Origin of the sequence: Brevibacillus centrosporus (assembly GCF_003710815.1) — a bacterium.
Classification (GTDB): Bacteria; Bacillota; Bacilli; order Brevibacillales; family Brevibacillaceae; genus Brevibacillus; species Brevibacillus centrosporus.
This window is the reverse complement of the sequence record NZ_RHHP01000007.1, coordinates 1-115,343: the sequence shown is the minus strand read 5'-3', so window position 1 is coordinate 115,343 and position 115,343 is coordinate 1. Positions and strand designations below refer to the sequence as shown.

Below are 115,343 nucleotides of genomic sequence, written 5' to 3'. Positions count from 1 at the left end.
ACTGCGACGGAACACACGCAACCATTAAAAAGGACTAATTCCTTTCGTACAGAAGAGGGCACAGCATGTGCTCTTTTTTGTTTGCCTCCGATCCCGATTTCCTTCCCTTTACAGCTTTCCTTTTTTAATCCAGTACACGATGCGAAATGTCCCGAAAACCGACACCATGAACATCACGATCAACATAAACAGCCACATTCCCAATCGATTGATTTCCTCCAGTCCCTCCGCATTCTTCCCTACAAATACCCCTATATAAATAAGAAGAAAGTAGCAAAACACGTTTGGAACAATCCACGCTGCTCGCAATGCCATGCTCTTTTTTCCGGCAGACTGTTGATGATTGTCTGATATTCCCATTTAATCCTCCCTGATAACTGAATTATTGAATATTGACAGTAAAGTAGACTTTTTCATACAATTAAGACAACAACAGATTTCCATTTTTCATCAAGAGTGGTGGAGGGACAGGCCCGACGAAGCCCGGCAACCTGCATGTAACGATGCGAGGTGCCAATTCCTGCAGAATCCATAGATTCTGAGAGATGAACGAGAGTCCGTGTATGACCGGAGCTTCTTCTACTCAGAGGATAGCTCCGTTTTTTTATACCTTATCATACCCACAGAAAAAAAAGGAGAGATGATCATGTCTGAACAGCAACACTGGAAGCCAGAAACCATCGCCATCCACGGAGGCCAGGAGCCTGATCCGGTAACAGGTTCCCGCGCCGTCCCGATCTACCAAACCAGCTCCTATGTCTTTCGCGATACGGATCATGCGGCTAACTTGTTCGCGCTTAAAGAATTGGGCAACATCTACACCCGCATCATGAACCCAACTCAGGATGTATTTGAAAAGCGCGTGGCTCTGCTCGAGGGCGGCGTTGGTGCGCTGGCGACAGCTTCCGGTCAAGCTGCCATTACGTTCTCCATCCTCAACATTGCACAGGCTGGCGACGAAATCATCGCGTCCAGCAGCTTGTACGGCGGTACCTACAACCTCTTTGCGCACACCCTGCCACGCCTGGGTATCAAAGTACATTTCGTGGATCACGCCAACCCAGAAAACTTCCGTGCTTACGTCAACGACAATACCAAGGCCTTTTTCTGCGAAACGATCGGCAACCCGCGCATCGACGTAGCCGACCTGCAATCCATCGCGGACATCGCGCATGAAAATGGCGTGCCGTTGATCGTCGACAACACGTTCGCTACTCCGATCCTCTGCCGTCCTTTCGAGCATGGTGCAGACATCGTGATCCACTCTACGACCAAGTTCATCGGCGGTCACGGAACAGCTATCGGCGGAATCATCGTAGACTCTGGCAAATTCAACTGGAACAACGGCAAATTCCCTGGCCTGACCACACCAGATCCTAGCTACCACGGCGTAGTGTTCACGGAAGCAGTCGGACCACTCGCCTATATCATCAAAGCTCGCGTTCAGCTGCAGCGCGACATCGGAGCAGCCGTTGCTCCTTTCAACTCCTTCCTATTCCTGCAAGGTCTGGAAACACTGCACCTGCGCATGGAGCGTCACAGCCAAAACGCGCAGGCCGTTGCAGAATACCTCGCTTCTCACCCAGCCGTTGAATGGGTCAGCTACCCAGGGCTGGAAAGCGATCCGAATTACGAGCTCGCGCAAAAATACTTGCCAAAAGGTGCCGGTGCCATCCTCACCTTCGGCATCCGCGGCGGCGTAAATGAAGGCAAAAAGCTGATCGAATCCGTGAAGCTGTTCTCCCACCTGGCAAACGTAGGCGATTCCAAGTCACTCGTCATTCATCCAGCGAGCACCACTCATCAGCAAATGAATGAAGCCGAGCAAGCAGCAGCAGGTGTCACACCAGGCATGGTCCGCTTGTCGATCGGTACAGAGTCGATCGCGGATATTATTGGAGATTTGGAGCAGGCGTTGAAGGCGGCTGTGGTTCAAACGGTATAGGAAACACCCCATTATGAAATAAGGTACATTCCCTTTTCAGGTTTGTACCTTCTGTTTTTATGTCCGGGTATGGAAAAAGAAAAAGCCGCCGGTTTTAGAACCAGCGACTTTTGCCTTCGATTAGTCTTGAATGAATTCATGAGAGAAGGAGAATTCCACTTCTTTTCCTTGAAGAGGGTTGTTCACTTCTGGAGTCAGGTCGGGCAAGGTGACGGTGTAGCCGAAGTAGAGAGCTTCCCCTTTGTCGATGGTGTACTGGAGGCTGGAAGCAACTTCGTTGGAGTTGTTTACCAAATCGATGAGATTTGCATCAAAGATTTGTTTCACACGCAGGGAAATATTCGACAATCCGTTGCGTTTCAAGACAAATGTATGATTCAGAAGAGCTTCCTTCGCCATACCGTGCGCTTCGAGATCGAGTGCTTTCAGCTCAGCCAATGTCATGCCAGACATCAGTGCACGGAACCGGTTAATGTAATTGTCATACTCTTCGCGATACATCTCATCTACGTCCTTGATCACTTCCGCATATTCATCGCTATCCCAAAATCCGACGACATCTTTATCCGGTTGAATCACTGAGATGGATACACGCGCTTGGTTTGCAAACGCGATCGCATCTTGATAAGCCTGCGTACCTTGTGCCGCATCAGGCTTTGCGTACACTTTTTTCAGCTTTGCGGGGATATCTCCGTCGTTTTCAATGAACATCGCTCGAGTATGGCTATCTCCCGGCTTCCAGAATCCTGTACCCAAAATACCGTTGTCGTCGCTGCCATTGTGATCGAAGTTGCTATCGGTATAAAACATCGGCCCTTGGATCGGTACGTCGTTGCGGAAACCGGTTAAGCTCAGCTTACCTGCACGAACGATATTTCCAGTGGACTGCTCGCTGTCGCTAAAGTATGCATATGTACCTCCACCAATCAGACCTGCAAAAGCGAGGGTGGAAGCAAGAAGCGCGATGGCCATGCCTTTCTTTTTCATAGAACGTTCCTCCTATAAAAACAGGGAGAGTAGATGCTCTCCCTGTTTTTTGATTGATGATCGATTGTGCTGCTAAAGCTTCTTATTTTTGTCTAGCTTCGAAAGTCAGGTCGATGGAGACAGAAGAGCCTTGATAGTCATTCTGGTCGGTGTTAGTCTCTTCGAATTCCACTTCAAATGTCAGAGCACCGGCACCGTTGTTTGCAGCAAGTTCGCCAAGCAGCAGTTTCGTAGCAGCTGCTGTGCCATCTGCCAACTCTTTCAGCGTCAGCTTGTTATCGGAGCCGTCAATCGAATCAACGTTGATTGTGGTTCCTTTAAATTTCAGGTTTTTCACTAACAATTGAGTACCCAGGTCTGCATTGTTTATCCCGCCACTCGCCGTGTAAGCAACATCAAGAAGAGCGTTTGCATCCAGGTTACCAGCATTGCTGAGGTTAATCGTTTGTACTGCGCTAGTTTGTCCTGGCTTCATCGGTCCAACGTTCAACTGAGTGAAAGCTTCTGTTTCTGGTTTCAGATCAATCGTACCAGCGGAAAAGGTATTACCAGAAGAAGTCTCCGTGTCATTGAAGTAAGCGAATGTTCCGCCACCGATCAGTGCAGCACCAATGCCTACAGAAGCCAATGTCAACGCAAATTGTTTTTTCATGCTCATCTTATAATTCCTCCTATATAAGTGCTTGTATTTTGCGTCCGGTATCAGGTACCGTTCATAGCTTTATGATACGAGTTCTGCGTAAATCCAACTTCCTGCATCAGGTTGAAATGATGCACACTCTGTGGATGAAAACATCTACAACTGACACCCTCCCCATGCTCATACTGAAGGATGAATCCTCCTCCGCTAAAAGATACCAGACTTGACAAAGAGTCTCTGGTATATCGATATAAAAAATCCCGATCACGAGGATCGGGAGGTTGGCTCATTTATTTCAATTCGCTGGTGCTTCTTCTTCCTTAAACATTTTAAACAACTTATAAATTTGACTCACAATCAGATACAACCCAGGTACGCCTAGGAATACCAGCATTCCCACTTTTGATTTAATGAATTCCACCAAATATCCAATGAGCGGGACCCAATACTGGACTTTACCGACTACTCGATCCTTGGACACTGGCGTCGAGTCCTTACCATCGTTCGCATCCCCTTTTGTTATCAGCTCTCCATTGTTAATCTCTAAGACACGGTGGGTTACCGTACGCTCATCAACATCCTTGAAAGTGATAATATCCCCTTGCTTGATCTCTTCGAAGGTGACTGGCTTTACGGCAACAATACTTCCGGTATTAAACGTAGGGGACATCGAGCCGCTCAGGACCACCATGATCTCGCTGCCAAACAAATTCGTTTTCCCCCCATTCATTTTGCCGATGAAAAGAAACACGCATAGCGCAATGACCAGAATAAGCAACAGGGTTGTTGCAAACGACGCCACTTTTTTCACGATCGCCATTTTCATTCCTCGCTTCCCTTTTAAGATATCTCTTCCTATCTTAAAAGTTTTGATTGAACCTAACTTCCTTCACCGGAATGGAAACACCTCATCCTAAAGTATGAGAAAGCCCTCATCCTAACAAAAAGACCCAACGGGCGCAGAGGCTCGCTGGGCAAGTTTGGGGTATTTTGTGCGGCCCTTCGTTCCTTCATCCTCAAAGAGGGGGCGTTTCTCCCGCAGGAGTTTCCTTCGGGGTACTTGGGGAACCGGGTGGCGAGGACTCCTGCAGGTCCGAGTCAGGAGAAACTGTCCCCGACTCTTCTGAAGATGGCGGTGCTGGGCCGCTTGGATCTGTCGATGGTTCCGTGGGTGTTTCTACACCAGAAGAAGGCGGCTGCGCAGGCAGGGTTGAGTCTCCTTCAGTAGCAGGTGTGTCCGGTGCATTTGGCGTATCGGGCGCCGTCGGGTTTGTCGGCTGACCTGGTTGACTTGGCTGACTCGGGACTGCTTCCTCCGATACGTCCGTCGACTCGCGATAAGAGGTACTGATTGTGAGCGGGAGCTTCAACGTATAGAACCCGCCGAGTGCCGTTACTTGCAGCTCGCCTCGCTCGGTTTCGCTCTTTCTCTTGCCATACGCCTTTTGATAGGTATGAGTTATTTCAAATACGATTGCCTTGTCGTCCTTCTCATCGTAGACACGTTGTATCGTTACTTCTCCTGCTGCGTCTCCCGTCACGGTTAAATTGGCTAGCTCCAAATCCAATGACTCGCGTTGCGGAACGAACACGACACGCTGTACGCCGTTGAAGACGGCAAGTCTGCTGTCCTTTGTCTCAGAGGAGGAGCCATCTGCGTTTACCGTGCGCTTGATCTTGGTGCGTTTTTCGACCTTTGATTTCAAAACGATCTGTTTGGTTTCTGTCACGAAAACGTCCTCGTTTGTGCCAGTTGAAACGGGGGATACCTGCTTCTTCTCACTGGTCAAAAAGGAAAACGTTCCATCCATGGGTACGGCGTTCAAGATCAGTGCTGCTGCCATCAACCCCACTGCCAGCCTCTTCAAGTGGCTCCCCCCTTACTCTGCGTATATCGCATCCGATGTTGCCTGCTTTGCCAAAAAGCGCAGCTCCAGCTCTCCTCCGAGAGACTGGTAGGTATGATCGACGCCTTCTTCTGGCAGATATACCGTGATGAAAAATGTCTTATTCCCCTCGCTTGCCCGAAACTCGCTCTCCGTCCCATTGGAACGGGAAATTCCCGGCTGATCCTGATGAAGATCTCTGACGAGGCCGTCATATACTTCCTGCTGTCCCTCCGTAATGCGTACGCGAAGCACTTCCTCCAGCTTTTGCGCCGCACCTGTCCCCGGGCTGCCGATATCTTTTACTCGTGCAACGATCTTATAAGAAAAGTCCAAGTCGCTCGAGCCTTTAGAAAGGGTCGCCTTGATCTGCCGGGCATCTCCCGGAATCATTTTCGACAAGTCGACGACCTGGTTGCCTCCCCGAAGGACATGCCATTCGCTGCCGAAGCTGCTGTCCGAAATATCAAGAATCCCGACCGCAAACTCGTGTCCCGCATCCTGGACCTCCTGCCACATCCAGCTGTAGGTAGTGGCCATGGGTCCCCATAAAGACAGCGCGACTCCCAGAAAAAAGACGCTGCTCATAATCTGTACACGTAGAGGCGCCAAACGTGCTTTTGATCTCGACCGCGAGTGCGTCCTCGAACGCCCCGCTTTATCTTCCATACTTGTTGTTTTCCAGGTACAAGTCTGCCTTGTACAAATGGAGAGCCAGCTTCTTCGTCCCGACGACTTCTCCCTCGATCTCCTTAAATCCGTCAATGCCATCACCTACCCGCACTCCATCACTTTCCACCGCGTATTGGCTGACTTTGGTGAAATCATTATCGACGATTTGGACTTGTGATTCTTTGTCATTGGCGATCACGACTGCGTGCTTTCCACCGTTAAAGGTGTTACCCGCAATCAAGACGGCTTTGATGGTCTGATTCAGCACGATCCCTTCTCCGCCACCTTCAAAGATGCTGTCTTTCACCGTCAATCCTTCCAGGAATTTTCCGCCTTCTGCTGACTCATCCGATTGCTTGTCCTCAGCACCTGCTGTACGAATGGCTTCCTCAAATCCGCTGCCAAACACACAATTGCGGAAGCTCACATTGGAGCCGACCAGAAGACCGGTTCCCCGCCCCTCAAAACGGATACCGTCAAAGGACGCTTCCTGAACCGCTAGCTCATCGGCCCGAATGATGACCTTTCCTTCCTGTCCAGGAGCAGCCTTCCACGTTATGTGTTTGGGCAACTCCAAACCACTCAGATCATACGAACCTTCTGCCAGTACAAAGGTCATGCCTTTCGCAGCCGATTCATCCTTTTGCTTGGCGCTCTCCTCTTCTCCAACACGTTTCGCGAGCTTCATCGTGTCGAGCAGCTGACTGCCGCTCAAGTCCTGTGGCGTAAAGGTCATCACTGGCCCGCTTTGCGCAAAGTAATCTCCGTTCTCCTGCTGCGTAGCTAGGAAGCCGAAATTGACATCTGCCGTCTTTTGCTGGACCTCGTTCCCTGTGCTTTCTGGCAAATAAACGGTAAAGCTCAGATCGTCAGCCTCCCCTTTATCCAACTCAGGAATGACGACGTTGGCTTTTGTCAAACTGCTGACGCGTCCATGATATAGCAGTGTATCGTCACTGCTCCGAATCTCGGCTACCAGCTGATCGTATAGGATATCGTCCCCGTCAGCCTTCTTTGCAAGCAAGGCATATTTCACAGGAACGTCGCTTTTGTTTTCGACACTCATTGTTTTTTGAACGCGGACACCTGGTAAAAATTTCTGATCCCCTTCTGCCCGAAAGCTTGCACTCGAAACGCCCCCCAAGCTGATCTCCAGTTTCCCGGCAGCAAAGGTCGATGCATCATCTACTTGACTCGTGAAATACGCATAGGTCCCAAAGCTGGTGCTCGCGGCAATGGATGAAATAAATGCCGTGCCTATAACAATCCGCTTCCATGGCCAGTTTTTCACCTGTTCCCACTTCATGTAAGATCCCCCTCCAACTTCTCGGTTTGTATCGATGCTTGTTTGTTGTCCTTTTTGCTGCCAGATCGACGCTGGGTATGAATGAGATAGCCAATAAATCCAGCGAGTATGAAGACCATCGTCAGCGGCTCTTTGATCAACTGCTGCAGAGCTGCTGCGAAAGGTATCGTAGCGACAACCTTTCCTACCAATCGGTTCGGGTCTGTCCACCCTCCGTCTGTCTCCTGGTTTGCATCCCCCTTGGTTTGCAGGTAGCCATTATCCAGACGCTGTACGACGCGGTGGGTAATCAGGGATCGTGCCTGGTCGTCCTTCCAATACGTGATGATGTCGCCTGTCTTTGGGACTTCCCCTGTATATCGCGTTACGATCACCATATCTCCAGCTTTGATGGTAGGGGTCATACTGCCCGTCAGCACGGACAAGACTCGCCATTTTCCCAATCCCGGGATGTGATCGTTGTTCCATTGACTGCTGGCGTATAGAAAAAGATTCCATAAAAAAAGAAGTGCAACTAACACGAGACCGATACGTTTTGCCCAAGTCATCCCCACACAGCTCACCTCTTTCCCTCATTGTACGAGGTTCGTCTCCGTCTATCTTCCACCCTCGGAGGGACTCCTGACGCTTGAAAGGAGGAAGATTTTTATCTATCAGGTGGAAGCCCTCTCATACTGGAGGAGGAGGTGGAAAAACAAAAAATACTGCCCATCTCAGGCAGTATTTTCGTCAGAGCGACTCGGTTTATGATCCTTTTGTTGAAAGCGTCGGGGAGTGTAGGGGCGTATCAGGACAAACCGGATGACAGCAGGCACTGCTTTTTGCAAGGTGAGGTTCTTGTTACAGTACGGACAAATCCATTCGTACCAATCTCCGCTGCTGAACGAGTGGTTCTTGCAACGAGCGCACCATTTTTGCAACATCAGCCTTCCCCTCCCTCTATCACCACACCTTATCAAGGCAAAGAGGAAAAGCCTATCCGCATACAGTCTGAATCTGTGTAGTCTCCAGGATGAAACTACCCTACCCTGGAAGGAACATTGGATACTTTGGTAGGGGAATGAATCTGTACTGATTTGGCAAATGCCTTGACCACCGTTTCATCGTAAGCAGTTCCTGCCATCGTGCAGATTTCTGCAAATGCTTCCTCGATCGTAGCCGTTTGCCGGTACGCCCGCGTTGTTGTCATCGCCAGAAAACTCTCGATGATTCCCAGGATTTGCGCCAATAGAACGATATCGCAGCCCTTCAGCTTTTTCGGATAGCCGGTCCCATCAAAACGCTCATGGTGCTCCTGCAGTGCTTGTACAACTCGGGAGAAGGCGGGATCATCCCGGAACATTTCATAGCCAAACTGGCAGTGCTCCTGCACGATCTGATATTCAAACGTCGTCAGCTTCTCATCCGTTTCAAATACGTAGTCCGGAAACTTGATCCGGCTGACGTAATGCAGTAGAGAAAGTAGCTTGATCTCCCAATCGTTGACATCTTCATCCGGAAATTCTCGCAGCATCCGCTTGATCAGTCGACTCATCTGCTCGATTTCCCGGCTGCTCGTCTGGGTCTTGCGCTCAACGATCGGTACAAGCGTATTGAGCAGCGTGATGGCATACTCTCGATTGTGCGCGTCCGTGGCTTCCTTCGCATCGCCCATCCGGTTTTGAAGCGTTGTAAAGCCAAGCCAGGTGCACAGCCCGCTTGCCGCTGCTAATGTCAGATGAAAAAAGATATCCATCGTAAACTCACCGCTCTGTCCCACTCCGAGACTCAGCGCATAGAGCAGATAACTAATAGCCCCCCATACGATGACCAGCGCTTTGTCGTAAAAGAAACTAAGGTAAATAGGATAAAGGATAAAAACGGTCCACAAGCCACTAAAATTCTGCGGATTATACAAGCAGAAAAACAGGAGCAAGGAAGCTCCCAAAAAAGCAGAGGCATGAAGTGAGTACGCCTCTGGCAGTACATAACGCTTGTGCAGCACATATACCGTCCAGCTGACAGCCGCGCAGACAGCCAAACCAACGATCGCTGTCCATTGGATCGTAATGATGCCCAGCGCTTGCAAAAGGACAGCCATCCCTGCATCCGCACTAACCAGTATCGATATCCAGAAAAACATCGAATCTGCCAGATAACTGGCGTGGTTCCTGCTTCTTTTCCTCGGCTTCATGATAGACCCTCTTTACTGTTTTGGCTTACGGCGAGACCTTGACCAGCCCTTTTTTCAGCGCGTACAGTACAGCTTGCGAGCGATTCGGCTGTCCCGTCTTGCGCAGGATGCTGCTGACATGCGTCTTGACCGTTGCTTCAGAGATGTACAGTCGCTGTGCAATTTCCAGGTTACTCAAGTTATCGACGATCAGCTGAAACACTTCCTGTTCCCTCTCAGTAAAAGCGATGTCCGACTCCTCTTTGCGCTTGCGGGGAAGCTTGGATTGGAAGCACGAATATCCCATCATTACCATGTCCATCGTATGCAAAATTTGCTCAGGTACGGTGTCCTTCATGATGTAGCCATCGACATTGGACTCTAACGCCCGAAATACGTCCTCACTCTCGTCAAATGCAGTTAGGATCAATACCTTCATATCCGGGTACTGATCCTTGAGCTGCTTGCAGCCATCGATGATCGAGATGCCCGGCATCTTCAGGTCTGAAACGATCAAATCGGGCTTGATCGCCAGCGCCTTTTCCATAAGCTCATCCCCATCACTGGCTTCCTCCACCACCGTATAGCGTGGGGAACTTTCCAATATCATTTTCAATCCTTCTCGCACGATACGATGATCGTCCGCCAGCAGCAGCCTCACGCTATCCATACATCTCCACCCCTTTTCTCGGAATGATCGCCAAAATCTCCGTTCCTTCGTTTGGCTTGGATCGAATATGGAATGTACCGCCTACCTGGGCAATACGCTCCCTCATTCCCACGACCCCATACCGATTCTCTTCTCTTCCCTTCTCTTCCGAAACAAAGCCGATCCCATCATCGCGCACCCGCACCTTTACCTGCACCGTAGATGCTTCCACGCTTACAGACAGTACGTGAGCCCGCGCATGCTTGACGGCATTGGCAGTCGCCTCCTCGATCATGCGGTAAATCGCATTTAGCACGTGCAGCTCTTCTTCGAGCATTCGTCCCTTTGAGGTGAAACGGACCTGCAAATCTGTACCGTTCGTCATCCGCTTCAGCAATTGCTCAATGGCTTCATGCAGCTGCTCGGACTCTCGAAATTCACGGAGATGCGTAATCGTATGGCGAACTTCGCCGTGGCACCATTTGATCCGTTCCTCGATTTGTTCCAGCCGCTCGGCGACGCTTACCTTAACCTCATCAGGAAGTGAGCGTTTTAGCTGATACATCTGGGCTGACAAAAAAAATAGCTGCTGCGCCAATCCGTCGTGCATGTCCTGCGCCAGGTTGCGGCGCATCTCCTCGTGAAGTGATTTGGCCAATTCATATTTAATTCGATGCTGTCTTCCTTGCTGACACACGATGAGGGAGATGAACCGCAGCAGCAGGCGTTCTCCCCGATGGATGCTGCGCTTGGCCGGGATGGAAAAAATCAGGCATCCCCACGCCTCGCCCTCCAAACTCAAAGGCATGCAGACGTATGTATCCTTGCGACCGGAGTAATCGTCCAGAAGCTGGATTGTCAAATGACTCCATTCATCTGCACCCATTTCCAGCAAGGTGTTGAGAAAATACTCTCTCTTCCAGTCTCCTTCCCCTTCTCGATCCTGGTAGAGACATAAATAGGCCTGCTCTGAATGGAAGACACGCCGTACCATTTGTTCGGTAGCCGCGCATAGATTCATAGCGGGGCTGGATACGACTTTCTGCAAAAACAAAAACAGATGGTAGCTTTTCGCATATGCCCTTTTCATGGAACGCAGTAAAGCAAACATGCATAGCGCCATGATGGCCCACATCATGATGTCGAGAATCAAGCGCAGTGTGGTGAAATCCATATCGGTGGGAACCATGGTAAGGGGAAGCCATTCTTGCAGTAGAGAAGCTGACAAGAGAAATAGAATGACAATCAGGAGCACCTGCTCCAATCGCAGCACCATCAACAGCCATAGCAGAGTAGTGTATGCGTAGAGCATAAAGGGACTGCTCCATTTGCCTGTCTCCATGATGAAAAACAAAGCCATTCCCATGTCGACCAGTCCGAGCAAAAACCAACGTTTTCGTGGAAGTGCATAGCAGAGAATGATGACGTACGCTACGGCGATGACTAGGAATACAGCAAACGAGTGATAGCTTGAATCTGGTGCGTCCATATAGAAAAAGCAGAAAGCTAGCAGGAGCACCCATTGCAGAAAATAGACTGCGAGCCGAAATTCTTTTAACAACCAACCCATCAGGCAGTACTCCATTCCCCTTTTCCTGAAAGACGACGGAAAATTAGGACTATATATCTATCGTACTTGATCACGTCAATCATTGACAATATATGAAAAATGTCGAACGCTGATAGAACCACACTTTCTATCTATACAGTTACATATGTTCGACAAAACATGATGTGCATCGGCAAGGCTCATCGTATCATTTGGCAAAAATAGGATGAGGCTTGTATAATAATTACTCAGGCTTCGTCCTGAATTTACGTCTGTAAAGGAGAATACTCATGGCCCATGCTGCTTTAGATAACCTGATCGCATCCGCCAACCGGGTAATTGTCGGAAAAGAAGAACAAATCCGCCTGCTTGTCACTGCCCTGCTCGCTCGCGGCCATGTGCTGCTGGAGGATTTACCCGGAATGGGGAAGACCGTTCTCGCCAAAACCTTGGCGCAGGCGATCGGCGGAACATACAACCGTCTGCAATTTACCGCAGATCTGCTGCCCTCAGATGTAATCGGTCTGCACATTTTCAACCAGCGCACGCAAGAATTTGAGCTGCGCAAAGGTCCCATTTTTGCCGACGTTTTGCTCGCGGATGAGATTAACAGGGCTACACCCCGTACGCAATCCGGTCTGCTCGAAGGCATGGAAGAGCGCCAAGTCACCATCGAAGGAATCACGCTGCCGCTCCCCCCTGCCATGCTCGTCATCGCGACGCAGAACCCTATCGAATCTGAAGGAACCTATCCATTGCCAGAAGCTCAGCTAGACCGTTTTTTGTTTAAGCTTTCGCTCGGTTACGGCACCCGGGAGGATTCCCGAGAGATTCTGAGGCGCTTCCGCAGCGAGTCACCGCTAACCGAGATCGAACCGGTCATCCGCGTAGACGAGATCGCCGCCCTTCAGCAGGAAGTGACTGGCGTCCATGTGAGTCAAGCAGTAGAGGAGTACGTGATCGATTTGACAGAAGCTACCCGCACCCACCGATCGGTCGAGGTCGGACTGAGCCCACGGGCGATGCTCGCTCTGCTTCGCTGCGCGCAGGCAGCTGCTTTTCTTTCTGGCCGCTCCTACGTTTTGCCAGACGATGTGAAATGGGTTTTCCCAAGCCTCGCTACTCATCGAATCCGCCTTTCGATGGAAGCAGAGCTGCATGTGACAGAATCTGAGGTTGTGGAGCAAATATTGAAAAGCGTAGCGACACCTGTCGAAGAAAGCGTGTAGGCAATGAATACGAAGTCGACCTTTCACGTAATCGGCTTTCTCCTGCTGTTATTCGCCTTGTTTTCTGGAAGTTGGTTTCTTTGGCTGTTTGGCGGGCTTTTCTTTTTCATGCCAGCAGCTCAAAGCGGGTGGATGCGGCATATGCGCCGATGGGTCAAGCTCGAGTGGATCGCGGACCAAAGCCGCGTCATGCCAGGGACGCCTGTGCGAGTAACGATCCGCATGCACAACAGCTCCTGGCTGCCACTCCCCGCTACTTGGCTGCGCATTACCTTGCCTGATCACGTCACTGTCGAGGGAGCAGACCAAGTGAGCCAGACCAAGCAACGAACCGTCGTGCGACTTCGCCTGGATGTGCCCTTTCGCCAGAGCGCAGAACGCGTCTTGACTCTAACCCCTCATGTCCGTGGAGTCGTTTGGTTGACTGAGGTTCAGTCTGATTCGCTCCCCCTGTTTGGAGACGAAGTAAGCCAGCTCTCCTTGCCTGTTTCGTTTTCGCTGCTGGTCTACCCGTTGCCGCTGCCCTTGCCTCCGATCCAGCTAGCAGATACCGAACCGGACGGCAGCAGGCTCTCTCATCAACGCCAGCAAGAGGATGTCACCTTTCAGCGAGGAGTTCGCGCTTATATTCCGGGAGACCGCTTCAAGCACATCCACTGGAAGGCAACGGCAAAAACCGGGTCTCTGGAAACGCGGCTGTTTGAACATACATCTCGTCCAGACTGGCGAATCATCGGGCATATCCTACCCTCGTATGAGCCATCGCAGCAACGGTATAACGATGCGATCAATGAGCGGACCATCTCTTGTCTGGCAGCCTTATCTATCCTTTGCCGAAAGCGGTCGCACGGCTACGAGCTTTTTCTCAGTGTGAAGCAGCGCGGGCGAGAGTACTACCATCTCCCTGCCGGCAGCGGCAAAAACCATCATCTGCACGTCATGACTCAGCTTGCCCAGATGCACCATTACGTTACGACTCCGCTAGCTGTGATCCTTCGTCGGCTGGAAGGTTCTGCTTCCCGTGAGTCTATCCTGCTAGTCACGCCACGCTTCGATCGCGATCTCGAACAATCCATGGATCGGTTGGTCAGACGCGGGCACATGGTAGTCGTACTGGACCTTTCTGAGGAGCAGTTGCTGCTGCGCCGTTTCGATACAAGCCGCTCAGCGAATGGAAGGAGAGTGGCACGATGAGCGTTACGACAATTGGCCGTTGGTCGCTTGCCTTTTGGCTCGAAGCCTTGCTGCTCGCTTGCGCTGCGATGATGTTTGGCTGGCTGACCGTCAGCTTGAGCCATTTTCTGATGTTTGGTATTGTGGCCTCCCTGCTGTTCGTCTTGGGCAGTGTTGTCTTTCACGAAGGAAGCCGAAGCCCCTTGCTCCACTTCCTGCTTTATCCCGTCGTCGGCGGGGTTGGGCTGCTTGTTTACGTGACTTTTGATTCCTGGGTGATCGCGCTGCTCGGGGCAGGCTTGTTTTTTTGGCGCATTCATTCCGTCGCTTCAGAAGGGATCAATCACGCCAATCTGCTGCGTAGATTTGTGCTTGGTTTCATGCTGTGCCTCATTCAGTTTACGGTAGCGGGCTTGTATGGAACCGCCGTGCATGCCGAGATGTTCGATCCTGCTATATACTATTGGATGCTGGGACTGATCCTCGGCAGCTACCTGCTCACAAGCCTGGTGGAGTATGTGACGCGCGCGGAAACGGTCACCACACGACTCCCAGCCTCTATTCGCCTAAAGCTTGGCGGACAAGTGCTGGCTGCCCACTCCCTTTTGGCCCTGAGCTATATGCTGGTGGCAGCTGCGATACTGGGGCTGCTGGCGTTCCTCTGGGCATGGCTGAAAGGCCCTCTAGGAAGCGGCCTGTACTGGTTGGTCAAGCCTATCCTGGAGCAGCTGGCTGCATGGAGCGAAGCCTTGGCAGGTACTCTGGGTAAGGACCAACGCGTCCATGATCTGTTGGAAAATCAGGGAGCAGGTGCAGATCAAGGATACGTACCCGTCGAGACAGGAGAGCCGCTGATCTCCTTGCTGGAGCCTTACCTGATCGCTGCACTCTCACTGGTCGTCCTGATTGTGCTCGCCCGGGCGATCTGGAAAAGGCGGTTTCAAAAAGCCTCCCAGGCTAAAGAGGCAGCCTCTACAGAAGCTTCGACAGTCTGGTCGCCACTTGGCTCTGCTGCCAAAGAAGATCCACGCCCTCTGTGGGATGTACGCGAGTGGTTTAATAAGGCACCTGGTCCGGCAGACGATCCCGTTCGTTACGCGTACTACCAATTTTTGCAGCACACGACGTCGCTCGGTTACCCGATCTATCGCTACGAGACCAGCCAGGAGTACTTCCGCAGGCTTCAGCAGCAAATACGGGATTCGGCCTTTGTCCAGCTTGCTGCTACGATCACAAATAGTTATGAGCGCTATCGCTATCGGGAGCAGACCCCAACCCCCGAAGAGCTCGCTGCTATGCAGCAAGCGGTGAAAGCCTTGCGGGATACGCCAAAGAGCGATGCACGTGAGCACGTAGCGCCACTTTGAACGCGGCTTTTTCCCGGTAACGGGTGGACAGCTAACGAAAACCCCCTCAAAATAGAGCAGCCCCTCCCACCTCAAACGGATGGAAAAGGGCTGCTCTGTTTGTCTTTTTGACGGTCATACTCCTGAATTAAAACGCACGTCCGTACTGCTTCGGCGGTTGTAGCTCCTCTGGAGAGAGCGCACGAATCGCATGGATCGCCCAGTATGGGTCACGCAGCATACCGCGGCCTACTGCGATCAGATCGGCATCGCCGTTTCCTAGCGTGGCTTCGGCAAGCTTCGCGTCGTCCAGATTTCCTACTGCAATCACAGGTACGTCCAATGCCTGCTTGATGGCACGGGCCAATGGGACCTGATAGCCAGGATGCACTCCCGGGCGTCCTGCCGAGCCGATCGGACCTTCTCCGCCACTGGACAAATGGAACACATCTACGCCCGCTTCTTTATAGCGACGGCACAGCTCCGTGCTGTACTCCAAGCCGTATCCACCGTCTACGTATTCGACTGCAGAAACACGCATGATCAACGGCATATCCGCTGGGATTACTTTTTTGACAGCTTGAATCACTTCTACTCCGAACAAGGCGGGATCTTTGCCGTACTGGTCGTCCCGCTTGTTGATCAGCGGAGAGTGGAACTGGTGAATCAAATAGCCGTGCGCCCCATGGATCTCGATCGTGTCCATGCCTGCTTCCACCGCACGTCTCGCAGACTCGGCAAACTTGACGACCATCGCTTGCACCTCTTCGGTAGTCAAAGCGCGAGGCATCTTGTAGCGAGAGCCTGGAAAAGCAATGGCTGAGGCAGATACAGGAACCTCTGCATCCTCGGCTTTGCGTCCGGCATGTCCGATCTGTATGCCGATTTTAGAACCGTATTTATGTACTTCGGAGACAATGCGAGAAAACGCAGGGATTTGCTCATCTGACCACAAGCCCAGATCGCCGTTTGAAATGCGGCCATCCGGCTCCACATCGGTCATCTCCACGATGATCAGCCCGGTTCCCCCAACTGCACGGGAGACGTAGTGGACAAAATGCCAGTCAGTGGGTGTACCGTCATGCGCGTCCACCGAGTATTGGCACATTGGCGGCATGACAATCCGATTTTTCAATGTAAGACCTTTCAGTTGAAGCGGGGAAGACAACAACGCCATTTTTTCCACTCCTTTTGTATTTTTCATCATCATGCCAAAAGTAAGTATGATATGCAATGCCTGCCTGCACTTTGAAGCACCATCGGGAAAATGACATCGGAAAAAGCGTGGACGGAACCTGCGGACCTATGCAAACCTGTTCGCCATGAAAACCGAATTTGAAAGGAGCCCATGAACAGGAGGTACCCTAAATTCAGGGCGAGCTTCCTCTCATCAAAGATGAACATGTCAAGCATCCACCAAAAGGGAACGTGACCGATCTGCTGGAGGATAGTCAAGTGCTCCCCTTTTTCGGAGGGATTCAGGTGATCCATACTCCTGGGCATACCGCAGGACATGTCAGTCTCTATTTACGCCAAAGCAAAACGCTAATCGCTGGGGATTCCATGTACAGCGTGGATGGAAAGCTGATGGGGCTTCATGTACCAACGGCTCTGGACCCAGAGATGGCCCAGCGCTCCCTGAAAAAATACGCAGATTACGAAATTACCTCTGTCATTTGTTATCACGGAGGAGTCAGTACGCAGGACATCCAAGCGCAGATCCGCGCTCTATAGACAAACAAATCCCCCCTTTGGAGCTTGCTCTGTTCCAAAGGGGGGATTGTCTACTCACGTCATCTGATTACTCCGGCATGGTGCCGATGTAATTGGATTGTGGACGAATGATACGGTTTTTGCTAGCCTGCTCCAGCACATGAGCGCTCCAGCCTACGACGCGGCTAACGGCAAAGGTCGGCGTGAACAGATTGTCGTCAAGACCTACTGCACGCATAACCGCAGCAGCGAAGAACTCGACGTTGGTGTTCAGCTTGCGCCCTGGCTTGTATTCCTCCAGCAGCTTGAGGCCTACCTTCTCCACATGTGTTGCCAGATCGAACCACGGGTCGTTCGCAGACAGCTCGGATGCGACTACGCGCAATGCAGTGGCACGCGGGTCGATGGTCTTGTAGACGCGATGTCCGAAGCCCATGAGGCGTCCACCGTTCTCCAGCTTGCTGCGCAGCCACGGTTCCGCATTTTCTTTGGTAGCGATGGCTTCAATCATTTCCGTTACTTCCGAAGGTGCTCCTCCGTGCAGAGGTCCTTTCAACGTGCCGATCGCTGCTGTGATGGCAGACACCAGATCGGATTCCGTAGAGCTGACGACACGTCCTGCAAACGTAGACGCGTTCATCCCGTGCTCCTGCGTCAAAATCAGATACGCATCCAGCGCACGCACATGGGCAGGGTTCGGTTTCTCACCTTTCAACATGTACAGGTAGTTGGCTGTATGACCCAGCTCGGGGTTTGGTTCGAGCGGTTCAGTGCCTTGCAGACAGGCAAAGCGATACGCGACGATTGTCGGCATCTTGGCCGCCAGCGAAATCACTTCATCGATGGTAGGTGGAAAGCCATGCGATGAGCTTCCCAGTGCCGATACACCTGTACGCAATACACTCATCATATCTACATCTGCCGGAATGAGCTTCAAAATCCCTTTTACATGCTCAGGCAGTTTACGATTCGCTTTTAGTTTGCTGCTCAGATCAGCCAGTTCCTCTGCACTTGGCAAATGCCCGAACCAGAGCAGGTGAGCAACTTCTTCAAATGTGTGGTGAATAGCCAGATCACGTGCCCAGTGACCGCGATAGACCAGCAAGCCATTGATTCCGTCTACCAGACTGAGATCCGTTTCCGCTACAGCGATTCCATCCAGACCAATTGCCAACGTATGTTGTTTATTCATTGATCCCACTCCTTGATTTCATCTCTTTTCCTCCAGTATAAATGATTCGGATTCGTAAATGAAATAAAACAAAATCAAGCTTTTGATCACAATATGCAATCAATCATATGAAAGCGAAATTCAGGATCTTCCCGAGATGACAACAGGCGGCATCGGCGCGTACAAGGAGTGCAAAATCTCGACGAAATTTTGCGCTGTGTCGCTGACGCCTCCCTTTGGCATGACGACATAGGAGGCTACTTTTGGCAGCACGAGTCCGGGCGTCGGCAGCTCGATAAAACGATTTTCAAACAAGTCGCGACTGACAGCCGTTCGCGGCAAAAAGGAAACCCCCAACCCCTCCTCAATGAAGCGCTTGGTAATGTCCACTTGAGAGACAGCCATCGTCCGCAGCGAAAGCCCCCTTTGTCTTAGCACCAGCAGCAATTCATCCCAATAGCCCGGATGATTGTGCGTTAACAGCCGTTTGCTTTGCAGCTCCATTTCCCAATCAGGCAACGGCGCTTCCATATCTCCCCCGTTGGAGGGCACTGCGAATACGACTGGATCTTCATAAAGCAAATAGGTAGCCAGCTGAAATTCTCCAGGCACCATCCGTGTCAGCCCAAGGTCGGCTAGGCCGCTCTGTACCAGCGGTCCAATCTCAACGGAGTCCGCAATCTTAATCGCCAAATCTACATCCGGGTACAGCTTGGTGTAGCGACGCAGCAAATGAGACAATCTTGCGCGGGCGATGATCGGTGATACAGCCAGATTCAGCTTTTCCCGATACCCCTGCCGCCATGCCTGCAAATCCTCAATCCCGTGATGCCATTGCTCCAAGAGTGCTTTCGCATGCGGCAAATAGCGTTTTCCCGCAGCTGTCAGGCGCACTCGCTTGCCCACTCTTTCAAACAACTCTATTCCCAGTTCTTTTTCTAGCTGTCGGATATGCTGACTGACGGTTGGCTGAGCGATGAACAAGGCTTCGGCCGTCTGATGAAAATTTTCCGTCGTAGCCGCGACCATAAACGTTTGCAGCACACGAAAATCCACGTGCTTCCCCTCCTTATTTCAGAACTGGTGTTTACCACTATCTATTTACCTTATATATAACAGGCATGACGATCTCTCCTACTCCTATCTTGGAGAAAGTCCGTTGTGGAATGCAAGCTCTTTCCCGTTGTCTTTGATCCTATCACCCGGGCCTTATTTCCTATTTTTAGAAAAATTTTACTGGAACATACATTTCTTCAAGCCCCTTATGGTACAATACGAAATCGAGTGCGAAATTCCATACAACCGCACTTCAATACAGAGAGAGATACCAAGGGAGGAACCTCATGGAAACCGCAACAAACGTGACCCCACCGCGCAAAAGCCTGAAAAAGCCTTTGCTGATTGCCGGTGTGGCAGCTGTCGTGGTTCTCGGTGGACTGGGAACTGCATTTGCAAAGCTCGATGTTTTTAAAAGCGCGAAAACTATTTATCTGCAATCGGAAGCAGAAAGCATGCTGAAGTTCTCCGACGACATCTCGCAGGCTTACGGAAAATACGAAGACTACATGAAGCCCTATCTGGAGCAGCCTGTTCACTCCAGCATGGAAATCAGTGATATCAATCTGGATGCGACCATTCCGGACCCAGAAGCTCAAAAAATACTCGACCTCCTGAAAAGCGCCAAGTTCGTCATGCAAAGCAACGTCGACGAGCAGAAGCGCCAGCAGTCGGGCAACATCGAGGTACATCTGTCCGACAAAAAACTGGCTACCCTCGAATATTTCCTGAATGACACAACTTTGGGCTTTAAGCTTCCGGAGTTTTATTCCAAATACGGCTTCGTCGATCTGAAAGACCGCGATGCGCTGAAAGAAAAGCTGGGGCAGGATTTGCCGAAGCGTTTCATGACTTACAACGATCTCTACAAAGCTGTTTCAATCAAGCAGGATGAAGTGCAAAGCGTGCTCACACCTTATGCGCTGCTCTATGCAAACAGCTTGAAGGACAGCCAAGTGACGCTCAAAAAGGATGTGGCTTTCTCCGAAGAGGGCTTCCAGGCGAGCGCCCGTGAAGTTACGGTCAGCTTTACAGAAGAAGAAGCACGTACATTGGCTACGCAGCTCGTAGAAAAAGCCAAAGCCGATACGAAGCTGTTTGACCTGATCTATACACGCTATCACAATGTCGCAACGCTCATGACAGACAGCGGCTATGAGTTCGAAGAGATTTCCAAGGAAGAGTTCAAGAAAAACTACGACCAAGGCTTCGACGACATGCTCGCCGATCTGAAAGAAAACACTACGACAAGCAACGAACAGCTGAAAATGGTGATGCTCATCGACAACGATCACCAAATCCTGTCTCGCAAGCTTTTGTTCACTGGTGAAAAAGGCAACGAGGAACAAGTCTTCCTCAACACCGTCACTTACAAAAACGCGGGAGACAGCTACTATCGCTATACCCTGCTCAATCCAGAAGCGACGGAAAAAGGCGAAATGTCCTTTACGTACAAAGCCTCTGAAAAGAGTGGCAAAACAACAGGGAATGTCGGCGTAGTTGTCAAGGAAGCAGACGCTGAAGTGCTCAACCTCAAATCCGATTTCGAAACAACCAAAGAAGATAAGAAGGAATCCGGCAACTACAACTTCACCCTGGCGTTCCAAGACGAATTCCAGCCTCAGCCAGTCTCTCTGTCTGGTACCATCACCATGTCAGAGACCAAGACGGACAAGGGCGCAGACGCGGACGGCAGCGTAAAGCTCACGTTCAACGATCCAGATCCTGAGATGCCAAAGGGTATTAGCTTCAAGCTGAAATCAAAGGCTGAATTCGGCAAAGCTTTGGAAATCCCGGCTCTGAACGCGGAAAACTCCGTGAATCTGGCTACCGTCACAGACGAGCAAATGATGGAAATCCAGCAGGAAGTAGGCATTTCCGCTCAAAAATTCATGGAAGACAACGCAGAGCTGGTCCAACAGTTCATGGTGCCTTAACTTACAAAACGCTATAAAGCGCGGGGATCGGTTTGAAGTGACCCCCGCGTTTTTTCTTTTTCTTCTATTTACTAGTGCGATCTGCTTTCTCCAAAAATGCCCGAACCGTCTTTCGATAAACTTCTGGTTCCTCCAGATAGGCAAGATGCGAGCTGTTTTCAAAGACGTGGAATTCCGCATTCGGGACAAGAGATTGATAATACTGCGTTGACTCCGGAGCTGCTTCATCGTAACGCCCGCAGATGAAAAGACTGGGAATCTCGATTTCATGCAGCTTTGGCGTGTAATCAAATGTCTTGAGATTTCCCGTCGGACAAAACTCGGATGGTCCCCACATCTGCATATAGATATCTTTGTTGCCTTTGGAGCGGCTTTCTACCATCACAGCTGGCAAAGGATCGAGTCTGCACACATGCCTGCTGTAGTATACTTTCATAGCGTCCTGATACTCTTTGGAGTCCGTTGTTCCCTGCTCCTCGTGCCTCGAGATGGTCTCCTGCACCTCTTTCGGCAGCTGGGACAGGAAGAGATCGGCATCCTGCTTCCAGCGTTCTGCGCTGAGACATGGACTGGAAAAAATGACGCTCTGCACGCCTGCCGGTTTGCGATCCACCAGATAAGCTGCCGCGAGCATCGTTCCCCAGGAATGCCCCAGAATATGTACGTGGTCGAGGCCAAGCGCTTCGCGAATATCTGCAAGCTCCTGCACAAATCGCTCCGTTTTCCACAACGCATCATCTGTTGGCCGATCGGAATTTCCCGAACCGAGCTGATCGTAAAATACAACCGGTCTTTCGTCAGCCAAAACGTGAAGGGCTGCCTGAAGCGGATCATGTGTGTTGCCCGGCCCACCATGCAGCACGATCAGAGGAGTTTTCTCCTTGTTTTCTTCCCCGAGCAGGCTGTACCATACTCTGCCCCCTGGAACCTTCACATAGCCTTCTTTTCGCTCCATGCCATTCCCTCCGTTTTCTTTCCCTGCTACAGGGATTGAACCAGTCTTTCTGCGCCTCCATTATAGCCCCAGTACAGCAGGTAGGCGACCGCCATATAAAATACGAGTCGATCCATCTGCCGATAAAGTCTTTTGGTCAGCTTGATGCCGACCCAGCCTTGGCGAATCGGCCATAAAAACTGGATGCGTCCCACCATAGCGTCGCTGATCAGATGGGACAGCAAACCAAACAAGGCCGCTTTCGCCAGGAATGTATCCCCAAATAATAAGGCAGGCAAAAGCAGGATCACCCAGGAATGCGTCAGGGTCCTGTGCCCAATCCCTTTTTGCATCGCGTATGAGAGCGGTCTTACCATGCTCCCCAGCTTGCTTCGCGTTTGATCAATATCTGGCAAGAGTCCCATCCCGGCTCCCATCGCGATTCCCTTCCATGAAGGGTAGGCGTAGTAACCAGCCATAGCCCCCAGTACCAGATGTGTCTTCCATGTCATTGCCTTTCACACCGACTTTCATCGTTAGTAAGGAGAATTGTGCATCGTTAGTGCGTCTGGCAGTTCCTTGTTCTCTTCTATTGTTTTCGTTCTACACCTGCAAGAGTGGCATAAACGAATCAGGATCCAGTCCCTCGCCTTCGATGACAAGGGCGACCATCCCTTTTTCCGTCCCTGACTCATGTCCTTCCCCAGCGATCCAGAAAGCAGCCTGACCAGCGGCGATAGGGATTCGTTCCTCTTCCTCCCCACGCACCCAGCCTTCTCCTGACACGACCAAAAAGAGCTGAGAAACGACTGCCGGATGATAGCCAACCACTCCAGAAGCATCCAAATGTATACAGCCGATGTGCACCGGGCCTGGTGTTTGCATAATGCGGGAAATGGTCGCGTGCGCAGAGTCAAAGCGCTCGATTTTTCGACCTACCTGCTGATCAAAACGGAACAATTTCATGTGGCAAATCCCCCCTCTTCCAACTCCTGACCTCTATCATAGCCCAATCAGCTACAAGGGTACAGGCTCCTTCAAGGCTTGAACCAGATGTCCTTGTAGTCGACAAACCCCCACGCATTCAAGGAGACGCCCGCGAGCGCAGAGTGATGGGAGGACTGCTGGAGCGAATGATATAGAAACAGTACGACAAAGCGTTCCTTCAAACGCTCCTCCACCTGCATCAGGGCTTCTTGCTGCCGCCAAGGCTCACTCTCCCTCATGAGCTTGTCCATCTCCTGATCGATCGTCTCACGCATTGACTCATCCCAGATCAAGCGCATGAACCCCCGATCCGACTTGTACATCTCCACGAGCCCCATCAGGAGCTGATTGTCAAACACTTTCCCCACGAGAATCACATCCGCTTGGAGCAGCGTTTCCTCTTTTTGCAGCTCGACAATCGGAACGACAATCGTCTTTACGCAAATGCCCATCGCTTGCAAATGGTGCTCGAGCCACTCTGCGTCCTGCTCGTTTCCCGCTCCTTTGTACGTATACAGCATGACTGTCTCTCCCTGATAGCCAGCTGCTGCGAGCAATTCTCTTGCCTCATCCGGACGTACGGGACCTGGAAGGTGCGGCTCGTTTTGCCATTCCTGAATGAAGCCGCTGGCAGGCTGATACCTTTTCCCTCCGACTTCCCGTATCATTTTTTCCCGATCCAGCAAACGATGGATTACTTCCCGAAACGCAGGATTTTGTTGGGGACCGTCACGCCTTAGATTAAACGCCATATATTTGCAGCCCTTTTCCAGCCGCTGCAGCTCCTGCCATTTGTCTTTGCGCTCATAGCGATCCGGCATCTGCTGAACGAGATGTACCTCTCCCTCGATGGAGTTTGGCTCAGGTACGATCCATATTTCTACCCGATCGAGGTGGGCTCGGCCGAGAAAGTAAGCAGGAAATGCTTCCAGAATAAACATCTGATCGCTGTTTTCCACCAAAGTAAACGGCCCTGTTCCGACAGGCTCGCGAGCAAAACGTTCACCTCTTTCTTCGACCACCTCTCGTGGAACGATCGAAAGTCGGTCCGATGCTAGGTAAGACAGGAGCAGCTGGTTAGGGCGGGAGAGACTGATTTTCACAATGGTGTCCCTGATCGCTGCAATCTGGGACACGTCCTGCAGCATCCATTCGTAAGGCGAGCCTGTACTGGGGTTTCCGATGCGCTCCAGCGTCCAGACGATATCGTCAGCTGTCAGTTCTCGGCCGTGGTGAAACAGCACGCCTTTTCGCAAATATAACGTCCACTCCGTCCCATCGTCGTTGGCTTCCCAATGGTGGGCAATATGGGGCAAAAAGATCCCTTTTTCTTCATCGTAGCGTATAAGGGTATCGAAAATCTGTTTGACCATATGCGACTCTGTTACCCTTCCGACGTATGCGGGGTCCAAGGCTGGAATCGTCCGGTAAAACGACATTCGGAGCGTATCCCGCGTCCGGTCCCCTTCTTCTTCGGTCAGAAACCCAAACTGTCCCGACAACCAATCCAAAAAGCGTTCTCTGGCTCTAGCGGATACACTCCACTCCAAAAGCAGCTGCATCGCCTTTTCCATATCTCCATGCTGTACGTACGCTTGGGCGAGAGGTAAAACGATCTGCTCTTTTGTGCGCAAAAAAATCACTTGCGAGACATTTCCTCTGCCCCGACCTGGAATCCATCCCAGCCATTGCAGCTCCACTAGCTGCTTCACCACCAATTTGGCGTTGCGTACCGTGCAATAGAAAATGGCGGCAAGCTCAGAAAGCGTAACCTCTTGACGCACACCTTCCCCCACGTGGGCAAAATGCTGGCGAAGCCGCAGGTAATGATAAGCGATCTGCATGGAATACACCTTCTTTAACGAGTAGCTTCTTTCCTCCAAAAAGGGGAAACGCATTCCAGATTACTTTACCCTTTTTCTTCCCCTTTTCCAAGCTACAATAAAAAGCATCGAAGCAGTTGACACCCTATACCTAAAAGGAGGCAAATGCTGTGTCTGCACCTGAAATACAGACTGGGACAACCCCCGAGGAAAAATCGGCCTCGCAGACGTCCATTTGGCGCAACCGACCGTTTCTCATCCTGTTTTTGACCTCTGCTTTCGTCACCTGTGGAGCAAAAGTCTACGAGCTTGCCCTGCCACTCATCCTGTACGATATGACACGCTCTCCCCTTACCATGACCACGATGAAGAGCATCGAGTTTTTGCCCAATCTGCTTTTGGCGATGTTCATCGGAGTCTGGGTAGACCGCTTCTCTAAAAAGCGTTGGTCTCAATGGATGGTGTTTGGTCAGATGGTGCTCCTGTTTCTCCTGTACGCGCTCGTCGAATCAGGACGAGCTGAGATTCTCCACTTTTACCTGGCCGGCTTCCTGCTCATGGCACTGAACTACGGCTACAGCAATGCCCGAGTCAGCATCATCAAGCAGGTGGTTCCCAAGCCACTGCTCACTACGGCCAATGCCCGCTTCTCCTTTTTGTTCACCTTGATCGACATCATGGGACCTGCCATCTCCGGCTTTATCCTGCTGCTTGCAAGCCTGCACAACGGTTTGCTGATTACCGGGACCGCCTACCTGGTCGCATTGATCGCCGTCTCGTTCCTCGAGCGGGAAAAAGAGCCTCTCATGACCGCTGCGAAAGGTACGTTTTGGCAGGACTTTCGCGCAGGGTGGCAGGAGCTTCTGTCCAATCGACCGCTGTGGATGATTACGATTCTTGTCATCTTTCTCAATGCGACATCGGGTGTGTACGACGCCATGCTCATCTTCTTCGCCAAAGACCATTTGCAGTTGAACAACTCCCAGCTAGGACTCGTTCTCTCGGTAGCAGGCGCAGGGGGACTCATCGGCAGTACGCTGGTCGCTCGCCTGCGCAAGCGGTTCCCGACTGGACGCATCCTGGGGGCGACGATTTTGCTGCTCGGTGTCGCTTACCTGCTCATGGCGCTCGCACAAAATGTATGGATGCTGTGCCTCTCTCTCTTCCTGTCGGGGATGATTGGAACGATTGAAAACATCTGCATATGGACGTTTCGCCAGGAAACCACTCCGACTCACCTGATTGGTCGCATCAGCGGAATTACTGGCTCTATCTTCAAGCTGGGGATGGTCTTCTCGATTTACGGCTCCGGCTGGGTGACGGTCTGGCAAGGTCCATGGGCGGCTTTCCTGGCTGCAGCGGTCGGCAACCTCCTGATCTTTCTCGTCTATCGCAGGCTGTCCCTGTGGAGGCTGGCTTAGGTATTGCTAAAAAGAAAGAGCCACAGACTGCCGTAAAATGGGTCTGTGGCTCGGTTGCTTTTCCGTTTTCTACGCCTTGAAACGTGCCATCAGCTTCTCCAGCTCTTCTGCCAGACTAGCCAATGACATAGCAGATGTATAAATTTCCTCCATCGACGCCAGCTGCTCTTCTGTCGCTGCCGAGACATCCAGCGTGCGCGATACGCCTTGCTGGGTGACTCTGGCAATCACCCGCATCGATTCCGCTACCTTTTCTGTGCTGTCCGTCAGCATGCGGGAAGCGGCGGAGACATCCTGCACCTCTGTCGTGACCCGGACGACCGCATCCCGAATATGTTCAAACGCATGACCTGCCTGCGTCACTCCATCCATGCACAGAGCCGTTTGCTCCGAGCTCTTCTCTACAGAAAGAATCGCTTCCTGGGTCTCCCTCTGAATGACTTCAATTAGCTGCGTGATTTTGCCAGCGGACGTCGAAGCCTGCTCGGCCAGCTTTCGCACCTCATCTGCCACGACCGCAAAGCCTCTGCCATGCTCACCGGCACGAGCCGCCTCAATCGCAGCATTCAACGCGAGCAGGTTCGTTTGCGCCGCGATGCCCGTAATTACGTCCACGATCTGGCCGATCTCCTCGGAGCGAGCACCCAACCCGCTGACCAGACGTGTCAGTCCTTCCATGGCTTCCCCCATACCATCCATCTGCGTAACGACGAGCTGAATGGCCTGATTTCCATCCGCAGCAAGATCCGAAGTGCGAATGGCGGTGGCGGATACGTTCTCGGCACGCACTGCGATCTGTCCGATCCCCGCAGCCATCCCTTCTACCTCGAGGTGACTGGCTTCCACATATTGCGCCTGATGCTCACTGCCTGCTGCCATCTCCTGCACCGTACCGGCGATCTGCTCGGTAGCCTTGCTCGTCTGCTCCGAGCTGGCCGTGAGCTGCTCGGCTGATGCCGCTACCTGTTCGGCGTGACTTCTCACTTGCAGAATAAGCTCTCGCAAATTGCGAATCATCCGGTTAAAGGAATCTGCCAGCTTCCCGATCTCATCCTTGGAGGTAACCGACAGCTCCTGCGTCAAATCGCCTTCTCCATCTGCAATGGCAGTAAGCTGCTTTTGAATCCGGTAAATAGGCAGTACGATGGAGCGGACGAGAAAGGCTCCAATTATGATTGCAAACACAATTCCTACAACGCTAAAGGATGATTGAATGATTTCCGAAGTAACGCGATTCGTTTCCAATCTGGCTTTTTCCGCTTCCTTATTGACGCTTACCTTCACAGTCAGTTGATCGATAATCTCGTCCAATTGCTTTCGCTCTTGTCTCTCGTCACCGAAGTGGAGGCGAATCGCTTCTTCCCGATCCCCTTTTGCATAGGCATCTACCGCTTTATTGCTCGCTTCCAAATAAGCGGTGAAGCGTTCCTGTAGCGGTTCTAAATCTTTCCCGTACTTCTGAATTGTATGCTGATCCGTGTTTATTTTATCAGCCAGGGCTCCGATTCTCTCCACTCTTTCTTGCATTTCCTTCGAGTACGAGGCATCTCCAGTCAAAAAATAGCCCCGCTCGTCGTTGTTGCGCCCTGTCATGACGAATTGTATTTCACGCAGCGAGGTGAGAAGCTCTCCCTCTTCGATCATCTCCGAGTAAGAGGCGGTGAGCATTTTGGTTTGAACGTACATATAAGTGCCTGAACTTAGCATGATAGCCAAAATAACACCAAACGCAATGATGAATTTGGTTCTGATTTTCATGATGAGCCTCCTTCTTTTGTTACAACCAGGAGCAATGTCGAAAACAGTCGAACCCCCACACTATCTGTTCCCCGTCCTCTATGCCCTCAAACTTCGCCGCAAGCAAAAAACCCCGCACTGCCATGCGGGGAATCCTCACTAGAACCACTCTTCTATTTCACACCAGATCGTGCCCGTTTCAATCCCTAACTCTTGCCGTAAGCTCTGGCTCTACAGCTTTTCGATGACCTTGTCGATCAGGCCGTATTCCAATGCTTCGGTCGCAGAGAGGAAGTAATCACGGTCTGCATCCTTTTCAATCTGCTCCACTGTCTTGCCAGAGCGCTCGGCAATAATGGAGTACAGCAAATGGCGGTGGCGCAAAATACGATCGGCCGCGATCTTGATGTCGCTCGCCTGTCCCTGGCTGCCACCCCAGGGCTGGTGAATCATCACTTCTGCATTCGGGAGAGCGTAGCGTTTGCCCGGCGCACCCGCTACCAGCAGCATAGCCCCCATAGAAGCGGCCATCCCTGTGCAAATCGTAGATACTTCTGGCTTCACGAAATTCATGGTGTCAATGATCGCCATCCCCGCCGTTACGGACCCGCCCGGCGAATTGATGTACAGATGAATGTCCTTTGTCGGGTCTTCCGCCGCCAGGAACAGCAGCTGTGCCACGACAGCATTGGCTACCTGATCATCGATGGCACTGCCGAGAAAAATGATCCGATCCTTCAGCAAACGGGAGTAGATATCATACGAACGCTCACCGTAACTGGTTTGCTCTACAACTACCGGAATAAGATTCATCCAAAACGCCTCCTTTTAATGACGGGATATTTGGTAATGGCTGCTAAGCGGCATTGTACATGCACATCGACTGCGGCGAAGCAGCCTGCACACTTTTGCGGTGAAAGCCGGAGGACACCTCTGTGACGATAGCCGGGCTCTCAGCAGGCCCTACTGTCCACGTCTTGACGGAAGCCTCCTGCTCCACAGCTGGGGGATTCCCTGCCCGAGACGGGAGCGAAATGACATTGCCCGATTGACGCTCCGGGCGGCTTTCCCAAACCACTACAGGTCTGGCCTTGCTTGGCGAAGTGGACTCTGCTCTCATGACTCTGTTCCTCCTTCTTTCGGATACACAGCGAGAATGACTTGATACGTCTCCTGCCCTTGTGCCTGTGTCTGATACTTTTTCACCAGCTGATTCACCAGCTGCACGTACTCCTCGACAAAGGCACTTCGCTGTTCTGCACTCGCCAAACGAATGCTGGCGTCGAGCGTCGCACTCGGTATCTGCTCTTCCTGATCGGAGCGTTCCATCAAAGCCAGGGCATCCCTTTTGATTCGCTCCGCTGTATTGACCAGATGCGACAAGGCTCCCTGATCCTTCATCTGCTGGACCGTATCACTCGCCCAGTTCAATGCTTCCGATAAAACATATGTCCGCGCGATGGCCAAATAGAGCACCTCAACCAGATTGCGCACCTGACGACTGCCGACTTTGCGCACCAGCCCGACCTTTTCCAGCGCTTTCAAATGATAGTTCACTCGCTGGGGAATTTCGTTGATCCCACGCGCTACCTCAGCAGCGGACGCTGGCTCCGTCAACCGGCTCAAAATCTCTGCTCGCAGCGGGTTCAACAGCGCCATCGCCTGTTCCGGTGATTCGACTACATACGTCTCCAACTGTTCATGCGCCACTAAAACACCTCATGACATTAATCATTTACGTAAAAATAGTTTATTACGTAGCTTTCCATTTGTCAAATGATGGATGAGCCTAACTTTCTTTTCAGTCATAAATAGAAAAAAGCCCCGCTTTTTACCGGAGCTTTCGTTCTTTCGATTTCACGCTTTCCCATTTCATCGGCGATATTCGATGGTCTCGCCGTTTTGCGGGATTTGCACGCGCTCGGCAAGCTTGTTTTCGCCCACGTACTCGCGAAGCTCGCTGCGACTGAGCAAGCAGTGATTCCACACTTCCATGTGTGCAACAAATACCTGGCTGCCAGGAGCAGTTTGCGCCACCTGCACGATGTCCTCTTTTGTCATCGTGATCGGATCTCCCACCAGGAACTGAGCAGCCCCGCCGAAAACTACAATGACATTCGGATCAAAGGTCGCGAGCGCCTGCTCCACCTCTTCGCACCAGATCGTATCCCCCGCGATATACAAAGTGGGCTCTTCCGCTGCCTGAAGCACAAAACCCGATACCGGTCCCATCTGCTTCCCAATTTCTCCTGTTCCATGATGTCCGCCTGTCCGATGGAAGCGAATGCCTTCCCACTCCAGTTCTTCCTGGACGACGATCACTTGCTCAAAGCCGTGCTCGGACAGCTTTTCTTTGTCAGGTGGCTGGCAGAACAGCGGCAAATTCTTCGGAAGCTGTTGGATCGCAGCTGGATCCAAGTGGTCCCCATGCGTATGCGTAACCACAATCGCATCCACCCCCTCCAGTACCTCCTGAACAGAGATAGGAAGCGCTGCTCCCGGATTGGGATGCTGATTTGGCGTATTGGCCACGGCTGGCAGCTCTCCTGGCGTGCTCAGCATCGGATCCACCAAAAGCGTGTGTCCTTTATAGGTAATTCGCAGGGTTGCATGACGCACGAGCTGAATGTGCATGTTCGATCTCTCCTTTGCCAGTTATACTAGTATCACTACTCTCATTGTAAAACGGACGTGGCTGATGCCGCGAAAGAAGAGGCATCCGTTCGCTTTCGCCGTGAAAGGAGATTGCCATGCTCGATCAAACAGACCTGTCTATTCTCGATTTGCTGCGTGAAAATAGCCGACTTCAGTGGAAAGACATCGGGGAGCGAGTCCATTTGAGCGGTCAGGCCGTTGGCAACCGCATCAGAAGGATGGAGGAGCAGGGAGTGATTCAAGGCTATACGACAAGGATCGATACCTCCAAAATACCAGCCGAGCCTTCGTTGACCGCGATTGTCTCGATGTTCATGAATACCAATGACCACCAATCCTTCATTCGCTTTGTGTCCACTCGGTCAGAAATTGCCGAAGCCTATCGGACAAGCGGTGAAGGCTGTTACTCCCTGATCGTGCGTGTCAGAGACCAGACTACTCTCACCGCTCTGCTGGATGAGCTGCTGCCTTTTGGCAATTACCGAATCAGCCTCTCCATCGGAAAAATCAAATAGGACAACGATTTCGACTGCACGCATTTTCCTCATTATTATGGGTTGCCTGATAATGTGAACAGGAGTAGAATGATGGTTACCAAGAACGCAGGTTCTTGCGTTGCCAACAGAAAGGAGGAGAATCGCCATGGAAGACTTTTTGTTCTTGCTTTCCCTGGAGGATTTCTTCGCCTTGCTCGCCCTTTTTGTGGGGTGCTTCACCTCGATATTTTACTTGAGAAGGTGTGCGTCTCCACGAAAGCCGGCTATTCAATGGCACCTAAGTGATGCTTATCAACCCAGCATTAATCCTGGTATGGTTGAAACCTATCCGATGGCGGCAAGGCAACCGCTGCGCAACCGATTAATCCGGCGCACGCAGCATGCAGATGGCGAACCTGATACATATGATCTCCTGATTTTTGGATAATCCGTTTGCTGGAATAGACCAAAAAGGAGGTAGATCTTATGATCGCCAAATACATCGGAGAAGCTTTATTATTTGCTGTTAGCCTGCCCATTTTTGCCTTCCAAACGGCAGAAAGCCTTCACGCTTTGGCAGACGCTTTTGTGCAAATGACCGATTTTATCAACATGAAGTAACGTAACGATGCTAAATAGCAAGCCTGCCCGTTTCATAGACGGCCAGGCTTTTTTGTTGCTCCTTTTTCTTACTCCTCGTTGATGCGGTCTCCCCGAGTCGTCGGTTGGGAAATGACAAGGAATTCCACCGCCCCCGCTCCTTCGTTCCGCATTTGATGGGACACTCCTGGAGGAACCTCTACGCCTTCCTGACTTCCGATGATATGACGAACACCCTCTACCTCCAGTACAGCCTGTCCGCTGAGCACAAAGAAAAACTGACGAGACCGCTCGTGAAAATGGCGCACCTCTGCCGTTTGACCGGGCATTCGCTCGTGGATGACACTCAGCTCCTGCCCTTTCACGAGATGCCAGCCATCACAGACGCCTCCCCAGATGTAGTGTTCTGCGTTTTCTTTGCTGATTTTGATCGACATTCCCTTCACTCCCATACACTTCCCAGTGAATTCCTGGCTAAATTGGTTTACGATTCGGTATCCTCATGGTAAAATAAGTGTAAGTCAACGAACAAGTTCATAAGTATAGAACACTGGTGGAGCCTGTCAACATAGGGTCCTTTTTGTCTTTTTTCGGAAGTCTGACAAAAGGGAGGCTATGTTTGCGGGCTCTTTTTGTTTTTTATTCGATACCAAAGGGGGAAATCACATGCTCATTCTACAGCTCGCCGTGATTCTGATCGCTTCCAAAGTAGCGGGAGATATCAGTGTTCGCCTAGGTCAGCCTTCTGTTCTCGGAAAGCTCTTGGTCGGGATTGTTCTGGGGCCAAGCGTGCTCGGCTTCGTGACCCATACGGAAATAATTTCAGAGCTCAGCCAAATCGGTGTGATCTTGCTTATGTTCATCGCTGGTCTGGAAACGGACGTCCATGAGTTCAAGCGGACCGGAAAAGCCTCTACTTCTGTCGGCGTCATGGGAATTGTGGTTCCACTGGCTCTGGGATATGGGGCTGGACTCGCGATGGGACTCTCGTCGATTGAATCGGTCTTTCTGGGGCTGTTGCTCTCTGCTACCAGCGTGAGCATCTCGGTACAAACGCTCAAGGAATTGGGCAAGCTTAGCTCCAAGGAGGGCTCGACGATCATGGGCGCTGCCGTCATCGATGACGTTCTGGTCATTCTGGCATTGGCGTTTCTCATGAGCTTTACAGGCGGCGATATCAATCTGGGGATGGTGATCCTGAAAAAAATCGCATTCTTTGCGATTATTATTCTGGTGTCATGGAAAGTGGTTCCGTGGGCACTCAGCAAGTTTGCCGCACTGAAAGTCACGCAATCCGTCATGTCAGCCGGCTTGATCATCTGCTTTCTGTTTGCCTACTTTGCGGAGTACACAGGGGTAGCTGCCATTATCGGCGCCTATATCGCCGGTGTGGCGATTGGTCTTACAAACTTCCGGGATGAAATCACGCACAAAGTGGAGACGATCGGCTACTCCTTGTTTGTCCCCATCTTCTTTACCTCTGTGGGAATCACAGCCCAATTTGACGGAATCGGGGAAAATCTATGGTTGATCGTCTCCCTCAGTATTCTCGCCATCGCCTCCAAGCTGTTCGGAGGGGCTGTTGGCGCCAAGCTGACGGGCTTTCCATGGCGTAACTCGATTGCGATCGGATCTGCGATGGTCTCTCGCGGGGAGGTTGCCCTGATCATCGCAGCTATCGGGCTGGAAAATCAGCTGCTCACCCAAGACATGTTTGCTGTGCTGATCGTGGTTGTCCTCGTGACAACCGTTGTAACGCCTCCCATGATGAAGTTCTTCTTTTCCGAGAAAGGGAGCCGCCATGATTCTCTGGCCTTGAAAAAGAACGCGTAAAAACAAATCACGCCCTCGCTGCACCTGCTATTCAAGCGGTTCAGTCGGAGGGCGTTTTTCCATTATAATGAAGGGGAGAAATAAGGAGGTCGGTCGTCATGAAAATCGTCATTGCCCCTGATTCCTTTAAAGGAAGTCTCACTGCGCTAGAGGTCGCAAAGTCCATCGCCCTTGGGGTACGCAAAGCCATGCCCGCTAGCGAGATCGTGATCAAGCCGATGGCGGATGGTGGAGAAGGTACCCTGCAATGCCTGGTAGATGCGACAGGCGGCAAGCTGCTGTATTCTCCTGTAAAAAATCCGCTTGGCCGCGACATTACTGCCCCGCTCGGTATTCTCGGGGATGGCGTCACCTGCGTGATTGAGCTGGCAGCAGCAGCTGGTCTTTATCTCATCAACGAAGAGGAGAGAAATCCGCTGCATACCACGACCTACGGGTTTGGGCAGCTGATCCGCGCAGGGCTTGATCTGGGCTGCCGCCGCTTTATTCTCGGCATCGGTGGCAGTGCGACCAACGACGGAGGGGCAGGCATGCTGCAAGCCCTCGGCTTTCAACTGCTCGACCAGCTGGATCAAGCTATTGCTTTTGGAGGTGGGGCGCTCGCCAGGCTTAAACGACTGGACAACAGTCAAGCCGACCCGCGCCTCAACGAATGTCAGTTCATCGTCGCCTGTGACGTCACCAATCCGTTTGTGGGTCCGAATGGTGCGTCTCACGTTTTTGGCCCACAAAAAGGAGCCACACCAGAAATGGTGGCCCAACTCGATGACAGTCTGCGCCGCTTTGCCGACCTGATCTACCAGACAGAAGGAATCGCGATTCACGACTTGCCAGGAACGGGTGCAGCGGGTGGAGTAGCAGGTGCCTTGCTCGCCTTTTTGGGAGGCCAGCTGCAGTCAGGCATCCAGATTGTGCTCGAGACGACTGGACTTCCGGATGCCTTGACGGGCGCAGACCTCGTCATAACCGGTGAAGGTCAGGTCGATTATCAAACCGCTCAAGGGAAAACGCCCACCGGAGTTGCACGGCTCGCCAAACAATCCGGTATCCCCTGTCTCGTACTGGCAGGCTCAGTTGGAAAAGGCATAGAAGCGCTCTATCAGGAAGGCGTCACCGCCGTTTTTTGTATCGCCAATAAACCTATGACGCTCGAGCAGTCTATGCGGCAGGCGCCTGAGCTTTTGGCCCAAACCGCCGAGCAGGCCATTCGCCTTTTTTCCCATCGAAGGCTTTAGTGCTACTTGGTTTCCCGGTGTAGGGTGTATTTTTTCAAGCGTGGAGAGTACTTTTTCAGCTCCAGCCGCTCGGGATGGGTGCGTTTGTTTTTCGTTGTGATATAGTTGCGGTCCCCCGTCTCTGTGCATTGCAAGGTAATATTGACTCTCATCTGTTATCTCCTCCTCAGGAAGTCATTGTCTCTACGACGGTGTCAGCCGTAGGCAACGGATCCGGAAGCAGCGACCAATCAGCCGCGAACTCCTCGTCGGTCAACAGGCACATCTGCAATTGGTCCTCGATCTGCTCCCGGTTCAAGTCGATGCCGATAAAGACAAGCTCATTGGTTCGATCTCCATGCTCGGGATCCCATCCTGCTTGCCACTCTGGATCTTCGGCGAGCAGAATTTGTCTTTCTGCTTCCGGTAGCGCTGCTGTCCAAAGCCCGGCAACTCCCACCTCGATCGAAGGCCCAGCCTGACTCAGCGTCATGGCCACATCATTGCGTGTCGCCAGCCAAAAGAAGCCCTTTGCCCGGACGACTTCTTCCGACCATTGGGTGAGCCATTTCCCAAAGCGTTCGGGATGCAAGGGGCGTCTTGCACGAAAGACAAAAGAGGAAATCCCGTACTCATCAGTCTCTGGTGTATGCTCCTCTTTTTGCAGCTCGGCAATCCAGCCCGCCGACTGACTGGCACGTTCAAAATCAAACAGGCCTGTATTCAAAATTTCGTGTGGCTCTACCTGTCCCCGTTTGGAGCGAATCAGCCGGGCGTTCGGCTGCAGCTTGCGCAGAACTCCTTCCAGCTTCTGCAGATCCTCTGGGTCAACCAGATCGCATTTGTTCAGGATGAGGACATCGCAAAACTCGATTTGGCTGATCAGCAGATCGACCACTTCGCGGGTGTCTTCCTCCCCTACGGCCTGCTCTCTGTCCAGTAGACTTTCTCCCGAGGAAAAGTCATGCCAGAAGCGATACGCATCCACGACTGTTACCATCGTATCCAAGCGGCAGTGGGCAGAGAGATTGATTCCGTTTTCCTCGTCCAGATAGGTAAAGGTCTGTGCAACAGGCACTGGCTCACCGATGCCAGTCGATTCGATCAGTATGTAATCGTATCGCCCTTCCAAAGCCAGCCGCTCGACTTCTGTCAGCAAATCCTCTCGCAGTGTGCAGCAGATGCATCCGTTGGACATTTCCACTACCTTTTCCTCCACTCGAGAGATCCCCCCTCCTTGTGAAACGAGAGCACCATCTACATTTACCTCACTTAAATCGTTAACAATAACGGCTACTCGCAGCCCATCGCGATTGTTCAACACATGATTGAGCAGGGTTGTCTTGCCCGCTCCCAAATAGCCACTCAAGACCGTAACGGGTATCCGTTTGTCTGTCATTCTTTTATTCGCTCCTTGAGAGTTTTTTAAATCGTAACAATTACGATTTGTTGATTATCCTACACCCACTCGGATGAGGATGTCAAGATAAAACGTAACAATTACGATTTAATCACTTTTTTATCGCTTAGCGAAACGCCAAAAGGCAGGTTTGGCTATTCTTTCTGGCATAAAAACAAAAAGCCCCTTCTTCACATCGTGAAAAAGGAGCTTTCCTTCCTTCCGGAGATCTTGGTTCTTTTGAATTACTTCCCTTTATTCATCGCAACCGCTTCCCCGTAAGCACCGATGACGGGCTGGTAAACGCTTCGTGCGTTCAGCTGCGCCTGGTCTACGATTGCCGCAGGTCGATTGTCCTTCCAGGTCAACAGGCTGTAAGTATCCCCCGTTGCATTTGGCATGGTTACCAGGATGTCTTTGATTCCATCCGGATTGCCATGCGCGATCGCGAGCTTTGGCAGATGGCCGCTGTCCCGTTGACCTACGGAAATGAAGGTTTGCTGGTTGGACTCCCCTTCACGTACAACGACGCGAAGATGATCTGCTCGCAGGTTCATGGCGCTGCCCATTTTATCTCCAATCAAGAAGATGTGGTCCTTCACACCATCCCCTGTCACATCCGCGTACTTGGTGTCCAGTACATAGGTAATGTCTTTCCCCATGCTGAAGCCGCTGTTGACATCTACCTCCGTGGACGGCAAGTTGTCCCAGTCCGCCTTTTGTACGGAAACGCTGAGCAGCTGCGGCTTTTGATCCACGACGTTCCAGACGCTGGTCGCAACAGCGATGCGGTCTTCCCCGTTTACGCCCCAAATGATTTGCTGACCTTTCCAGCGCAGATTGCCATTGGCATCATAGTACGGGATCAGCTGGGCCAGCTTTTGCGAGAAACCGTTCATTTTCTTTGCCAGCTTGCCGTTTCCTTGGTACACTCCTTGTCGTACATATGTCGCTTTATTGGCAGACACATCAAAGGTACTGACTGCTTTTGTCAAACCGTTCGTCACATTGACCTTGAAGCCATCCACAAATTGAATCTGAAATGGAATGTTCGTCTGAGGCGGCAATAGGACAACGGATGCAAAAGACTGCGTGTTGATTGCTTTCGCTTGAACCGGATCAGCCCCCAGGCCCGCGCCAAAGAGAATTGCGCCGCTGCATGCGACAGCCACCAAAGATTTATACCATGCTTTCATACTATCGTCCTCCTTCTACCGGGTTCTTTTGTCTATTTCCAAATCGTTACACCCATGTATACCCTTCCCTTTCGTATTCTTAACGAGTGGGATAAGCCAAATGTTGCAAGTAATATTTTCCTGTTTTCTTCGTTCTTTTTTATCAGATGAGCAGATGCTGGCTTTCCTCTAAAAACGGATACTTCTTAGCACATAAGTCTCACAGGGGTTTTTTAACCGGTTTGCAACAACTTTATGAGTCTGTCAGGCTACAATAGAGTCAATCGACCTAAGAGCAGAAAGGAATCTTCCTCATGAAAAAGGCATGGCTATACGCTGCCACAATCACCTACACACTTCTGAGTGGATGCGGTCTAACCGATACGCCTAACGAATTGATGCGGGCACCTTCCGCAGATGGTGACCAGCAATCGATCAATCAGGCGGTAATGCAGTTTTTGCCGCCCGGCTCTCAATTGACTGTACCCCTGCATCCTGACGAGTCTAGTGCCGTTTCGCTGCAGGATTTGAACGGAGATGGCTCCCCAGAGGTCACTGCCTTTTACAAGTCGGAAAAAACCGACTATGAAATCGGCGTATTGATCCTCTCCCAAAAGCAAGGCAGCTGGTCAAAGGTAGCCACCTATACAGGCATTGGGAGCGAGCTTGATTACGTTCAATTTTTGGACATGACGGGAGACCACATCCCTGAAATGCTGATCGGTTTTGGCGGAGGTGACGATCTGAACAAAGAGCTTTCTGTCTTCTCCCTCGCAGAAGGGAACCTGAAGGAGCTGTTGAAGCAGACGTATTCCGTCTTGGCCGTTGGCGATTTGACGGGAGACGATCAGGCGGAGCTCGCTCTCGTGATCCATGACCACAACAATCTGACTTCCCAGGCGCAAATCTACGGGGTGTCCCATGACAAACTCGACAAGATCGCAGAGCTCGCCCTCGATGGCGGGGTAAATGGCTATGAACAGGCATTGATCGGGAAAGCCTCCGAGAAGCAGAACGGATTGTTCGTGGAAGCAGGGCTTGGTGCGCATTCGGCTTCGACCGATCTCTTGCTGCTGGAGAACGGGCAGCTGCGCAATCCGCTGGCAAAAGTCGAGGGACAGATGGATTTGACGTTCAAGCCCTATCCGTTGTACAGCGAGGACATCAATGGCGATGGAATCATCGAGATCGGCGTAAGTACGCAGCCAAAAGGCACGGACGATCTGCCTATGGTGGCCATCCCGTGGATATCGTCTTATTACCGTTGGGATGGGGCTTTTGGCTTGACTCACGTCGAAGACCATTACCAAAATTACGGAAATGCCATCGATTTTCGCATTCCAAAAAAATGGGGCGATCGATATACGATCGAAATCGGGCAAGAGTCCGATTCTCCCATCATTCACCTGCTCTATTTTGACGAGGAAACGAAGGCAAAAGCGGAGCTGCTTGCTCTGCATACGATCCCGCAAAAGTCCTGGAGCCAGGTCGAGGACCAGCTCAAACAAAAGCATGCTCCTTATGTCTTACTGAAAGAAGAGGGAAAGCAGGTACTCGTAGCGATTTCCCCTCAGGGAACGCCAGATCTGGACTCCGCCTCCTTGCAGAAGTACAAGGCGATGCTACTGACACAGGATGAGATCCGTCAGCTTTACCGCCCGTTGCGGATTCCCCTTTAATCGAGGAGCGACAATCGTCACAAGCTATACAGGAAAGGAGCGAACACGATGAAAGTGCTGCTGCTGGAAGATGAAAAGTCCATTCGCGATTTTGTCCGCATCAACCTGAAGCGGGAAGGCTTTGAAGTCGTGGAGGCAACGACTGGGGAAGAAGCACTGGAGCTTGCGGACAGCCAACAGAATTTGGAGATCGCGATCCTGGATGTCATGCTGCCGGGCATGGACGGCTTCGAGGTATGCGGTCTGCTGCGAAAAAAATATCCTCGCCTCGGGATCATCATGCTGACCGCGAAAAGCCAGGAGCTCGATAAAGTAATGGGCTTGGAATTCGGGGCCGACGACTACGTAAGCAAGCCGTTCAGTCCGGCAGAGCTGTTGGCGCGTGTAAAAGCGCTGCACCGCCGGCTAACCCCTATCGAGGCTCCTGTTGAAAAAAATGAAATCGACATTCATCCCTTTACGTTGCTTTTGGATGAACGGAAGCTGATCAAAAAGGATCAGGAAATCGTCCTGACCCCCAAAGAGTTTGCGATTATCAAGCTGCTGGCGGAGAATGCGAACAAAGCGATCAGCCGCGACGAAATTCTGACTGCCGTATGGGGTCAATTCTTCGTCGGCGACTTGAAAATCGTCGATGTCAACATTCGCCGCATCCGCCAAAAAATCGAATACGATCCCGCCCACCCCGCCTTCCTGGAGACGGTATGGGGCTATGGCTACCTATGGCGAAAGGACGTTACCGATGAAGGGAATTAGGACCCGGCTGATTGTTTATTTCGGCCTGATCCTGCTCTTGATCGTTCTGGTGCTGGAAGGGTTGTTTTATTGGGCCGTGCACACCTACTACTTCGGCACAGCTACCGAAGCGTTGGTGACCCGCTCCACGACTTATACCAATTTTATCAACAAGTACGCTACCGGCTATCGCCTCAAAGACAAGGCGCGCTACATTTTGGAGAACGCCTCGAACGAAGAGTACGCAAAAATCGAAGTGCTCGATGTAAGTGGAAAGGTCATTTTGAATTCATATGGTTTTCAAACAGGAGAAATCATTGATACACCTGATGTTTCCGATGCTCTGAGGGGCTTGACAGGGATTCATGTGGGGAAAAGCCCGCAGACTCGCGAACGCGTCATCGCAGTGTCCACGCCGCTTACCTTCCAAGGGGAATATGCCGGGGTCCTGCGCTATACGATTTCAGCCGAGCCGCTATATCACGCCGTCAACCAGATTGCTTTGTACGGAGCGGGTGTCGGAGCGGGCGTGGTGTTCTTTGCCTTTGCCCTCAGCCTGATCATCGCCAAGCGTATCGTGGACCCGATCGAGGACCTGACCAAAGCCGCGATCCAAATGGCAAAAGGAAACTACTCGGCTCGTGCCGCCAAACGCTACGACGATGAGGTAGGCACGCTCGCTGAGACATTTAACTACATGGCAGCGGAGATCGGGAAAAATGAAAAGCTGAAAAACGACTTTATCTCCTCCGTTTCCCATGAGCTGCGCACCCCGCTGACGTCCATCAAAGGCTGGGGCGAAACGCTGATCTCGGGAGGGCTGGAGGAGCCTGAAGAGACGATGCTCGGGCTGGAGGTCATCTCCAAGGAAACGGACCGCCTGATCGGAATCGTGGAGGAGCTGCTCGACTTCTCCAAGTTTCAATCTGGGGAAATGAAGCTGTCATTGGAGCGCATGGATCTGCGGGAGGTATTAGACGACGTTCACCTGCAATTCGCGATTCGCTCCCAGGAAAAACAGGTAGCGCTCCAGCTGGAGATTCCCCCTGCTCCCCTCGCGATCATGGGCGATTTCAACCGTCTCAAGCAGGTGTTTGTCAATTTGCTCGACAACGCCTTCAAATTTACCCCCCGCGACGGCATCATCACGGTTACCGCCACGGAAACCGGCGGCAGACTGATGATCTCCGTTGGGGATACCGGCGAGGGCATCGATGCAGACGACCTCCCTCATATTACCGGGAAGTTTTACAAGGGTCGATCCAAGCAGTCCGGAAGTGGACTGGGACTAGCCATCTGCAAGGAAATCGTCGAGCTGCATCGTGGGCGGTTGTACGTCAACAGCACGCTCGGAGAAGGAACTACGATCACAGTCGAGCTCCCAGCAGCCAAGACCATAAACATAGCGACAAAAGGGTAGGAAGAGCCGCGACTATCCCTGCCTACACCTTGCTCTGTACCCGACGCGCGATCGCAGTCACAAGCTTGCGCGGCGCCAAGCGGACGGAGAAGGTAATCAGGCGATTTTTCCAACCCGGAATGACCAGCGACCTAGCGTTGCGAATGCGTATTTACACGTATGGTAGAAAATGGGGCTTGCTTGCGTGCTACCCTCTAGACACTCCTTTTATTACCAGTTATCTTTTAGTGAAAGCATAAATGAATCGGTCAAATCGGGAGGGATTCGCATGGAATGGCAGACCTTTACCCGCGCTGTGGATGTGCTGGAAAAAGGCCAAAGCTTCATGGAACAGCGGGCATCACTTCATCCTTGCTGGCAGCGGTGTCCAGGCTCAAAAAGCCGCTGAGCAGGCGCAAAAATGGCTACGCGTCCACATGCGTCGCTATACTCAGTCAACAGCTTTTGGATGCGGGCTACCAGTTCTGCTCCCTTTACACCGATCTCGCCAATCCGACCTCAAACCGGATCTATCAGGCGATTGGCTATCGGCCAATTCAAGACTCAGTCGTGCTCAGGTTTGATCGTTGAATCTCGTTTACATAAAAAAACCTCTTTCGAGGACTTTTCAAAGAGGAGCGATCGCGTTTTAGCGGTAGGTTTTTATGCGCTCCGGAATTCATAAGCCTATCGCTTATAAATTCCTATACGTTGAAAAAGGGAACGCTAACGTTAGCGCTCCCTTTGCTTGCTTTAGAAACTGTTTTCAATAACCAGCTGGTCCAGTCCGAGGCGATCTGTTGGATGTGCTTGCACGGCGGCTTTCCCGATGGTGAGCATTAGCGATGGGATATAACGGGACGGGATGTTCAAGGCTTCTACGAGCTTCGCTTTGTCGTAGCCTCCCATTGGGCAAGTGTCATAGCCTTTCGCTTTGGCAGCCAGCATCAACTGCATAGCAGCGTAGGAGGAATTGCGGATCGCTTCATCGCGTGCCATTTCCGGATTGTTTTTATACGCATTCTCGACTTGGGAAATCATCGTATCGCGAACTTGCTGAGAAACCAGGCCCTTTGCCAGCGCTTGGTCGTACACGACAGTCGCAGCCTTGTCTGCTTCCAGATCTCCCAGTATGATGATAGTAGCATAGGCATCTATGACTTGCTGCTGGTTGTACGCGATTGGTAGCAGCTTTTGCTTGATAGCCGGATCGGTTACGACCAGAAAGCGCCAGTGCTGCAGGTTCCATGAGGATGGCGCGCTAGCTGCCAGACGCAGGATTTCGTTCAATTCCCCTTGAGGGATCGCTACATTCGGGTCGTATTTACGTACGCTATGTCTTGCTTCCATCGCCTGTTCGGCTGTTAATTTCTGATCTGTTTGCATGTGAGGGCCTCCTTTTGTTTCACACAGTTGATTCATAATACGAACATTACTTACTTTATTATAGTTAGGTATTTTTCGCAACTATATTTTTCAATCTCACTTTTCTATTGTTAGGAGGACAATAACATGACATTCATGGATAACATTGTCATCGTCACAGGTGCCGGAAACGGGATTGGACGTGCCGTAGCCACCTTGTACGCTGCCAATGGCGCGCATGTCATCATCGCCGAACGAAACCGAGAAGCTGGAGAGGCTGTCGCCCAAGCCATCCAAGCCTCCACGGCTACTACTGGTTCTGCCACGTTCCACCAAACAGATGTCAGCCAGCCACACGAAATCGAACAGCTGATGGACATGGTCGACGCGCGCTGGGGTCGATTGGACGTGCTGATCAACAACGCCGGGCTGTCCACTTGGGAATCCCCTTACGAGCTCCCTGTAGAAGCGTGGGATCATATCCTCAACACCAACCTGCGCAGCGTCTTTCTCGGCTCGCGGGAGGCAGCCAAAATCATGAAAAGACAGGGCAAAGGAGCCATTGTCAACCTGTCCTCTTCGCGTGCGCACATGTCTGAGCCCAATAGCGAAGCGTACGCAGCCTCCAAAGGCGGGATTCTCGCCTTGACGCATGCACTCGCTGTTTCCCTCGGTCCTGACGGTATCCGGGTCAATGCAATTTCTCCAGGCTGGATCGAAAATGGCGACTACTCCGCTCTGCGTCCCGAGGATCATGCCCAGCATCCAGCAGGGCGTGTCGGTGTACCCGATGACATTGCCCGCGCCTGCCTATTTTTGACCCAGAAGGACAACGATTTTATTACGGGCACAGAGCTGATCGTCGATGGCGGCATGACGAGAAAGATGATTTACCTGCCATAAGCTAAACCAATGCCCCTCCTTTTGAATACCTTGGTAGTAACCAGAGACAAAGGAGGAGTCCCATGCCATTTGAAGAGGAAGACCTCAGACTGCTCGCTCTATGGCTGCTTGCCATCGGGTATCTGATTCTTGCCTTTACAGAATTGGCTGCCCTTTACTACTAAATGCTCAACGAAAAATCCACTCGCTCTTATGAGACGAGTGGATTTTTGAGTTCCATTATTTTTTGAATCACCACGTTTTAAACGGCGGCGAGCCTGGGGCCTGATGATGAATCTGCTCCATGATCGGATAACCGTACGCCATCACGATCAGGAAAGCGACGAGTCCAATCCATACCGGCCATCTTTCCAGCAAGCGCGGTACCTGCTGCTCTTTTTCCGTTTCCCCAATCGGATACTCGGTGTAGCCTTTTGGTGCGTAGAAGGTCAGGTACACGAGGATGAGAATCAGCAGGATCGCTGCCACAAACAGCAGTCCTCCGCCAAAAGCCATCACCCGTTGATAATCCATCCAGCCCAATGCCGTCGGATGATCCATGTAGGTCGTATAGTCAGTCCGACGTGGAGCTCCCGAGAGACCCATTGTGTGCATGGCAAACGACATCAGGAACATCCCTACTGCCCAGAATACGGTTTGGACCATCCCCATCCGATTGGCCGTGCGCGTAAGAGTCCGCCCTGTCAGTACAGGGATGAGCCAGAAGCTGACCCCAAAGAATGTAAGTGCTACGGCTGCTCCCACGGTGATGTGGAAGTGCCCGGTAACCCAAATCGTATTGTGCACAACCGCATTGATCTGGTTACTTGCGTTGATAATACCGCCTGCACCGCCAGGGATAAAGAAGAGCATCCCTACAAACGGAGCGAAGAAGCGTACGTCTGTCCAGGGCAGCTTTTTCAGCCAGCCGAAGAGACCGATTCCTCCCTTTTTGCGTCCCGTGGTTTCGAAGATCGCAAACATCGAGAAGGCTGTCATGAGCGATGGGATGACGACAATCAGCGTCAATGTCACGTGAATCATTTTCCAGCCAGCCGAGATCCCTGGCTCCATCAGCTGATGGTGGAAGCCGACCGGAATCGAGAACAGCAGCAAGAGGATAAACGCGAGACGGCTGAGCGAGTCACTGAAAACATGCCCGCCGATAATCCGCGGCACACACACATACCATGCGATGTACGCCGGCATCAGCCAGAAGTAAACTAGTGGATGTCCGAAGAACCAGAACAAGGTACGACTCAGCATGATGTTGATCGTTGGCGAGATGCCCAGCGACCAAGGGATTAGCTGAAAAATAACCTCGACCGCTACGGGAAGCGTCGCGATAATCCACATCACAAACGTCGTCACTGACATGAACACAAAAAGTGGAGAGATTTTTCCAGGATTCTCTTTTTTCCATTTGCGATAGCTGGCAAAGACAGCAAAGCCTGCGAACCAGCTGCCGACGACGAGAAGCGCTGCCCCGATGTAGAAGAACGGAGATGCTTTTAGCGGCGCATAAAACGTGTACAGGACCGAAGCTTCGTTCATCAGGATCGTGACAACAGCCATCAGCGTACCGACTACCATCAGGATCCAGCCAGCCCAGCCCCACCCGAGTGCCGTTTTGTGAAGCGAACCTCCAGTTGTGCGCGCTACACCTGTCAGAAGAAAGCCAACGATGAAAAACGTCGTAAAAATAAGTGCCATCAGCACACCGTGGGCCGTCAAGATCTGATAGTAATTCGTCCAGCTGGGAAGCTCCATGATCCCGCCGCGCACCATGCCCTGCACCATACCAGCAATCGCTGCAAGCCCAAAGGCAATGTACGCCACCCAGATATACGACAATCCGAGACGTGCTGCCGGACGGGCAACAGTAGAAGGCAGTCTATCTGTATCAACCTTTCGTGCGATTACCATGTAAAATCACCTCGCTCTATTTCACGATGATCGTCGTCGCCATCACCTGATGACCGGCGCCGCAATATTCGTTGCAAATGATCAAGTACTCACCTGGCTTGTCAAAGGTGTATGTCGCCGAGTTGATATGTCCCGGCATGACCATGAAATTGACGTTCGTACCAGGAATCTGGAAGCCGTGGATCACATCTGGACTCGTCACGTGAAAATTAACCGTCGAGCCTACCGGAACTTCCATTTTGGTCGGCGAAAAGCCAAAAGCAAAGGCCGTCATGTAGGCGTCGTATTCTTTATCTCCTACCTGCTTCAAGCCTGGTTTATCAAAAGGCGGTGTCTCTGCTACCTTCTTCGGATCAATCATTTCCATATTGCTGGGCGGAGCCATCCCCATCGCAAATGCGTTCACGCACAGCAGCAGGATAAACAAGGCCAGCCCACCTGCTCCCAGCATCAACCAAATTTTTTCAAACCGATGCAAATGCATACGTACCCTCCTTCGCTTCCCCTCTTATGCACGCTCTAGGAAAAGGCCAAAAACACCAAACCAACTGAGGAGAATGATTCCTCCGACGATCAGCACAGCGGCAAACGTACCCTTGAGATTTTCCTGTTCTGTCTGCGGGCCCGTCTGCTTGTGACCCTTCTTTTTTTCCGGGCTGTTTGTCTGCGTCTCCATCGTGCTCTCCTCCTTTCTTTGTGCCTTTCATGGCGTCGTTCCTTTACGCCTTCATTCTATCCCGTGGCAGAGGCAGAAGTAATTCGGGGAAATCCCCTAAAGTGGGGAGAAAACACCCTGATATTATCCAGTTTCTGTCACAGGTTTGACACAGCAAAAAGACCAGCCCACAAGCATGGCGGCTGGTCTTCCTTCGACTCCCGGGAGAACTTCAATGAGAAAACTTGGCTCCTGCAAGCCTTTTGGCTGAATCTTCGTTGCAGAACGAAAAACCGCCAGCCCGGCACGTTGGCGTGTGCACGAAGCTGGCGGTTCCTAACTGTTTTGATGACGAACGAAATGCTTTCCGAATCTTACGTTACGCTGTATGCTTGCCTTCGAGCTCAGCCTCGATCTTGGAAGTCTTCGAGGATTCACCCATGCGCCAGTAGACGACGAGGCTCAAGGCAACACAAGCGGCTACATAGTAGTAGAAGAGGGACTCGACCCCGATACTCTTGAACCAAAGTGCGATGAACTCCGCTGTACCTCCGAAGATCGCTACGGTCACCCCATACGGGAAGCCGACACCCAGTGCGCGGATTTCCGTTGGGAACAGCTCGGCTTTTACGATCGCGTTGATCGATGTATAGCCTGTGACGATGATGAGACCGATCAGCATCAAAAGGAAAGCCATGTACGGGCTTTTGGTCTGCTCCATGAGCAGGAACAGTGGAACGGTAAACAGTGTTCCCAAAACCCCGAAGCCAATCAGCAGTGGGCGTCGGCCAATCCGGTCGGACAGCGCGCCAGCAATCGGCTGCAGGATGACGAATACGAGCAAGGCGACAAAGTTAATCCAGCTGACTTCCTCTTTCGGCAGTCCTACTGTATTCACCATGAATTTTTGCAAATAAGTCGTGTATGTGTTGAAAGCGATGGTTCCCCCGAGAGTCAGACCGACTACTGCCATGACTGCCTTCGGATGCTTCATCAGCTCTTTGAGGGTACCAGCCTTGTCCCGGCTTTTCGTCCCCATTTTCTCAAACTGATCGGACTCGTCCATGCTACGGCGCAGCCACAGGACAGCCAATGCCCCCAAGGCTCCGATCACGAAAGGAATGCGCCAGCCCCATGTATGCATAGCATCTTCGCTCAAGATTTGCTGCAAAATAATCTGTACACCCAGCGCAACCAGCTGACCACTGATCAGTGTAACGTACTGGAAGCTGGAGTAGAAGCCGCGGCGACCTTTGTCAGCCATCTCGGACAGATAGGTTGCGGAAGTTCCATACTCTCCACCGAGCGACAGCCCTTGGAGCAAACGAGCCAAAACGAGAATGATAGGAGCAAATACGCCAATCGTTTCGTAGCCCGGCGTACAGGCAATGACCAGAGATCCGCCGGCCATGATGGTCACAGACAGTGTCAGCGCTGCACGGCGGCCGTGACGGTCAGCGTAGCGTCCTAGGAGCAAGCTCCCGATCGGACGCATCAAAAATCCGATAGCAAATACTGCTGCTGTGTTCAAGAGCTGGCTGGTCGGGTCTCCTTTCGGGAAAAACTGGGACGAAAAATAGACCGCAAAAGCTGCATAGGCATACCAGTCGTACCATTCGATCAGGTTTCCGAGTGAGCCTTTAAAGATGTTGCTTGTGATACGCCGTGACTTTTCGCGTTCGCTCAATTGAGCCATTGTTGTACCCTCCTCTTGTTTGCTTCGAACCTTCTGCGCCGGAGATATTGAAACCGCTTGCAAATGAAACAATACCTTTGCATGTGCAAGAGGGGCATCATTTGCTTTGAAAGGGATTTCATTTTCCCCCGAAACGGATTCGAATAATCTGAACTGTCCTTATTTTAGATCGATCATTTTCCCGGTATCTATCAACTCGTCCCGAGTGGTCAAAAACGGCAGCTGACCTGCCAATAATCCCATTTGAATGGCGTTGATTAATATTCCTGATCGAGCTACTCTTTACCATAAGGGGGCTATTATGACTTTCACCATGCTACTGAGACTGCTGGAAAACATATCCGGGATCGCGGTGATCTCCCTCATCATCGGCCAGCTGGATTATTTTCGAAACATTGTGTACGGAAAAAACGACTGGAAGCGGATCGTGATCCTCTCCACGCTGTTTGGCTTCCTATCTGTGATTGGAACGGAGCACGGCATCCGCATCAATGATGCTCTCGCGAATACACGCATTGTCGGAGCGGTTGTGGGAGGATTGATCGGGGGACCCGTGGTCGGCTTGATCGCAGGTATCATAGGAGGTATTCATCGCTATTCGATCGGGGGCTTTACCGCTGCCGCCTGTGCCATCTCGACCGTTATGGCAGGCGTCTTCGGAGGAATGGTCAGCAACAAAATCAATCTGTTTCGCTTGAAATGGCAGCATATCGTGCTGGTCGGCCTGGTCGCCGAGCTGATTCAAAAAGTGATGGTGCTGCTCATCGCAAGACCGTTTTCGGCGGCACTCGAGCTGGAAATGAAAATCGCTATTCCCACGACACTCGTGACCGTTATCGGACTGTTGATCTTCACGCGTATCTTTTTGAATATGAAAATGATGCAGGACCAGTCTGGCGCTTTGGGTGCCAATCTGGCGCTGTCCATCGCGAGTCAGACTCTGCCGCACCTGCGGACAGGACTTACTGTCTCCTCTGCGGGAAAAACGGCCGAAATCATCCGTGAAATTGCCATGGTCGACGCTGTTGCGATTACAGACCGGGAGAAGCTTTTGGCCGCGAAAGGCGCCGTTTTGGAAAACTATGTGCAAAAAGAGACGCTTTGCGTACAAGTAGCGGAATCTGTTTTGACGCAAAATGCATTGGTGTGCCTGGACAAAAATCCATCCACTCCCCGCTCGCTTCGTCTAAAGTCGGTGATCGCCGCGCCTTTGTACCATCAAAATCAACCGATTGGGACACTGCAATTTTACTTGAAAAGCGCTTCCTTCCAATCGTCCCAGACCAGCCAGAAATTGCTGGACGGCTTGGCCAATCTCTTGTCCGTCCAAATCGAGCTGGCCGAAATCGAGCATCAGTCCAAGATGCGGCAGCAAGCGGAGGTAAATGCCCTGCAGGCGCAAATCAACCCGCATTTTTTGTTTAATACGCTGGGCACGATCAGCTCTTATTGTCGGACAAACCCTGAACAGGCGAGAAGCTTGATCGGCAATTTGAGCGACATCTTCCGGCGCAATCTGAAAAGCAAAGGCAATTATCACAGCTTGCAGGAAGAGCTGGACGGGATTACGTCTTATCTGGAAATCGAGAAGGTCCGATTCGCCAACCGCCTGAAGGTGAACATGGAAATAGATGAAGCCCTACTCGATCGAAGGCTGCCGATCCTGACGCTGCAGCCAATCATCGAGAACGCCATTCACCACGGCCTGTTCCCCAAAATCAGCGACTGCGTCCTCACGATACGTGTAGAGGAGTCCGGTCATGACGTAAAAATCAGCATCGAAGACAACGGGGTGGGAATCAGCGAAGAGCGCCTGGCTGAGATTTGGAATCATCAATCGCGGGGAATCGGCTTGTCCAATGTTCATCAGCGGCTGCAATCCATCTATGGAAAAGAGTACGGTCTGCAAATCCAGAGCACGCCTGGCGACGGAACGATCGTTTCTTTTGCCGCCCCGTTAACTGCTTCTTGAAAGGATGTGCATCCGTATGTTCTTGAAAACGATGATTATCGATGACGAGCCTGCTATTTGTTCCGAATTGGAATATTTGCTGAAAAAGTATATCGATATCGATGTGATTTCCATCCATTACAATCCGATTGATGCCCTTCCCCATATTGTCAATTCGGAGCCTGACCTTCTCTTTCTCGATATTCAAATGCCCGGGATGAGCGGCCTGGAATTTGCTCAAAAGTTGAGTCAGCTGTCGCGGCCACCGCTCATCGTTTTTTCGACCGCGTTTCATGAGCACGCACTGGAAGCCTTTTCGACTCCTGCTGTTGGCTATCTCACCAAACCGATCTTGGAGTCGCAGCTGGATGATGCGATCAAAAAAGTGAAGAGCCTTTTGCATAAACCGGACGGATACGAGCGCACGCCCACATCGGGTGACCATGCTGGGCTGGGTGCAATTCTGGACGAGCAGGTCTGTATCCGCAAAAACAACAAGATCATCCCAGTCCCTGTCAGCAGCATTTATTTCGCCTTTGTCCGGGAGCGAGACTTGTTTATTGCGACGAAGGACACCGTCGAAAAATGGGACCGTTCCTTAAATGAACTCGAAGTTATTTTAAACCGCTCTGGTCATTTTTTCAGAAGTCACCGAAACTATATTTTGAATCTGCGTCAGATCAAAGAAATCATTCCCTGGTTCAACAACACGTATTTGATCAAGATGAACGACAACAGCCAGACCGAAATTCCCGTCAGCAGAGGGAAGACGAAGTTGTTTCGCAGCATGATGAATCTGTAAAGACAATTGCGCAAACCAAAACGGAGCGATAGTCTGGCCTTCTTGCCGCTTTCGCTCCGTTTTAAACTCTACCTATATCATTTATAGAAAAGCATGTAGGAAAAAAAGAACGGCAAACGCAATTCCTGAACGCATATGCCACTTCTTGTCCAGCTTCCGGTACCTCAAAAGCCCAGATATTGGAACGGGAATCAGCACACAGACGGCAAGAATTCCGCTCACATTCTCAAAATTAAGCTCAATTCCGTACAGAAAGGCTCCGACAACATGCAAAACGATTAACGACAGTGCCACCAGGGCGGCAGGCGTATGCCAGCGGCGAGCCAGGCGCTTTGCTTTTACCAGCCATTGCTTCACTTGGTTCCACCGGTCCACTAGACCCTTCTCAAACAGAAACAGGATTGCGTAATGGGCGAGAACGACGAAGAGCGCAAGCCTTGCCATTGAACCGTAATCCTTAAAGACCGATTTAAACGCCCGCGTGTGAGTGGTGTCTCCTGGATACTGATAGAGCTGCCAGCTTCCCCAAAACACGATGAAAATAGCCAGTACGAGGGCTGTGTATACCAAGGTTCGTTCTGTCTTATTTGAGATCCAATACTGTTTTGCTTGGCGTGTCATGATCAAAATCACCTCTTGGCTAACTCGATAGGATTGGAAGGACAACACTAAACAGGGTTCCTTGTTCTTTGGAACTGCTAACGCTGATTTGTCCTTTGTGCATTTTTACAATTTGGGCTGCAATCGATAGTCCGAGTCCGGTCCCTTCCACTTCCCTCGAACGCGCCTTGTCCGCGCGGTAGAAACGCTCGAATACGTACGGCAAATCTTCCTTGGGAATGCCGTTGCCGTAGTCGCGAACCGAGCATACTACCCGGTTTGTCCCATCCAGTACCGCGTCTACGACTACCTCGCTCCCCTCTTCGCTGTACTTTACGGCGTTATCGAGCAAAATGTAGAACAGCTGACGGATGGAATCTCCGTCTCCCATTAGGTAGACTCCTTCGAGAGCGGCTCGATTAACGATCTTTACCTTTTTCGCAGATGCCTTGATTTGCATCCGTTCGGCCACCTCGCGAATCAGTCCGTACAATCCCACTTTTTGGAAATGGCGTTTTTGATTGGCCTCGACATCACTTCTGGCCAATGTCAGAAGATCATCCGCGAGCCTGCGCATTCGGTGAATCTCGTCCAACATGCTTTGCAGCACCGTTTGGTGAAAGGCCGGCAGCGACTCCTTTTTTTCCTGCAAAATTTCGGCGGATGACAAAATGACACTCAGCGGTGTGCGCAATTCGTGCGAAGCATCCGTTGTGAAATCTATTTGCCTTTTATAGGACTGATTGATCGGAATCATCGCACGTCCTGAAAACCAGTAGCCGACCAGCGCCGCTCCCCCCAGCAAAAGAATTCCGGTTACAATCAACGTCCATCTCATTTGATGCAGAAGCTGCTCCATGCGGGAAACGTCTTCTGCAAGATAGAGCTGGGCGTCGTCTTCCGCGAAGAAGGGCCGGTAGACGGCAAAGATTTTATTTTCTCCCGCAGCTGTTACGGAGATATGCGCGATCCTCCCAGCGGTTGGCTCATGTTCCAAAATCGCTTTTTGAATAGCCGATGCTAGCTGGCTGTCATGCTCAGCATTCAGTTTGAAAAGCTGCTGCTCTTTTGTCACGAGCATGAATAGCTGGTTAGGCTGCAGGAAATCGAAGTCCATCCTCCTCTCAACGATAAGCCCCTCTTCCTCCGAGCTCTGGGGAAGGAGCTTTCTCTCCCTCGATTCCTTCCACTCATGAATGGCTTTTTCTCCGATTGCTTCCAGCTGTGCCTGCTCATTGCGAAGCATGATCGCAAAGAGCGTCCAATAGAAACCGACAAACACCACCAGCAATATCAAAGCCAGCATCCCGCTGTACATGAGGGTCAAACGTTTCCTCGTCTGCTCAAACACGCTCGTGTTCCTCCGCTTCATAGAGACGATATCCGACACCTCTGACATTATGAATCAGCTTTTGCGCAAACCCGTCGTCCACCTTTTTCCTTAGCAGCTTGATCGCTGCGTCGACAGCATTAGGCGTGATCATTGCGTCTAGCCCCCACACGTAATTGATGATTTGCTCCCGCGTGAGGACCTTTTCCGGATGGCGCAGGAAGAACTCCAGCAGTTGGAACTCTTTTTTGGTTAAGTTAAGCAGCTTTTCGTCTCGCCATACCTCATGTGACTGTCTGTACAGCCTGATTCCCGCGTATTCGCAGCTCTGCTCCTGATTCTGAGCTACAGGTATTCGCCTCGAAAGCGCATGAATACGGGCGAACAGCTCTTCAAAAGCAAATGGCTTCACCAGGTAATCATCTGCTCCTCGCGTAAGTCCGGTCACGCGATCATCGATGGCATCTCGTGCGGTCAGCATCAGAATGGGGGTCCAGTCATGGCTTGCACGGATTTCCTCACAGAGCACAAGACCGCTTTTTTTGGGCATCATCCAGTCCAAAATGTACAGATCATAGTGGGTCTGCCTTAGGTACTCCATAGCGAGCTCGGCGTCTGCCACCCATTCGACTGTATGATAGTCCTGACTTAATTTGTATTGAATTAATGGACCCAGCTTAGGATCATCTTCTACCAGCAGAATGTGCAAGGCTGCGCTTCCCTCCTAGAAAGGCTCTGGCAATCAAGAGAATCGAGACAACAGCAAACGTGACGACGTAGGATAAAAAAATCCATCCCTCTTTGGTGTCCGTGCCTCCTCCGATTCCGTGAGCAAGCGCCAATACAAAAGTCGGATAAGAGGCAAAATGAATGACTCGCCATACTTTTCGGTGCAGTTTATTTCGCAGATCGGTTGTCAAAATAATGATTGCCATACCGTATGCCGCAAGCGTTCCCAGCCCATTTACGACAGGGGAATGCGAAGCGGCAAATGGCAGCAGGATTTCATACCACGAAAAAGGCATGTACGTATCAATCACTAGCAGCATAGCATGAAAAACGCCTATAAACATACCGGAAACCGATACTGCTCCGTGTAGCCTGTAAAGTTTTCCCTTTGTCTTAGGAGTCCATCCCGGGAAGCTGTAGCTAATGCCAAGGACAACACCCGCAAAGAGCAAATAATACGAGAGCAACCCGAAAAATCGAATCATCTCCCAGGTAGGCAGCTGCAAGATCCATTCTGTCATGTAACATGCACTCCTTTCTCCTAATTGGCCGCCTCATGTATAAAATCGACATGCTCCGTCTCCCATCTTTCCTTTTCCTGCTGATGTCGTCGGAGTAAATGAAGGTCTCCTGTCTTCGAAACAATCAGTGCTTCCATGCGTGGGCATTTGGCTTGCAGCAGCGCAAGTCCACGCTCCAGCCCCAACAGACAAATAACCTTCGCCCAACTTTCACAGGAGATGAGACTGTCCCCAACGATGCTGCATTGGACGACATCGCTCCTGCCAGGACGCATGGTGCGAGGATCAATCAGATGATGCTGGACGCCATGTTTTATATGGTTCCATCTTCTTCCGTAAACGCTGGAGGTGGCCACTGCCCCGTCTCTCAAGGAAACCAACGCCAGCTCCTCCTCTGGATGCCACGGGCTGGAGATACCGATGTTCCATGGCTCTTGTGCGCTGCTTCCTCCCCATACCTGCACATCTCCACCTGCGTTGACCAATCCACGTCTGACCCCATATGTGAGCTTGAGCTTATCACCCAATTTTTCGGCTGACCATCCTTTGACAATCCCGCCCAGATCAAGGCGTGTGCCGGTATGAAGCTGCACCGCTTTCATCCCAGGATGGATCGTCATGGAATAAGCGCCAAAGCTTGGCCCGCCTGACGTCACCGCATCTGCCTGTTTCACGATGTCATAGGATTGGCTGTAGCCTGCAGCATGAAGCGCATCGTACACGAATGGACTGAATATGCCTTCTGTTTGAATATGAAATGTGTCTGCCAGGGACAGCACCTCCACCATTGCTCCCGATACTAGCGTCAGACTTCCACTACGGCGATTTAGATAGGAAAGCTCACTGTCCGGGATAAACCGGCTAAAACGCTGTTCAACCACTTGGAACCACTTGTCTACGATCTTCTCCAGCGAGGTGCTCTTCCGAAGAGCCTGGCGTTCCCAGACGGCTTCGATATCGGTATTCATGGCCCGAGAGCGATAGACATGCAAGGGTACCTCTAGTTGCATCAAGACCCTCTCCTTCGGCAGCCATTCACGATCGGCGGCTTTTTGTATGTGACTTTTTCTTCTTGGCAGCCTTGGTCTCCGTTTTCGTAGATGGGCTTTCTTCTGGTTGGGGCTCCGCTTCCATGCTGGTTTCCTTGCTCGCATCCACCGACGCTGCTGTACTTTCTGCAGGTGGAGTCTCCTGTGATTGTGATGGTTGTGATGGTTGTGATGGTTGTAGTTGTGGCTCTGACTTCACCGCAGGAGCAGGCGTTTTGGCAGCAGGGGATGGTGCCGCTGACTCTGCTTTTGGAGCTACACTGGAGGATGTCTTCTGGCTCTTCGGCGGTTTGGATGTTACCGTCTGCTTCGAAGAGCCTGTGCTCTTTTGCGTATGAGCGGAAGTGACCGAATCATGCCCTGCTGGCTTCTGAACCGCTGTCTGCATGGACACTGCGGGTACAGTCGGGAGAGCGGATGGCTTGTCATCCGCATCGGAGTGGTCATCCTCGTCATCGACCGGCATCATTTCCGATGATGCCTGTTCAGTCTCTTCGGAGTCGTAGGAATCCTCATTTTCTTGTGCTGCTTGTACTGCTTTCCCAAACGCTGGGTCTGCCTTCACCACCTGGAAGAGAACGGCCAGAGAGACCATCAGGCAGCCTCCCACTTTCCATTTCGTCCATTTCGATTGTTTCCCCATTTATTTCCTACCGCCCTTTCTCTTCCTTTCTCCCCCCCATCATAGCGAGTGCATCCTGAAAAAATACTGAAATTCGGAAACGGAAAAACCCGGGTATCATATCCCGGGTCTGGTCTGTACGATGCCTGCTATTCAAAATCGAGCCACCCTTTTTTAATCGCGTACCGAACCAAATCCGGCCGCGTACGCAGGTGCAGCTTTTCCATGATATGTGCCTTATGCGATTCAACCGTTTTCACGGATACAGTCAGCTGCTCGGCAATTTCCTTGTTGCTGAAGCCCTTGGCGATCAGCACGAGCACTTCCTTTTCCCGCTCGGTGAGAATTTCGTATTTCGCCTGTTCCTCGCCGCTTTTCACCATCTGCAAAAATTCCTCAATCAACGATTTCGTCGCAGAAGGATACAGGTACGCCATTCCCTTCTGAACGGAGCGGATCGCGGCAATAAGATCCACGTCCGGAGCGCTTTTGAGGATATAGCCTGCCGCACCCGCCTGCAAGACGCGGAACAAATACTCCTCATCATCATGCATGGTCAGGACGAGAACCTGGATGTCCGGTGCCGTCCCCTTCAGTCTGGCGGTTGCCGTCAAACCGTTTTCCCCCGGGGGCATGCTCAGGTCCATCAGCACGACATCCGGGTGGAGCTCTCCGGCTTTCTCGCACGCTTCCTTTCCATCTGCTGCATACCCTACGACTTCCATATCCTCCTGGGCGTTGATCAGCATCCCCAGCCCTGAACGGACGATGGCGTGATCATCAGCGATCAGCACGCGAATAGCCATGTTTACGTCTCCTCCTTTGAAACCGGAATGCGCACGATGACAGTCGTACCCTCGTCAGGAGCTGACCGGATATCCACTGTACCTCCTAGCAGCTGTGCCCGTTCCTTCATACCGAAAATACCCAAGCCCTTGCCCGTATGCAAAGCCTTCTCTACCTCAAAGCCGACGCCATCATCTACGATCGTCACCACAACTTCTTTTTCTCTGTCCTCAAACACGATCCCCAGCTGACTTGCCTTTGCGTATTTGGCCGTGTTGGTCATTGCCTCCTGAACGATGCGGTAGAGAGCCGTTTCCATCGCTGCTGAATAGCGCCGGCGCTCTCCCTGAACATGGAGCTCCACCTGGATGTCAAAGCTTTTCTCTACCCTCTTCATCAACGAGCGCAAGGCTGGCAAAAGCCCCAAGTCATCCAGCGCGGAGGGACGCAGCTCTAGTGCCATCCGCTTGACCTCTTCCATCGCCTTGGAAGTCATCTGCAAAAGATCATTCACATGCTGCCGGATCGGGTCACTCAAATGTCCTTGTCCAACGACGTTCAATCCTACCAAAATGCTGTAAAGAGCCTGACCAACCCCATCGTGCAGCTCGCGAGCAATACGCTTGCGCTCTTCCTCCTGCGCAGCAATCGCGTAGTTCGTCAGCTTGTGCTGGTAACGCTCTTTTTCTGTGCGCTGCTGGGCAGACATGTCCCGGATCACCATCACCAGCTCGCCGTTTGCGCCATCAGGCAATCTCGCAGAGCTCGCTGTTACGGGATAGTCCCTGCCGTCACGAGTTCGCAGGCGCATCTCAAAGGATGGCATCTGCACCTGCTTGAAGAAGCAATCGGCACAGGACGTCTCTTCCATGCAAGTCGCCATCCCCAGACAAAGCTCACAAATATGTTTGATCCCGACCAATTCTTTCTCGGTCCAGCCTGTCATTTGCTCTAGTGCGGCATTGACCGCTGCGATCAACCCGTCGCGGTCTACCACCAGGATGGCATCGCTGACGTTCGCAAAGATGGACTGCATCAGCGAAAACATTTCACTGGACGTATCCAGGTCTTCTCTCCACGTACTCATGCGCTCCTCCTCGTAAGACAATCTCCATACCGCTATTGTAGAGTTTACGGGCAAGAAAGTGTATCGGGGAATTCCCTTAACCTCAGGCTGGACTAGTATGGCTATTGACTCTTTATCTATTTTGGTGCGACGGACATCCGTGGCTTGGATTGATCATGATCGACAGCCGGGCACAAGGAAGAGGCTACGCCAAAGAGTTTCTCGATTGCCTGACCGCTTGGTATCGGGAAAACGGCTATCATTCTCTTCATCTCGCTGTCTTAGAAAAGAATCAGGCTGTCATACCATTTTATGAAGCGTATGGATTTACTACCTACGAGGAGCGTGTCTCAGAGAAGCTTGGCCGCGTCTTTTGCATGGCCTATCCCCTTGATCCCTCCACGCAGGTGTAGGCACCCCCTTTCCATCTCTCCATATAACTGATAGAAGCATCTATTTTGCACGGCTCAGTCAGGAGGAATGGGATGTCGTGAAGAACGCTGCCGTCTGGTTGATTACAGGCGCCGTTACCTTGTTCATCGTAGGGACTGATGTCTTTATTGTTTCACCTTTGCTGCCATCCATCGCCGAGGAATTTGCCGTGACACCCGCCGTTGCTGGCTGGCTTGTGACGGCCATGTCTACCATGTACGCCTGTGGTTCTCCTTTGATGGGCGTTTTGTTTGACCGTTATTCAAACCGCCGGCGCCTCCTGCTATGGGGAGGACTGACCCTATTTTGTCTCGCCAACCTGTGGACCGGCTTTACCCATTCTTTTGGCATGCTGCTCATCAGCAGGGCTGTGGCTGGATTGGCACTGGCAGCAATCGCCCCCTGTGTCTATGCGTTCGTCAGTGATTTGGCTCCTGCTAACCGTAGAGCAGCTTGGTTGTCCGTCGTGGTCTCTGGCAATCTGACGGGCCTTTGGGCAGGGACGCCGATCGGCACCTTGATCGCTGACCAGCTCGGCTGGCGTATTACCTTTTGGCTCATCGCCGCTGTCAGCTTTTTGCTTGCCTGGATCAACCTCGCCATTTGGCCGCAGCGAAATCACACAGGAGCATCCAGGCAAAGCTCGGCTCCCTCTGTCGCTTTGATGTTTCGCTCCGTCCTCGTCACCGTTTACTGGGCAGCAGCCATGTACGGTGTCTACACCTATCTAGGTACGGCACTGACGGAGGATGTCGGCTTTCGTCCCTCTCAGATCGCAGCTTCTCTCATCGCGTATGGGGTCGGAGCCATGCTCGGCAGCCTGAACGGCGGAAGCCTGTCCGACAAATGGGGGGCTAAGGCGATTTCTTCTGCCAGTCTGCTGACTTTGACCGCCTGTCTCGTCAGTGTAGGGCTGTTCTACCAGCAGGGAATCTGGCTTTTTGTCTTACTGTTCCTCTGGGCATTTGTAGGCTATGCCTTTGTTCCTTCGTATCAATCCCGTTTGGCACGGGAATACCCTGACCACCTCGGAAGAATCATGGCATGGAACATCACAGGCATGTACATCGGGATGACGATTGGCTCGTATGTAGGCGGCCCTGTGTATCAGACGTGGGGCTTCACCGTGCTCGCCTGTCTTTGTGCTGGAGTGGCTCTCATCGCCGGTCTGTGCAGTCTGCGTCCCGCTCCACGACAAAAAGAAACGGAACAGCCTGTGCCGTTCCGTTTCTAATTCCTTATTCTACGACGATTTTCTCAGCGACACCGATTGGCGGCAGGCTGCGAGTCAGTTTTGGACCATAGTAAGCAAATACGTTCATGTCTGCTTTCAGATCCTCTGGCGTAAGCGTTTTGTTGTCTTTCGCGCTCACGATTTTGGTATCCTCATTGATAATCAGCGCTACTTTTTCAGGAGCATTCTCTGTCAGAGCGCGTCCTTCTACCACCATTTTGTAGGTGCCTTCCTGGTCTTTATCGATGCTTACCACTTTACCGGCTGTACCCAGTACCTCAGGGGTTTCCAGGCTGCTTTTTACCACGATGGTCACTGCACCGGATTGCGGCGGCATACTCATCGCCATGAATTTTTGGTGAGTTGCTTCCACTTCCATCCCCAGCTTCAGATCCTCTGGCTTCAGCTCTTTGCCGTCAGCTGTTGTGATTTTTGTATCTTTATCCACGTGCAGGATGATTCCTGTCTCATATCCGTTCAACTGGAAGGATACGCGGCCATCCTCGCTTTTATTGAGGGTCGTGATAGTTCCGGTACGGACTGGAGCCACGTCGGATTCCTCGTCTACCACGGTTACGGCATCGTCGGTACCTTTATCAAAAATCGCTGCCTGTTCGATATGCTCTCCATTTACGTTAACGGAAAGTTCCTTTACTGGTTCGGAGGTTGCCGATACCACGTTTGTTCCCAAAACGGCCAGAGCCGCCAACGTCATCATGCCTGTACGTATTGTTTTCATGCTGTTTTCTCCCCCAATGTTTTTCCTACTGTGTAGTGTCTCTATAACTTGGACGACAGCATGCAACAAACGTTTCAAAATAATTTTTACGGCTGGGGCTGGATGATCTGTCCGCTGCGCGGCATCGGCACATCGGGCTTGCCTGACGGATTGTTGTAAAGATAGGTCGGAACCTTGCCGACAATCAACGCTTCGGTGATGGGAATCTGGGTAGTCACCGTCTGCTGATCGGTTGCGAACGGGATAATGACCCGCAGATCGACTTCTACGTAAATGTAGACGGTAACCAGCACCATGTTGATGCCCGCTTGCTTCATCCCGGTTTCCAGCCAGGTCTTGACTGCTCCGATGGGAACAAACGAGATCGGCACCTCAGGACCTAGATGCTCGAGAAATGCGTTTCTCGTCGCTACACCTAGCGGAACGGACATCTTGACGTTTTCGCTCTCAAATTCCTTTAGTCTGTTTTGAATCCGAGCAGTCGTCTCTCCAACAATGCGGGAATACTCCCGAAAGTTGAAATTAACGGCTTTGATATTCCCCGCCTGATCCTTTTCCATAAGCACGACCTGATTGAAATCCAGTCCTTGCTGGCTGAGCCTTTTGGTAATCGCGTCTGTAATAGCCAGCTTAGCCACTTGGTCGGCTTTCGCCTGGGCGATCAGCATCAGCGTAGGTTCAATCTGCTTTTCTGCCAACAGAAACAGTACGAATAATCCGATGATGGTGAACAAAGTCGTAGCCAGTATTCTCCTGCCCCGTCTTCGCCACCCGCCTGTTTTCTTACGCACGCTCCCAACCCTCTTTTCTGCTTCACGGCGAGAAGCCGCTTCGGTTAGTCAGGACGCACGGTACGCATGGACGAGCGTTTTTGCTTGCTGGTCTTTGGTCTGCCGCTTGCCAGAACTCCCCCGATTCCCGCCACAAAGGTAGGAACTCCAGAAGTGACCAGGATCAGTGCCCAATCGCGGAAGGACAGGTCCGTTGTTTTGAAAATCGGCTGCAGCGCATCGATGTAGACGACCCCGAGAACGAGCACCAGCGAAGAAATAACCGCCCAGACCAGATACTTGTTTTCAAACACATTGCGGTGAAAGACGCTGTACTGGCTGCGGCAGTCAAATACGTGAATAAGCTGAGCCATGACCAACGTGACGAAAGCAACTGTTTGGGCATGCACCAGATTGTTTGGATCCTCGCGCAGCGTCAGCCAGAAGGCAAGGAGCGTCATCGCCCCGATCAGGAAGCCACGGCTGATGATTTTCCATCCGAGTCCTCTGCTAAAGATGTTTTCCGCTTTATTCCGCGGGCGCTGGTACATCGTATCGGCCTCTGCCTGATCGACGCCCAGTGCCATAGCGGGCAAGCCATCTGTAACGAGGTTGACCCACAGAATCTGAATCGGCACCATCGGCAACGGCAGGCCTAACAGCATCGCGAAAAACATGACGAGGATCTCACCCACGTTGGAAGCCAGCAGGTAGCGAATGAATTTGCGGATGTTGTCGTAGATGTTGCGCCCTTCCTCTACAGCTGCGACGATCGTCGCGAAGTTGTCGTCACGCAGCACGAGCGCGGCAGCTTCCTTCGTGACATCGGTACCCGTAATCCCCATGGCAATGCCGATGTCCGACGTTTTTATTGCAGGTGCATCGTTCACTCCGTCTCCCGTCATCGCCACGACATGCCCTTTGCTCTGCAGGGCGCGTACGATGCGCAGCTTGTGTTCCGGCGACACGCGTGCATAGACCGAGACTCTCTCTACGTATTCGGACAGCTGAGCGTCGGACAAATTATCCAGGTCACGCCCCTCCAGCACCTCACCATAGCCTCTTACCAGACCGATTTGTTTGGCGATCGCCTCAGCCGTCACTTTATGGTCACCGGTAATCATGACGGTTTTGATTCCCGCCTGGTGGCACAGATTGATCGCCGGGCGAACTTCGTCGCGAGGCGGGTCGATCATACCTGCTACCCCGACAAACACGAGGTTATTTTCCACTGAGCCGATAGGCTGACCGGGACGGTAGCCCTGCATGGTCTTATAGGCAAAGGCCAAGACGCGCAATGCTTTCCCCGCCATGAGCTCTGTTTGCTCCAGGACTTGGTGGCGTATCGTCGCCGAGAGCGGCTGCAGCTCACCTTTCCACAGGATGTGCGTGGAACGTGCCAATACAGCTTCCACCGCACCTTTGGTAAGCAGAGAATGCACGCCGTCCGAGCCTTTCTCCACGACAGACATCATTTTCCGATCGGAATCAAACGGCAGCTCCTCTACGCGCACCGATTGGTGACCCATCTTCCCCCGATCGACAGTCCCGTTTTGTCCTTTTGCCGCGAGTACCTTGAGTGCTCCTTCTGTCGGGTCCCCCACAACATGCCAAAAGCGTGTCGTTTTTCCCATCCCCAGCAAATTGCGTGTGCTCTGTTCTTCGCAGGTCAGACGTGCGTTGTTGCATCGCTCTGCAATCCGAAGTATCTGGTTAAGCGCGCCATCACGAGTAGGAGAAACAGCTTTGCCCTGTAGCAAAAAGGAGCCCTCCGGCGCATAGCCGCTGCCGCTTATTTCATACAAGGTATTGCTGTGCCAAACCTGCGTGACGGTCATCTTGTTCTGTGTGAGGGTCCCTGTCTTATCCGAGCAAATGACAGAAGCGCAGCCGAGTGTCTCCACCGAGGGCAGCTTGCGCACGATCGCATTGCGGCGAATCATTCGCTGTACACCCAGCGCCAGCGCAACCGTCACAATCGCAGGGAGCCCTTCCGGAATCGCGGCAACCGCCAAGCTTACCCCGGCGAGGAACATCGTAAACAGCTCATGGCCATGCCACACCCCTGCCCCGATCACGACAATGGTGAGCAGCACCGCTACGACGACGAGAATCTTGCCCATTTGCTCCAAACGCAGCTGGAGAGGTGTCTCTGCTTCCTCTGCGGTGTTCATCAGGTGGGCGATTTTCCCGATTTCTGTACCCATGCCCGTGGCAACTACGATGCCACTCCCCGTTCCCCCCGTCACCATCGTTCCCATAAAGGCCAAGTTTTTCTGATCGCCAAGCGGCACTTGGGCTGCAGCTGTAACCTCCAGTCGCTTAATTGATTTGCTGACGGGCACCGATTCCCCGGTCAGTGCCGATTCCTCGATCTCCAGACGATTGGCCGCGAGCAGGCGCATATCTGCAGGCACGCGGTCTCCAGCTTCGAGCAATACCAAATCCCCCGGTACTAGACGTGAGGCAGGAATCATCGCCAGGTGCCCTTCCCGCATCACCCTCGCCATTGGCGAAGCCAGCTCTTTCAACGCTTGCAGGGACCGCTCCGCCCGCGCCTCCTGTATAAAACCGAGAATCCCGTTGATGATGATAATGGCGATGATCGTGATGGCGTCCAGGTACTCCCCGAGAAAGTAAGAAATCAACGTGGCAATGAACAGGATGAGTACCATAAAATCCTTAAATTGATCGAGAAAGACTGTATAGAGAGGCTTGCGCTTGTTTTCAGCCAACTGGTTGGCACCTTGCTTTGCCAGTCGCCGCTCCGCCTCCTGCTGAGTCAATCCCTGCGCCGCATCGCTGTGAAGGGCTTCGGTCACGTCTGTCGCCGCCAGCGTGTACCATTTTCGAATTGGCTGTGTATCCACCTACATCTCCTCCATCCACTTCTCACTCCTTCTGATATGTATGCAGACGAGCCACAAAATAAAACAACCCGTCCCTTGTGCTTGGGACGGGCAGATGAATTTACGCTATTTAAAACTTTTCGCAACCCCAATGCAGATCAAAAGAATCGGCGGCAGCCAGGTCAGCTTGGAAATCCATTTGCTTTGCCCGGCACGACGCCCCAGTGTCAGACCAATCTGCAGCAATAGTGCGCTCATCACGGCAATGCAGAGAGCGACCACCAAAGGAGAATAGCCGAGAAAGGTCAGGCTAATCCCCGCTCCAAAGGCATCCAGCGACAGCGCCAACCCGAGCATAACGGCTTCCCAGCCCATGATATGACCCGAACGGTCAGTATCCGCCTGGGCCGGATCGCGAAGAATCTGAATCATTACGCCAAATACGCGAAATTGCGAGAGCACCTTCCACTCGGGCTCTCCCTCTTTTTCCACGAGCGCTACATCCACTTTTGAGCTCTGCTCCTCCTCGGCGGTAGAGCGGGGAGAAACAAGCCTCCAAAGCGTAAATAGCCCCATCACAATCAAAACAGCCGCCCCGATTTGCTTTCCGATCTCCGGAGTCAGCCAATACGTCAGGGACGAACCAACCATCATGACACCATAAACAACGACAAACGAACAACCCGACACGACAATAAGCGACAGGAACGGCATTCTCATATTGCGCAGCCCATACGTCAACCCTACACTGACACTGTCCATACTGATGGCCAGGGAAACGAGCAGGAGCGAGAGCCATCCGCTCATATATGGTCACCTCTTTCTCGTTGCCTATTAGGTATACGCTGTTGGCCTATCCTATGTGCTTGGAAAACGGAGAAAAAAACTGCGGTTCGTAGGGCCACGTGCGCGGGGGGCATTTCTGCACGGCTCCATTTAAAAGAGGAACCGCGTCCAAAAGCAGCCGTCTCCTGGAGCGTACGCACGTTGGACGCAAAAAAATGTTCCTCTTTTTTCATTGCACCTCGGCTGTGTCCCTAAGACCTCCGTTTTTTTCTCCGTTTTCCTTGGCGGCGTTTTTGAAAGTGGATTCAGCGGGAAAAATCCAATTCAAAGAAGTATTGACCGGCAAACCCGAGCCACCTACAAAAAAGCCACCCCCTGCCTCATCATAGGCAAGTGATGGCTTTTCCTATTCGTGTCTATTCTTACAGTTCTTCGTCAAATCCACCGAAGTCGAAACCGCCGTCGTCGCCTTCGTCTCCGCCCATGTCATCCTCCGAAGCCATTTCCTCGTCACCGAACATCATTTCATTGAGCAGCATTCCTCCGAGGAAGCCTGCTGCCATACCGCCGATCATGCCGCCCATTCCGCTGCCGCGGTGACTGTGATGGCCGTATTGGCCTTGGCGGTAGGCTGCCATGGATACGTACGGGATTACGCTTGGGTTGTTCGCGTATTCACGAATGGTCTCCAGCAGGAAACGGGAGAGCTCTTCTTCCTGCCCTGGCTGAAGCAGTCCTTGTGGGACCACGATTTCCGCTTTGTACTCCACCTCGCGTCTCAAGAAGCCTGTAGCGAGGTCCAGCTCGACCAGCAGCTTCAGCTCACCTGGCGCCGAGAAGAAGATGACCTCCAGCTCCTTCAGCGGCATCCCTAGCTGGGTAGCCGGGAAAAAGGAAAACTCCTGGCCATATGGGGTCAGCTTTCCGGAGTCCTGCTTTTGGCGCAAATCGAGACGCTCTAAGGCTTGCAGGACGCTTTCTACCGGTTCAGGCGGGAGCACCTGGATGAAGTCCATATCCGTCGGGTCCAGCGCCATCTCTACATCCAGCTTCGTATGCAGGAAATATTGAATGGACGGCGTGGACATAGCCAAACCTTCCGGCAATTCAAAAGCAAAAGGGATCTCCTGAACAGCAGGTTTTGGCTGAACCGTGAAATTGCTTCGTACCGGGTACAGTTGAACGGCCTTCCGCACTTCCTGTCCCTTTACATAGGCCTTCATCATCAGTACCGCGCTCAGATCGCTAATGCTCTGCTCGACATTGCCGCCTTCAATTCGCACGACACCCGTCATTGTTTCCCCGAGGCGATACCCGGAACGATCCAGCTGCAAATCTACCTTTGCTGCTCCAACACCCAATTTAGCCATCAGCTTTTTCAGCATAAAGCTTCTCCTCCACTCATAAGTAATCACTTATATCTTTAGTGTATCAGAAGAAGCTGCTCTCGCGCGAGTAGACAATACATTCGCCAGCAAATGAACAAGTCTTTCAGCCTGTTCTCCTGTCGTGTCTCGCAACGCAGAAAACTCCGTTACTTCGAGGCCCACTACCCGTCGATCTTGCACCACCGCTGTCACCAAGCGTTCTGCCTCTGCCAGAGATAGTCCGACTTTGCTCGGTGCGTACGCGGCAGCCATCGCTTCTTCGTCCATTACATCTACGTCGAAATGGACAAGCAGTTTCGCATCTGCCGGAATTTTCTCCAAAACGGTGCGGACCCGATCCAGCAAATCAACCGAGCGAAGCTGGGCAAGTGTAACGATTTCTACGCCGTAGTTCTGCACGGGCTGCTCCTGGCAGCCAATCACCGTCATTCGCTCTGCCGTCCAGCCAGTATCCGCGATCCACATTTCACGGCCCTGCAGCAAAAACCAGAGTCCCATGCCCGCAGCCCCGATGCAGCGAGTCGCAGTGGGACGAACCGCATCGAAATGGCCGTCGATCACCAGCAGGTATGCTTTTTCTCCATACAACTGGCTGAAGGCTGCCGCTGTGCCTACGATCGTACTGCAATCTCCCCCGAGCAGAAGGGCAAAATCCTCACCCTTCAACCAGCTGCGTGCCTCTTCTGTGAGCAAGTCCCACAGCATGCGCGGAGCAGGCCAATTGCGAACCGGCGGAATATTGTGCCGTGGCAAATAATCTGGAAGCTTCAGATTTCCTGCATCCTGTACTTCCAGCCCCAGCCCTTGCATCTTTTCCACCAGACCAGCCTTTCGCAGTGCGTCTGGCGCAAGCTCCGTCCCCGAAACATACGCTCCAGCAAAATGAGGTATCCCCACCACGTTTACTTTTATCGCCAATCCCTCCTGATTACTGCTGTAAATGCCATCAGTATATCACAGCTTGCCATCCAAAAACTGGATTAACTCACTGACGGATGGACGCAGCCAGCGATCAGGAAAATTCGTCGCTTCTCCTTGGAGCAATTGACAGGCCAAAGCGTTGGGATGCACATCGCCGCTCAGAAAATAAACCTGTTGGGCGGGGATGGGCAGTGCAGCAATCGTTTCTACACATTTGCCCACATACGCCTGCAGCGCCTCCCGGTACGCAGGTGCCGTGAGCGCCGTGCCCGTCCACACCTCGATTCCCGTCAATTCTTTGGCATGTGCGGCATCCAGACTCTTCGAAAGGGAGCAGACGACAAACAGCAGCCGTTCAGGAGCCAGCTGAAACCGTTTTTGGTATTGCTTCACAAATCTTGCGATAGTCGCATTCCAAGAGTGGGTATCGTAGCTGCCCAAATCCGGAATACATTTGAGCACAGCCACGATCTCTTTATCCTTTTTGGCAAATAGCAACCCTTCCATAGCGTAAAACTCGTAGTCGGGCAGCCTCTGTGAGAGAAACACTCCAACCTTTTCGTGAATGACACGAGAAATACGCTGGGAGGACTTTCGCTTCAGCTTTTGCCTCACACGGATCTCTTCCTCATTCAAGTAAACCCGGGTCAGTAAAGCAAACAGTTGCTTTTCTGTACAGGGCTCTGACTGCTCTAAGCTCTGATGTCCATGACCCTCTAAGAACGTATCCAGCTGTCTAAAGGCGTCCGCCATCCTTTGCTCCCATCGTTCTTCCTTCTCTCCACCCATTTGTAATCCTCCCTTATCCGATGTCGGGTGTATGATCAGCTACGACCAGCACATCCATGTGGCGAACTTCCCGCAGCAGCCGCAGAATCACGGATCCTTCCCGAATTTCTTTCCACCTCGTCCTCGCTGATTGTCCGATCACGGCTTGAGTTGCTTGCCTCGCGTTCATCTGGCTGACGAGCTGGGTAAAGACCTTGCGCCGACTGACCGCTCTCCCTTGTTCAAAGGTCCCGCCGAGCCTCTCTGTCAGCTTCTTCAGCTTTTCCAGCTGCTGCCCCTCCTCCGCAGTCAAGGGCTCATGGTCCTGCACATAGGCGACAAACCACTTGGCCTTTAAGCGATAAGCGATGCGAAACCCCCTCCGTATCAGACGTTCGCTGTCTGCACGCAAATTGACACAGACAAAAATGACTTCCTGCTGCCGCCACGGTCCGCGAAGTGTCCGCCTCTCCCAAGCCTCCAGACGCTCATCCACATCGTCCGCCACTTCGCGCAAAGCCAGCTCGCGCAAGGCGATCAAGTTCCCTGTTTTAAAAAAGTGATTTAGGGACTGCTCTACCTTTTCCATTGCGTAAATGTTTCCCTCACGCATCCTCTGACGCAAAGCTTTAGGGGAAATATCGATCAGCTCTACCTCTTCCGCCTGGTGGAGAATGTGATCGGGTACCGTTTCCCGCACACGGATGCCCGTGATCTGTTCCACACTGTCATTCAGGCTCTCCAGGTGCTGGATATTCATCGTGGATATTACAGAAACACCCGCCGACAAAATTTTCTCCACATCCTGATGGCGTTTTTCGTTGATGCTGCCCTGCACGTTGGTATGGGCAAGCTCATCGACCAGCACCACTTCCGGATTTCGGCGAATGATGGCATCCGTGTCCATCTCCTCGAGCACGACATTTTTGTACGGAATTTGTTTACGGGCGATGGTAGGGAGGGCACCTACCTGCTCGAGCGTTTCCTTTCTTCCGTGGGTCTCCAACAGGCCGATCACTACATCAATACCTTTTCTCGCCAGCTCGTTTCCTTCCCGAAGCATCGTGTACGTCTTTCCCACTCCCGGCGCGGCACCCACGTAAACCTTCAGTGTCCCTCGCCGAATTTTCCCGATTTCCTGCTCGACCTCTTCTTCAGACAAACGCCGATACGGATTTGGCTTCACGACGCTTCTTTTCGTCGGCAATACCCGCTCGCCATCCCGCTCTGATCGGTCCGCCACAATTAAGATGTCGATGTTCCTCGTCTTCCGCAAAATCCTGTGGACGACAGAGCCATACCATACTTCTTCCCATCGCGTTCGCTTGGACTGTCCCATCACAATACGCGTAACGTTGTTGTCCATCGCGTAGGCGACCAGCTCATTCGCCACTTCCATATTCCGCTGCAAAGGGCGCTCCTCGAATACTCCCCCTACTTTTTCGACCAGCTTTCCGATGGAACGTCGAAAAGTTGCCTCTTCCTTCGTCAGCTTTTTCGCCGGTGACCGAAAGCAAACGACCAAGAGCTCTCCGCCGAGCCGCTTGGCCACCTGTTGGCCTCTTCTGACCAGAATCGATCCATTCCAATGATACTGGGCGGACACCAGCACACGCTCTGTTGCTCCCGAGGCACCAACCATTCCGTGCTTTTCCCGATAGTCCTCCAAGTCCTCGTTGACTCCATTGGCGACAAATCGCAAGGCAAGCTCCCTCAAGACGTGCAAATTGTCTCGCCGAAACAGGAGATTAGGTGTTTGCGCAGCCTCAATGTTCCCCTCCTCCAGCCGCTTCAGCATGGATTCAGGCGTCACATCCAAAAGCTTTACTTCGTCTGCCAGAGCGAGGGTGTCTTCTGGTACGCACTGGTCAATCCGTACCTCTGCCTTGGTCAAGCGTTCCGCCAGCTCCTTCATGCCAGCCAACTCGTAAACATTGACGGTGGCGATCACGCTGATATTGCGATTCAGTAAATACAGTACATCGTCCAGACGAGTCTGTCTGGGAGCATCCGCACGATTACGATGAGCGAGCCCGTCAACAAGTACGACCTCTGGATCACGAGCTACGATGGCGGCTACGTCCAGATCGCATTTTTCTTCGCTCTGTGCGATCCAGGAAATCGCCGGTACTTTCTCCAGCCCCTCGAGCTGCTCAGCCAGTTTCGGACGCGTGGCTGTCCCCAGCATACCGACCACCACATCGATCCCCTTCTTTTTCAAGCTCTGTCCTTCCATCAGCAAATGATAGGTCTTGCCGGAACCACTCACGGCCCCGAGGATGATTTTCAGCCTTCCTCGATGCATGTTGGAAATGGACTGCAGGATTTCTTCAGGGGACTTTCTCCGAAACTGCTCAGCCATGCGCACGCTCTCCTTTGTTTACGTAGAGAAATGATGGGTTTCCTTACTTAAGCTGATCCAGTGCCAGGTTCAGCTTCAACACATCTACCCGTGGTTCACCAAATACCCCCAGGCTTCTGCCTTCTGTCTGTTCATCAATCAGTGCCCGAAGCTTGGCTGGATCCAGGATTCTCGCCTTGGCAATACGATCTACCTGTACCAAGGCAGCTTGTGGAGAAATATGCGGGTCAAGACCTGAGCCGGAGTTAGTCAACAGATCCGCTGGGATATCCTCCTGTTTGACACCCGGATTCGCTTCAAGAAAAGCAGCCAAATCCTTCTGTGTACGTTCGATAAGCGCAGGGTTGGAAGGCGCGTAGTTGTTGGAGCCAGAGCCTGCTGCGTTATTTTCTATAGAAGAAACGCGTCCAGAAAAGTACTTCGGATCCGTGAAGTTCTGGCCAATCAGTTCAGAGCCGAGCACCTTGCCATTTTCATCGACGATCAAGCTGCCGCTCGCCTGTGCAGGCATGACGACTTGGGATATGCCCGTCATAGCCAGCGGATACGCCAGACCGCAAATCAACAACAGAACGAAACTGAGACGCAGATTGGTAAGCCACATATATCTTCACCTTTGCTTTCTTTGCGTAAATGATGGTTACACCAGGCTAAACGTCGCGAGGATCATGTCGATCAGCTTAATTCCGATAAACGGTACGAGAATGCCCCCCAGACCGTAGATCACGAGATTGCGGCTGAGCAGCTTCGACGCACTCATCGGTGTGTATTTGACACCCTTCATCGCAAGCGGAATCAGGATCGGGATAATGATCGCATTGAAGATCAACGCCGACAAAATCGCACTTTGCGGTGTCGCCAGATTCATGATGTTAAGAGCACTCATTTGTGGAATCGCCAGCATGAACATCGCCGGGATAATCGCAAAGTATTTTGCTACATCGTTTGCGATACTAAAGGTTGTCAAGGCACCGCGAGTCATTAACAGCTGTTTGCCGATGGCTACCACCTCGATGATTTTCGTCGGGTCGGAGTCCAGGTCGACCATGTTCGCCGCTTCTTTGGCCGCGACTGTCCCCGAGTTCATCGCCAGTCCGACATCTGCCTGAGCGAGTGCTGGCGCGTCATTCGTTCCATCACCAGTCATCGCGACCAGCTTACCCTCTGCCTGTTCTTTTCGGATTAAAGCAATCTTGTCTTCCGGTTTCGCCTCTGCCACGAAGTCATCGACGCCGGCTTCTTTTGCAATAGTCGCTGCCGTCAGCGGGTTGTCGCCCGTACACATCACCGTACGAATCCCCATGCGGCGCAGCTCCTCAAAACGCTCGCGCATCCCCGGCTTGACGGTATCTTTCAAATAAATCAAACCCAGAATGGTCTTGCCCTCCACAACAGCCAGTGCCGTTCCGCCGGCTACCGCGATTGCATTCGCTTTCGTCTCCAAATCGGAGGGGATGCTGCCTCCCTGCTCGGTAACGTATTTCTTGATGGCATCTACAGCCCCTTTACGAATAAGCGAGCCGTCTGCCAGATTCGTACCGCTCATGCGGGTTTCAGCACGGAACTCTATTCCTTCTGAACCAGGCAGCTGCAGCGCTTCGCTAGACAAACCCTGTTTCTTGGCCAGCTCAATCACGGAACGACCTTCTGGCGTTTCATCGTACAGGGAGCTTTGTGCTGCTACTTTATTCAGCACCTCCAGTTTGGCTTTTCCTACGGTCACAAACTCCGCTGCCATCCTGTTTCCGTGCGTAATCGTCCCTGTCTTATCCAAAATGATGGTGTTGATATCACCAGATGCCTCTACAGCTTTCCCTGACGTGGCAATGACGTTGAATTGTGTCACACGGTCCATACCGGCAATACCGATCGCAGACAATAAGCCACCAATCGTAGTCGGGATCAGACAAACGAGCAAGGCAATCAGTGTTGCAACCGGAATGGCTGCATTTACAAATCCGGCAATCGGCAAGAGTGTCGTGCACACGATCAGGAATATCAGGGTCAAGCTTACTAAAAGCGTACTCAGCGCAATCTCATTCGGTGTCTTTTGGCGTTTCGCCCCTTCTACCAATGAAATCATACGGTCGAGGAACGATTCACCAGGATCTGTCGTTACTCGGATGCGGATCTGGTCGCTGACGACACGCGTGCCTCCTGTAACCGAGCTGAAATCCCCTCCCGCCTCTTTGATGACAGGAGCAGATTCACCCGTAATGGCAGATTCGTCAACGGAGGCTACCCCTTCGATGATTTCCCCGTCGCTAGGGATCAGCTCACCCGTTTCCACGATGACGATGTCACCTTTGCGCAAATCAGTGGAATTGACCATTTGCAGGGATCCGTCTTTGGCAATTCGGCGGGCCTTTGTTTCCTGCTTGGTTTTTTTCAGACTCTCCGCTTGTGCCTTCCCGCGCCCTTCCGCCAATGCCTCCGCGAAGTTGGCAAACAGGATGGTCACGAAGAGAATGAAGCTGACTACCGCGTTGAAAAGGGGTTCCGATTCTCCGCCAAACAGGTTGGGAACGAAGGTGAGAAGCAGGGTTATGACAAACCCTACCTCCACCACAAACATCACCGGATTCTTCATCATGACGCGCGGGTCCAATTTTTTAAAAGACTCGACAAACGCCCTCCGATACAAATCTTTGGGAAGCGCAACCGTGCGCGTTCTGCTCATCGTAAAATCTCCTTTGCTTCTATAATTTTTAATCCGTTTGCCTTCTATCGGATGGTCAGCCATTCCGCGATCGGTCCCAAAGCCAGTACCGGCAAGAAAGTCAGTGCGCCCACGATGACGACAGTAGCAATTAGAATCACCAGGAAGACGTTATTGTCCGTCTGCAATGTCCCCATCGTTTCCGGTACAGGCGTTTTGGCAATCAAGGAACCTGCTACAGCCAGCATGGCAATGATCGAGATGTACCGACCGAACAGCATGACCAGACCTGTTGAAATATTCCAGAACGGCGTGTTGTCTCCCAGTCCTTCAAACCCGGAGCCATTGTTGGCAGCAGATGAAGTAAATTCATAGAGCGCTTGCGAAATGCCATGGAAGCCAGGGTTCGATATCCCGGCGCTGCCCATGTCCGTCGCCAAGGCAATAGCCGTAGGTGCCAAGATGATCAAAGGGTGCACCAGAATCGCGATTGCGATCAGCTTCATTTCTCTGCCTTCAATTTTTCGTCCCAAAAATTCCGGTGTGCGACCGACCATCAGGCCTGCGATAAACACAGCTAGGATCGCGTACATGAGGATGTTGATCGTTCCTACCCCGTCACCGCCAAAGACGCAGTTGAGCATCATTTCACCTAATGGCACCAGTCCACCAAGAGGTGTCAACGTATCGTGCATGATGTTGACTGTCCCGGTAGTGGCCGCCGTCGTGACTGCCGTAAACAAAGCCGTCTGCGCTATTCCAAAGCGAACTTCTTTCCCTTCCATGCTGCCCATTGTCTGGGACAGGCCCGCTCGCTCCAATGCCGGGTTGCCGTTCACTTCGTTAAAGTACGCCAGAAGTAAAAATGCGAGGAACATAACTCCCATGGCACCAAAAATGATCCAGCCCTGCTTGCGGCTTTTCGCCATGAATCCAAAGGTAAAGGGCAGCGATGCCGGAATGAGAAACATCGAGAGAATTTCCAATAAGTTCGATAGCGGAGTCGGGTTTTCAAACGGATGTGACGAGTTGACTCCGAAAAATCCGCCGCCGTTTGTACCCAAATGCTTGATAGAAACAAGAGAAGCGACAGGGCCTCGAGCAATTTGCTGCTCTGCTCCCGTAATGGTAGTAGCGGTCGCCGTCGGTTCCATCGTTTGTGGAACCCCTTGTGCGACAAGCAGCAGTGTAACGATGATCGAAAGCGGGATCAGTACCCGTGTATGTGCCCGGATCAGGTCGACGTAGTAGTTCCCGATGCTGCGCTTGCCTGTCAGCCCACGCATGAATGCCATGACAACCGCAATGCCTGTCGCAGGAGTGGTAAACATCAGATAAATAATGACAATCATTTGAGACAGATAAGACAGCCCGCTCTCTCCGCTATAGTGCTGCAGGTTGGTATTAGTCAAAAAGCTGACAGCGGTGTTAAACGACAGCAGCGGCTCCATCGCGGCAATCCCACTGGGGTTTGCTGGCAGTACACCTTGCAGTCGCAGTATGAGGTAGGCAATCGCGACCATCGTAATGTTGCTTACCAATACAGCCACGGCGTACTGCTTCCAGCTCATATCGGCCAGTCGTATGCCGCACAACTTGTAAATCAGTCGTTCCGCTCCGCCAAAAAAGCGATCCAACCGAGTCTCTTCCAACGCGAATGCCCGAGACAAATATCGCCCCATCGGTATGGCCAGCACGAGCAGTACGACCAAAACCAACGCTATTTGCAGAAAATCCACGACAGTTCCTCCTTAAGTCCCTGGTTAAAATCAATCAGACTATTTTAGTATTTTTCCGGATAGATCAAGGCATGGCACAAATACAAGGCCAGCGCCGCCATAATCAACAGCAACAAGATCATTTTTCCTTCCCTCCCTGTTCTCTCACCACGGCGTCACAAAATTGGATAAATCCGAAAAATACACCAAATGAAAGCGCCAAGAGCAATATGGAAACTACGTCCATTTCTTCCCCCTCCTTCTTCGATTCTTGTACGAAAGCGGCAATAAAATAGACCAATGCTTACCATTTCCCCGATAGATCGCCATGCAGTGGCAGGGCAGGCGAAACAAACGAACGCTCTCGTTTGCATCACGCGGCCTTAACGATCTTTCCTCGGAGAAAAAGTACTCATTGGTCTACCGAACGCCCAGCTGGCAGTGGTTTGCCATCTTTGCGTTTTGTCTCCCGTTTCCTTTTTCTTCAATACGGCTTATTCTTTTTTGAGGCAAAACAAAAAGACCTGCAGAATGTTTCGAGCAAAACTCTTCTCTCCTGCCAATATGGCAACAAAAAAGGCCTCCTCGAATAGGCGGTCTTTATGACCTCCCTCGCTTTAGCCGACGAAGTTAGCTGACGGGTAGGATGGCGAAAGAGTTTCTCATCCCTCCCACAAGAATGTGGGATTAACCCCTACTGATTGGGTCCTCCGTTCCCGAATGCCTCGGGATTTGGCCAGAATTTGCAATTGTTGGTTACGAGTCTCATTATACGTCCGGCATAACTGAATGTTAATGTCCTGTATCTGCCTGTTTCGAACGATTTACGGATTCTTTATTGATGTAAGCGTTTTAACGTCAACAAGCCTCATGCGCTCATGTTATTTCAAGGTTTCTCTTGCTTTTTCAAATGTCTGCGCTGAATCGATCGGATCGTAGCTTCGAGTTCATCTGCTAACATCTTTTGGTCCGTTTTCATTCAGAATCTCTCCATTGGTCTGCCACTCTTCTAGTTATACCCTTTTCCAAAACAGCCAATTTATGCAGGTGGGAGTCTTGCCATAGGTTCCGGTTGACAGCTATCGGACCCCTGAGTAATATAAGGCACAATGATAACTACGGGAGGAATGGCACTTGGCCATCTCTAACAAAAAGAAGCTGGAGGCCGAGATCAGCGAAGCCTTCATCAAGTTTCAGCGGGAATTGATTGGACGAGGCCCCCAGGAAGCCAAGACCTATATTGTGGGAGATATGGTCATCGCGCGGTTTAAAGGTGTACTCACGGTCGAAGAGAAGCACCTCTCCAGTCACGAAAAGGGCCGTCGTATTGTGAAAGAAATGCGCGAGGTCTTGCGGGAGATGTACAGCGAGGAATCGGAGGCGATCGTGGAGAAGCATACGGGGTGCAAGGTACTTTCCAGCCACAGCGATATTAGCACCAAAATGGGCGAGCGCATCGAGGTGTACGTGTTGGACAAGGAACTTGAGAAAATACTGGTCTGAGTCCATTTGGCAAAAACGAATTACATAAAACAAGGCTCCGTCTAATGAGAGAGACGGAGCCTTTTCCTTCTTTCATTCTAGATTTCTAGCTGCCGATCTGTACCGCAAGCCACTTGGCCGAATCTTGCTCGGGCAAGCTGAGGATCACGTGATTGGCGCCTAGTCGCTTGTATACGCTGACAAAGCTCTGCCTCAGCGTGTCGTGCGCCCCGCCAGCCTGATGTCAGTGAAAACGCGGCTGTCTTTGCCTCGAGAAAAGCTGGTTCCTTTCCGTTGCTGAGCGTATGGACAAACGAATGGAATGCATCCCCTACACGCATACCTCTACTTCCACCTGCTGGTCATACCCAAACGGCTCGCGGGTATCCGTAACGACCTCCCACTCTTCCTCTCCTACACGGATGGAATACAGCCATTCTCTCCCCTGAAACTGAGCGTGCCGGACCGTGCCCAGAACACCGCCTGACCCCACTTCCCACGGACGCAGCTTGAGCTGATCGGGACGCACCGGTAGCACTTGATGCGCGTGAAATGCAGAGCAGTCGCGCGAGACATGGATTGGTATGGTTCCCTCACCGTTTGCCAGCATGAACGTCCTAGCGTCTGCCCAATTCCCCTGCAGGAAGTTGGAGCGACCGACGAACTTGGCGACAAAGGGAGACTGCGGCTCGTAGTAGATGGCATGGGGAGTCCCTGCCTGTTCGATTTGTCCCCCTCGCATCATAACAATCCGATCCGCCATACCCAAGGCTTCAGACTGATCGTGCGTGACGTAGATGATAGCGGTCCCGAGCTCACGGTGAATATGCTGGATTTCCTTGCGCATTTGCATGCGAAGCTCCGCGTCCAGACTGCTCAGCGGCTCGTCCATGAGCAGCAGGTTGGGGTTGAAAACGATGGCGCGTGCCAATGCTACCCGCTGCTTTTGGCCTCCTGAAAGCTGGCTCGGGTAACGGTTTTCCATCCCCGCCAGTCCGACCATCTCCAGCATGTTCGCTACTCGTTGGCGCGGATTGTCCCGGTAATCCGCTGGGACATGCTGCTGATATTGCAACGGGAACGCCACATTCTCATAAACCGTCATGTGCGGCCACAAGGCAAAGGACTGAAACACCATGCCAATACGCCTCGCCTCAGGGGGAATCATCCTCGTTTTATCCGCGACCCGCTCCTGATTGATCCAGATCTCCCCATCTGTCGGCGTCTCGAATCCTGCCAGCAGCCGCAGCAAGGTCGTCTTTCCGCACCCGCTTGGTCCGAGCAGCGCTACAAACTCCCCTCGTCCTACAGACAGATCGATATGGTTTAGAGCTGTGACATTGCCAAACTCTTTGGAAACGCCAATCGCCATCGCACTGTTCATTCTTCTATCCTCCGTTGCCATAGTTGTTTCAACCAGCTGCCCACTGAAAGTACGAGCAAAATCGCTGCGACGATCAGGGTGGACAAAGCCGTACTGTGAGTAGTAGAACCCGCCTGCTCAAAGCTGAAAATAACCACACCAATCGTTTCAGAGCCAGACGTCCACAGCAGCGAGGAAATCGTCAATTCGGTAAAAGCAGTCAAAAAGACGAGAAACAACCCTGTCAGCATCCCTGGTGAATAGAGAGGCAGGAGCACCCGGCGCCAACTCGTCCAATAACGCGCCCCGTTGATTCTGGCGGCTTCCTCCACTTCTTTGCCCACCTGCATGATCGACACCGTGCTGCTTTTTACCTGCAGAATAAAAAATCGGATAACATATGAGAGGAAAATAAGCCACACGGTCCCGTACAAGCCCGGCTGCCACCCCGGGATCGGCTCGATCCACGTCAAAATCATTGCCAGACCCAGCACCATTCCCGGCAGGGCATAGGGCAGCGCGATGGCTCCTTCCATCGCTTTACCTGCAAAGGAGGGCCGCTGGATACGCCAATGAGCGAACCACGTACCCGCGATCAGGCAGAAAAGACCCGCCATCCCTGCAAGCATGAGACTGTTGCTGATGGCTGCCCGTGTTCCCGCATGATTTTGCAGGACGAACTCGAAGTGCTTCCACGTCAGATTCTCCCAAACAAAAGGCAACCCGTACGCTTTGAGAAAAGCAGTGGAAGCCATCGACAATAGCGGCAGCACACTTGTGACCAGGAGAAACCCCCAGACAGCCAGCTCGGCTCCCGGGCGTCTGTTTCCCAAAGGCACGCGTACTGATTTATCGGCTGCACTGGTCTGATCCACCTTGCTTTTTCTGACGATCAGCCACTGCAGTCCCGTTCCGGCAAGCGCGAGAATGGCGAGCAGGATCGACAAAACCGATGCACGCGCAAACGCACTCGGGCCAAATCCAATCACCTGCTCGTAAATGAATGTACTGAGTACAGACACATTCTCGGGTATTCCCAAAAAAGCCGGGATTCCGAAGTTGTCCAGGCCCGAGATAAACGCGAGCAAGCCGCCTCCTGCTATTCCTGGCAGCGCTAGCGGCAGAGTGACCTTGCGAAACATCAGGTATGCCCCTGCTCCCGAAGAGCGTGCGGCCCACTCCAGCTCTTTGGGGATACGATGCAGGACGGACAGTGTCAGCATGTACACCAGCGGATAGTGGGTCAAGCCCATCACGACAATGATTCCGTCCAGTCCGTAGACACTCCACAGCTCTACCGGGCTTCCCGAAAGCCAGCTCGCCACCCGGTTCAGGACCCCCTGCGGACCGGCCATCTGTGTCCAAGCCAGCGTCATTACATACGAAGGAATGAGCAGCGGCAAAAGCGCCAGGAGATGAACCGCTCCTTTGAACCGAATATCGGTATAAGCGCAAAGCCAAGCCAGCCCAACGCCAAGCAATAACGCGATAACCGTCGAAGCTCCTGCCGCCGCGACAGTATGACCAACTGCATCCCATGTCCGCACATCTTTCAGTACCTCAGAGAAATACGCCAAGCCGAATCCGGTTTCCGTCTCGACAGAAAGAGCGAGCAGCTTCCACAGCGGGTAGACAAAAAAGAAGGCGACTGGCACCAATACAAGCCACGTCGTCATCTTTTCCGTGGACCAGGGGGCGGCCCATCGTCGCCCCTTGTCCGTCTGCTGCCCCCGCTCCGTCAGCGCGGTCTGCAGGTTACTTGCCACCCATCATCTCTCCAAATTTCTTTTTGTCGTCTTCTCTCGCCGCTTCCAGCTCATTGATGCTGGCGGAGAGCACTTTGATCTCTTCGATGGACTTCAAGCCTGCCGGTGCCGCCACTCCTTTGCGAATCGGCGTATAGCCGAGACTCGCCGCCAATTTTTGACCATCCTCCGATAGGACAAAATCGACGAACGCTTTTGCCGCTTCCTGGTTCTGGGAGGCTTTCATAATTCCGATCGGCTCTGTGATAACGGGTACACCTTCGCTCGGGTACACCATTTCTACTGGGGACCCTTCCGTTTTGGCACGAGCAACGAGATAATCGACGATCATGCCGTAATCCTTTTCTCCGCCTGCTACGCTCTTGAGTACCGCGCCGTTTCCTTTGATGACCGTCATGGCGTTGGTCTTCAAGCCTTGCATGTAGTCCCAGCCAAAATCAGCTTGGCGTGTCAGCACCCCTACGTTGTAAGCCGCTGCTCCCGAGTAGAGCGGACTTGGCATGATTGCTTTGCCGGAAGCCTCTGGGCTGGTCAATACCTTCCAGCTGTCTGGCATCGTCTTGACCTTATTGCTGTTGACCGCAAGAACGGTTGCCATCACTTTCGTCCCCGTGTAAGCCCCATCTGCATCCTTGTAATCCGCTGGAATGTCGGCTGCCTCAGGTGAAGAATAAGACAGCAGCAGATCTTGTTTTTTCAAGCTGGCAAATGTCGGAGCGTCTGCAACCAGCAGCACGTCTGCCTTGACTTGCCCAGCTTTCTCCTCTGCCTGCAAACGACTGACCACTTCCTCTGTCCCGGAGCGGAACAGCTCGACCTTCACATCCGGATACTTTTTCGTGAAGCCCTCAATCAATGCCGCTGCATCCGTATCGGGCTGAGAGGTATAGAAGCTCAAGGTGCCTTCCACTTTTGGCGCAGTCGTAGCTGGTGCCGGTGCAGGCGCAGCTGCCGGAGTCGTGCTAGGCGTCGAAGCGGATGGGGCCGGTGCAGACTGGCTCCCGCAAGCAGCCAATCCCACTACCGAGATCGCTGCAAATAAAGACAAGGTCCATTTACGAAGAGTGACACTTTTCATTTCTGATTCCTCCTAATCATGAGTGGATGCGGATAGCGCACTTTGCTTGACTCCCTGAAACCATTTGCTGATCTTGGTCTTCATGGCGATGTTGGTCATGTTCAGCTGAAGCGGAGTAACTGTGATGAAACCATCCCGCAGCTTGAAATAGTCGGACTCCTCATCCTCGAAGTACAGCTCACCCAGATTGTCGGACAGCCAGTAGCAGAGATAGCCCTGCGGATCGTTCATCCCGACATACTGGTAGCGCAGCACATCCATAGCCAGCGGTACTGCAGCTACGCCCTTCACCATCTCCTTTGACAGATAGGGCAGGTTGATATTGAGAACCGCCTCTGCGCTGAGCTTGTGGCTAAACAGCGTTTCAAACACTTCATAGGCAAGTGGCTCCACGATGGAAAAAGAGGCGTTTGGCTTTAAGGTGGCGAGTGAGACAGCGATGGACGGAATCTGGTACATCGCGCCTTCAATCGCTGCTGAGATCGTACCTGAGTAAAACACGTCCCTCCCCAGATTAGGACCACGGTTTATGCCGGAGACGACGACATCCGGCTTCTCCCTGAGAATGACCTCGATCGCCATCTTTACACAATCCGCTGGCGTTCCATTGACCGCCCATGCTTCGATCGATGTATCGAAAAAGTTAACTTTGTTTGCCTTTATAGGCGATTTCAGCGTAATGGCGTGGCTGATCGCACTGCGTTCCTGGTCCGGGCAGACAACATAAACATTGCCAAAGGGCTGCAGCGACTTCGCTAGACTGAGAACACCTGCCGAAAAAATGCCATCATCATTGGTCACGAGAATATTCAAGATATGGGAAACCTCCTATCACATTGAGACACAATCCGGATGCTGCAAAAAGAGCAGGTTTTGCTTGAGCATAGATAAATCACGTGAATCGTCGAAGCCTTCCACTACGACAGGGCAATGCTTTTCCCACAATAGCGGCCAAATCCCCGGAAGATCGATCTCTCCCGTCCCCAATGGAACATGCAGCTTCGTTGCCGTTGCATCGCTGACATGGATTTTGTCGATGCCATCAAGCTCCTGATAAAATTGCGTCAGCGAGCTGGTGAGCGGAACGTGGGCGATATCAAAGGTAGCCGATGTCGGGTAATCGAGCGAGGCGCGCAGTCGATTCAGGTCCGCTGGAGTCACAATCATTTCCTTTGGCAGCGGCTCGATATGCTCGATGGACAGCACCCTTCCCAACCGACAGGCTTCCTGCGCCAGCTCGTTGAGACTCTCGATCAGAATCGGTTCATGCCACCCACGGTTTTTGGCGGACAACGTCACACGCCCCGGATGAACCGTAACGCTTTTGGCCCCGATCTCGCGGGCCAGCGACAGCGAGCGCTTGATTTCCAGTATCGATTGTTTGCGAATCCCTTGGTTGAGCGAGCACATATTCAAGTCCCAGCTCGCTGCGTGCAAAGTCAGCTTCAGCCCGGAACGCTTCGCCGCATCCAGAATCTCCTGAGGATTGCTTTGATGAAACCAGACGTGCTCCGCCCATACCTCCATTCCTGAAAATCCGTACTGCCGGGCGATCAGGATGGCCGCCTCCACCGGGTACTTCCACATCAGTGTCGAGGAAACATACAGCATGCCCACCACTCCTTTACCTCCGCCGGAATCGCGACGCTTCCCACGGGATAAGGATTGCGAGAGCCGTGTCCGTGGAAATCACTTCCTCCCGAGCGAATCAGATGATGCTTTTTCGCCTCTCGCTCCCAGAATGCCATCTGTGCAGCGGAGTGACGGGAGTAATACACTTCGATCCCGTCCAGCCCATAATCGAGCAAGGACGCTAGCTTTACCTCAAACGAGTAAATGCCGGGATGGGCTAAAACGGCGATGCCTCCACATTCGTGGGTGTACTCGATGGCATCCCGAGCGGAAAAGGACGGACGAGGGACATAGGCCACAGCCCCTTTGCACAAATAGCTGTCGAACAGCCCCTGCACCGAGCTTCCATAACCGCGAGCGAGCAAAGCTTCTGCAATATGCGTCCGCACAATCACGCTGCCTTTTGCCCGCTCCAGGCACTCCTGCGTAGTAATCGACATACCCAATCGATTACAGCGCTCCACGATCTCACTCACCCACTCGATGCGCTCCTGCTGCCTTTTGTCCATCAGGTGCAAGAGGCGTGAATCAGAGATATCGAAGCCATAGCCCAGAATGTGCAGCTCATCCTCTGGTCCATCGGTATTCCATTCAATTCCCGGCACGATCCGAATGCCCAGCTGCCGGGCTTCCTCCCGCGCTTTCAAATAGCCATCTATGGTATCGTGATCCGTAATCGCGATATGACTGACATCGCGTGACTTTGCCTCGGCCAGCAATTCCGTTGGCGACATTCTCCCATCCGAAGCCGTGGTGTGCATATGCAAATCCATCATGCCCGTTGCCCTCCCATCCCTACCGTTTTTTCGCTTTTGTTTGATTTCATTGTAAATTCGCTTTTTTAACGACGTATAAAGGCAGAAACAAGCTTTGATAAAAATGAGAAGGCGCTCCTGACGCCTGTTTTCAGTCGAAACCTCCTCCTTTATGAAGCGGAAGTAAACTATTTACAGATTCTTTACAAATTTATTCTTTCTCTAAACAAAAACACCAGCTTCACATGCCTCTGTGTCAGCTGGTGCTTTTCGTTTTCCTTTTTGCCATGCCTAATCCAAAACAAAAAGGCCGATGCACAATCCCTCTGAACCAGATGGTCCAAAAGAACAGCAGCATCGGCCTTTCCCTAGCTTGCGGCACCCGAATTCGCATGGACGGCGGGCGCCCTCCTTTTATCGTCCTTACACGACGTCGTAGCCTTGCTCCTCGATGGCTTCCTTGATCGCTTCCTTCGTCAAGCCACTTTCGTCATAGGATACTTCAACGGTTTTCGCTGCCAGATTCACTTTGCCGGTAGCACCCAGCTCTTTCAGTGTTTTTTCGATGGTGTTGACGCAGTGGTTGCAGGACATTCCTTCTACATTCAGGGTAATGGTTTGCATGATGATCTCTCCTTTGGATTTATCGATATAGTTATGCGGACAAAGCCGCTTGTTGCCTGATTTTTAAGATGTTACCGATTTACAGCTTCACCCTTTGCAGACGCAGGGCATTGAGTACGACAGACACCGAGCTGAATGCCATCGCTGCGCCTGCCAGCCACGGAGCTAGGAAGCCCAATGCGGCAAACGGAATCCCCAGCGTATTGTAGGCAAAGGCCCAAAACAGGTTTTGCTTGATGTTGCGAATCGTCCGCTTGCTCATCTCGATCGCATCGGCTACACTGGTCAGCTCGCCGCGCATCAGCGTGATGTCTGCTGCTTCCATCGCCACATCGGTACCTGTCCCGATCGCCATTCCAATATCGGCAGTAGCCAGTGCAGGTGCGTCATTGATGCCGTCACCGACCATGGCGACTTTTTTGCCCTGTGCCTGCAGCTTTTTCACTTCAGCCGCCTTGCCCTCCGGCAAAACTTCTGCGATGACGTGATCGATTCCTGCCTCGCGGGCGATCGCCTCGGCTGTTTGCCGGTTGTCACCCGTCATCATGATCACGGTCAGACCCATTGCTTTCAGGCGCTCTACCGCCTGTTTGGAGGTAGGCTTGATGGTATCCGCCACCGCGATCAATCCCGCCAGCTTGCCAGAGGCGACAGCCAGCATTGCTGTTTTTCCTGCCTTCTCCAGCGCCAGCATCGTTTCCGCTACAGGCGTAAACGAGATACCTTCCCGCTCCAGCAGACGGCGTGTTCCCACCAGGACATCATGTCCGTCTACCTCTGCACGAATCCCGTATCCAGGGATGGCTTCAAAAGAGGTAGTTTGGGTGAGCGCGATTCCCTTCTCGCCAATGCCTTTCACGATAGCCTGCGCCAGTGGATGCTCGGAGTTTTTCTCAGCGGCTCCCACCAGTGCCAGCAGCTGTTCCTCATTCATTTCGATCGCCAAAACATCTGTCAGCTCGGGCTCGCCTTTTGTGACGGTACCCGTTTTGTCGAGAATGATCGTATCCAGATGGTGTGCGGTTTCCAGATGCTCGCCGCCTTTAAATAGAATACCTAGCTCAGCCGCGCGTCCCGAGCCCGCCATGATCGATGTCGGCGTCGCCAAACCGAGGGCGCACGGGCAAGCGATGACGAGTACGGCAATTGCCTTTTCCAATGCCTCGGCGAAATTGCCAGGGAGGACCCAGAAATACCAGGCGACGAAGGTCAGGACTGCGATACCTACCACAATTGGCACAAACACACCCGAAATACTGTCTGCCAGACGCTGGATTGGCGCTTTCGTTCCTTGCGCTTCCTCTACGACCTTGATGATCTGCGCCAGTGCCGTTTCCCTGCCTACCTTGGTGGCTTTCACTTTCAAAAAGCCGTTTTTGTTCAAAGTCGCACCAATGACAGAATCCCCTGCCGCTTTATCAACGGGAATACTCTCGCCTGTCAGCATCGATTCGTCAACAGCCGATTGCCCTTCCAGAACGACACCGTCGACAGGAACCTTCTCGCCCGGTTTCACGTGCACGATGTCGCCTTGTCTCACGTCTTCCAGCGGAACGGTCATCTCCACGCCGTCACGTACGACGACAGCGGTCTTGGCTTGCAGTCCCATCAGCTTGCGAATGGCTTCGGATGAGCGGCCTTTCGCTTTTGCCTCAAACAGTTTGCCCAGCAAGATCAGGGTGATCAATACCGCGCTGGTCTCGAAGTACAGCTCGAGCATGTGCGCGTGAGTCCCGATCGAAGAGATCGCCACATACAAGCTGTAGAAATAGGCGGCAGATGTACCGAGTGCGACCAGCACATCCATGTTGGCACTCTTGTTACGCAGTGCCTTGTACGCGCCTACGTAAAACTGTGCGCCGATGATGAACTGGACCGGTGTCGCCAAAGCTAGCTGAACCCATGGATTCATCAAGGCATCCGGCAGCCAGATAAACGAGGTAAAGGAGAAGTGGCTGACCATCGCCCAAAGTAACGGCAGCGAAAAGAGCAGCGAAACCCAGAACTTGATCGTTTGACGCCGGATCTCCATTTGCCGGCGGTCTGCTTGCTCCTGTTCCTTCCCTTCCTCCTTGCGTGCTGCCTGATACCCCAGCTTTTCGACCTGGCGGATAAGATCAGCCGTACCGATCTGGGAAGCATCATACTCCACTTGCGCTGTCTCCAAAGCCAGATTGACATTCGCCTTCAGGACGCCAGGCAGTTTGTTCATCCCTTTTTCGATCCGGGTCGCGCAAGCCGCGCATGTCATTCCGGTAATGTTCAGCTCTACTTTATCTGCTGCCACACCATACCCGAGCGATTCGATTTTCCCGCGGATATGATCCAGATCGGTAACAGCCGGATCGTAGACGACGGTGGACTTTTCCAATGCCAGATTGACATTTGCCGTCTCCACACCCTCCAGCTTTTTGAGACCTTTTTCTATCCGCAGTGCACAAGCCGCGCACGTCATTCCGGATATCGGCACTGTCGCTTCAGCTGTTTTGGCACTCATTTTGCTTCACCTCTAAATACCCCTCGAGGGTATATTTTTACGTATTGTTCCCCCAACGTTGTTTCGTTATCACATCTTTACTATACAATACCCCCTCCGGGTATATCAAGTGGTTAAATGAAAAAAAGCCCCATTTTTTCGGGGCTTTTCCTGAGCGATCGCAATTGCGTGCTTGTGTGGCTTCGTTAGTTTGCTTGGTTCGCTGCTTGCTGGTAGGCAACTGCGATTTTTGCAGCTACCTCTGCGTTGTGCTTCACCAGTGCAATATTGGTTTGCAGGCTTTTGCCTTCTGTCAGCTGCTTCACTTTGTCGAGCAAAAATGGCGTTACCTTTTTACCGGCGATGTTGTTGTCTTTCGCTTCTTTCAGCGCTTGCAGAATCACCGCTTCGATCTTCTGATGATCCAGAGCGTCTGCTTCAGGCACCGGGTTGGCGATGATCATACCGCCGTTCAGGCCCAGCTTCCATTTGGTATCCATCAAGGTTCCCACTTCTTCCGGGGTATCCAGGCGGAAATCTACACCAAAGCCGCTTTCACGGGCAAAGAAGGAAGGGAATTCTGCCGTACGGTATCCAACGACAGGTACGCCGTGCGTTTCGAGGAATTCCAGCGTGCGTCCGATATCCAGGATCGATTTTGCGCCTGCGCATACGACTGCCACGTTTGTTTGCGCCAGCTCGGTCAGGTCAGCGGAAACATCCCACGTAATCTCGCCTTCGCGGTGTACCCCGCCAATTCCTCCGGTCGCAAACATGTGGATGCCCGCGAGCTCAGCTGCGATCATCGTCGCTGCTACGGTCGTCGCTCCGATTTTTCCGCTCGCCAGGATGTATGGGAAATCACGACGGCTCACTTTTTCTACCGATTTGTTCGTCGCAAACTCTTCCAGCTCGCTGTCCGACAGACCGATCTTGATTTTTCCGTTCATGATCCCAATCGTTGCTGGTACGGCTCCGTTGTCGCGGATAATTTGCTCAACCTCTTTGGCCATTTCGATGTTTTGCGGATAAGGCATACCGTGCGAGATAATGGTGGTTTCCAGCGCAACTACTGGCAGGTTGTTCTCCAGAGCGTGACGTACTTCCTCGGTAAAGGTCAGGTATTGTTTCATGAGTTATCTCTCCTTTTCGTATTGGTTTACGGTTTGCTCGAGCTGTTCCGGTCGAAGCAGCGGGGATACAGACTGCTCTGTTTTCAAGGTCAGAGCAGATGCGGCCAACCCCAGCTGGCATGCTCGTTCAAAAGATTCTCCATTCACGTATCCATACAGCAGGCCAGAGGCAAAGGCATCTCCTGCTCCCGTCACATCCACTACCTCCGTTGGGTATGGAGTGAACTGCTCGTCTGCATCCTCTGCCTGATAGTAAATGCCTTGCTCTCCCATCGTGACGATGACACGCTTGACGCCGCGTTCCCGGATCTTGCGGCAAGCCTCGGCACACTCCTCTATCGATCCAATGCTCATCCCCGCCAACAGCTCGGCTTCTTCCCGATTGGGCAAAATGGCTTCTACTCCGTCCAATCGCTGTGGCAGCTTTTTGGCTTTAGCAGAAGAGACCGGGTCCACAAAGAGCGGAATACTCTCTTCTCGGCAGCGTTCGATGATGTAGGCCAAGCAATCTGCCGGTACGTTTGTATCCAGGAAAATTGCTTGGGCCGAAGCGATGTGCGACCATTTGTCCGCGTACATCTCAGGTGTCAGCGCATCGTAAATGTCCATATTCGCGAGGGAGACAACCATCTCTCCGTCGATGTCCAGCAGTGCTGTGTACGTGCCTGTCCGCTGGGTAGGCAGTCTCCACACCTGGCTGATATCAACGCCATGCTTACGCGTTTCCTGCAGGATCCATTCGCCTTCCTTGTCTTCCCCGATGCTGGTAAACAGCGAAGTCTTGCAGCCCAGCCTGCCCAGATTCTCTGCGATATTGCGGGCGACCCCTCCGCACGATTCCATGATCGTCACGGGATTGGAAGAATGCAGGCGCACTTGCTGTTTGCCGCGCGCCTTGCGATCCAGATTGGCGCCGCCGATGCAGGCAATCGAGCCTTCGTCGCGTAGTACGTAAGCCCGTCCCTTGATCTCGCCGCGCTTGGTTAGCTGGGCGATATAGCCTGCGACAGCCGAACGGGAGATGCCCATGAGATCAGCCAATTCCTGCTGGCTGATAAACGGATTGTGGCGAATATGCTGCAAAATCTGCATTTCTTTATCCACGGTCATCCTCCTTTCTTCCTCAGTAGCATTCACAGCTTCGTTTACAAACAAAAGTCTATCACTTAAACAAAAGTTTTGCAACCAGGTGAAATATGTCTAATTTGCTAACGCGAGGCTTTCGTGGAGGGGCGTGCGCCATACGACAGTAGCCGCCACCGCGGAGCATGAATAAAAGTGTCCGACCCAACAAGTGCTTGCGAGCGAGGAGCATGAATCGCACGGATTGGAGAACAATAGGAAAAAAGACAAGGAGGATTGTCATGCCAGATCAGCGCCCTAAACAAGCGAAAAAGGACCCGCCGGAATACTTTTATTTTGACCTTTCCGATGAAGGACATGAGAAATTGCTGCAGCGAGAGCTTGAAGAAGCAAATACGAATCCCCTTTCTCCATTAGAAGAGGTAACCAAAATCGAATACTAAAGCACAGCCCTCCCTGACGCTATTTATCTAGGTCAGGGTTTTGTTTGACAAGCCTAAATCAATCATGTACCATAAACATTATCTTAAATTAAAGATATTCACCTGAAAGGAGGGGGAGCCATGTCAGAACAGTATGTTCGAGACGATTCCCTCGATCTGATGGTCGTCCTGTCGAGATCGTACAACTGGGTAACTGCCCATACCAATCGTGACATTCGCCGGCACGGACTCAATCCTACCGAGTTTGGCGTGCTGGAGGTTCTTTTCCATAAAGGACCGCAGCCTTTGCAGCAGATTGGCGAAAAGATCCTTATCTCCAGCGGAAACATTACCTACGTGGTGGACAAACTAGAAAAGAAGCAGCTTCTGATCCGCAAACCCTGTTTGGAGGATCGCCGGGTCATATATGCAGAGCTGACGGAAAAAGGAAACCAGCTACTGGAGGATATTTTCCCTTCACACAAGACAGCCATTGAAAGAGCAGTCAGCGGTCTTACTCCGGAGGAACAGAAACAAGCTATCCAATTGTTAAAGAAACTGGGTCGTGCCGCACAGGAGAGCTATTAGCCGAAGCGGTGCGGCCACGCTCCACCAAAAAAGCGCTTGACAAAACCTTCAATGCATAATAGTCTTAAAATCAAGATTTACGAATTTAATGTTAGCGACTTACAAAACGAAAGGGGAATATTCCTTCCATGAGTAAAGTACTATTGATTAAAGCAAACGATCGACCAGTCGAGCAAGCAGTGAGTGTAAAACTTTACGAAGCTTTCGCTCAAACTTATAAAGAAACTCACCAAAACGATGAAATCGTTGAGTTGGACCTGTTTGCTGAAAACCTGCCATACTACGGTAACGACCTGCTGACTGCTATGTTCAAATCAGGCAAAGGTATGGAACTGTCTGCAGAAGAGCAAAAAGGCGCTGAGCTCGTTAAAAAATACCTTACTCAATTTGCTGAAGCGGATAAAGTTGTGATCGCGTTCCCAATGTGGAACTTCACTGTACCAGCTCCTCTGCACACTTACATGGATTACCTGTCCCAAGCAGGCATCACATTCAAGTATACAGCGGAAGGCCCTGTAGGTCTGATGGGCGACAAAAAAGTGGCTCTGCTGAGCGCACGCGGTGGCGTTTACTCCGAAGGCCCAATGGCAGCTATTGAATTGGCTAACAAATACGTTCGCACCCTGCTTGGCTTCTGGGGCGTTTCCAACATCACTGAAGTGATCGTGGAAGGCCACAACCAATTCCCAGACAAAGCAGAAGCAATCGTGCAAGAAGGCATTACAAAAGCTGCAAAACTGGCTGAAACATTCTAAGACTTGCTTATGCAAAAGAAAGCCTCGACTGAGGCTTTCCCTTAGTCAAAATATCTCAAATTTAAAATACTATAATTTAAAACATTTAAGGAGAGATGAAACATGATGGATCTTGGACTGCTTATTATTCGTTTGGTGATAGGTTTGACTTTCGCTGCGCACGGTACACAGAAGCTGTTTGGTTGGTTTGGTGGTTACGGCTTGAAAGGAACGGGCGGTTGGCTTGACTCTATCGGTGTTAAACCTGGTGTCTTGATGGCGCTGCTCGCAGGATTGGGTGAGCTTGTTGGCGGTCTGTTGTTTGCGGCTGGTGTCGGTACTTGGATTGGAGCGATCTTGATTGCATTTACCATGCTGATTGCGATTGTAAAAGTTCACGGTCAAAACGGATACTGGGCTACCTCTAACGGCTATGAGTACAACCTCGCTTTGATCGCGGTTGCCATCGGTGTAGCTTTGATCGGACCTGGCGCTTACGTTCTGTTTTAATCGACCAGACTTTTCTTGGACGCCAATGACTTGAACTAAAGGAGGCAGAAATCATGGATATCCGCATCTACACACGAGATGAACAAGCAAAAGGGCAATTTGGCGTAGGAGAAATCGTGGAAAACAAACCGATTGGCTTTCCCCGTGAAGGATCGGCAGTCACCCGAGTGGGTCCCCTCTTTTACTGGGCCTGGGCCAAATCATTGAAAACCTTTGAGATTCCGCTGCATCCTCACTCCGGCTTTGAAATTTTAACCTATGTCTTGGATGGCACAGTTGGTCACCGCGATACCTTGGGCAATGTTCAGCGAGTTACCACGGGCGGTGTCCAGATCATGCAGACTGGTTCAGGCGCCCATCACGCGGAAGAACTGAGTCAGGATTCGGAGCTGTTTCAGATCTGGTTCGAGCCGCATCTCAGAGCTGCCGTGAAGCGTCCGCCGACCTACAATCAATACGATCACGAAGCATTTCCTGTTGATGGAGAAGGCAGCGTACTAATCAAACGAATCATCGGACCAGATACGCCGATCGAGCTCGTTACGGACTCTCGCATGAGCGACATCACGATCCCGGCTGGCCAGTCCTATCGCCTGAGTCTTCCTGCTGGGTACGCCCATGCAGTGGTAGTGGTCTTCGGTGACGGCAGCATCGAAAGTGACGAGCTTCAGGAGGAGCAATCGATGACACGAGGTGATTTTGTAGTTGCATCGTCCGATTCCGATAGTGAATTGGTCTATGAGGCTTTCGGGAATACCCCCCTCCGTCTTGTCCTGATTCAGGTGCCAACAGAAGTTGATTATCCGCTGTATCGGAAATAATCCTACTCCTTTTCCTTCATTAGAAAACTTGGCTCTGCCAAGCCATGTGGCGGAGCCTTAGTTGCACTTATACTGGCTAAGAATCTTATCTAATCTTACTGTACGAAAACAGGGCTCCTCAGAGCAGTTCATCTGCTCCGCGGGGCCCTCTTTTTTATGCTTTCGCCTCTAATAGAAAAACAGATAAAAATTTCTTTACACTAATTCGGCACTTCGTTGTTTTCTCTCCTGCCTCTAATTCCTGCATGCGCATCCGTACCTCTTGAAAGTCAAACAATCGGGGCGCGAAATGCTCAAAGGTGGGATTGGCGTAATCGGTCAGCCCCAACGAGGACAAATGGGTAAAAGCCTGTATCACCATGCGCCGAATACGCTGCTCCATGGCGCGGACTTCCTTTACGATCGATTGCTCGTCCAGATTCCCGTGCAGTTTTTGCAGGATGAACGTATACAGTTCCTTGAGCTGCAATTCGCGAAGCTTATCTCCCCTCTGCTCCTCCTCGCCTAGCCAGCGCATGATCAGCAAAAGATCAGGGGCGCCCGCCTCGCTGGCAATACCGAGCTGCAGCAGCAATTGCCGCGCCTTTTGCTCCAGACTGCTTTCCTGCGAAATTTTGCCTTTATGGTCTGCATCTACAGGTTCTTTGGCCTTCACGTCTAAGATCTGCAGTGATTTGCGGATGGATTGCAAGGAAGCTTCCAGTGAAAGATGATCCACTACGCGCTTCAACACCGACATCACTTCCAAACGATTGATAGGCTTTTGGATAAACGTATCGATCCCTTGCAAGTACGCCTCGCCAATCATCTCTTTATTCTCCACCTGTGACACCATGATAAATCGACCGGAAAATCCTTCCGATCGCAGCTTCTTGATCGTCTGGATACCGTCCTGGCCCGGCATCAGCAGATCGATCAGCACGATATCGACACCGTACAGTTGATCGATGGACACGCCGATGCCATCGCTCGCCTGCCCTGCGATTTCCCCCAGATTGCATTCCATGATGATGCGCTCCAGCATTCTCCGTATTACAGGGTCATCCTCGATAAGAAAGAAACGTATCATCATACGCCCTCCTTTCGTAAAAGTTGATCCGTCGGGAGGCTCACTTTAAAATGTGTGGTTAGCCCCCAGTCGTTCATAATCTGCAGGCTTCCTTGCAAACTGTGTACGATCCCCTTTGCATGTGTTAACCCAATTCCCGTCGAGGCATTCCCGGTCTCGTCAAACTTCGTGGTATACCCTGGCTGAAACACCCATTCCCTTTCCTCACTAGGTATCCCCGGTCCGTTGTCTACGACATGAAATAGAATGTTCCGCTGATCCAGCTTCACCTCAAGCTCGATCCAGCCGGAGGAATAGATCGCTTCTACTGCGTTCGACACTAAATTGTTCAAAACAGATAGCAGTGCGTAAATCTGGCTCGTACTCAAATTTACGTCACACCGCAAAGAAAATTCGATATCTTTTCCCAGCATTTCGGCATATTTACGATTCGCTCGCATCACCAGCCCACACAGCTCTGCGATAGGAAGCTGCGGCGCAAGCACCTCCTGATTGATCAGCTTGGACAACCCGGCCAGCATGCGCTGGGAATCCTTTTTCACCTCGTGGACATTTTCCGCGATGAGAAGAGCCGCTGACGATTCCGTATTTTCAGAAGAGAGAAGCCGTGTATACAGCTGATAGCTATCCCGCGTGATCTCTTCCAAATGCGACATGGACTTTCGCAGATAAAATGCTTCTTGATACAGCTCCGTGTTGATCATCCGCAGCTTCTCCAACTCTTGTTGGCGCACCTCTCCTACAGCCCTGACCTGACGGATCGAAAAGCTGTTGTACAAACCCACGGCAAAAAAACTGCGCAAGACCCCAAAAAAGAGAAGCATAAAGACGCTCTCCCAGGTAATGGGGGGGAAATCATTAAACAAATGCCTCACCTGAAGCTCCACCATATTGGAAACAAAATCGACGGAGGCACCAATCAAACCGACGATCAACGGAGCTTCCAAAAACCGCCTTGCTTTAAGGAAATGAAAAAGCAATGAAAAGCTGAAATAGTAAAAGGCGGACGGCAAATGGATCTGCAGGCTCTCCATCCATCCTACTTGGCTGAAGATGTGATCAAGCCCGACCCGAAACCCGAGAATGAATGTCCCGGTCAGAAAACCAGTCAGCAGCACCGGCACCGACTGGAACCACAGCAATCCAAAAAAGAAAGCGGCAATTCCCAGTGAGAAACGAAAAGAGCCCCCTAAAGGGTTTACCTTCATTTCCCCAAAGAAGGCGGTTGCCAGCATAATAATGAAAAGTACCAACAAACGCTCTCGCATAGACGCCCCTCTCTCCATAGAAAAGATCTCCCATTCCTATTGTACTGAGAATCGGAGACCTGCAAAGTGTTAAAGATTAGGCGTGTCTATTTTCCAAGCGCTTGGAGATGATGGACAGCGCATAGTTCACCACAAAATACATGACCGCTACCAGCAGGAATGTCGGAATGACGTAGTTCACGTTTCGGCCGTTGATGATTTGTGCGTGGTTCATCAGCTCTGGGAGGGCAATCACGACCGCCAGCGACGTATCCTTCAAAAGCGAAATGAATTGGCTCACCATTGGCGGCACCATGCGGCGAAGAGCTTGCGGCAGCACGACATGCCACAGCGTCTGCATGTAGGTAAGCCCCGAGGAACGGGCCGCTTCGATCTGCCCCTTTTCGATTGAGTTCAAACCACTGCGCACGATCTCGGAAATCATGGCCGATTCAAAAATGACCAGTGCCAGAATCGCCGCATAAAACTTATCCAGCTTGATGCCGATTTCCGGCAATGCGAAGTACGTGAAGAAAATAATCAGCAAGAGAGGCAGGTTTCGAACGAGCTCTACTGCTGTGGCAAGTACTTGAGACAACACTGGAATGCGTGCATAGCGTATGACCCCGACGATAACGGAAACGACAAAGCTTAGAGCAATGGACAGGAAAGCCACCTGCAGTGTGACCCAAAAACCTTCAAGCAGGAAGGTAAGATGACTGGGAGCATATGCGCCAATAAAGTCCATGGATTACCCTCCTTTTATCTGGCTCTCGCCAAGCGCCGCTCCAGGTATCCTACGAGCAGACTCAGCGGAAGAGTGAGTATCAAATAAAAAACAGCCACAAAGATGTACACGTCAAATGTAACGAAAGTATCTGCCGAAATCAGATCGCCGAAATACATCAAGTCGAGACCTGCGATTACGCCCAGCACAGATGAGTTTTTCACCAGATTGATAAACTGGTTGCCCATCGGAGGAATCACGATCTTGATCGCTTGCGGCAAAACAACGTAGCGCATGGTTTGGACATAGGTAAGCCCAGAAGAGCGAGCAGCCTCCGTTTGTCCTTTGGATACAGCCAAAATCCCTGCACGAATGGTTTCCGCGATGAAAGCTGCGGTGTATACAGTGAGCCCCAGCGTCCCGGCTACAAAGGATTCCAGACGGATACCAATGGCAGGAAGTCCGACGAAGAAGACAAACACAACGAGAATTAACGGGATATTGCGGATGAATTCCACATACGCTGTCCCCAGCCAGTTCAGAGGGCGTACAGGCGCAATCCGGAAGACAGCCATGAGCGTACCTAACAGAAAACTTCCAATGAGTGCAAGCAAGCTCGCTTTCAGTGTGTTGCCGAATCCTTGGAGAAACATATCCCAGTGATCAAACAAGATGGACATATCAATCATCGCTATGATCGATCCCCCTTTGCCAGTTAGAAATAAGTGGATGAGCGGTAGGGTATCCGCTCATCCTTCTTGAAGTCCTACCGCTTTACTTTTTCGGTTTTTCGCCGATCCATTTTTCATAGATCTTGTCGTATTCACCATTGTCCTTCATTTCTTTCAACAGGTCGTTCACCGTCTTCACGAATTCTGCATCGCCTTTGTTGATCGCGATACCGTATGGCTCTTCGGTGAACGTCTCTTCGGTTACACGGTAATTCGGATCTTGCTTGGCCATGCCGTACAAGAGAGCGTTATCCGTAGTCAGCGCATCGCCTTGTCCCGCTTTCAGTGCAGTGAAGGCTTCCGCGTAGTTTTCAAATTCCAGCACTTCTACGTCTGGTGCTTTTTCACGGATGTTTTTCGCAGAAGTAGAGCCTTTGGCTGTTACAACCTTCATGCCCTTTTGCAAATCTTTGAGTCCGTTGATTGGGCTGTCCTTTTTCACCAAGAGGGATTGACCCGCCATGAAATAAATATCTGAGAAATCGACTTCTTTTTTGCGCTCTTCCGTTACGGTCATCGTCGCGATAATGGCATCAATTTCACCGTTTTTGAGCATCGGGATCCGCGTTTTGGAAGTAACCTCTTTCAGTTCGATTTTGTTTTCATCACCCAGTACCTTTTTGGCGATAGCTTTGGCGATATCGATATCAAAGCCTTCAACGTTTCCTGTAGCAGGATCTTTTAAGCCAAACAAGTTCAGATCATACTTCACGCCAACAACGAACTTGCCTCTTTCCTTGATTTTCGCCACTGTGCCAGCTGCTGCTCCAGAAGCTGCTTGACCGCCTTGGCTGGCTCCCTCGGAGGTTTTGCCCGCGCCACAGCCTGCCAAAACGCTTGCGCCGAGCATCAATACCAGGCCCAAGCCCGTTACTTTCTTCCAAACACTTTTTTTCATGTGAATGCCCCTTTTCTCTATGTTTTGAAAGCTTGTTACCTCTGCGTAAAAACTAGTGATTCAAGATGCGGCTTAGGAACAGACGCGCCCGCTCTTCACGTGGGTTGGCGAAGAATTGGTCAGGCGTGGACTCTTCCAGAATCTGTCCTTGGTCCATGAACACGATGCGGTCTGCGACTTCACGGGCAAAGCCCATCTCGTGAGTAACCACCACCATCGTCATGCCTTCCTGCGCCAAGCGTTTCATGACGTCGAGCACTTCACCGATCGTCTCTGGATCGAGCGCTGACGTCGGTTCGTCAAACAGCATGATTTTCGGCCTCATCGCCAAACCGCGGGCAATCGCCACGCGCTGCTGCTGTCCACCCGATAGTTGCAGCGGATATTTTTCAGCCTTTTCAGGAATACCTACTTTTTCCAGGTAGTACATCGCGGTCTCGATTGCTTCCTTTTCTGGAATACCGAGTACCTTGATGGGAGCCAGCGTAATGTTCTGCAGCACGTTTTTGTGCGGATACAGGTTGAAATGCTGGAACACCATGCCAATATCGCGTCGCAGCTTGTTGATGTCGGTGCCCTTGTCATTCACCTTCACATTGTCAACGACTAGCTCACCGCTTGTAATCGTTTCCAAACGATTGATGCAACGAACCATCGTGCTCTTCCCCGACCCGGATGGTCCGATTACCACGACGACTTCGCCCTGGTTGATGTGCAGGTCAATGTTCTTCAAGACGTGGAAGCTTCCGTAATGTTTGTTCACTTGATGAAAACTGATCAACCAGAATCCCCCTCTTCTCTGTTTGTTAGACATATCGTAACGGGACTCTACACGAAACTACACGAAAAGACGAAAGAAATATCTCTCTCTTTCTAATTTTCTAAATACAAACGGTTACATAATCACTTCCCCGAATTGGGACATGACCAATTGCTGTTTAACATTCCATGCTGCTATCTGGTTAGATGTGCGGATTTGCGTACTGGTTCCCGGCATCATTGACTTCTGGCGGCTGTTTTTCCAAGCGAGACATTCCTCATCCGCAAAAGTCTCGCAAGCATAAAGGAACTTGCAGCTGCGTTCCAGCAACAAAAAACCCGCCGAGGCAGTGCGCCAGGCGGGTTTGCATTTTCGCTATTGTTGAATCGCTTTGATTTATCGCTTTCGGTTTATCGCACTAGGGCTGGTTCTTGCTCCAGCATGGTACCTTCCTCAGCATAGCGTACGTGCCACGCAAGTGCTTTTTCCAAAACGTGTGGGGTATGTCCACCGCGTGTAAGAGCTTCCGCATAGTAGGCACGCAGCTGATCACGATACATCGGATGCGCACAGTTGTCGATGATTTTCAGCGCGCGCTCACGAGGAGCCAGTCCACGCAGATCAGCCAGTCCTTGCTCGGTCACGATGACGTCTACGTCATGCTCGGTATGATCCACATGAGACGCAAACGGAACGATGCTGGATACCTTGCCGCCTTTTGCGATGGACTTGGTCACGAAAATACCCAGACGTGCGTTGCGGGCAAAGTCGCCTGAACCGCCGATCCCGTTCATCATTTTCGTCCCCGAAACGTTGGTGGAGTTTACGTTTCCGTAGATGTCCGCTTCGATCGCCGTGTTGATGGCAATCAGACCTAGTCGGCGAATGATTTCCGGATGGTTGGTGATCTCCTGTGGACGAAGCAAGAGCTTATCACGGTATTGCGCGAAGTTTTCCGTTACGTGCTTCATTTTTTCATCCGTCAGGGTGATCGAACAGCCGGAAGCAAAGGCAATCTTTCCTGCATCCAATAGATCAAATACGGCGTCCTGCAGAACCTCGGAGTATACCGTCAGGTCCGTAAATTCGGAATCCAAAAATCCGTTGAAAACCGCATTCGCGACTGACCCGATGCCCGATTGCAGCGGAGCGAGATTTTGCGGCAATCGCCCTGCTTTTACCTCATCCCGCAGGAAATTAATCAGATGGGCTGCGATATGAGCGGTTTCCTCGTCAGGCTGTACAATGGAGGATGGCGAGTCCATGATGTTGGTTACCACGATTCCTTTGATCTTGTTCGGATCAACCGGAATCCCCTTCGTACCGATTCGTTGGTCCACAGCAACGAGCGGAATCGGTTCGCGCTCCCCTTGTTTGGCAGGTGTGTAAATGTCGTGAATGCCTTCCAGCGCATCTGTCTGCGCCAGGTTCAGCTCGATGATGACGTGGTCAGCCTGCTCTACAAAAATATTGGAGTTGCCCACTGAGGTCGACGGAATAATCATGCCATCCTCTGTAATTGCAACCGCTTCCACGATCGCGAAATCGATGTGCTTCAACGCACCATTGCGAATCAGCTCTGCCGTATGCGATAAATGCTGATCGACAAACATGATGCTGCCATCGTTAATTTTTTTACGCATGGTCGCATCAGCCTGGAATGGCAAGCGTTTGAGCACGATACCTGCTTCCGCCATCACTGAGTCAACATCGGCTCCCATTGAAGCCCCTGTATATACATTCACCCCAAAAGGCTGATTCTCATGTTTTGCCCGTTCTGCCAATGTCACTGGCACCACTTTGGAATCCCCTGCGCGAGTAAAGCCACTTAGCCCGATCGTCATGCCATTCTCGATCCAGCTCGCTGCTTCCTCAGCTGTCACGATTTTTTCTGCCATCCGTTTATCGCGTAAGCGCTCCCACATGATAGTGACCCCCTCGAAATGTTTCATTCTGATTGTATCTACCCTAGCACATGCAATCTGAGCGCACACTCGATTTCGGACAAAACAGAATTTGTAGAGGCAAAGTCAGAAAAACAGGCTGCAAACCATTCTCATTTACCGCGGGATTAAAAGCCCAATAATTGGCGGAACGAACTGGAATACGTTTGGCTTACTGGTACTCGTGTTTTCTGTTTATCTTTCATTTCCAGCAGAAACGTGGAATGAAAATGCGGGTGAATGAATCCGATCGCTTCCATGTTCACAAAATAAGAACGATGACAACGGACAAACTGGGTAGGCGGCAGCATGCCTTCCAGCTCAGCCATGGAAAATTTGTTGGCGTACGCCCCTGTCGCCGTGTGCAAAAGGGTCCTGCCCTCGTTGGAGCTGATATACACAATCTCACTTAAGGAGAGTGGCAGCCAGCCATTTTCATCCTTCCCGATCAAAACGGTTACGCGCGGCTCCTGCGGTGCAGCCATCGGCAGCGCCTGTGGAGCATAAATAGCCGTAATGCATCCCATGACTTGACCATGACTGACCAGTGGCAGGGAAAGGCCGTAGTAGGCCACTCCAAAGACGCGGCTTTCTACATAATGCGCCACTTTTCCCATCTCTTGCAGTGCTTTATAGGTAGCAGACCCGACCGGTACAGAATCGCCTGGTGTGATTTTCAGATCAATGATGGAGCTTGGCTGGTAGTACAGGTAGTGTGCACCATCTGATATCGCGATAGATACGCCGTCAGGCACGACTTCGCCAATCATCTGCAGCACTTCTGGCACCAATGAGTTCTCCATTATGATTCCCCCTGCTCCCACGCAATTAGTCTTTCCTTATATTAAACCACATTTCAAGTGCCTCCGAACGAGCCTTGTCTTTCCATTCTGTGTACATAATCCCCAAGCTGGGGCCACCCGGTATGCTATCATAAAAGGCAACCGAGAAGGAGCCTCTGCTGAGGTCTGTACGTTGGAAAAGGCGGTGCAGCATGGAACATACCATAGTCTTGATTGCCAAAGGCACAGATACTTTGGATTTTTTGCTCAAAGAATTGAAAGCGTACTTCGAACCCTATTGTCGTGTCATCGGCTACGCCACACACCAGCACATCCCGGATTTGCGCCACGCTTCCCACGTTTTTCTTACGACCAAATCCCCGGAGCTGTACACGATCGCTCGCCAGGTCGTCGCTGATGAGGTTCCCATCACGGTTCTGAACCGCGTCTTTGAGCTTCGCAAGCTGAAGGCTTTGATGCAAATTCCTCCAGGCACGACCGTACCCGTCATGAACAATTCGCCTGTCACAGCCCAGGAAGTCATCCAAAACTTGCTGGAGGCAAACGTGGATCACCTCCACTACATTCCGTTTCATCCCGGCTGTACATTTGATGATCCCACGCTTCAATATGCTGTCATCATGAGCATTCCCGATGTACCGCCCCCGCCCCATCTGGAGCTGATCGATCTGGGCTTTCGCAAAATTCATATTCACGATCTGATTGATATTGGTCGCAAAATAGGGATCCCTGTCGAGTGGGAGCGCGAGTACCTCTCTGCCTATATCGCGGAAATGTCGGAGCTGTCCAAGCTGCTGGGCACTTCCTATGCGGAGGTGCAAAAGCTGAACAGCCAGCTTCAGTCCACGTTTCAAGCGGTTCGCGATCCCGTGATTGCCTGCAACCAGCAAGGCATGATTACCTTCATTAACGATGTCGCGACCCAGCTTTTCTGCCCGCACGAGGCAGCTGTCGTTGGACAGCCCTACACGGTGCTTGCAGAGCACAGCTTTCTTGGGCCGTTTTTCGAGCAGGAGGGCCAGGAAGATACGTTGGTCACACTCGCCAGCAAGCAATTCATCGTCAGCAGCCAGAGCATCCGCCGCCGCCAAGAGCGTCTCGGTTTCGTCTGCACCCTAAAGGACGTCACCGAGCTGCAGCGTCTGCGCACACAGCTTGTTTTGCGCGGGCACACAGCGACATATACCTTTCAGGACATCAAAGGAAAAAGCGAACCGATCCAGCATGCGATCGAAGTCAGCAAAAAAATGGCTCGAAACAACCAGACCATCCTGCTGCTCGGAGAAAACGGGACGGGGAAGGAGCTGTTCGCCCATGCGATTCACCAGCACTCCCTGCGCAAAAACGGCCCTTTCGTGGCGATCAACTGTGCGTCCCTCCCGGAGAATCTACTGGAAAGCGAGCTGTTTGGCTACGAAGATGGCGCTTTTACCGGAGCGCGCAAAGGTGGCAAGCCCGGTCTGTTTGAACAGGCGGATGGCGGGTCGATCTTCCTCGACGAGATCGGGGATATCTCCCCCGCCATTCAGGTCAAGCTGCTGCGTGTCCTGCAGGAGAAGCAGGTCATTCGGGTAGGTGGTACGGGCATTATCGCCGTGGATTGCCGTGTCCTTGCAGCTACGAACCGGGATTTGGAGAATGCAGTAGAGCAAGGGCATTTCCGCGAAGATCTGTTTTATCGCCTCGCTGTCCTGCCGATTGAAATCCCTGCGTTGCGCGAGCGGATCAGTGATCTTCCTTTATTGATCGAGGATCATTTGAGCAGTCAGGGCCTTAGCAAAACGTGGTCGCCAGAAGTCATGGAGCTCTTGCACAGCCATGATTGGCGCGGAAACATCCGTGAGCTGAAGAATGTCGTGGACTATGCGACTGCGGTCAGCGAAGGACCCGTCATTACAATCGAGGATTTACCCAAGCGTTTAACCCAGCGGCTGACTCAAAAGTCGTATGAAAATGCAGCTTCTTTCCGGGCAAGCGATGAGCGAGACGTCGATCTTTTGCTGTGCCTGTACCAATATTACATCACCAACAAACCGGTCGGACGTTACCAGCTAGCGAACTCCCCTGTCCTGCGGTCAACAGGCTGGACGGAAAGCGCTCTACGCAACAAGCTTAAGCAGCTGGAAGAGCGCGGGCTTGTACGCTCAGGAACGACACGGCAAGGTACGACCATTACAGCGGACGGAATCGAGGTTCTGCGCAGTCTCGCTCGTATCTAGGCCTTTTTTATTCGGTCATCATTAGGTGTTATTAGGAGCGCGAAAACCTAATAAACATTCCTAAAAAGACCCCCATCCTATTTTGACCCAGGAAAAACGCCTGAGAAATCGCCCTTTTCAGGTTTTGTCGAATCTTGGCACGCACCTTGCAATTCACCGAGATGTAACCATTCATAGCGAGGTGACCTCATGACTCCGAACAAAGCTCCAGCCAAAAAACGTTTTTCTGTGCCTCATACCTATGCCATTCTCTTCATCATGATCGTATTGGCAGCGCTTGCTTCATACGTGCTCCCTACTGGGGAATTCGAGCGCATCAAGGACGCGACCTCCGGCAAAACCATCGTCGTGAACAACAGCTACCATGCAGTCGAAAGCAGCCCGGTCGGATTCTTTGACATGTTCAAAGCGATTCCGGACGGGATGCAAAAAGGTGCGCAAATCATTTTCTACATCTTTATCGTCAGTGGGGTTTTCGGCATCATTCGTTCCACCGGTGCCATCGAATCGGGGATTCACAAAGGCGTACGCCATTTAGAGGGACGGGAAAAGCTGTTGATTCCGGCCTCCATGTTCCTCTTTTCCATTGGTGGCTTCACGATGGGGATGGCGGAAGAAAGCATCATCTTCGTGCCGATCGGGATCGCGCTTGCCCGTGCGATGGGCTTTGACGCTGTTACCGGTACGGCCATGATCACCATGGGGGCAGCCAGTGGCTTCATGGGCGGGATGCTCAATCCATTTACAGTAGGGGTCGCTCAATCTCTTGCCCAGCTCCCTCTTTTCTCTGGCCTTGCTTTCCGTACAGTAGTCTATATCATCGTCCTCGGCTTTGCGATCTGGTATGTCATGCGCTACGCCTACAAGGTCAAAGCAGATCCGACCAAGAGTGTGATTTACGAAGTCGAAAAGGAAGCCGTCGCTGAAAAAGTAGAAATGGATATTCCTGAGCTGAATATTCGACACAAGCTGGTATTTTTGGTCATGGTGATTGGACTTGCTTGCAACGTCTACGGTGTCTTCAAATACGAATGGTTCCTGACCGAGCTGACCGCTTCCTTCCTGATCATGGGTCTGGTCGCAGGTCTCGTCGGTGGACTCTCGGTTAACAACCTGTTTGATTCGTTCGTGGGAGGCGCCAAAGCCGTTACGTTCGGTGCTCTGATCGTCGGCTTTGCCCGCGCCATCACGGTGGTCCTCGAGGACGGCAAAACGATTGATACCATGATTTACGGACTGACCTCTGCCATCGGACATTTGCCAGATGCAATCAATGTAGTGGCGATGTTCTTGATCCAGGCGGTTCTCAACCTGTTTATCTCCTCCGGAAGCGGACAAGCTGCGACGACCATGCCTATCATGGTGCCGATTGCCGACCTTTTGGGCATCCAGCGTCAAGTAGCGGTACTCGCCTTCCAATACGGAGACTCAGTTACCAACTCGATCATCCCGACTTCTTCCGCATTGATGGGCTATTTAGCTGTCGCGGGAATCCCTTATGAGAAATGGGTCAAATTCATCTGGAAGCTGCTCTTGGGCTGGGCGCTGATCGCCTGCGTCGCGCTGATTGCTGCCGTTTATCTCGGCATCGTCTGATCTTCGTGACTACATCCTGACACCCATCCTAGGAGGAATCATGCGTACCACTATCGAACAATTACGCCCTGTCATCTTTTCACTGTACGACCACTTGCATCAGCATCCAGAATTGAGCTGGCAGGAGCAGGAGACCACTACGTTTATCGCGGATTTTTTGCGTAAGCACGGCTGCGACGTCACCACCTTTGAGGATGTGACCGGCGTCGTAGGAGACTATGGCCCCGCTGCTCCCGGCTCGATCACGGTGGGAGTGCGCGCTGATATGGATGCCCTGTGGCAAGAGGTCGACGGTGTCTTTCGCGCCAATCACTCCTGCGGGCATGATGCCCATATGACCATGGCGCTGGGGGTTCTCTTGGTACTCCAAGCCCAGAACATCCAGCTGCCTGGTCGGCTGCGTTTCATTTTTCAGCCAGCCGAAGAAACCGGGAACGGTGCGCTCACCCTCGTGAACAAGCAGGTAGTGGACGACATCGACTATCTGTACGGCGTTCATTTGCGTCCCATTCAGGAAATTCCAAATGGAACGGCGGCCTCAGCCATCCTCCACGGTGCAGCAGGTACCATCTCCGGTCACATCCAGGGAAGCGACGCACACGGAGCGCGCCCTCACCTCGGAGTCAATGCGATCGAGGTCGCTGCCGCCATTGTGGAGCAGCTCAAAGGCATTTACCTGGATCCACTGATCCCGTATTCCGTCAAAATGACGCAGCTGTCCGCCGGTGGAAAGAGCACGAACATCATTCCCGGTTCGGCGCATTTCCATCTCGATTTGCGGGCGCAGACGAACGAAGCGATCCATGCGCTGTTTACGAGGGTCGAGCACATCCTGCAGAATATCGCCAAGCTGTATGATGTACCCGTCCACTACGACATCACCGAGCGAGTCTACGCCGCCGAAGTGAACGAGGAAGCCCGGCAGATCATGGCCGAAGCGATCTCGCAGACATTGGGACCTGCTAATCTAGAAGCTCCCATCTCCACTCCTGGCGCCGAAGATTTCCATTACTATACAAAGGAACGGCCGCATCTGCGCGCTACCATGCTCGGACTCGGCTGTGGTCTTCATCCCGGACTGCATCACCCGCAGATGACCTTTGATCGGGAAGCACTGCTTTCCGGGATCGAGATTCTGACCCGAACTGTTTTGTCCACCTTCGAACGCCATAGCTGATCCACCCTATCCCATTGCCAAGGAGAGATGATCATGAAAATCGAACGCGTTGACCTGCAGCGTATCAAAATCCCGTTAACGGCTCCGTTTGTTACAAGCATGGGCCTCGAGACGCACAAAGAGTGCATCCTCGTCCGCGCCTACAGCGGTCCATACGTCGGTTTTGGGGAAAGCGTTGCGATGGACGTCCCGGTCTACAACGAAGAGGACGTAGATACAGTGTGGTACATGCTGGAGAAGTATTTGATCCCGCAGCTGTTCACCCGCCAGATCGAGCATCCTGACGATGTCTCCCGCCTTTTTTCGTGGATGCGCCGCAATAACATGGCCAAAGCTGCGCTGGAAGGCGCCATCTGGGATCTGTATGCGAAAATGAACGGCATCTCCCTCTCCCAAGCATTGGGCGGTACACGCACGCAGATCGATGTAGGCGTGAGCATCGGGATCGAGCCAACCATCGAAAAGCTGCTGGAGCGCGTTGACGGCTTTATCCGTGACGGCTACAAGAAGATCAAGGTCAAAATCAAGCCGGGCGCTGACGTAGAACCGATGCGGGCGATCCGCCAAAAGTTTGGTCCAGATGTTCCGCTTATGGCGGATGCCAACTCGGCCTATACGCTCAAGGACATCGCTCTGCTGAAAGAGCTAGATGAATTCGGACTGATCATGATCGAGCAGCCTCTGGCTCATGACGATATCATTGACCATGCGACCCTGCAAAGAGAGCTGAAAACGCCAATCTGTCTGGACGAGAGCATCCACACCGTCGAGGATGCGCGCAAAGCGATCGAGCTCGGAAGCTGCCGAATCATCAACATCAAGATCGGGCGTGTAGGCGGACTGACCGAAGCGAAAAAGGTACACGACCTGTGTCAGGCGCACAACGTCCCGGTTTGGTGCGGCGGCATGCAGGAGGTAGGGATCGGACGCGCTCACAATATCGCGATCGCCTCCCTCTCCAACTTCACGATTCCGGGTGACACCTCGCCATCCCATCGCTACTTTGCAGCGGATGTCGTCAGCCCGATGATCGATTTCGCGGCTCCGGGTGTTCTGGACGTACCGACTGCTCCAGGGATCGGGATGGTCATCAACGAAGATGTTGTCCGCGACGCCCTTATTGAGCACAAAAGCTATTTCGCCAACCGCGAATCGACCACGACTGTCATTCCCAACTTTTAAATACGAATAAGAAAAGGGAGATCCTCAGCGATCTCCCTTTTTTCATGATTGCGAGACGGATTACATTATCGTGAGCAGCTTACATACCTCATGCTCGGCTTTAGCCCGCTTTTCCTGCGGCAACCGTTTCAATAAATCCAGAGCAGCATACGGGACCTTGAGCGCATGCGGATCGCTGTATGTCTTTGCCCAGTACACCGGGGAGGTAATTTGCTCAAAAGCTGGCTCCCTCACTTCCTCCGCCAAGACAAAGTCAGGGATTTGCCGATTGAGCTGTAGCTGCAGGCGGTGATTTTTCATGCCCATCTCTGTCAGCTCACCATACCCGAAGCGCTCCAAATCCGTCAGTGCATGGGCATGGGTAATTCCGTGCTCCACTTCCCCCGCCAGATGATAGACGATCCCTTCGATGGTACGACCACGTGCGATAGGAGGAATGGTCTCAAACGTCCTTTCTGCCATCTCCAAAGTCGTATTGTACGCGGCCACGTCTTGGATGTCATCGTCAATCAGGTCGAAGTAATTCGGAACACCCCAGTAACGACCCGGTTTGTCTTCCAGGGTCTTTTTCAACAGGGTGACCAGACCGTCCACAACAGAGGGACGAATCAGATCCGGACGCTCACGCAAAGCCTTCAAGGCAAGCACCCCAAGCGCGAGCCCATGGCCAGAGGTACGCAGCTTTTGCACGTTTTCCTTCAAGCCATCCAGGACCTTTTGCAGAAGAGCTGGATCTGCGGCTTCACTCTCATCTGACGGTTCAAACCACTCCGGCTTCAACAGGCGATACGACTCACAGGTACGCTCGATGCCCTCGATGACATGCTCTGGCAAATCGTGCTCGCGCGTCATGAAATAGCCTGCAAGCAGCGCCGCTCCGTAGTGACCCCCGAACCAACCCGATGCGGCTGCCCGTGCCATTCCAACTACCCCAAGCTCCAAGTAAGAATCAACCAAACGTCCCATCTGCCATTTCCTCCCTTTTCTTTTGACTATGCATTCATAATATAACAAACATTTTTATTTGTTAAGTATAAAAATCAAAAAAATAAAAAAGCCCCGAGCATTTCGGAGCTTCCCGTAAAAGGATTACGCTATCCAATAACGCAAAAGCATAATAATGACAATGCCAACCACGACCGTTCCTAGCAGGCTGCGCGTTTTGATCGCCACCAAAAATGTCGGGATCGCTGCGAGCAGCTCCACGTTTGACGATAGGGGAGCCCATTTCCCATCGCTTAAGAACAGCTCCTGCCCAACCAAGGCCGCCATCACGGAGATCGGGACATGACTCAGCCAACGTACTCCCCATTCAGGCAGTGTCATACGGCTGAGCAGCATGAGAGGCACTACTCTCGGGAGAAAGGTAACGAGCGCAGAACCCAAAATAATGATGAGGACATCCCATCTCACTTCCATCTTTCTATCACCATCCCTATCGTTGACGCAATCAAGGTCGCAGCGATTACCCCAATATTTCCACCCAATACGAGTGATACTCCTACCGCAAGTACCACTGCGCTGATCCCGACCACGATATCGAGACGCCACTGTTTTCGACTAACCATGGACAGCACCAGCAACCCGATGAACATGGCTGGCAGGGCAAAATCCAGACCGAACTTCTCCGGATCGGCAATCCACTGTCCCAAATACGCCCCTGCGATATTGGCAATGATCCAGTTGGCATAGGCAGTAATATTAAGGCCGTGCATCCATTTTTCACTGATCCGCTTGCGCTTGGCTGCTTCGTTGATCGCTACCCCAAACGTCTCATCGGTTAGCAGCGAACCGATCAACATATTGCGCACCGGTGTGAGATGCCGAAAATAAGGCGATAAAGCGGCGCTAAGTAGAATATGCCTTAGGTTTACAAAGAAAATCGTAATAATGATGGCAGATGCGGAACCGTTGGCAGCCATCATCCCCGCTGCTATGAACTGGGCAGAGCCTGCGTATAGACAGATGGACAGCAAAGCGATTTCTGTAATAGATAGCCCTGCCGTTTTTTCCACGACACCTGCGGCGAACCCGATACTTAGATAGCCGAGCAGCGTGGGGATACAATCCTTTACACCTGCAAGAAAGGTTTCTTCTCCCTCTATGACTGCTTCTGCTTTCAGTCGAATGTTTTGCTCCCTCATTGCGCTTCCCCTTTTCGTTTCTATCCCTTTACTTGAAGCGCTTCCCCGTCACCACGTGATAGAGATCCGGCCTTGTTCTCCAAAGCGCTTCTACTTTCTCAGGTCCCAACTCTTTGGTCACTTCTGCAAACATGATGTCATGCCTGATGTACTCCATTGCTACCAAAACCAGGGCAGGATCTCGCGTTTTCACCGCCCACGCGCTCTTGCCAAGTGCAAAATTCCCGATCAACACTTCCTCCACATCACGGGCGGCAATAGTCAAACGTCCCCCCATGCGTTCCTCTGCCACTTCTGGAGACATGTAATCATGATGATAGGTGTTTCCCACTCTCGTTTCTGCCTTTCCGAAAAGGACGGTAAAAACATCAATCCCCTCGTCACAGCAACCATCGATTTGTGTTTGGATAAATGGTACCTGCGGCTCCCAGATGGACAGCCAGAGCTCTGCTTTCGCATTTCCGATCAGCTCTTTCATTTCCGCGATCACCAGCTCATCCCCATCGATCCGCTTGATGACATCCACTTCCCGTTCACTTTCCATGGCTGCGAGCTCTTTTTCCAGATAATCAAACGATTGTTCAAATTGCCGGCGTTGCCGGGCAATCAGCTCTCTGGCCGGCAAAGGCGAATACGTCACGGGCTCGGAAGGTACGATATAGACGGCCCCTTTTTCTACGAGCTTCCCAACCACCTCGTAGATCATGGACCGAGGCACACCGGTTCTTTTGCTGATTTCATACCCGGTAATCGGATGATGTTTCAGCAGTCCAATGTAGGCTTTGCATTCGTACTGGGAAAATCCCAGCCTTTGCAGCTCCTTATAAATTTCTTCCATAGCCGCTCCTTTAGTAGTTAGTATTATACTTACTATAAAATCGCTCGTTTGCCCCTGTCAATTGGAAAAAGAAAAAAGCAGAGGAACACGTCCCCTGCCTGATGATGATGGCACTTGATGCTGTTATGTCAGTTTAAAATCAACCTCGTCCGTCGCGGGCAAGTAATCGACCGTCAAGCCTTGCCCATTCATGTACCACAGCTCATCCTTCTCCATGTAAAAGGTAATGCCGTCCACTGTTGTGGAAAGCCCGATTTCGTTCGGCTGCTCCTTGGCGATCCCCATGGAAAACGAGTCCTGCACCGTGCTGACTCCTCCATAGCGAACAAAAAAGCGAATGGTATCCCCAGCCTCACAGCCCCATTCCTGGCGAAACCAGTCCACTGCTGCTGCTGTTACGGTTAGATTCATCTATTACACACTCCTCGTCGGAAAGCTCTCTCGTAGTATTCCTCTCCTCTGTAGTTTACCTCACTTTCTAAATATGTACAGTAAAAAAGTATAGAAACAAAACTTTCGGGAGAGATGCTCACGTCGTTTCTTCTTTACAGGTGTGCCATCAAAAAAGCCGATCTCCCCGTAAAGGGAAACCGACTCCTTGCTTAAATGCCTTTACTTTATGGGAAGCGAGAGATAAAAGCTTGTTCCCACTCCTTCTTCACTGCTTACCTGAATCTTGCCATGGTGTGCGTCGACAATCCATTTGGCGATGGATAATCCCAAGCCGGTCCCTTCCGTTTGCCGTGAACGCATCTTATCTACGCGGAAGAATCGATCAAACAAATACGGGATGTCGTCCTTGGGAATGCCGATTCCCGTATCCTTGATCATGACGGTCACTCTTTGTCCCTCGCGCTTGCAGGAAACGAAGATCTTGCCGCCTTCGTTTGTGTACTTGAGCGCATTGTCCAGCAGGATGACCAAAAGCTGATGCAATCGCTCTTCATCCCCGACAATTTCCAATGGCTGCTCGATCTCTGTCTCCAGGTTGATTTCCTTGACGATCGCCATCTGGGCAAACACCTGGGTGCACTTTTGCACGAGCTCGTCCAGCCGCAGCTTCTGCTTCATGATTTGCAATTCGTTGGAATCACTGCGAGCCAGTGTCAAAAGGTCTGCTACGAGCTTGCTTAGTCGACGTGTTTCCTGCATCCCGATCATGATTTTCTCGCTCTCTTGTTCAATCGTATGATCCGGATAGCGAAACAGCCGCTCCAGATTGACGAGGATAGCAGTCAACGGTGTACGCAGCTCATGGGACGCATCGGCGATGAACTGCTGCTGCTTTTCCCAAGAGACTTGGATGGGGATGAGTGCCCTTCTCGCCAGAAAAAGACCTGCTACAATGGCAATCACTACACTCACCGCATCCCCGATCGCCACGACGTAGAGCAGGCTGCTCAGCATGTTTTGTTCCGGTGCCAGATTGTACACAACTTGATACTGCATGGCGATCTGAAGCCGATCACCGACGATCACCTTTTTCGGCATAGTGACGGTATCCACGCGAAAGGTCTCGCCATTAAATGAGAGCGTCTCGATTCCATCCTGTTTCGCGACGCTCCGAAAACGCGGTAAATCCTCTGGCTCTAGCCGTTCTCCAAAAGCGGTTCCGATAACCGTCCCTAAACTGTCCCAAGCGATCAGGGCATATCTGCGGTCCATCTCGTTGAATTTTTTTCGATCCATGCGATTGTAGGGGGACTGATCCTCATTGTTCCGCTGCAAGCGCGGCAAGGGATCGACCATCAATCGCTGCGCCACTTTGGTCAGCTCCCGGTCCACCTGCGAGTACAGACGATACTTCATCGTAAAGTACACCGCGCTCCCGAGACCGTTTAACAACAGGAATACCACGATAACGTTTAAGGTTACCAGGCGAATCCGGGTTTTTTGAAACATTATCGCTCTTCCTTTTTCAAAATGTAGCCCACATTGCGGATCGTGCGGATAAAGCTCTCGTAGGGCCCCAGCTTCTTCCGCAAATAGTGGACGTACAGATCCACTACCCCGTAGTTGGCGTCCGAATCAATGCCCCACACCCGGTCAAAGATTTGCTGGCGCGTCAGAATTTGCTCCCGGTTTTGCAAAAAATATTTGAGCAGCTCGTATTCCTTGCTCGTCAGCTTCATCGGCTCGTCGTCGATAAAGCCGTCGTACTCATTCACTTTTAGAGAGAGAGGGCCATAAGCCATCTCCCCCTCTGCTCCTGTCTTTCCGTTGCGCCGCAATAGCGCTCTGGCCCTTGCACTCAGCTCCTCTGCAGCAAAGGGCTTGACCAGATAGTCATCTGCTCCCGCGTCCAAGCCTTCCACACGGGACTTTACACTGTCCTTTGCCGTCAAAAACAGCACAGGAGTCGTAATTCCTTTGGCACGCAAAGTTTTGACCAGTGTCAGTCCATCCATTCCTGGCATCATGATGTCGAGTACCAGCAGGTCGTAGATGCCTCTTTGCGCCAGCAACAGTCCGTCGTCACCACGATCGGCCGTGTCCACTTGATAGCCTTCATCCGTCAGGACTCCGGCAATTGCCTGAAGCAGAGCCTGTTCATCCTCCACTGCGAGAATCAGCATATCTATCCCTCTTTCATCTGTACAAAGCCTCTTGCGAACGCTCGTTTATTTTTCAATGCCCACCGTCTTCGGTTTGCGGAACGGCAAGGTGATTCGTACGGTTTTCTTCAATCGGACTGTCATATCATCCAGAATAGCATAAACGACTGGAATCACAACGAGTGTCAGCATGGTAGAGAACAGCAAACCGCCGATAACCACCGTCGCCATCGGAGCCTGGCTTTCTGCACCTTCTCCCAAGCCAAGCGCCAAAGGCAGCAGCGCCAAAACGGTACAAAATGTCGTCATTAAGATAGGACGCAAACGTACAGGGCCTGCGGTGAGCAAGGCTTCCGTCCGACTCATGCCTTCCCGGCGCAAAATATTGGTAAAGTCGATCAATACAATCGCGTTTCGAACAACCAGCCCTGCGAGCAAGATCAGCCCGATAAAGGCTGGTACGCTGACCGGTCTTCCCGTTACCCACAGGCTGAACGTAGCCCCAAAGATCGACAAAGGAACGGACAGCATGATCGAGAGCGGATAGACCACAGACTCGAACTGGGCAGCCAGGATAATATAAACCAGGACGATCGCAAGTCCAAACGCAATCAGCATGCTTTTCGTAGACTCATCCATCTGTTGATTTTGTCCTTGCTTCTCCAGTGTATACCCCGGCGGCATCGGATACGTCGCCAGCACCTGATCGATCGACGCCGTAACCGTACCCAGGTCTTGCCCAGGCGCTGTGGATGCCGTGACATTGACCACGCGCGTCTGGTTGTAGCGCTGGATCGCTTGCGGACCATTCGCCATCACGACATCTGCTACGTCTTTGATCTGAATCAGCTCGCCTTTCGGTGTCGTCAGGAGCAGATTGCCGATTTCCTGCATGCTGCTGACCTGTCCGTCACCGAGGCTAAGCGTCACATCTACTTCTGTACCGGCTGTTTCATATTTGGTCGCGACCTGATCTCTCAAGGCCGTTTGAATCGTACTGGAAATGAGGCTTTGTGTTACTCCCAGATCAGCTGCGCGCACACGGTCCAGCTTGACCTGAATTTCCGGACGGGATTCCTCGAGGTTGTTGTCTGCCTCGCGAACACCTGGTACCTCACTGATGGCAGCCGTCAAGCCTTCTGCCACTTCCTTCAGTGTATCCTCGTCGTTTCCGCGAATCGCGTAGGAAATCGGCGCAGCTCCACCGAACGATCCTCCCCCACCGCCGCCCATACCTGGCAGGGTCGTGCCTCCTGCTTCACTGACACGTAGCCTTGCTCCTGGGAAGCGATTCAGCTTTTGTCTGATTTCATCTGTGACCTCGGCAGTCGTACGTTGACGCTCTGACTTGTCAGACAAGATCAGCAGGAACGATCCGGCTGAGGTAGAAGCAGAGTTCCCGCGTGTCGCGTTAGTCGAGCCCAAAGCGGTAAAGATCGTTTTGACCTCCGGAATGGTCGCCAAAATGGCTTCTGCCTGGGTGACAGCTTCTCTTGTTTTCTCCAGCTCCGTTCCGTTCGGCATGGAAATCGAAACGTTGATTTGTCCCTGATCAGAGGTAGGCATAAACTCGGAGCCGATGAACGGGATCAGTCCTACACCTGCTACCAGAGAAGCGAGGCCAATGGCGAGAACCGATTTGCGATGATGCAGCGACCAGTTCAAAATGCGGCGATACATAGCAAGGCCGCGCGACTCTTTGCTTTTCACACCATGTGCAGCTGCCTTCAGCGTTTCCTTTTTATGCGACCTCGTCCATTTTGAAGTCAGCATTGGCGTGACCGTCAGCGATACGATCAACGATGCCAAAAGGGAGAAGGATACTGTGACACCCAAATCCCGGAACAGCTGAGCAGTGACTCCCTCTACGAATACGATCGGGAAGAAAACCGCAACGGTGGTGAGCGTAGCTGCAATAACCGGCATCGCTACTTCCTTCGTCCCTTTCACCGCTGACTCCTTGATAGACAGGCCTGTCTCGCGATGGCGATGAATATTCTCCAACACAACGATCGCATCATCGACGATCATCCCGATCCCGAGAGTCAAACCACCCAAGCTCATGATGTTAATCGACATGTCAGCAAAGTACATGAGCGTAAACGTAGAAATGACAGAGATCGGAATTGCAGTTGCGATGATGACGGTATTGCTTGCACTCTTCAGGAAAAGCAGGATGATCAGGATCGCCAGCACCCCACCAATCAGGGTGTCGTGAACCAGCGTGTCAATCGACGCACGAATGAACGACGACTGATCCGAGAGTGCCATGACAGACATCGACTGCGGCATGCTTGCTCGCTGCTTGTCTATCTCCGCATAAAGCTCATCGACGACAGCAACCGTGTTGGTGCCGGACTGCTTCATGATCGACATGGTAACCGTAGTCTGTTTGTTCATTGTATTTTCGATAGAAGCTTCTTTAAAGCCATCCTGGATGAGAGCCAGCTCTTCGAGGAAGATGCGACTGCCATCCTTCAAAGGAATGGATACTTTGCGAATATCATCTACCGATTTGAATTTCCCTAAAGAACGGACGGTGTAAGATACGCCGCCTTCCGTGATGTTCCCACCTGACGAATCTAGGTTTTGACTTTTCAACTGCGAGCTGATGTCGGAGATCGAGATGCCGTATTGCTCCAGTTTCGCTTGGTCAACGACGATCTTGATTTCCCTGTCCAGCCCGCCTGATACCGTTACGGAGGCGACTCCGTTCACACGTTCGAGGGAAGGAGCCATCTGGTCTTGCACGTAGCTTTTCAGCTGGTCAGCTCCCATGTCTGCAGAGACAGCCAGCGTTAATACAGCTGTACTGTTCGGATCCATTCGGGCAACAGTCGGAGAATCTACATCATCAGGCAGCGAGCGCTTCGCACGCTCGACCTTTTGCGTTACCTCTGTCACTGCTTTATCCAGGTCGGTTCCGTAGGAAAACTCGACGATCACCATTGATGAGCCTTCCCTGGACGTAGATGTTATCGATTTGATACCAGCTACGGAGGCGACTGCTTGCTCTACCGGTTTCGTCACCAGGTTCTCCATCTCTTCAGGACCTACTCCTGAATAGCTGGTGATGACGGCAATCGTTGGTATTTCAATTTTGGGGTACAGATCGATGGGAATCCGGGTCAATGACATAATTCCCAAGATAAGCACGATGAGGACTCCCATCATTACCGTGACGGGACGACGAATAGCGCGTTCCGATATATGCATGGGGCTCACCTATCCTTTTGGGGTTGCCGAAGGCTCGGGGTTCCCTGTACTGTTTGTTTGTCCTGATGGGTTTGCTTGACCTCCCGGGTTGGCTTGGTCCCCAGTGCCGCCTTGGCTGCCTTGTCCGCGTTGCCCGCCTTGTCCATTGCCTTGGCCTCCACCTTGACCCTGCCAGCCGCCATTCCCTTGTCCATTGCCCCCAGACTTTTTGCCTGCTGCATTCTTCGCTTGATTCGGATCGATTACGGCGACAGTAGCATTTCCGGTCAGCATATTTTGACCTTGTACCACGACAGACTCTCCGCCCTGCAATCCGGTCAGAATTTCAATTCTTGTTCCATCGGACTCCCCGGTTGTCACGGTTACTTGCTTGGCCTTGTCGCCTTCGACTACAAAGACATACGAGTTCTGTGCCTTCGTGATAACGGCTTCACGCGGGACGAGAATCGCCTGATGCGGATTTCCTTTCACTTCAACGGAAGCAACCATGCCCGCCTTTGCTTTCAAATCCGTATTGGCTACCTCAATCTCAATCGGGTACGACTTGCTCGAATCCGCCATCGGGCTCACCGAAGTGATTTTTCCATTAACGGTTACATTAGCAGAGGGAATTTTTACCGATACGCTTTGTCCCGGCTCGAATTGTCCTACCTGCCCTTCACTTGCTTTGGCAGTTACTTTCATCGTAGATAGGTTAATGACCTGGGCGACAACTGCATTATTCGAAACGTTTTCCCCGACTGTTGCCGTCAGTGATCCTACGATGCCATCAATGGGAGATTTGATCGTTAAATTCGAAACATTTAATTGAGACAGGGCGTAATCAGCCTCAGACTGCTTCAATGTCGCGACCGCCGAATCCAATGCTGCCTGAGTTGGTCCCTTTTTCTCCTGTTGGGCTTTTTGTTTTTGATTCTCTAGATTCGTTTGTGCAGTTGCGAGCGCCAATCTGGCTTTCTCTACCTCTGCCGTCGAAATGGCCCCTTCACTAAACAGCTTCTGGGCACGCTCCAAGTCTACTTTAGCTGCGTTCGCTTTATTTTGCAGATCTGCCAAGGAATTGGCCGTCTGCGCAAGTACCTCGGCTTCGGTTCCCTCGGTCGCCTCTGCATATCGAGCCTTGGCTGACATCATAGAAGCCTGGGCCTTTTGCATCTGAATTCGCAGTTCTTCCCCATCCAAAACCACAAGGGGCTGTCCACTCTTAACCTTATCTCCTACCTTCACGAGAAGCTGCTGCACTCTCCCCGTCGCTTTCGAAGGAATCTCTACCTGCTGGATGGCTTCCAACCGTCCAGATAGCGACATTTGTACGGCGAATTCCTCTTTTACTGCCTTTTTCACTTCAACAGGCACTGCTCGGGCTGCCTGAGCATTTCTCCTATTTACACCTTCAGGATTGCTAGAGCACCCACTCACCACAGCCAGTACCAATAGACCCATGGTGATGTTACGAATCATTCGATTCACCTTGCTTTCCTCCGTTTCGTCTGCGATCTGGCTTGGGCCAAAAGACAGGCATATGTATAGATAAATTCATTAGAGCATGGATTTTTTTGAATTAAATTTGAAAAAACAAAAGATACCGCTTTCTCCCTGGTAAAACAAAAAAAGCTGTATTCTCCATCACTTTTTCAAGTAATCGAGAATACAGCCTTTTCATTTCCGCACCTTCAAAACTGGATCT

General features: G+C 51.9%; 111 protein-coding genes, 1 pseudogene and 2 riboswitches. Of the genes and pseudogenes, 32 read left to right on the top strand and 80 right to left on the bottom strand.

Features of this window, described 5'->3' with window-relative positions; genetic code table 11:
* Window positions 1-108: 108 nt before the first annotated feature.
* Window positions 109-360, bottom strand: coding sequence for a hypothetical protein (locus EDM55_RS08670; RefSeq protein WP_122960104.1), 252 nt, complete (start codon window positions 358-360; stop codon window positions 109-111).
* A gap of 84 nt (window positions 361-444) precedes the next feature.
* Window positions 445-552: riboswitch (SAM riboswitch) on the top strand.
* Between the two features lie 94 nt (window positions 553-646).
* Here EDM55_RS08670 and EDM55_RS08665 point away from each other — a divergent pair.
* Entirely contained in the window at window positions 647-1,945 is a 1,299-nt protein-coding gene (locus tag EDM55_RS08665) for a homocysteine synthase (protein ID WP_122960138.1), read from the top strand.
* Between the two features lie 120 nt (window positions 1,946-2,065).
* Here the strand turns inward: EDM55_RS08665 and EDM55_RS08660 are convergent, their stop codons facing one another.
* The 7 genes from EDM55_RS08660 to EDM55_RS08630 all read right to left on the bottom strand — a co-directional run bounded on the left by EDM55_RS08660 (window position 2,066) and on the right by EDM55_RS08630 (window position 7,984).
* Entirely contained in the window at window positions 2,066-2,932 is an 867-nt protein-coding gene (locus tag EDM55_RS08660) for a TasA family protein (RefSeq protein WP_122960103.1), read from the bottom strand.
* A gap of 82 nt (window positions 2,933-3,014) precedes the next feature.
* Window positions 3,015-3,590: a TasA family protein gene (locus EDM55_RS08655; RefSeq protein WP_122960102.1), complete on the bottom strand. Its 576-nt coding sequence runs from the start codon at window positions 3,588-3,590 to the stop codon at window positions 3,015-3,017.
* A gap of 277 nt (window positions 3,591-3,867) precedes the next feature.
* Complete coding sequence (locus tag EDM55_RS08650) at window positions 3,868-4,392, bottom strand: signal peptidase I (RefSeq protein ID WP_170184346.1); 525 nt, start codon at window positions 4,390-4,392, stop codon at window positions 3,868-3,870.
* A 196-nt stretch (window positions 4,393-4,588) separates the two neighbouring features.
* Window positions 4,589-5,440, bottom strand: a complete 852-nt coding sequence (locus tag EDM55_RS08645; RefSeq protein WP_092270781.1) for a hypothetical protein — start codon at window positions 5,438-5,440, stop codon at window positions 4,589-4,591.
* A 12-nt stretch (window positions 5,441-5,452) separates the two neighbouring features.
* Window positions 5,453-6,046, bottom strand: a complete 594-nt coding sequence (locus EDM55_RS08640; RefSeq protein WP_122960100.1) for a hypothetical protein — start codon at window positions 6,044-6,046, stop codon at window positions 5,453-5,455.
* Between the two features lie 70 nt (window positions 6,047-6,116).
* The gene (locus EDM55_RS08635) at window positions 6,117-7,436 is read right to left on the bottom strand and encodes a right-handed parallel beta-helix repeat-containing protein (RefSeq protein WP_122960099.1); all 1,320 of its coding nucleotides are present in this window, start codon (window positions 7,434-7,436) and stop codon (window positions 6,117-6,119) included.
* Entirely contained in the window at window positions 7,433-7,984 is a 552-nt protein-coding gene (locus tag EDM55_RS08630) for a signal peptidase I (RefSeq protein WP_246070869.1), read from the bottom strand. The genes EDM55_RS08635 and EDM55_RS08630 overlap by 4 nt, the downstream gene beginning before the upstream one ends.
* A 138-nt stretch (window positions 7,985-8,122) precedes the next feature.
* Between EDM55_RS08630 and EDM55_RS08625 the strand changes: the two genes are divergently transcribed.
* A complete protein-coding gene (locus EDM55_RS08625) occupies window positions 8,123-8,440 on the top strand; it encodes a hypothetical protein (protein ID WP_092270769.1) in 318 nt (105 codons plus the stop codon).
* 14 nt (window positions 8,441-8,454) lie between these two features.
* On the opposite strand, the gene EDM55_RS08620 is transcribed toward EDM55_RS08625, so the two are convergent.
* The 3 genes from EDM55_RS08620 to EDM55_RS08610 are packed head-to-tail and all read right to left on the bottom strand — an operon-like array spanning window position 8,455 to window position 11,807.
* Window positions 8,455-9,609, bottom strand: coding sequence for an HD domain-containing phosphohydrolase (locus EDM55_RS08620; protein ID WP_092270766.1), 1,155 nt, complete (start codon window positions 9,607-9,609; stop codon window positions 8,455-8,457).
* Between the two features lie 25 nt (window positions 9,610-9,634).
* On the bottom strand, window positions 9,635-10,258 hold the full coding sequence (locus EDM55_RS08615; RefSeq protein ID WP_092270763.1) for a response regulator: 624 nt from the start codon (window positions 10,256-10,258) through the stop codon (window positions 9,635-9,637).
* The gene (locus EDM55_RS08610) at window positions 10,251-11,807 is read right to left on the bottom strand and encodes a sensor histidine kinase (RefSeq protein ID WP_170184347.1); all 1,557 of its coding nucleotides are present in this window, start codon (window positions 11,805-11,807) and stop codon (window positions 10,251-10,253) included. The genes EDM55_RS08615 and EDM55_RS08610 overlap by 8 nt, the downstream gene beginning before the upstream one ends.
* A gap of 269 nt (window positions 11,808-12,076) precedes the next feature.
* On the opposite strand from EDM55_RS08610, the gene EDM55_RS08605 reads away from it, so the two are divergent.
* The 3 genes from EDM55_RS08605 to EDM55_RS08595 are packed head-to-tail and all read left to right on the top strand — an operon-like array spanning window position 12,077 to window position 15,555.
* Window positions 12,077-13,015 carry an AAA family ATPase gene (locus EDM55_RS08605; protein ID WP_122960098.1) on the top strand — a complete coding sequence of 313 codons (939 nt, stop codon included), beginning with the start codon at window positions 12,077-12,079 and terminating at the stop codon, window positions 13,013-13,015.
* Window positions 13,016-13,018: 3 nt separating this feature from the next.
* The gene (locus EDM55_RS08600; protein WP_122960097.1) at window positions 13,019-14,209 is read left to right on the top strand and encodes a DUF58 domain-containing protein; all 1,191 of its coding nucleotides are present in this window, start codon (window positions 13,019-13,021) and stop codon (window positions 14,207-14,209) included.
* Complete coding sequence (locus EDM55_RS08595) at window positions 14,206-15,555, top strand: DUF4129 domain-containing protein (protein WP_122960096.1); 1,350 nt, start codon at window positions 14,206-14,208, stop codon at window positions 15,553-15,555. Before EDM55_RS08600 ends, EDM55_RS08595 begins: the two co-directional genes overlap by 4 nt.
* 127 nt (window positions 15,556-15,682) lie before the next feature.
* Here EDM55_RS08595 and EDM55_RS08590 read toward each other — a convergent pair whose 3' ends face one another.
* Window positions 15,683-16,711, bottom strand: coding sequence for an NADH:flavin oxidoreductase/NADH oxidase (locus tag EDM55_RS08590; RefSeq protein ID WP_092270748.1), 1,029 nt, complete (start codon window positions 16,709-16,711; stop codon window positions 15,683-15,685).
* A gap of 191 nt (window positions 16,712-16,902) precedes the next feature.
* Here EDM55_RS08590 and EDM55_RS08585 point away from each other — a divergent pair.
* Window positions 16,903-17,268, top strand: a pseudogene (locus EDM55_RS08585) (MBL fold metallo-hydrolase); the annotation flags it as partial.
* 67 nt (window positions 17,269-17,335) lie between these two features.
* Here EDM55_RS08585 and EDM55_RS08580 read toward each other — a convergent pair.
* Together EDM55_RS08580 and EDM55_RS08575 are read right to left on the bottom strand one after the other, a co-directional pair.
* Complete coding sequence (locus tag EDM55_RS08580; RefSeq protein ID WP_122960095.1) at window positions 17,336-18,439, bottom strand: citrate synthase/methylcitrate synthase; 1,104 nt, start codon at window positions 18,437-18,439, stop codon at window positions 17,336-17,338.
* Between the two features lie 120 nt (window positions 18,440-18,559).
* Entirely contained in the window at window positions 18,560-19,474 is a 915-nt protein-coding gene (locus EDM55_RS08575; protein ID WP_122960094.1) for a LysR family transcriptional regulator, read from the bottom strand.
* Window positions 19,475-19,761: 287 nt separating this feature from the next.
* Between EDM55_RS08575 and EDM55_RS08570 the strand changes: the two genes are divergently transcribed.
* Window positions 19,762-21,411, top strand: a complete 1,650-nt coding sequence (locus EDM55_RS08570; RefSeq protein ID WP_092270736.1) for a DUF6583 family protein — start codon at window positions 19,762-19,764, stop codon at window positions 21,409-21,411.
* 64 nt (window positions 21,412-21,475) lie between these two features.
* Here the strand turns inward: EDM55_RS08570 and EDM55_RS08565 are convergent, their stop codons facing one another.
* The 4 genes from EDM55_RS08565 to EDM55_RS08550 form a co-directional block, all read right to left on the bottom strand.
* Entirely contained in the window at window positions 21,476-22,366 is an 891-nt protein-coding gene (locus EDM55_RS08565; RefSeq protein WP_092270733.1) for a proline iminopeptidase-family hydrolase, read from the bottom strand.
* 26 nt (window positions 22,367-22,392) lie between these two features.
* Window positions 22,393-22,857: a metal-dependent hydrolase gene (locus EDM55_RS08560; RefSeq protein WP_092270730.1), complete on the bottom strand. Its 465-nt coding sequence runs from the start codon at window positions 22,855-22,857 to the stop codon at window positions 22,393-22,395.
* Window positions 22,858-22,948: 91 nt separating this feature from the next.
* Complete coding sequence (locus tag EDM55_RS08555) at window positions 22,949-23,311, bottom strand: cupin (protein ID WP_092270727.1); 363 nt, start codon at window positions 23,309-23,311, stop codon at window positions 22,949-22,951.
* 71 nt (window positions 23,312-23,382) lie between these two features.
* Window positions 23,383-25,176, bottom strand: a complete 1,794-nt coding sequence (locus tag EDM55_RS08550; protein ID WP_170184348.1) for an SgrR family transcriptional regulator — start codon at window positions 25,174-25,176, stop codon at window positions 23,383-23,385.
* Between the two features lie 149 nt (window positions 25,177-25,325).
* Between EDM55_RS08550 and EDM55_RS08545 the strand changes: the two genes are divergently transcribed.
* Window positions 25,326-26,576 carry an MFS transporter gene (locus EDM55_RS08545; protein WP_122960092.1) on the top strand — a complete coding sequence of 417 codons (1,251 nt, stop codon included), beginning with the start codon at window positions 25,326-25,328 and terminating at the stop codon, window positions 26,574-26,576.
* A gap of 69 nt (window positions 26,577-26,645) precedes the next feature.
* Here the strand turns inward: EDM55_RS08545 and EDM55_RS08540 are convergent, their stop codons facing one another.
* The 5 genes from EDM55_RS08540 to EDM55_RS08520 form a co-directional block, all read right to left on the bottom strand.
* Window positions 26,646-28,334, bottom strand: coding sequence for a methyl-accepting chemotaxis protein (locus tag EDM55_RS08540; RefSeq protein ID WP_122960091.1), 1,689 nt, complete (start codon window positions 28,332-28,334; stop codon window positions 26,646-26,648).
* Window positions 28,335-28,544: 210 nt separating this feature from the next.
* Complete coding sequence (gene clpP / locus EDM55_RS08535; protein ID WP_092270714.1) at window positions 28,545-29,126, bottom strand: ATP-dependent Clp endopeptidase proteolytic subunit ClpP; 582 nt, start codon at window positions 29,124-29,126, stop codon at window positions 28,545-28,547.
* A gap of 43 nt (window positions 29,127-29,169) precedes the next feature.
* Window positions 29,170-29,433, bottom strand: coding sequence for a hypothetical protein (locus EDM55_RS08530; protein ID WP_122960090.1), 264 nt, complete (start codon window positions 29,431-29,433; stop codon window positions 29,170-29,172).
* Window positions 29,430-30,023 (bottom strand): winged helix-turn-helix domain-containing protein, encoded by a 594-nt coding sequence (locus EDM55_RS08525; RefSeq protein ID WP_092270708.1) that lies wholly within the window; start codon window positions 30,021-30,023, stop codon window positions 29,430-29,432. Before EDM55_RS08525 ends, EDM55_RS08530 begins: the two co-directional genes overlap by 4 nt.
* 162 nt (window positions 30,024-30,185) lie before the next feature.
* Window positions 30,186-30,947 (bottom strand): MBL fold metallo-hydrolase, encoded by a 762-nt coding sequence (locus tag EDM55_RS08520; RefSeq protein ID WP_092270705.1) that lies wholly within the window; start codon window positions 30,945-30,947, stop codon window positions 30,186-30,188.
* 116 nt (window positions 30,948-31,063) lie between these two features.
* Here EDM55_RS08520 and EDM55_RS08515 point away from each other — a divergent pair, with 116 nt between their 5' ends.
* The 3 genes from EDM55_RS08515 (at window position 31,064) to EDM55_RS30850 (ending at window position 32,065) form a co-directional block, all read left to right on the top strand.
* A complete protein-coding gene (locus EDM55_RS08515) occupies window positions 31,064-31,483 on the top strand; it encodes an Lrp/AsnC family transcriptional regulator (RefSeq protein ID WP_092270702.1) in 420 nt (139 codons plus the stop codon).
* 127 nt (window positions 31,484-31,610) lie between these two features.
* Window positions 31,611-31,892: a hypothetical protein gene (locus EDM55_RS08510; RefSeq protein WP_092270699.1), complete on the top strand. Its 282-nt coding sequence runs from the start codon at window positions 31,611-31,613 to the stop codon at window positions 31,890-31,892.
* A gap of 38 nt (window positions 31,893-31,930) precedes the next feature.
* Window positions 31,931-32,065 carry a hypothetical protein gene (locus EDM55_RS30850; protein WP_258957775.1) on the top strand — a complete coding sequence of 45 codons (135 nt, stop codon included), beginning with the start codon at window positions 31,931-31,933 and terminating at the stop codon, window positions 32,063-32,065.
* 68 nt (window positions 32,066-32,133) lie between these two features.
* Here EDM55_RS30850 and EDM55_RS08505 read toward each other — a convergent pair whose 3' ends face one another.
* The gene (locus EDM55_RS08505) at window positions 32,134-32,481 is read right to left on the bottom strand and encodes a cupin domain-containing protein (protein WP_092270696.1); all 348 of its coding nucleotides are present in this window, start codon (window positions 32,479-32,481) and stop codon (window positions 32,134-32,136) included.
* A gap of 229 nt (window positions 32,482-32,710) precedes the next feature.
* Here EDM55_RS08505 and EDM55_RS08500 point away from each other — a divergent pair, with 229 nt between their 5' ends.
* Together EDM55_RS08500 and EDM55_RS08495 are read left to right on the top strand one after the other, a co-directional pair.
* Window positions 32,711-33,877, top strand: coding sequence for a cation:proton antiporter (locus EDM55_RS08500; protein ID WP_092270693.1), 1,167 nt, complete (start codon window positions 32,711-32,713; stop codon window positions 33,875-33,877).
* A gap of 98 nt (window positions 33,878-33,975) precedes the next feature.
* Window positions 33,976-35,112, top strand: a complete 1,137-nt coding sequence (locus tag EDM55_RS08495; protein WP_122960089.1) for a glycerate kinase — start codon at window positions 33,976-33,978, stop codon at window positions 35,110-35,112.
* Window positions 35,113-35,114: 2 nt separating this feature from the next.
* Here the strand turns inward: EDM55_RS08495 and rpmG are convergent, their stop codons facing one another.
* From rpmG to EDM55_RS08480, 3 genes are all read right to left on the bottom strand, one after another.
* Complete coding sequence (rpmG, locus tag EDM55_RS08490; RefSeq protein WP_092270687.1) at window positions 35,115-35,264, bottom strand: 50S ribosomal protein L33; 150 nt, start codon at window positions 35,262-35,264, stop codon at window positions 35,115-35,117.
* A 14-nt stretch (window positions 35,265-35,278) separates the two neighbouring features.
* Entirely contained in the window at window positions 35,279-36,490 is a 1,212-nt protein-coding gene (locus EDM55_RS08485; RefSeq protein ID WP_122960088.1) for a GTP-binding protein, read from the bottom strand.
* Window positions 36,491-36,735: 245 nt separating this feature from the next.
* Window positions 36,736-37,686: a YybI family spore inner coat protein gene (locus tag EDM55_RS08480; RefSeq protein WP_122960087.1), complete on the bottom strand. Its 951-nt coding sequence runs from the start codon at window positions 37,684-37,686 to the stop codon at window positions 36,736-36,738.
* Window positions 37,687-37,979: 293 nt separating this feature from the next.
* On the opposite strand from EDM55_RS08480, the gene EDM55_RS08475 reads away from it, so the two are divergent.
* The 4 genes from EDM55_RS08475 to EDM55_RS31405 all read left to right on the top strand — a co-directional run bounded on the left by EDM55_RS08475 (window position 37,980) and on the right by EDM55_RS31405 (window position 42,069).
* Entirely contained in the window at window positions 37,980-39,344 is a 1,365-nt protein-coding gene (locus EDM55_RS08475; protein ID WP_122960086.1) for a VCBS repeat-containing protein, read from the top strand.
* A gap of 48 nt (window positions 39,345-39,392) precedes the next feature.
* On the top strand, window positions 39,393-40,100 hold the full coding sequence (locus tag EDM55_RS08470) for a response regulator transcription factor (RefSeq protein ID WP_122960085.1): 708 nt from the start codon (window positions 39,393-39,395) through the stop codon (window positions 40,098-40,100).
* Entirely contained in the window at window positions 40,087-41,499 is a 1,413-nt protein-coding gene (locus EDM55_RS08465; RefSeq protein WP_092270671.1) for an ATP-binding protein, read from the top strand. Before EDM55_RS08470 ends, EDM55_RS08465 begins: the two co-directional genes overlap by 14 nt.
* A 273-nt stretch (window positions 41,500-41,772) precedes the next feature.
* The gene (locus EDM55_RS31405; RefSeq protein WP_122960084.1) at window positions 41,773-42,069 is read left to right on the top strand and encodes a GNAT family N-acetyltransferase; all 297 of its coding nucleotides are present in this window, start codon (window positions 41,773-41,775) and stop codon (window positions 42,067-42,069) included.
* A 162-nt stretch (window positions 42,070-42,231) separates the two neighbouring features.
* On the opposite strand, the gene EDM55_RS08455 is transcribed toward EDM55_RS31405, so the two are convergent.
* Window positions 42,232-42,864, bottom strand: coding sequence for a nitroreductase family protein (locus EDM55_RS08455; RefSeq protein ID WP_092270668.1), 633 nt, complete (start codon window positions 42,862-42,864; stop codon window positions 42,232-42,234).
* Window positions 42,865-42,990: 126 nt separating this feature from the next.
* Between EDM55_RS08455 and EDM55_RS08450 the strand changes: the two genes are divergently transcribed.
* Window positions 42,991-43,746: an SDR family NAD(P)-dependent oxidoreductase gene (locus EDM55_RS08450; protein WP_122960083.1), complete on the top strand. Its 756-nt coding sequence runs from the start codon at window positions 42,991-42,993 to the stop codon at window positions 43,744-43,746.
* 231 nt (window positions 43,747-43,977) lie between these two features.
* Here EDM55_RS08450 and EDM55_RS08445 read toward each other — a convergent pair whose 3' ends face one another.
* The 4 genes from EDM55_RS08445 to EDM55_RS08430 form a co-directional block, all read right to left on the bottom strand.
* Window positions 43,978-45,651, bottom strand: a complete 1,674-nt coding sequence (locus tag EDM55_RS08445; protein ID WP_122960082.1) for a b(o/a)3-type cytochrome-c oxidase subunit 1 — start codon at window positions 45,649-45,651, stop codon at window positions 43,978-43,980.
* Between the two features lie 16 nt (window positions 45,652-45,667).
* On the bottom strand, window positions 45,668-46,135 hold the full coding sequence (locus tag EDM55_RS08440) for a cytochrome c oxidase subunit II (RefSeq protein WP_122925645.1): 468 nt from the start codon (window positions 46,133-46,135) through the stop codon (window positions 45,668-45,670).
* Between the two features lie 24 nt (window positions 46,136-46,159).
* The gene (locus EDM55_RS08435) at window positions 46,160-46,327 is read right to left on the bottom strand and encodes a cytochrome c oxidase subunit 2A (protein ID WP_092270656.1); all 168 of its coding nucleotides are present in this window, start codon (window positions 46,325-46,327) and stop codon (window positions 46,160-46,162) included.
* 358 nt (window positions 46,328-46,685) lie between these two features.
* On the bottom strand, window positions 46,686-48,002 hold the full coding sequence (locus tag EDM55_RS08430; RefSeq protein ID WP_122960081.1) for an MFS transporter: 1,317 nt from the start codon (window positions 48,000-48,002) through the stop codon (window positions 46,686-46,688).
* Between the two features lie 301 nt (window positions 48,003-48,303).
* Here EDM55_RS08430 and EDM55_RS08425 point away from each other — a divergent pair, with 301 nt between their 5' ends.
* Both EDM55_RS08425 and EDM55_RS08420 read left to right on the top strand, forming a co-directional pair.
* A complete protein-coding gene (locus EDM55_RS08425) occupies window positions 48,304-49,974 on the top strand; it encodes a LytS/YhcK type 5TM receptor domain-containing protein (protein ID WP_122960080.1) in 1,671 nt (556 codons plus the stop codon).
* 16 nt (window positions 49,975-49,990) lie between these two features.
* A complete protein-coding gene (locus tag EDM55_RS08420) occupies window positions 49,991-50,755 on the top strand; it encodes a LytR/AlgR family response regulator transcription factor (RefSeq protein WP_122960079.1) in 765 nt (254 codons plus the stop codon).
* Window positions 50,756-50,836: 81 nt separating this feature from the next.
* Here the strand turns inward: EDM55_RS08420 and EDM55_RS08415 are convergent, their stop codons facing one another.
* From EDM55_RS08415 to EDM55_RS08380, 8 genes are all read right to left on the bottom strand, one after another.
* Window positions 50,837-51,376: a hypothetical protein gene (locus tag EDM55_RS08415; protein ID WP_122960078.1), complete on the bottom strand. Its 540-nt coding sequence runs from the start codon at window positions 51,374-51,376 to the stop codon at window positions 50,837-50,839.
* Window positions 51,377-51,395: 19 nt separating this feature from the next.
* Window positions 51,396-52,706 (bottom strand): sensor histidine kinase, encoded by a 1,311-nt coding sequence (locus EDM55_RS08410; protein WP_170184349.1) that lies wholly within the window; start codon window positions 52,704-52,706, stop codon window positions 51,396-51,398.
* On the bottom strand, window positions 52,699-53,394 hold the full coding sequence (locus EDM55_RS08405; RefSeq protein WP_092270636.1) for a response regulator transcription factor: 696 nt from the start codon (window positions 53,392-53,394) through the stop codon (window positions 52,699-52,701). Before EDM55_RS08405 ends, EDM55_RS08410 begins: the two co-directional genes overlap by 8 nt.
* Window positions 53,369-53,935 carry a ferric reductase-like transmembrane domain-containing protein gene (locus EDM55_RS08400; protein ID WP_092271052.1) on the bottom strand — a complete coding sequence of 189 codons (567 nt, stop codon included), beginning with the start codon at window positions 53,933-53,935 and terminating at the stop codon, window positions 53,369-53,371. Before EDM55_RS08400 ends, EDM55_RS08405 begins: the two co-directional genes overlap by 26 nt.
* 20 nt (window positions 53,936-53,955) lie before the next feature.
* Window positions 53,956-54,945, bottom strand: coding sequence for an FAD:protein FMN transferase (locus tag EDM55_RS08395; RefSeq protein WP_170184350.1), 990 nt, complete (start codon window positions 54,943-54,945; stop codon window positions 53,956-53,958).
* 25 nt (window positions 54,946-54,970) lie between these two features.
* Window positions 54,971-55,627: a hypothetical protein gene (locus EDM55_RS29925; protein WP_141295178.1), complete on the bottom strand. Its 657-nt coding sequence runs from the start codon at window positions 55,625-55,627 to the stop codon at window positions 54,971-54,973.
* Window positions 55,628-55,755: 128 nt separating this feature from the next.
* The gene (locus EDM55_RS08385) at window positions 55,756-56,412 is read right to left on the bottom strand and encodes a response regulator transcription factor (protein ID WP_092270626.1); all 657 of its coding nucleotides are present in this window, start codon (window positions 56,410-56,412) and stop codon (window positions 55,756-55,758) included.
* Between the two features lie 2 nt (window positions 56,413-56,414).
* On the bottom strand, window positions 56,415-57,479 hold the full coding sequence (locus tag EDM55_RS08380; RefSeq protein WP_122960075.1) for a sensor histidine kinase: 1,065 nt from the start codon (window positions 57,477-57,479) through the stop codon (window positions 56,415-56,417).
* A 104-nt stretch (window positions 57,480-57,583) separates the two neighbouring features.
* On the opposite strand from EDM55_RS08380, the gene EDM55_RS08375 reads away from it, so the two are divergent.
* Together EDM55_RS08375 and EDM55_RS08370 are read left to right on the top strand one after the other, a co-directional pair.
* Window positions 57,584-57,871, top strand: a complete 288-nt coding sequence (locus tag EDM55_RS08375) for a GNAT family N-acetyltransferase (RefSeq protein ID WP_246070866.1) — start codon at window positions 57,584-57,586, stop codon at window positions 57,869-57,871.
* Between the two features lie 77 nt (window positions 57,872-57,948).
* Window positions 57,949-59,124: an MFS transporter gene (locus tag EDM55_RS08370; RefSeq protein WP_246070867.1), complete on the top strand. Its 1,176-nt coding sequence runs from the start codon at window positions 57,949-57,951 to the stop codon at window positions 59,122-59,124.
* A 4-nt stretch (window positions 59,125-59,128) separates the two neighbouring features.
* On the opposite strand, the gene EDM55_RS08365 is transcribed toward EDM55_RS08370, so the two are convergent.
* From EDM55_RS08365 to kdpF, 12 genes are all read right to left on the bottom strand, one after another.
* Window positions 59,129-59,863 (bottom strand): copper amine oxidase N-terminal domain-containing protein, encoded by a 735-nt coding sequence (locus tag EDM55_RS08365; protein WP_122960073.1) that lies wholly within the window; start codon window positions 59,861-59,863, stop codon window positions 59,129-59,131.
* An 86-nt stretch (window positions 59,864-59,949) separates the two neighbouring features.
* Window positions 59,950-60,654 carry a sporulation protein YunB gene (gene yunB / locus EDM55_RS08360; protein ID WP_092270611.1) on the bottom strand — a complete coding sequence of 235 codons (705 nt, stop codon included), beginning with the start codon at window positions 60,652-60,654 and terminating at the stop codon, window positions 59,950-59,952.
* A gap of 44 nt (window positions 60,655-60,698) precedes the next feature.
* On the bottom strand, window positions 60,699-63,503 hold the full coding sequence (locus tag EDM55_RS08355; protein ID WP_092270608.1) for a calcium-translocating P-type ATPase, SERCA-type: 2,805 nt from the start codon (window positions 63,501-63,503) through the stop codon (window positions 60,699-60,701).
* 105 nt (window positions 63,504-63,608) lie between these two features.
* Entirely contained in the window at window positions 63,609-64,289 is a 681-nt protein-coding gene (gene ytaF, locus EDM55_RS08350; protein ID WP_092270605.1) for a sporulation membrane protein YtaF, read from the bottom strand.
* A 401-nt stretch (window positions 64,290-64,690) separates the two neighbouring features.
* On the bottom strand, window positions 64,691-65,653 hold the full coding sequence (locus tag EDM55_RS08340; protein WP_122960071.1) for a sporulation protein: 963 nt from the start codon (window positions 65,651-65,653) through the stop codon (window positions 64,691-64,693).
* Window positions 65,654-65,683: 30 nt separating this feature from the next.
* A complete protein-coding gene (locus EDM55_RS08335; protein WP_246070868.1) occupies window positions 65,684-66,574 on the bottom strand; it encodes an arginase family protein in 891 nt (296 codons plus the stop codon).
* A 36-nt stretch (window positions 66,575-66,610) separates the two neighbouring features.
* Entirely contained in the window at window positions 66,611-67,366 is a 756-nt protein-coding gene (locus EDM55_RS08330) for a hypothetical protein (protein ID WP_122960070.1), read from the bottom strand.
* Between the two features lie 13 nt (window positions 67,367-67,379).
* The gene (locus tag EDM55_RS08325; RefSeq protein ID WP_122960069.1) at window positions 67,380-69,707 is read right to left on the bottom strand and encodes a universal stress protein; all 2,328 of its coding nucleotides are present in this window, start codon (window positions 69,705-69,707) and stop codon (window positions 67,380-67,382) included.
* A gap of 43 nt (window positions 69,708-69,750) precedes the next feature.
* Window positions 69,751-70,311 (bottom strand): potassium-transporting ATPase subunit KdpC, encoded by a 561-nt coding sequence (gene kdpC / locus EDM55_RS08320; protein ID WP_122960068.1) that lies wholly within the window; start codon window positions 70,309-70,311, stop codon window positions 69,751-69,753.
* A gap of 36 nt (window positions 70,312-70,347) precedes the next feature.
* Window positions 70,348-72,387: a potassium-transporting ATPase subunit KdpB gene (gene kdpB, locus EDM55_RS08315; protein WP_122960067.1), complete on the bottom strand. Its 2,040-nt coding sequence runs from the start codon at window positions 72,385-72,387 to the stop codon at window positions 70,348-70,350.
* 44 nt (window positions 72,388-72,431) lie between these two features.
* The gene (gene kdpA, locus EDM55_RS08310; RefSeq protein WP_122960066.1) at window positions 72,432-74,105 is read right to left on the bottom strand and encodes a potassium-transporting ATPase subunit KdpA; all 1,674 of its coding nucleotides are present in this window, start codon (window positions 74,103-74,105) and stop codon (window positions 72,432-72,434) included.
* Between the two features lie 44 nt (window positions 74,106-74,149).
* Window positions 74,150-74,227, bottom strand: coding sequence for a K(+)-transporting ATPase subunit F (gene kdpF, locus EDM55_RS31400; RefSeq protein WP_122925751.1), 78 nt, complete (start codon window positions 74,225-74,227; stop codon window positions 74,150-74,152).
* A gap of 461 nt (window positions 74,228-74,688) precedes the next feature.
* A riboswitch (cyclic di-AMP (ydaO/yuaA leader) is annotated at window positions 74,689-74,832 on the bottom strand.
* 386 nt (window positions 74,833-75,218) lie between these two features.
* Here kdpF and EDM55_RS08300 point away from each other — a divergent pair.
* On the top strand, window positions 75,219-75,587 hold the full coding sequence (locus tag EDM55_RS08300) for a Na-translocating system protein MpsC family protein (protein WP_122960065.1): 369 nt from the start codon (window positions 75,219-75,221) through the stop codon (window positions 75,585-75,587).
* 77 nt (window positions 75,588-75,664) lie between these two features.
* On the opposite strand, the gene EDM55_RS08295 is transcribed toward EDM55_RS08300, so the two are convergent.
* The 11 genes from EDM55_RS08295 to EDM55_RS08245 form a co-directional block, all read right to left on the bottom strand.
* Window positions 75,665-75,907 (bottom strand): hypothetical protein, encoded by a 243-nt coding sequence (locus EDM55_RS08295; protein ID WP_092270578.1) that lies wholly within the window; start codon window positions 75,905-75,907, stop codon window positions 75,665-75,667.
* Window positions 75,898-76,950, bottom strand: coding sequence for an ABC transporter ATP-binding protein (locus EDM55_RS08290; protein ID WP_122960064.1), 1,053 nt, complete (start codon window positions 76,948-76,950; stop codon window positions 75,898-75,900). Before EDM55_RS08290 ends, EDM55_RS08295 begins: the two co-directional genes overlap by 10 nt.
* On the bottom strand, window positions 76,947-78,695 hold the full coding sequence (locus EDM55_RS08285) for an ABC transporter permease (RefSeq protein WP_122960063.1): 1,749 nt from the start codon (window positions 78,693-78,695) through the stop codon (window positions 76,947-76,949). The genes EDM55_RS08290 and EDM55_RS08285 overlap by 4 nt, the downstream gene beginning before the upstream one ends.
* The gene (locus EDM55_RS08280) at window positions 78,685-79,773 is read right to left on the bottom strand and encodes an ABC transporter substrate-binding protein (RefSeq protein WP_122960062.1); all 1,089 of its coding nucleotides are present in this window, start codon (window positions 79,771-79,773) and stop codon (window positions 78,685-78,687) included. Before EDM55_RS08280 ends, EDM55_RS08285 begins: the two co-directional genes overlap by 11 nt.
* A 12-nt stretch (window positions 79,774-79,785) precedes the next feature.
* The gene (surE, locus tag EDM55_RS08275; protein WP_092270566.1) at window positions 79,786-80,586 is read right to left on the bottom strand and encodes a 5'/3'-nucleotidase SurE; all 801 of its coding nucleotides are present in this window, start codon (window positions 80,584-80,586) and stop codon (window positions 79,786-79,788) included.
* Window positions 80,587-80,604: 18 nt separating this feature from the next.
* A complete protein-coding gene (locus tag EDM55_RS08270) occupies window positions 80,605-81,384 on the bottom strand; it encodes a sugar phosphate isomerase/epimerase family protein (RefSeq protein ID WP_092270563.1) in 780 nt (259 codons plus the stop codon).
* Window positions 81,360-82,181, bottom strand: coding sequence for a PHP domain-containing protein (locus EDM55_RS08265; protein ID WP_122960061.1), 822 nt, complete (start codon window positions 82,179-82,181; stop codon window positions 81,360-81,362). The genes EDM55_RS08270 and EDM55_RS08265 overlap by 25 nt, the downstream gene beginning before the upstream one ends.
* A 402-nt stretch (window positions 82,182-82,583) precedes the next feature.
* The gene (locus tag EDM55_RS08260) at window positions 82,584-82,784 is read right to left on the bottom strand and encodes a copper ion binding protein (protein WP_092270557.1); all 201 of its coding nucleotides are present in this window, start codon (window positions 82,782-82,784) and stop codon (window positions 82,584-82,586) included.
* Between the two features lie 79 nt (window positions 82,785-82,863).
* Window positions 82,864-85,281, bottom strand: a complete 2,418-nt coding sequence (locus tag EDM55_RS08255) for a heavy metal translocating P-type ATPase (protein ID WP_092270553.1) — start codon at window positions 85,279-85,281, stop codon at window positions 82,864-82,866.
* Between the two features lie 185 nt (window positions 85,282-85,466).
* Entirely contained in the window at window positions 85,467-86,393 is a 927-nt protein-coding gene (locus tag EDM55_RS08250; RefSeq protein ID WP_122960060.1) for a pseudouridine-5'-phosphate glycosidase, read from the bottom strand.
* Between the two features lie 3 nt (window positions 86,394-86,396).
* A complete protein-coding gene (locus EDM55_RS08245; RefSeq protein WP_122960136.1) occupies window positions 86,397-87,497 on the bottom strand; it encodes a carbohydrate kinase in 1,101 nt (366 codons plus the stop codon).
* Window positions 87,498-87,757: 260 nt separating this feature from the next.
* Here EDM55_RS08245 and EDM55_RS30215 point away from each other — a divergent pair, with 260 nt between their 5' ends.
* From EDM55_RS30215 to EDM55_RS08225, 5 genes are all read left to right on the top strand, one after another.
* Window positions 87,758-87,919, top strand: coding sequence for a hypothetical protein (locus EDM55_RS30215; protein WP_170184351.1), 162 nt, complete (start codon window positions 87,758-87,760; stop codon window positions 87,917-87,919).
* A gap of 120 nt (window positions 87,920-88,039) precedes the next feature.
* Window positions 88,040-88,486, top strand: a complete 447-nt coding sequence (locus EDM55_RS08240; RefSeq protein WP_122960059.1) for a MarR family winged helix-turn-helix transcriptional regulator — start codon at window positions 88,040-88,042, stop codon at window positions 88,484-88,486.
* A gap of 128 nt (window positions 88,487-88,614) precedes the next feature.
* On the top strand, window positions 88,615-89,241 hold the full coding sequence (locus EDM55_RS08235; RefSeq protein ID WP_092270544.1) for an FMN-dependent NADH-azoreductase: 627 nt from the start codon (window positions 88,615-88,617) through the stop codon (window positions 89,239-89,241).
* A gap of 102 nt (window positions 89,242-89,343) precedes the next feature.
* On the top strand, window positions 89,344-89,730 hold the full coding sequence (locus tag EDM55_RS08230; RefSeq protein ID WP_092270541.1) for a DoxX family protein: 387 nt from the start codon (window positions 89,344-89,346) through the stop codon (window positions 89,728-89,730).
* A gap of 53 nt (window positions 89,731-89,783) precedes the next feature.
* Entirely contained in the window at window positions 89,784-90,551 is a 768-nt protein-coding gene (locus EDM55_RS08225) for a pirin family protein (RefSeq protein WP_122960058.1), read from the top strand.
* A 154-nt stretch (window positions 90,552-90,705) separates the two neighbouring features.
* On the opposite strand, the gene EDM55_RS08220 is transcribed toward EDM55_RS08225, so the two are convergent.
* The 8 genes from EDM55_RS08220 to EDM55_RS08185 all read right to left on the bottom strand — a co-directional run bounded on the left by EDM55_RS08220 (window position 90,706) and on the right by EDM55_RS08185 (window position 98,729).
* Window positions 90,706-91,620 carry a response regulator gene (locus tag EDM55_RS08220; protein WP_122960057.1) on the bottom strand — a complete coding sequence of 305 codons (915 nt, stop codon included), beginning with the start codon at window positions 91,618-91,620 and terminating at the stop codon, window positions 90,706-90,708.
* Entirely contained in the window at window positions 91,620-92,888 is a 1,269-nt protein-coding gene (locus EDM55_RS08215; protein ID WP_092270532.1) for a sensor histidine kinase, read from the bottom strand. The genes EDM55_RS08220 and EDM55_RS08215 overlap by 1 nt, the downstream gene beginning before the upstream one ends.
* A gap of 76 nt (window positions 92,889-92,964) precedes the next feature.
* Window positions 92,965-93,615 (bottom strand): amino acid ABC transporter permease, encoded by a 651-nt coding sequence (locus EDM55_RS08210; protein WP_092270529.1) that lies wholly within the window; start codon window positions 93,613-93,615, stop codon window positions 92,965-92,967.
* Window positions 93,616-93,629: 14 nt separating this feature from the next.
* A complete protein-coding gene (locus tag EDM55_RS08205; protein WP_092270526.1) occupies window positions 93,630-94,283 on the bottom strand; it encodes an amino acid ABC transporter permease in 654 nt (217 codons plus the stop codon).
* An 85-nt stretch (window positions 94,284-94,368) separates the two neighbouring features.
* On the bottom strand, window positions 94,369-95,223 hold the full coding sequence (locus tag EDM55_RS08200; protein ID WP_092270523.1) for a transporter substrate-binding domain-containing protein: 855 nt from the start codon (window positions 95,221-95,223) through the stop codon (window positions 94,369-94,371).
* 52 nt (window positions 95,224-95,275) lie between these two features.
* On the bottom strand, window positions 95,276-96,004 hold the full coding sequence (locus tag EDM55_RS08195) for an amino acid ABC transporter ATP-binding protein (protein ID WP_092270520.1): 729 nt from the start codon (window positions 96,002-96,004) through the stop codon (window positions 95,276-95,278).
* A 389-nt stretch (window positions 96,005-96,393) separates the two neighbouring features.
* On the bottom strand, window positions 96,394-97,908 hold the full coding sequence (scpC, locus tag EDM55_RS08190; protein WP_092270517.1) for a succinyl-CoA:acetate CoA-transferase ScpC: 1,515 nt from the start codon (window positions 97,906-97,908) through the stop codon (window positions 96,394-96,396).
* Window positions 97,909-98,054: 146 nt separating this feature from the next.
* Window positions 98,055-98,729: a LytTR family DNA-binding domain-containing protein gene (locus EDM55_RS08185; RefSeq protein WP_092270514.1), complete on the bottom strand. Its 675-nt coding sequence runs from the start codon at window positions 98,727-98,729 to the stop codon at window positions 98,055-98,057.
* Window positions 98,730-98,920: 191 nt separating this feature from the next.
* Here EDM55_RS08185 and EDM55_RS08180 point away from each other — a divergent pair, with 191 nt between their 5' ends.
* From EDM55_RS08180 to menC, 4 genes are all read left to right on the top strand, one after another.
* Window positions 98,921-100,948 carry a sigma-54 interaction domain-containing protein gene (locus EDM55_RS08180; RefSeq protein WP_122960056.1) on the top strand — a complete coding sequence of 676 codons (2,028 nt, stop codon included), beginning with the start codon at window positions 98,921-98,923 and terminating at the stop codon, window positions 100,946-100,948.
* 189 nt (window positions 100,949-101,137) lie between these two features.
* Window positions 101,138-102,544 (top strand): YfcC family protein, encoded by a 1,407-nt coding sequence (locus tag EDM55_RS08175; protein WP_092270508.1) that lies wholly within the window; start codon window positions 101,138-101,140, stop codon window positions 102,542-102,544.
* 40 nt (window positions 102,545-102,584) lie between these two features.
* Window positions 102,585-103,721 carry a M20 peptidase aminoacylase family protein gene (locus EDM55_RS08170; protein WP_092270505.1) on the top strand — a complete coding sequence of 379 codons (1,137 nt, stop codon included), beginning with the start codon at window positions 102,585-102,587 and terminating at the stop codon, window positions 103,719-103,721.
* Between the two features lie 33 nt (window positions 103,722-103,754).
* Window positions 103,755-104,903, top strand: coding sequence for an o-succinylbenzoate synthase (gene menC, locus EDM55_RS08165; RefSeq protein WP_092270501.1), 1,149 nt, complete (start codon window positions 103,755-103,757; stop codon window positions 104,901-104,903).
* A 60-nt stretch (window positions 104,904-104,963) separates the two neighbouring features.
* Here the strand turns inward: menC and EDM55_RS08160 are convergent, their stop codons facing one another.
* The 9 genes from EDM55_RS08160 to EDM55_RS08120 all read right to left on the bottom strand — a co-directional run bounded on the left by EDM55_RS08160 (window position 104,964) and on the right by EDM55_RS08120 (window position 115,117).
* Window positions 104,964-105,869 carry a hypothetical protein gene (locus EDM55_RS08160; RefSeq protein ID WP_122960055.1) on the bottom strand — a complete coding sequence of 302 codons (906 nt, stop codon included), beginning with the start codon at window positions 105,867-105,869 and terminating at the stop codon, window positions 104,964-104,966.
* A 123-nt stretch (window positions 105,870-105,992) separates the two neighbouring features.
* Window positions 105,993-106,322 carry a branched-chain amino acid transport AzlD family protein gene (locus EDM55_RS08155; RefSeq protein WP_092270495.1) on the bottom strand — a complete coding sequence of 110 codons (330 nt, stop codon included), beginning with the start codon at window positions 106,320-106,322 and terminating at the stop codon, window positions 105,993-105,995.
* Window positions 106,313-107,047, bottom strand: coding sequence for an AzlC family ABC transporter permease (locus tag EDM55_RS08150; RefSeq protein WP_092270492.1), 735 nt, complete (start codon window positions 107,045-107,047; stop codon window positions 106,313-106,315). The genes EDM55_RS08155 and EDM55_RS08150 overlap by 10 nt, the downstream gene beginning before the upstream one ends.
* A 28-nt stretch (window positions 107,048-107,075) precedes the next feature.
* A complete protein-coding gene (locus EDM55_RS08145; RefSeq protein ID WP_092270489.1) occupies window positions 107,076-107,885 on the bottom strand; it encodes a TrmB family transcriptional regulator in 810 nt (269 codons plus the stop codon).
* Window positions 107,886-108,008: 123 nt separating this feature from the next.
* Window positions 108,009-108,296, bottom strand: coding sequence for a HesB/YadR/YfhF family protein (locus tag EDM55_RS08140; RefSeq protein ID WP_092270486.1), 288 nt, complete (start codon window positions 108,294-108,296; stop codon window positions 108,009-108,011).
* Window positions 108,297-108,497: 201 nt separating this feature from the next.
* On the bottom strand, window positions 108,498-109,787 hold the full coding sequence (locus EDM55_RS08135) for a sensor histidine kinase (protein WP_122960054.1): 1,290 nt from the start codon (window positions 109,785-109,787) through the stop codon (window positions 108,498-108,500).
* Window positions 109,787-110,461 carry a response regulator transcription factor gene (locus EDM55_RS08130; RefSeq protein WP_092270481.1) on the bottom strand — a complete coding sequence of 225 codons (675 nt, stop codon included), beginning with the start codon at window positions 110,459-110,461 and terminating at the stop codon, window positions 109,787-109,789. Before EDM55_RS08130 ends, EDM55_RS08135 begins: the two co-directional genes overlap by 1 nt.
* Window positions 110,462-110,506: 45 nt before the next feature.
* On the bottom strand, window positions 110,507-113,656 hold the full coding sequence (locus EDM55_RS08125) for an efflux RND transporter permease subunit (protein ID WP_092270478.1): 3,150 nt from the start codon (window positions 113,654-113,656) through the stop codon (window positions 110,507-110,509).
* 9 nt (window positions 113,657-113,665) lie between these two features.
* Window positions 113,666-115,117: an efflux RND transporter periplasmic adaptor subunit gene (locus EDM55_RS08120; protein WP_246070870.1), complete on the bottom strand. Its 1,452-nt coding sequence runs from the start codon at window positions 115,115-115,117 to the stop codon at window positions 113,666-113,668.
* Between the last annotated feature and the right edge of the window lie 226 nt (window positions 115,118-115,343).

Coding starts and splice junctions, on each gene's coding strand:
- EDM55_RS08665 (WP_122960138.1), top strand. CDS start 647: ATGTCTGAACAGCAACACTGGAAGCCAGAAACCATCGCCATCCACGGA.
- EDM55_RS08265 (WP_122960061.1), bottom strand. CDS start 82,181: ATGATGGATTTGCATATGCACACCACGGCTTCGGATGGGAGAATGTCG.
- EDM55_RS08595 (WP_122960096.1), top strand. CDS start 14,206: ATGAGCGTTACGACAATTGGCCGTTGGTCGCTTGCCTTTTGGCTCGAA.
- EDM55_RS30850 (WP_258957775.1), top strand. CDS start 31,931: ATGATCGCCAAATACATCGGAGAAGCTTTATTATTTGCTGTTAGCCTG.
- EDM55_RS08240 (WP_122960059.1), top strand. CDS start 88,040: ATGTCAGAACAGTATGTTCGAGACGATTCCCTCGATCTGATGGTCGTC.
- EDM55_RS08425 (WP_122960080.1), top strand. CDS start 48,304: ATGACTTTCACCATGCTACTGAGACTGCTGGAAAACATATCCGGGATC.
- EDM55_RS08555 (WP_092270727.1), bottom strand. CDS start 23,311: ATGAAATTGTTCCGTTTTGATCAGCAGGTAGGTCGAAAAATCGAGCGC.
- EDM55_RS08640 (WP_122960100.1), bottom strand. CDS start 6,046: ATGAGCAGCGTCTTTTTTCTGGGAGTCGCGCTGTCTTTATGGGGACCC.
- EDM55_RS08560 (WP_092270730.1), bottom strand. CDS start 22,857: ATGACATGGAAGACACATCTGGTACTGGGGGCTATGGCTGGTTACTAC.
- EDM55_RS08515 (WP_092270702.1), top strand. CDS start 31,064: ATGCTCGATCAAACAGACCTGTCTATTCTCGATTTGCTGCGTGAAAAT.
- EDM55_RS08205 (WP_092270526.1), bottom strand. CDS start 94,283: ATGATTGATATGTCCATCTTGTTTGATCACTGGGATATGTTTCTCCAA.
- EDM55_RS08565 (WP_092270733.1), bottom strand. CDS start 22,366: ATGGAGCGAAAAGAAGGCTATGTGAAGGTTCCAGGGGGCAGAGTATGG.
- kdpF (WP_122925751.1), bottom strand. CDS start 74,227: ATGATCTTGTTGCTGTTGATTATGGCGGCGCTGGCCTTGTATTTGTGC.
- EDM55_RS08580 (WP_122960095.1), bottom strand. CDS start 18,439: ATGAATAAACAACATACGTTGGCAATTGGTCTGGATGGAATCGCTGTA.
- EDM55_RS08175 (WP_092270508.1), top strand. CDS start 101,138: ATGACTCCGAACAAAGCTCCAGCCAAAAAACGTTTTTCTGTGCCTCAT.
- EDM55_RS08570 (WP_092270736.1), top strand. CDS start 19,762: ATGGAAACCGCAACAAACGTGACCCCACCGCGCAAAAGCCTGAAAAAG.
- EDM55_RS08445 (WP_122960082.1), bottom strand. CDS start 45,651: ATGGTAATCGCACGAAAGGTTGATACAGATAGACTGCCTTCTACTGTT.
- EDM55_RS08340 (WP_122960071.1), bottom strand. CDS start 65,653: ATGCTGAAAAAGCTGATGGCTAAATTGGGTGTTGGAGCAGCAAAGGTA.
- EDM55_RS08120 (WP_246070870.1), bottom strand. CDS start 115,117: ATGATTCGTAACATCACCATGGGTCTATTGGTACTGGCTGTGGTGAGT.
- EDM55_RS08455 (WP_092270668.1), bottom strand. CDS start 42,864: ATGCAAACAGATCAGAAATTAACAGCCGAACAGGCGATGGAAGCAAGA.
- EDM55_RS08140 (WP_092270486.1), bottom strand. CDS start 108,296: ATGAATCTAACCGTAACAGCAGCAGCAGTGGACTGGTTTCGCCAGGAA.
- EDM55_RS08255 (WP_092270553.1), bottom strand. CDS start 85,281: ATGAGTGCCAAAACAGCTGAAGCGACAGTGCCGATATCCGGAATGACG.
- EDM55_RS08215 (WP_092270532.1), bottom strand. CDS start 92,888: ATGCGAGAGCGTTTGTTGGTACTTTTCATTATTATGCTGGCAACCGCC.
- EDM55_RS08250 (WP_122960060.1), bottom strand. CDS start 86,393: ATGAAACAATACCTGACCTTTACCGAGGAAGTACGTCACGCTCTGGAG.
- EDM55_RS08605 (WP_122960098.1), top strand. CDS start 12,077: ATGGCCCATGCTGCTTTAGATAACCTGATCGCATCCGCCAACCGGGTA.
- EDM55_RS08170 (WP_092270505.1), top strand. CDS start 102,585: ATGCGTACCACTATCGAACAATTACGCCCTGTCATCTTTTCACTGTAC.
- EDM55_RS08415 (WP_122960078.1), bottom strand. CDS start 51,376: ATGACACGCCAAGCAAAACAGTATTGGATCTCAAATAAGACAGAACGA.
- EDM55_RS08485 (WP_122960088.1), bottom strand. CDS start 36,490: ATGACAGACAAACGGATACCCGTTACGGTCTTGAGTGGCTATTTGGGA.
- EDM55_RS08230 (WP_092270541.1), top strand. CDS start 89,344: ATGATGGATCTTGGACTGCTTATTATTCGTTTGGTGATAGGTTTGACT.
- EDM55_RS08505 (WP_092270696.1), bottom strand. CDS start 32,481: ATGTCGATCAAAATCAGCAAAGAAAACGCAGAACACTACATCTGGGGA.
- menC (WP_092270501.1), top strand. CDS start 103,755: ATGAAAATCGAACGCGTTGACCTGCAGCGTATCAAAATCCCGTTAACG.
- EDM55_RS08430 (WP_122960081.1), bottom strand. CDS start 48,002: ATGGCTCAATTGAGCGAACGCGAAAAGTCACGGCGTATCACAAGCAAC.
- EDM55_RS08400 (WP_092271052.1), bottom strand. CDS start 53,935: ATGACAGAATGGATCTTGCAGCTGCCTACCTGGGAGATGATTCGATTT.
- EDM55_RS08510 (WP_092270699.1), top strand. CDS start 31,611: ATGGAAGACTTTTTGTTCTTGCTTTCCCTGGAGGATTTCTTCGCCTTG.
- EDM55_RS08480 (WP_122960087.1), bottom strand. CDS start 37,686: ATGAAAGCATGGTATAAATCTTTGGTGGCTGTCGCATGCAGCGGCGCA.
- EDM55_RS08325 (WP_122960069.1), bottom strand. CDS start 69,707: ATGGCTGAGCAGTTTCGGAGAAAGTCCCCTGAAGAAATCCTGCAGTCC.
- EDM55_RS08470 (WP_122960085.1), top strand. CDS start 39,393: ATGAAAGTGCTGCTGCTGGAAGATGAAAAGTCCATTCGCGATTTTGTC.
- EDM55_RS08520 (WP_092270705.1), bottom strand. CDS start 30,947: ATGCACATTCAGCTCGTGCGTCATGCAACCCTGCGAATTACCTATAAA.
- scpC (WP_092270517.1), bottom strand. CDS start 97,908: ATGTGGGAGCGCTTACGCGATAAACGGATGGCAGAAAAAATCGTGACA.
- EDM55_RS08290 (WP_122960064.1), bottom strand. CDS start 76,950: ATGAACAGTGCGATGGCGATTGGCGTTTCCAAAGAGTTTGGCAATGTC.
- EDM55_RS08220 (WP_122960057.1), bottom strand. CDS start 91,620: ATGATACGTTTCTTTCTTATCGAGGATGACCCTGTAATACGGAGAATG.
- EDM55_RS08440 (WP_122925645.1), bottom strand. CDS start 46,135: ATGCATTTGCATCGGTTTGAAAAAATTTGGTTGATGCTGGGAGCAGGT.
- EDM55_RS08530 (WP_122960090.1), bottom strand. CDS start 29,433: ATGAGAGCAGAGTCCACTTCGCCAAGCAAGGCCAGACCTGTAGTGGTT.
- EDM55_RS08185 (WP_092270514.1), bottom strand. CDS start 98,729: ATGGAGAACTCATTGGTGCCAGAAGTGCTGCAGATGATTGGCGAAGTC.
- kdpB (WP_122960067.1), bottom strand. CDS start 72,387: ATGAGCAGAACGCGCACGGTTGCGCTTCCCAAAGATTTGTATCGGAGG.
- EDM55_RS08630 (WP_246070869.1), bottom strand. CDS start 7,984: ATGACTTGGGCAAAACGTATCGGTCTCGTGTTAGTTGCACTTCTTTTT.
- EDM55_RS08600 (WP_122960097.1), top strand. CDS start 13,019: ATGAATACGAAGTCGACCTTTCACGTAATCGGCTTTCTCCTGCTGTTA.
- EDM55_RS08130 (WP_092270481.1), bottom strand. CDS start 110,461: ATGCTGATTCTCGCAGTGGAGGATGAACAGGCTCTGCTTCAGGCAATT.
- EDM55_RS08260 (WP_092270557.1), bottom strand. CDS start 82,784: ATGCAAACCATTACCCTGAATGTAGAAGGAATGTCCTGCAACCACTGC.
- EDM55_RS08610 (WP_170184347.1), bottom strand. CDS start 11,807: ATGGGTTGGTTGTTAAAAGAATTTCGGCTCGCAGTCTATTTTCTGCAA.
- EDM55_RS08495 (WP_122960089.1), top strand. CDS start 33,976: ATGAAAATCGTCATTGCCCCTGATTCCTTTAAAGGAAGTCTCACTGCG.
- EDM55_RS08160 (WP_122960055.1), bottom strand. CDS start 105,869: ATGGGACGTTTGGTTGATTCTTACTTGGAGCTTGGGGTAGTTGGAATG.
- EDM55_RS08210 (WP_092270529.1), bottom strand. CDS start 93,615: ATGGACTTTATTGGCGCATATGCTCCCAGTCATCTTACCTTCCTGCTT.
- EDM55_RS08465 (WP_092270671.1), top strand. CDS start 40,087: ATGAAGGGAATTAGGACCCGGCTGATTGTTTATTTCGGCCTGATCCTG.
- EDM55_RS08150 (WP_092270492.1), bottom strand. CDS start 107,047: ATGAGGGAGCAAAACATTCGACTGAAAGCAGAAGCAGTCATAGAGGGA.
- clpP (WP_092270714.1), bottom strand. CDS start 29,126: ATGAATCTTATTCCGGTAGTTGTAGAGCAAACCAGTTACGGTGAGCGT.
- EDM55_RS08135 (WP_122960054.1), bottom strand. CDS start 109,787: ATGTTTCAAAAAACCCGGATTCGCCTGGTAACCTTAAACGTTATCGTG.
- EDM55_RS08450 (WP_122960083.1), top strand. CDS start 42,991: ATGACATTCATGGATAACATTGTCATCGTCACAGGTGCCGGAAACGGG.
- EDM55_RS08365 (WP_122960073.1), bottom strand. CDS start 59,863: ATGAAAACAATACGTACAGGCATGATGACGTTGGCGGCTCTGGCCGTT.
- EDM55_RS08380 (WP_122960075.1), bottom strand. CDS start 57,479: ATGAGTACGTGGAGAGAAGACCTGGATACGTCCAGTGAAATGTTTTCG.
- EDM55_RS08635 (WP_122960099.1), bottom strand. CDS start 7,436: ATGAAGTGGGAACAGGTGAAAAACTGGCCATGGAAGCGGATTGTTATA.
- EDM55_RS08540 (WP_122960091.1), bottom strand. CDS start 28,334: ATGAAAATCAGAACCAAATTCATCATTGCGTTTGGTGTTATTTTGGCT.
- EDM55_RS08155 (WP_092270495.1), bottom strand. CDS start 106,322: ATGGAAGTGAGATGGGATGTCCTCATCATTATTTTGGGTTCTGCGCTC.
- EDM55_RS08125 (WP_092270478.1), bottom strand. CDS start 113,656: ATGCATATATCGGAACGCGCTATTCGTCGTCCCGTCACGGTAATGATG.
- rpmG (WP_092270687.1), bottom strand. CDS start 35,264: ATGAGAGTCAATATTACCTTGCAATGCACAGAGACGGGGGACCGCAAC.
- EDM55_RS30215 (WP_170184351.1), top strand. CDS start 87,758: ATGCCAGATCAGCGCCCTAAACAAGCGAAAAAGGACCCGCCGGAATAC.
- EDM55_RS08550 (WP_170184348.1), bottom strand. CDS start 25,176: ATGCAGATCGCTTATCATTACCTGCGGCTTCGCCAGCATTTTGCCCAC.
- EDM55_RS08145 (WP_092270489.1), bottom strand. CDS start 107,885: ATGGAAGAAATTTATAAGGAGCTGCAAAGGCTGGGATTTTCCCAGTAC.
- EDM55_RS08295 (WP_092270578.1), bottom strand. CDS start 75,907: ATGCGTGTAGGGGATGCATTCCATTCGTTTGTCCATACGCTCAGCAAC.
- kdpC (WP_122960068.1), bottom strand. CDS start 70,311: ATGTGGCTTACCAATCTGCGTCTCAGTTTCGTTCTGTTGTTGATTTGC.
- EDM55_RS08235 (WP_092270544.1), top strand. CDS start 88,615: ATGAGTAAAGTACTATTGATTAAAGCAAACGATCGACCAGTCGAGCAA.
- EDM55_RS08615 (WP_092270763.1), bottom strand. CDS start 10,258: ATGGATAGCGTGAGGCTGCTGCTGGCGGACGATCATCGTATCGTGCGA.
- EDM55_RS08385 (WP_092270626.1), bottom strand. CDS start 56,412: ATGGCTATTCGCGTGCTGATCGCTGATGATCACGCCATCGTCCGTTCA.
- EDM55_RS08590 (WP_092270748.1), bottom strand. CDS start 16,711: ATGGCGTTGTTGTCTTCCCCGCTTCAACTGAAAGGTCTTACATTGAAA.
- EDM55_RS08420 (WP_122960079.1), top strand. CDS start 49,991: ATGTTCTTGAAAACGATGATTATCGATGACGAGCCTGCTATTTGTTCC.
- ytaF (WP_092270605.1), bottom strand. CDS start 64,289: ATGAGCGGATGGCTCTCGCTCCTGCTCGTTTCCCTGGCCATCAGTATG.
- EDM55_RS08620 (WP_092270766.1), bottom strand. CDS start 9,609: ATGAAGCCGAGGAAAAGAAGCAGGAACCACGCCAGTTATCTGGCAGAT.
- EDM55_RS08330 (WP_122960070.1), bottom strand. CDS start 67,366: ATGGGTGGAGAGAAGGAAGAACGATGGGAGCAAAGGATGGCGGACGCC.
- EDM55_RS08435 (WP_092270656.1), bottom strand. CDS start 46,327: ATGGAGACGCAGACAAACAGCCCGGAAAAAAAGAAGGGTCACAAGCAG.
- EDM55_RS08655 (WP_122960102.1), bottom strand. CDS start 3,590: ATGAGCATGAAAAAACAATTTGCGTTGACATTGGCTTCTGTAGGCATT.
- EDM55_RS08670 (WP_122960104.1), bottom strand. CDS start 360: ATGGGAATATCAGACAATCATCAACAGTCTGCCGGAAAAAAGAGCATG.
- EDM55_RS08475 (WP_122960086.1), top strand. CDS start 37,980: ATGAAAAAGGCATGGCTATACGCTGCCACAATCACCTACACACTTCTG.
- EDM55_RS08650 (WP_170184346.1), bottom strand. CDS start 4,392: ATGGCGATCGTGAAAAAAGTGGCGTCGTTTGCAACAACCCTGTTGCTT.
- EDM55_RS08225 (WP_122960058.1), top strand. CDS start 89,784: ATGGATATCCGCATCTACACACGAGATGAACAAGCAAAAGGGCAATTT.
- EDM55_RS31405 (WP_122960084.1), top strand. CDS start 41,773: ATGGCAGACCTTTACCCGCGCTGTGGATGTGCTGGAAAAAGGCCAAAG.
- EDM55_RS08280 (WP_122960062.1), bottom strand. CDS start 79,773: ATGAAAAGTGTCACTCTTCGTAAATGGACCTTGTCTTTATTTGCAGCG.
- EDM55_RS08200 (WP_092270523.1), bottom strand. CDS start 95,223: ATGAAAAAAAGTGTTTGGAAGAAAGTAACGGGCTTGGGCCTGGTATTG.
- EDM55_RS08270 (WP_092270563.1), bottom strand. CDS start 81,384: ATGCTGTATGTTTCCTCGACACTGATGTGGAAGTACCCGGTGGAGGCG.
- EDM55_RS08500 (WP_092270693.1), top strand. CDS start 32,711: ATGCTCATTCTACAGCTCGCCGTGATTCTGATCGCTTCCAAAGTAGCG.
- EDM55_RS08395 (WP_170184350.1), bottom strand. CDS start 54,945: ATGCAACTAGAGGTACCCTTGCATGTCTATCGCTCTCGGGCCATGAAT.
- EDM55_RS29925 (WP_141295178.1), bottom strand. CDS start 55,627: ATGGGGAAACAATCGAAATGGACGAAATGGAAAGTGGGAGGCTGCCTG.
- EDM55_RS08660 (WP_122960103.1), bottom strand. CDS start 2,932: ATGAAAAAGAAAGGCATGGCCATCGCGCTTCTTGCTTCCACCCTCGCT.
- EDM55_RS08180 (WP_122960056.1), top strand. CDS start 98,921: ATGGAACATACCATAGTCTTGATTGCCAAAGGCACAGATACTTTGGAT.